The organism is Kosakonia radicincitans DSM 16656 (assembly GCF_000280495.2).
Taxonomy (GTDB): domain Bacteria; phylum Pseudomonadota; class Gammaproteobacteria; order Enterobacterales; family Enterobacteriaceae; genus Kosakonia; species Kosakonia radicincitans.
This window is the reverse complement of sequence record NZ_CP018016.1, coordinates 1,317,464-1,432,806: the sequence shown is the minus strand read 5'-3', so window position 1 is coordinate 1,432,806 and position 115,343 is coordinate 1,317,464. Positions and strand designations below refer to the sequence as shown.

General features: G+C 54.4%; 102 protein-coding genes, 1 tRNA gene, 3 rRNA genes and 1 other annotated feature (1 of these 107 cut by a window edge). Of the genes, 37 read left to right on the top strand and 69 right to left on the bottom strand.

What is annotated here, in order from left to right:
* The first annotated feature begins 241 nt into the window (after positions 1-241).
* Entirely contained in the window at positions 242-511 is a 270-nt protein-coding gene (locus Y71_RS29920; RefSeq protein WP_145954128.1) for a hypothetical protein, read from the top strand.
* 63 nt (positions 512-574) lie between these two features.
* On the opposite strand, the gene Y71_RS07135 is transcribed toward Y71_RS29920, so the two are convergent.
* Positions 575-850: a helix-turn-helix domain-containing protein gene (locus Y71_RS07135; RefSeq protein WP_007370843.1), complete on the bottom strand. Its 276-nt coding sequence runs from the start codon at positions 848-850 to the stop codon at positions 575-577.
* Between the two features lie 157 nt (positions 851-1,007).
* On the opposite strand from Y71_RS07135, the gene Y71_RS07130 reads away from it, so the two are divergent.
* Positions 1,008-2,155, top strand: a protein-coding gene (locus tag Y71_RS07130; protein WP_085949497.1) for an IS3 family transposase whose coding sequence is annotated in 2 segments (ribosomal slippage) — positions 1,008-1,245 and positions 1,245-2,155 — 1,149 coding nt in all. Because the reading frame shifts where the segments join, the coding sequence is not laid out codon by codon here.
* Between the two features lie 272 nt (positions 2,156-2,427).
* Here Y71_RS07130 and Y71_RS07125 read toward each other — a convergent pair.
* Positions 2,428-3,870 (bottom strand): IS1182 family transposase, encoded by a 1,443-nt coding sequence (locus Y71_RS07125; RefSeq protein WP_072439066.1) that lies wholly within the window; start codon positions 3,868-3,870, stop codon positions 2,428-2,430.
* A 383-nt stretch (positions 3,871-4,253) separates the two neighbouring features.
* Here Y71_RS07125 and Y71_RS07115 point away from each other — a divergent pair, with 383 nt between their 5' ends.
* Both Y71_RS07115 and Y71_RS07110 read left to right on the top strand, forming a co-directional pair.
* Entirely contained in the window at positions 4,254-4,691 is a 438-nt protein-coding gene (locus Y71_RS07115) for a VOC family protein (RefSeq protein ID WP_035942126.1), read from the top strand.
* A 120-nt stretch (positions 4,692-4,811) separates the two neighbouring features.
* The gene (locus Y71_RS07110; RefSeq protein ID WP_007370836.1) at positions 4,812-5,972 is read left to right on the top strand and encodes an IS30 family transposase; all 1,161 of its coding nucleotides are present in this window, start codon (positions 4,812-4,814) and stop codon (positions 5,970-5,972) included.
* 167 nt (positions 5,973-6,139) lie between these two features.
* Here the strand turns inward: Y71_RS07110 and Y71_RS07105 are convergent, their stop codons facing one another.
* Positions 6,140-7,006 (bottom strand): LysR family transcriptional regulator, encoded by an 867-nt coding sequence (locus tag Y71_RS07105; protein ID WP_007370835.1) that lies wholly within the window; start codon positions 7,004-7,006, stop codon positions 6,140-6,142.
* Positions 7,007-7,113: 107 nt separating this feature from the next.
* Here Y71_RS07105 and Y71_RS07100 point away from each other — a divergent pair, with 107 nt between their 5' ends.
* Both Y71_RS07100 and Y71_RS07090 read left to right on the top strand, forming a co-directional pair.
* Positions 7,114-8,094 (top strand): quinone oxidoreductase family protein, encoded by a 981-nt coding sequence (locus tag Y71_RS07100; RefSeq protein ID WP_007370834.1) that lies wholly within the window; start codon positions 7,114-7,116, stop codon positions 8,092-8,094.
* A gap of 515 nt (positions 8,095-8,609) precedes the next feature.
* A complete protein-coding gene (locus Y71_RS07090; RefSeq protein WP_007370833.1) occupies positions 8,610-9,143 on the top strand; it encodes a glyoxalase superfamily protein in 534 nt (177 codons plus the stop codon).
* Between the two features lie 250 nt (positions 9,144-9,393).
* Here Y71_RS07090 and guaA read toward each other — a convergent pair whose 3' ends face one another.
* Together guaA and guaB are read right to left on the bottom strand one after the other, a co-directional pair.
* Positions 9,394-10,971, bottom strand: coding sequence for a glutamine-hydrolyzing GMP synthase (gene guaA, locus Y71_RS07085; RefSeq protein WP_007370832.1), 1,578 nt, complete (start codon positions 10,969-10,971; stop codon positions 9,394-9,396).
* 112 nt (positions 10,972-11,083) lie between these two features.
* The gene (gene guaB, locus Y71_RS07080; protein WP_007370831.1) at positions 11,084-12,550 is read right to left on the bottom strand and encodes an IMP dehydrogenase; all 1,467 of its coding nucleotides are present in this window, start codon (positions 12,548-12,550) and stop codon (positions 11,084-11,086) included.
* Between the two features lie 158 nt (positions 12,551-12,708).
* Here guaB and xseA point away from each other — a divergent pair, with 158 nt between their 5' ends.
* From xseA to Y71_RS07065, 3 genes are all read left to right on the top strand, one after another.
* Complete coding sequence (xseA, locus tag Y71_RS07075) at positions 12,709-14,082, top strand: exodeoxyribonuclease VII large subunit (RefSeq protein WP_007370830.1); 1,374 nt, start codon at positions 12,709-12,711, stop codon at positions 14,080-14,082.
* 64 nt (positions 14,083-14,146) lie between these two features.
* Positions 14,147-15,172, top strand: a complete 1,026-nt coding sequence (locus Y71_RS07070) for a M4 family metallopeptidase (protein ID WP_007370829.1) — start codon at positions 14,147-14,149, stop codon at positions 15,170-15,172.
* Positions 15,172-15,513, top strand: a complete 342-nt coding sequence (locus Y71_RS07065) for a protealysin inhibitor emfourin (protein WP_007370828.1) — start codon at positions 15,172-15,174, stop codon at positions 15,511-15,513. Before Y71_RS07070 ends, Y71_RS07065 begins: the two co-directional genes overlap by 1 nt.
* On the opposite strand, the gene Y71_RS07060 is transcribed toward Y71_RS07065, so the two are convergent.
* The 12 genes from Y71_RS07060 to Y71_RS07005 form a co-directional block, all read right to left on the bottom strand.
* Positions 15,510-15,725 (bottom strand): zinc ribbon domain-containing protein, encoded by a 216-nt coding sequence (locus Y71_RS07060; RefSeq protein ID WP_007370827.1) that lies wholly within the window; start codon positions 15,723-15,725, stop codon positions 15,510-15,512. The genes Y71_RS07065 and Y71_RS07060 overlap by 4 nt on opposite strands.
* 287 nt (positions 15,726-16,012) lie before the next feature.
* Positions 16,013-17,152, bottom strand: coding sequence for a hypothetical protein (locus Y71_RS07055; protein ID WP_007370826.1), 1,140 nt, complete (start codon positions 17,150-17,152; stop codon positions 16,013-16,015).
* A 321-nt stretch (positions 17,153-17,473) separates the two neighbouring features.
* Positions 17,474-18,949 (bottom strand): ribosome biogenesis GTPase Der, encoded by a 1,476-nt coding sequence (gene der / locus Y71_RS07050; protein ID WP_007370824.1) that lies wholly within the window; start codon positions 18,947-18,949, stop codon positions 17,474-17,476.
* Between the two features lie 120 nt (positions 18,950-19,069).
* A complete protein-coding gene (gene bamB / locus Y71_RS07045) occupies positions 19,070-20,248 on the bottom strand; it encodes an outer membrane protein assembly factor BamB (protein ID WP_007370823.1) in 1,179 nt (392 codons plus the stop codon).
* 10 nt (positions 20,249-20,258) lie between these two features.
* Positions 20,259-20,879: a YfgM family protein gene (locus tag Y71_RS07040; RefSeq protein WP_007370822.1), complete on the bottom strand. Its 621-nt coding sequence runs from the start codon at positions 20,877-20,879 to the stop codon at positions 20,259-20,261.
* A 36-nt stretch (positions 20,880-20,915) separates the two neighbouring features.
* A complete protein-coding gene (gene hisS, locus Y71_RS07035; protein WP_007370821.1) occupies positions 20,916-22,190 on the bottom strand; it encodes a histidine--tRNA ligase in 1,275 nt (424 codons plus the stop codon).
* Positions 22,191-22,298: 108 nt separating this feature from the next.
* Positions 22,299-23,417 carry a flavodoxin-dependent (E)-4-hydroxy-3-methylbut-2-enyl-diphosphate synthase gene (ispG, locus tag Y71_RS07030; protein ID WP_035888176.1) on the bottom strand — a complete coding sequence of 373 codons (1,119 nt, stop codon included), beginning with the start codon at positions 23,415-23,417 and terminating at the stop codon, positions 22,299-22,301.
* 26 nt (positions 23,418-23,443) lie between these two features.
* The gene (rodZ, locus tag Y71_RS07025) at positions 23,444-24,454 is read right to left on the bottom strand and encodes a cytoskeleton protein RodZ (protein WP_007370819.1); all 1,011 of its coding nucleotides are present in this window, start codon (positions 24,452-24,454) and stop codon (positions 23,444-23,446) included.
* 292 nt (positions 24,455-24,746) lie between these two features.
* Entirely contained in the window at positions 24,747-25,913 is a 1,167-nt protein-coding gene (gene rlmN / locus Y71_RS07020; protein ID WP_007370818.1) for a dual-specificity RNA methyltransferase RlmN, read from the bottom strand.
* A 170-nt stretch (positions 25,914-26,083) separates the two neighbouring features.
* Complete coding sequence (gene ndk / locus Y71_RS07015) at positions 26,084-26,515, bottom strand: nucleoside-diphosphate kinase (protein WP_004144312.1); 432 nt, start codon at positions 26,513-26,515, stop codon at positions 26,084-26,086.
* Between the two features lie 150 nt (positions 26,516-26,665).
* Positions 26,666-28,987, bottom strand: coding sequence for a peptidoglycan glycosyltransferase PbpC (gene pbpC, locus Y71_RS07010; RefSeq protein WP_050998881.1), 2,322 nt, complete (start codon positions 28,985-28,987; stop codon positions 26,666-26,668).
* Position 28,988: 1 nt separating this feature from the next.
* The gene (locus tag Y71_RS07005; RefSeq protein ID WP_007370816.1) at positions 28,989-33,947 is read right to left on the bottom strand and encodes an alpha-2-macroglobulin family protein; all 4,959 of its coding nucleotides are present in this window, start codon (positions 33,945-33,947) and stop codon (positions 28,989-28,991) included.
* Positions 33,948-34,228: 281 nt separating this feature from the next.
* Here Y71_RS07005 and Y71_RS07000 point away from each other — a divergent pair, with 281 nt between their 5' ends.
* The 4 genes from Y71_RS07000 to Y71_RS06985 all read left to right on the top strand — a co-directional run bounded on the left by Y71_RS07000 (position 34,229) and on the right by Y71_RS06985 (position 38,862).
* Complete coding sequence (locus Y71_RS07000; protein ID WP_007370815.1) at positions 34,229-35,773, top strand: PTS transporter subunit EIIC; 1,545 nt, start codon at positions 34,229-34,231, stop codon at positions 35,771-35,773.
* Positions 35,774-35,785: 12 nt separating this feature from the next.
* On the top strand, positions 35,786-37,147 hold the full coding sequence (locus Y71_RS06995; RefSeq protein ID WP_007370814.1) for a 6-phospho-alpha-glucosidase: 1,362 nt from the start codon (positions 35,786-35,788) through the stop codon (positions 37,145-37,147).
* Between the two features lie 98 nt (positions 37,148-37,245).
* Positions 37,246-38,088 carry a 3-mercaptopyruvate sulfurtransferase gene (gene sseA / locus Y71_RS06990; RefSeq protein ID WP_007370813.1) on the top strand — a complete coding sequence of 281 codons (843 nt, stop codon included), beginning with the start codon at positions 37,246-37,248 and terminating at the stop codon, positions 38,086-38,088.
* A complete protein-coding gene (locus Y71_RS06985) occupies positions 38,089-38,862 on the top strand; it encodes a MurR/RpiR family transcriptional regulator (protein WP_007370812.1) in 774 nt (257 codons plus the stop codon).
* A 30-nt stretch (positions 38,863-38,892) separates the two neighbouring features.
* On the opposite strand, the gene sseB is transcribed toward Y71_RS06985, so the two are convergent.
* The 11 genes from sseB to trmJ form a co-directional block, all read right to left on the bottom strand.
* The gene (sseB, locus tag Y71_RS06980; RefSeq protein WP_007370811.1) at positions 38,893-39,669 is read right to left on the bottom strand and encodes an enhanced serine sensitivity protein SseB; all 777 of its coding nucleotides are present in this window, start codon (positions 39,667-39,669) and stop codon (positions 38,893-38,895) included.
* Between the two features lie 75 nt (positions 39,670-39,744).
* Positions 39,745-41,031, bottom strand: coding sequence for an aminopeptidase PepB (gene pepB, locus Y71_RS06975; RefSeq protein ID WP_007370810.1), 1,287 nt, complete (start codon positions 41,029-41,031; stop codon positions 39,745-39,747).
* Positions 41,032-41,129: 98 nt separating this feature from the next.
* The gene (iscX, locus tag Y71_RS06970; RefSeq protein ID WP_007370809.1) at positions 41,130-41,330 is read right to left on the bottom strand and encodes a Fe-S cluster assembly protein IscX; all 201 of its coding nucleotides are present in this window, start codon (positions 41,328-41,330) and stop codon (positions 41,130-41,132) included.
* 1 nt (position 41,331) lies between these two features.
* A complete protein-coding gene (fdx, locus tag Y71_RS06965; RefSeq protein ID WP_007370808.1) occupies positions 41,332-41,667 on the bottom strand; it encodes an ISC system 2Fe-2S type ferredoxin in 336 nt (111 codons plus the stop codon).
* Between the two features lies 1 nt (position 41,668).
* Positions 41,669-43,519, bottom strand: a complete 1,851-nt coding sequence (gene hscA / locus Y71_RS06960; protein ID WP_007370807.1) for a Fe-S protein assembly chaperone HscA — start codon at positions 43,517-43,519, stop codon at positions 41,669-41,671.
* Between the two features lie 19 nt (positions 43,520-43,538).
* Positions 43,539-44,054 (bottom strand): co-chaperone HscB, encoded by a 516-nt coding sequence (gene hscB / locus Y71_RS06955; RefSeq protein ID WP_007370806.1) that lies wholly within the window; start codon positions 44,052-44,054, stop codon positions 43,539-43,541.
* 71 nt (positions 44,055-44,125) lie between these two features.
* Positions 44,126-44,449, bottom strand: coding sequence for an iron-sulfur cluster assembly protein IscA (gene iscA, locus Y71_RS06950; protein WP_007370805.1), 324 nt, complete (start codon positions 44,447-44,449; stop codon positions 44,126-44,128).
* A gap of 17 nt (positions 44,450-44,466) precedes the next feature.
* The gene (gene iscU / locus Y71_RS06945; RefSeq protein WP_007370804.1) at positions 44,467-44,853 is read right to left on the bottom strand and encodes a Fe-S cluster assembly scaffold IscU; all 387 of its coding nucleotides are present in this window, start codon (positions 44,851-44,853) and stop codon (positions 44,467-44,469) included.
* A 30-nt stretch (positions 44,854-44,883) separates the two neighbouring features.
* Entirely contained in the window at positions 44,884-46,098 is a 1,215-nt protein-coding gene (gene iscS / locus Y71_RS06940) for a cysteine desulfurase (RefSeq protein ID WP_007370803.1), read from the bottom strand.
* A 118-nt stretch (positions 46,099-46,216) separates the two neighbouring features.
* Positions 46,217-46,708, bottom strand: a complete 492-nt coding sequence (gene iscR, locus Y71_RS06935; RefSeq protein ID WP_007370802.1) for a Fe-S cluster assembly transcriptional regulator IscR — start codon at positions 46,706-46,708, stop codon at positions 46,217-46,219.
* Between the two features lie 222 nt (positions 46,709-46,930).
* Positions 46,931-47,659 (bottom strand): tRNA (cytosine(32)/uridine(32)-2'-O)-methyltransferase TrmJ, encoded by a 729-nt coding sequence (gene trmJ / locus Y71_RS06930; protein WP_007370801.1) that lies wholly within the window; start codon positions 47,657-47,659, stop codon positions 46,931-46,933.
* Between the two features lie 117 nt (positions 47,660-47,776).
* Here trmJ and suhB point away from each other — a divergent pair, with 117 nt between their 5' ends.
* Positions 47,777-48,580, top strand: a complete 804-nt coding sequence (gene suhB, locus Y71_RS06925) for an inositol-1-monophosphatase (protein WP_007370800.1) — start codon at positions 47,777-47,779, stop codon at positions 48,578-48,580.
* 112 nt (positions 48,581-48,692) lie between these two features.
* Here the strand turns inward: suhB and Y71_RS06920 are convergent, their stop codons facing one another.
* Positions 48,693-49,673, bottom strand: coding sequence for a nickel/cobalt transporter (locus Y71_RS06920; RefSeq protein ID WP_007370799.1), 981 nt, complete (start codon positions 49,671-49,673; stop codon positions 48,693-48,695).
* Positions 49,664-50,302 (bottom strand): DUF1007 family protein, encoded by a 639-nt coding sequence (locus Y71_RS06915; protein ID WP_007370798.1) that lies wholly within the window; start codon positions 50,300-50,302, stop codon positions 49,664-49,666. Before Y71_RS06915 ends, Y71_RS06920 begins: the two co-directional genes overlap by 10 nt.
* Before the next feature lie 124 nt (positions 50,303-50,426).
* Between Y71_RS06915 and csiE the strand changes: the two genes are divergently transcribed.
* A complete protein-coding gene (gene csiE / locus Y71_RS06910; protein ID WP_007370797.1) occupies positions 50,427-51,704 on the top strand; it encodes a stationary phase inducible protein CsiE in 1,278 nt (425 codons plus the stop codon).
* Here the strand turns inward: csiE and Y71_RS06905 are convergent.
* Complete coding sequence (locus Y71_RS06905) at positions 51,701-52,852, bottom strand: 3-phenylpropionate MFS transporter (RefSeq protein WP_007370796.1); 1,152 nt, start codon at positions 52,850-52,852, stop codon at positions 51,701-51,703. The genes csiE and Y71_RS06905 overlap by 4 nt on opposite strands.
* A gap of 89 nt (positions 52,853-52,941) precedes the next feature.
* Positions 52,942-53,214, bottom strand: a complete 273-nt coding sequence (gene rcnR / locus Y71_RS06900) for a Ni(II)/Co(II)-binding transcriptional repressor RcnR (protein WP_007370795.1) — start codon at positions 53,212-53,214, stop codon at positions 52,942-52,944.
* A gap of 142 nt (positions 53,215-53,356) precedes the next feature.
* On the opposite strand from rcnR, the gene Y71_RS06895 reads away from it, so the two are divergent.
* On the top strand, positions 53,357-54,253 hold the full coding sequence (locus Y71_RS06895) for a nickel/cobalt efflux protein RcnA (RefSeq protein ID WP_007370794.1): 897 nt from the start codon (positions 53,357-53,359) through the stop codon (positions 54,251-54,253).
* A 70-nt stretch (positions 54,254-54,323) separates the two neighbouring features.
* Here the strand turns inward: Y71_RS06895 and glyA are convergent, their stop codons facing one another.
* The gene (gene glyA / locus Y71_RS06890; RefSeq protein ID WP_007370793.1) at positions 54,324-55,577 is read right to left on the bottom strand and encodes a serine hydroxymethyltransferase; all 1,254 of its coding nucleotides are present in this window, start codon (positions 55,575-55,577) and stop codon (positions 54,324-54,326) included.
* A 312-nt stretch (positions 55,578-55,889) separates the two neighbouring features.
* Here glyA and hmpA point away from each other — a divergent pair, with 312 nt between their 5' ends.
* The gene (gene hmpA / locus Y71_RS06885; protein WP_007370791.1) at positions 55,890-57,074 is read left to right on the top strand and encodes an NO-inducible flavohemoprotein; all 1,185 of its coding nucleotides are present in this window, start codon (positions 55,890-55,892) and stop codon (positions 57,072-57,074) included.
* Positions 57,075-57,111: 37 nt separating this feature from the next.
* On the opposite strand, the gene glnB is transcribed toward hmpA, so the two are convergent.
* The 5 genes from glnB to purL form a co-directional block, all read right to left on the bottom strand.
* A complete protein-coding gene (gene glnB / locus Y71_RS06880) occupies positions 57,112-57,450 on the bottom strand; it encodes a nitrogen regulatory protein P-II (RefSeq protein WP_002438074.1) in 339 nt (112 codons plus the stop codon).
* A 74-nt stretch (positions 57,451-57,524) separates the two neighbouring features.
* Complete coding sequence (gene glrR, locus Y71_RS06875) at positions 57,525-58,862, bottom strand: two-component system response regulator GlrR (RefSeq protein ID WP_007370790.1); 1,338 nt, start codon at positions 58,860-58,862, stop codon at positions 57,525-57,527.
* The gene (gene qseG / locus Y71_RS06870; RefSeq protein ID WP_007370789.1) at positions 58,859-59,596 is read right to left on the bottom strand and encodes a two-component system QseEF-associated lipoprotein QseG; all 738 of its coding nucleotides are present in this window, start codon (positions 59,594-59,596) and stop codon (positions 58,859-58,861) included. Before qseG ends, glrR begins: the two co-directional genes overlap by 4 nt.
* A complete protein-coding gene (gene qseE / locus Y71_RS06865) occupies positions 59,596-61,029 on the bottom strand; it encodes a two component system sensor histidine kinase QseE/GlrK (RefSeq protein WP_007370788.1) in 1,434 nt (477 codons plus the stop codon). The genes qseG and qseE overlap by 1 nt, the downstream gene beginning before the upstream one ends.
* Before the next feature lie 534 nt (positions 61,030-61,563).
* Complete coding sequence (gene purL / locus Y71_RS06860) at positions 61,564-65,451, bottom strand: phosphoribosylformylglycinamidine synthase (protein WP_035942120.1); 3,888 nt, start codon at positions 65,449-65,451, stop codon at positions 61,564-61,566.
* A 268-nt stretch (positions 65,452-65,719) separates the two neighbouring features.
* Between purL and mltF the strand changes: the two genes are divergently transcribed.
* Complete coding sequence (gene mltF, locus Y71_RS06850; protein ID WP_007370785.1) at positions 65,720-67,279, top strand: membrane-bound lytic murein transglycosylase MltF; 1,560 nt, start codon at positions 65,720-65,722, stop codon at positions 67,277-67,279.
* A 39-nt stretch (positions 67,280-67,318) separates the two neighbouring features.
* Here mltF and tadA read toward each other — a convergent pair whose 3' ends face one another.
* Positions 67,319-67,804 (bottom strand): tRNA adenosine(34) deaminase TadA, encoded by a 486-nt coding sequence (gene tadA, locus Y71_RS06845; protein ID WP_234427138.1) that lies wholly within the window; start codon positions 67,802-67,804, stop codon positions 67,319-67,321.
* Between the two features lie 91 nt (positions 67,805-67,895).
* Positions 67,896-68,531, bottom strand: a complete 636-nt coding sequence (gene yfhb, locus Y71_RS06840; protein WP_007370783.1) for a phosphatidylglycerophosphatase C — start codon at positions 68,529-68,531, stop codon at positions 67,896-67,898.
* 350 nt (positions 68,532-68,881) lie between these two features.
* On the opposite strand from yfhb, the gene Y71_RS06835 reads away from it, so the two are divergent.
* Together Y71_RS06835 and Y71_RS06830 are read left to right on the top strand one after the other, a co-directional pair.
* On the top strand, positions 68,882-69,730 hold the full coding sequence (locus Y71_RS06835) for a MurR/RpiR family transcriptional regulator (protein WP_007370782.1): 849 nt from the start codon (positions 68,882-68,884) through the stop codon (positions 69,728-69,730).
* 56 nt (positions 69,731-69,786) lie between these two features.
* The gene (locus Y71_RS06830; RefSeq protein WP_007370781.1) at positions 69,787-70,047 is read left to right on the top strand and encodes a YfhL family 4Fe-4S dicluster ferredoxin; all 261 of its coding nucleotides are present in this window, start codon (positions 69,787-69,789) and stop codon (positions 70,045-70,047) included.
* Here the strand turns inward: Y71_RS06830 and acpS are convergent.
* The 11 genes from acpS to rpoE form a co-directional block, all read right to left on the bottom strand.
* Entirely contained in the window at positions 70,044-70,424 is a 381-nt protein-coding gene (gene acpS, locus Y71_RS06825) for a holo-ACP synthase (protein ID WP_007370780.1), read from the bottom strand. The genes Y71_RS06830 and acpS overlap by 4 nt on opposite strands.
* Entirely contained in the window at positions 70,424-71,155 is a 732-nt protein-coding gene (gene pdxJ / locus Y71_RS06820) for a pyridoxine 5'-phosphate synthase (RefSeq protein ID WP_007370779.1), read from the bottom strand. Before pdxJ ends, acpS begins: the two co-directional genes overlap by 1 nt.
* Positions 71,156-71,220: 65 nt before the next feature.
* Positions 71,221-71,928: a DNA repair protein RecO gene (recO, locus tag Y71_RS06815; RefSeq protein ID WP_007370778.1), complete on the bottom strand. Its 708-nt coding sequence runs from the start codon at positions 71,926-71,928 to the stop codon at positions 71,221-71,223.
* Between the two features lie 107 nt (positions 71,929-72,035).
* The gene (era, locus tag Y71_RS06810) at positions 72,036-72,947 is read right to left on the bottom strand and encodes a GTPase Era (RefSeq protein ID WP_007370777.1); all 912 of its coding nucleotides are present in this window, start codon (positions 72,945-72,947) and stop codon (positions 72,036-72,038) included.
* Complete coding sequence (gene rnc / locus Y71_RS06805) at positions 72,944-73,624, bottom strand: ribonuclease III (RefSeq protein WP_007370776.1); 681 nt, start codon at positions 73,622-73,624, stop codon at positions 72,944-72,946. Before rnc ends, era begins: the two co-directional genes overlap by 4 nt.
* A 211-nt stretch (positions 73,625-73,835) precedes the next feature.
* Positions 73,836-74,810, bottom strand: a complete 975-nt coding sequence (lepB, locus tag Y71_RS06800) for a signal peptidase I (RefSeq protein WP_007370775.1) — start codon at positions 74,808-74,810, stop codon at positions 73,836-73,838.
* 15 nt (positions 74,811-74,825) lie between these two features.
* Entirely contained in the window at positions 74,826-76,625 is a 1,800-nt protein-coding gene (gene lepA, locus Y71_RS06795) for a translation elongation factor 4 (RefSeq protein ID WP_007370774.1), read from the bottom strand.
* Between the two features lie 145 nt (positions 76,626-76,770).
* Entirely contained in the window at positions 76,771-77,250 is a 480-nt protein-coding gene (gene rseC, locus Y71_RS06790; RefSeq protein WP_007370773.1) for a SoxR-reducing system protein RseC, read from the bottom strand.
* Positions 77,247-78,200: a sigma-E factor regulatory protein RseB gene (gene rseB, locus Y71_RS06785; protein ID WP_035942118.1), complete on the bottom strand. Its 954-nt coding sequence runs from the start codon at positions 78,198-78,200 to the stop codon at positions 77,247-77,249. The genes rseC and rseB overlap by 4 nt, the downstream gene beginning before the upstream one ends.
* The gene (gene rseA, locus Y71_RS06780; protein ID WP_007370771.1) at positions 78,200-78,853 is read right to left on the bottom strand and encodes an anti-sigma-E factor RseA; all 654 of its coding nucleotides are present in this window, start codon (positions 78,851-78,853) and stop codon (positions 78,200-78,202) included. Before rseA ends, rseB begins: the two co-directional genes overlap by 1 nt.
* A gap of 31 nt (positions 78,854-78,884) precedes the next feature.
* Entirely contained in the window at positions 78,885-79,460 is a 576-nt protein-coding gene (rpoE, locus tag Y71_RS06775; RefSeq protein ID WP_007370770.1) for an RNA polymerase sigma factor RpoE, read from the bottom strand.
* Between the two features lie 420 nt (positions 79,461-79,880).
* Between rpoE and nadB the strand changes: the two genes are divergently transcribed.
* Positions 79,881-81,503 carry an L-aspartate oxidase gene (gene nadB, locus Y71_RS06770; protein ID WP_007370769.1) on the top strand — a complete coding sequence of 541 codons (1,623 nt, stop codon included), beginning with the start codon at positions 79,881-79,883 and terminating at the stop codon, positions 81,501-81,503.
* Here nadB and trmN read toward each other — a convergent pair.
* Positions 81,488-82,225: a tRNA(1)(Val) (adenine(37)-N(6))-methyltransferase TrmN gene (gene trmN, locus Y71_RS06765; RefSeq protein WP_007370768.1), complete on the bottom strand. Its 738-nt coding sequence runs from the start codon at positions 82,223-82,225 to the stop codon at positions 81,488-81,490. The genes nadB and trmN overlap by 16 nt on opposite strands.
* Positions 82,226-82,354: 129 nt before the next feature.
* Between trmN and srmB the strand changes: the two genes are divergently transcribed.
* Positions 82,355-83,683: an ATP-dependent RNA helicase SrmB gene (gene srmB, locus Y71_RS06760; protein ID WP_007370767.1), complete on the top strand. Its 1,329-nt coding sequence runs from the start codon at positions 82,355-82,357 to the stop codon at positions 83,681-83,683.
* A gap of 43 nt (positions 83,684-83,726) precedes the next feature.
* On the opposite strand, the gene grcA is transcribed toward srmB, so the two are convergent.
* Positions 83,727-84,110, bottom strand: coding sequence for an autonomous glycyl radical cofactor GrcA (gene grcA, locus Y71_RS06755; protein WP_007370766.1), 384 nt, complete (start codon positions 84,108-84,110; stop codon positions 83,727-83,729).
* A gap of 312 nt (positions 84,111-84,422) precedes the next feature.
* On the opposite strand from grcA, the gene ung reads away from it, so the two are divergent.
* Positions 84,423-85,112 carry a uracil-DNA glycosylase gene (ung, locus tag Y71_RS06750; protein WP_007370765.1) on the top strand — a complete coding sequence of 230 codons (690 nt, stop codon included), beginning with the start codon at positions 84,423-84,425 and terminating at the stop codon, positions 85,110-85,112.
* Positions 85,113-85,157: 45 nt separating this feature from the next.
* On the opposite strand, the gene Y71_RS06745 is transcribed toward ung, so the two are convergent.
* On the bottom strand, positions 85,158-86,255 hold the full coding sequence (locus tag Y71_RS06745) for a tRNA/rRNA methyltransferase (RefSeq protein WP_007370764.1): 1,098 nt from the start codon (positions 86,253-86,255) through the stop codon (positions 85,158-85,160).
* A gap of 206 nt (positions 86,256-86,461) precedes the next feature.
* Between Y71_RS06745 and trxC the strand changes: the two genes are divergently transcribed.
* The 5 genes from trxC (at position 86,462) to Y71_RS06720 (ending at position 92,180) form a co-directional block, all read left to right on the top strand.
* Positions 86,462-86,881 carry a thioredoxin TrxC gene (gene trxC / locus Y71_RS06740; RefSeq protein WP_007370763.1) on the top strand — a complete coding sequence of 140 codons (420 nt, stop codon included), beginning with the start codon at positions 86,462-86,464 and terminating at the stop codon, positions 86,879-86,881.
* 69 nt (positions 86,882-86,950) lie between these two features.
* On the top strand, positions 86,951-87,649 hold the full coding sequence (locus Y71_RS06735; protein ID WP_007370762.1) for a tRNA-uridine aminocarboxypropyltransferase: 699 nt from the start codon (positions 86,951-86,953) through the stop codon (positions 87,647-87,649).
* 32 nt (positions 87,650-87,681) lie between these two features.
* Positions 87,682-90,342 (top strand): bifunctional acetate--CoA ligase family protein/GNAT family N-acetyltransferase, encoded by a 2,661-nt coding sequence (locus Y71_RS06730; RefSeq protein ID WP_007370761.1) that lies wholly within the window; start codon positions 87,682-87,684, stop codon positions 90,340-90,342.
* Between the two features lie 113 nt (positions 90,343-90,455).
* A complete protein-coding gene (pssA, locus tag Y71_RS06725; RefSeq protein ID WP_007370760.1) occupies positions 90,456-91,811 on the top strand; it encodes a CDP-diacylglycerol--serine O-phosphatidyltransferase in 1,356 nt (451 codons plus the stop codon).
* Between the two features lie 45 nt (positions 91,812-91,856).
* Complete coding sequence (locus tag Y71_RS06720) at positions 91,857-92,180, top strand: YfiM family lipoprotein (RefSeq protein WP_035888232.1); 324 nt, start codon at positions 91,857-91,859, stop codon at positions 92,178-92,180.
* Here Y71_RS06720 and Y71_RS06715 read toward each other — a convergent pair.
* From Y71_RS06715 to rluD, 8 genes are all read right to left on the bottom strand, one after another.
* Positions 92,177-93,475 carry an MFS transporter gene (locus tag Y71_RS06715; RefSeq protein WP_007370758.1) on the bottom strand — a complete coding sequence of 433 codons (1,299 nt, stop codon included), beginning with the start codon at positions 93,473-93,475 and terminating at the stop codon, positions 92,177-92,179. The genes Y71_RS06720 and Y71_RS06715 overlap by 4 nt on opposite strands.
* Before the next feature lie 272 nt (positions 93,476-93,747).
* Positions 93,748-93,863, bottom strand: a 5S ribosomal RNA gene (gene rrf / locus Y71_RS06710).
* Between the two features lie 95 nt (positions 93,864-93,958).
* Positions 93,959-96,864: ribosomal RNA gene (locus Y71_RS06705) — 23S ribosomal RNA — on the bottom strand.
* A gap of 193 nt (positions 96,865-97,057) precedes the next feature.
* Positions 97,058-97,133, bottom strand: a tRNA-Glu gene (locus Y71_RS06700).
* An 84-nt stretch (positions 97,134-97,217) separates the two neighbouring features.
* Positions 97,218-98,757: ribosomal RNA gene (locus Y71_RS06695) — 16S ribosomal RNA — on the bottom strand.
* Together the 16S, 23S and 5S rRNA genes with 1 tRNA gene alongside form the textbook arrangement of a ribosomal RNA operon.
* 429 nt (positions 98,758-99,186) lie before the next feature.
* A complete protein-coding gene (clpB, locus tag Y71_RS06690; protein ID WP_007370754.1) occupies positions 99,187-101,760 on the bottom strand; it encodes an ATP-dependent chaperone ClpB in 2,574 nt (857 codons plus the stop codon).
* A 129-nt stretch (positions 101,761-101,889) separates the two neighbouring features.
* Positions 101,890-102,621 carry a purine nucleoside phosphorylase YfiH gene (gene yfiH / locus Y71_RS06685; RefSeq protein ID WP_007370753.1) on the bottom strand — a complete coding sequence of 244 codons (732 nt, stop codon included), beginning with the start codon at positions 102,619-102,621 and terminating at the stop codon, positions 101,890-101,892.
* Positions 102,618-103,598: a 23S rRNA pseudouridine(1911/1915/1917) synthase RluD gene (gene rluD / locus Y71_RS06680; protein WP_007370752.1), complete on the bottom strand. Its 981-nt coding sequence runs from the start codon at positions 103,596-103,598 to the stop codon at positions 102,618-102,620. The genes yfiH and rluD overlap by 4 nt, the downstream gene beginning before the upstream one ends.
* 131 nt (positions 103,599-103,729) lie before the next feature.
* On the opposite strand from rluD, the gene bamD reads away from it, so the two are divergent.
* The 4 genes from bamD to pheA all read left to right on the top strand — a co-directional run bounded on the left by bamD (position 103,730) and on the right by pheA (position 106,479).
* Entirely contained in the window at positions 103,730-104,467 is a 738-nt protein-coding gene (gene bamD / locus Y71_RS06675; protein WP_007370751.1) for an outer membrane protein assembly factor BamD, read from the top strand.
* A gap of 265 nt (positions 104,468-104,732) precedes the next feature.
* Positions 104,733-105,071, top strand: a complete 339-nt coding sequence (gene raiA, locus Y71_RS06670) for a ribosome-associated translation inhibitor RaiA (RefSeq protein ID WP_007370750.1) — start codon at positions 104,733-104,735, stop codon at positions 105,069-105,071.
* Between the two features lie 102 nt (positions 105,072-105,173).
* Positions 105,174-105,299 (top strand) — a sequence feature (Phe leader region).
* The gene (pheL, locus tag Y71_RS30520; protein ID WP_194138581.1) at positions 105,175-105,225 is read left to right on the top strand and encodes a pheA operon leader peptide PheL; all 51 of its coding nucleotides are present in this window, start codon (positions 105,175-105,177) and stop codon (positions 105,223-105,225) included. It overlaps the preceding feature by 51 nt.
* 19 nt (positions 105,300-105,318) lie before the next feature.
* Positions 105,319-106,479: a bifunctional chorismate mutase/prephenate dehydratase gene (pheA, locus tag Y71_RS06665; RefSeq protein WP_007370749.1), complete on the top strand. Its 1,161-nt coding sequence runs from the start codon at positions 105,319-105,321 to the stop codon at positions 106,477-106,479.
* Here the strand turns inward: pheA and Y71_RS06660 are convergent.
* From Y71_RS06660 to Y71_RS06630, 7 genes are all read right to left on the bottom strand, one after another.
* A complete protein-coding gene (locus Y71_RS06660) occupies positions 106,476-107,348 on the bottom strand; it encodes an SMP-30/gluconolactonase/LRE family protein (protein ID WP_007370748.1) in 873 nt (290 codons plus the stop codon). The genes pheA and Y71_RS06660 overlap by 4 nt on opposite strands.
* Before the next feature lie 66 nt (positions 107,349-107,414).
* Positions 107,415-108,536: a bifunctional chorismate mutase/prephenate dehydrogenase gene (tyrA, locus tag Y71_RS06655; protein WP_007370747.1), complete on the bottom strand. Its 1,122-nt coding sequence runs from the start codon at positions 108,534-108,536 to the stop codon at positions 107,415-107,417.
* A 9-nt stretch (positions 108,537-108,545) separates the two neighbouring features.
* Entirely contained in the window at positions 108,546-109,616 is a 1,071-nt protein-coding gene (gene aroF, locus Y71_RS06650; protein WP_007370746.1) for a 3-deoxy-7-phosphoheptulonate synthase AroF, read from the bottom strand.
* Positions 109,617-109,796: 180 nt separating this feature from the next.
* The gene (locus tag Y71_RS06645; RefSeq protein ID WP_007370745.1) at positions 109,797-111,161 is read right to left on the bottom strand and encodes a PepSY-associated TM helix domain-containing protein; all 1,365 of its coding nucleotides are present in this window, start codon (positions 111,159-111,161) and stop codon (positions 109,797-109,799) included.
* A gap of 62 nt (positions 111,162-111,223) precedes the next feature.
* Entirely contained in the window at positions 111,224-111,634 is a 411-nt protein-coding gene (locus Y71_RS06640; RefSeq protein ID WP_007370744.1) for a DUF2946 domain-containing protein, read from the bottom strand.
* A gap of 188 nt (positions 111,635-111,822) precedes the next feature.
* Positions 111,823-112,872 (bottom strand): site-specific integrase, encoded by a 1,050-nt coding sequence (locus tag Y71_RS06635; RefSeq protein ID WP_007370743.1) that lies wholly within the window; start codon positions 112,870-112,872, stop codon positions 111,823-111,825.
* Positions 112,873-112,878: 6 nt separating this feature from the next.
* Positions 112,879-113,727 (bottom strand): phage repressor protein CI, encoded by an 849-nt coding sequence (locus Y71_RS06630; protein WP_007370742.1) that lies wholly within the window; start codon positions 113,725-113,727, stop codon positions 112,879-112,881.
* Between the two features lie 115 nt (positions 113,728-113,842).
* Here Y71_RS06630 and Y71_RS06625 point away from each other — a divergent pair, with 115 nt between their 5' ends.
* From Y71_RS06625 to Y71_RS06605, 5 genes are all read left to right on the top strand, one after another.
* The gene (locus tag Y71_RS06625; protein ID WP_007370740.1) at positions 113,843-114,220 is read left to right on the top strand and encodes a hypothetical protein; all 378 of its coding nucleotides are present in this window, start codon (positions 113,843-113,845) and stop codon (positions 114,218-114,220) included.
* A gap of 38 nt (positions 114,221-114,258) precedes the next feature.
* Complete coding sequence (locus Y71_RS06620) at positions 114,259-114,597, top strand: DUF5347 family protein (RefSeq protein WP_007370739.1); 339 nt, start codon at positions 114,259-114,261, stop codon at positions 114,595-114,597.
* A 67-nt stretch (positions 114,598-114,664) separates the two neighbouring features.
* On the top strand, positions 114,665-114,892 hold the full coding sequence (locus tag Y71_RS06615) for a DUF2732 family protein (RefSeq protein ID WP_007370738.1): 228 nt from the start codon (positions 114,665-114,667) through the stop codon (positions 114,890-114,892).
* Positions 114,892-115,113 carry a TraR/DksA family transcriptional regulator gene (locus Y71_RS06610; RefSeq protein WP_007370737.1) on the top strand — a complete coding sequence of 74 codons (222 nt, stop codon included), beginning with the start codon at positions 114,892-114,894 and terminating at the stop codon, positions 115,111-115,113. The genes Y71_RS06615 and Y71_RS06610 overlap by 1 nt, the downstream gene beginning before the upstream one ends.
* Positions 115,114-115,343: the beginning of a replication endonuclease gene (locus tag Y71_RS06605; RefSeq protein WP_007370736.1), read on the top strand. Its footprint extends 1,744 nt past the window's final position; only the first 230 of its 1,974 coding nucleotides appear in the window; it begins with the start codon at positions 115,114-115,116; its stop codon lies beyond the right edge, outside the window.

The following is a 115,343-nucleotide window of genomic DNA, read 5'->3' as shown; positions in this document are numbered from 1 at the left end:
CTGGAAATATAGGCATAGAAACCGCAAATGACGGCTTCATACAAGGCGGCAATAGAAAGGATTTAATCGTATGAGTATTGGGAAAAAAATTGGGCTAATTGCCATTATTGCTATCGCCATCATTGCGTTTTTGCTTGCCTGGAAATAGCCCGTAATAAAATTTGGCCTCGAAGATGGCGGTAAATACACTGAAAACGATCGCCAGGTATACGGATTCTTCACGCCTGACATTTTAAAGAAAATGCCACGTATAACAGCTAATTACGAGTTTGATTACCATACTGTATCCGGTCCTGGCTCGGTGGGAAACAGCCTGACATTCCACGGCACGACGGATACCAGCCAGATAGATACATATCTGAATTCGCTTGGCTACGTTAAGCAACAGAGTTGCATGGTGCAAGGCGTATGCTGGAAAGGTAAAGATCCAACTGAAGATATTGTCGTCAGCGCAGTTCCTGAAATAAACGTTGTTCTGGTACAGGTCGATTACACACCTGGATCGCGATAAATCCTCAGCCGCAAGGCGCAATGTCGTTCGCTTAAGTGAACGACATTGCGTACTTATACGAACTTAGTAATTTGTGGTGTCCCTACCACTCATGCGCCCTGCTGCTCTCCCGGACAAGTTCTCAATTTTATGGCCTTGATAACGCGAAGGCCAGATGACTTCTGGCTGGGTATTCAGAACCTTAGCAATTAACCGCTCCCCTTTCGGCCAGTGGCGGGTTAAGGCATTAGCGAGTGTGGATGAAGCCAGCCCCGACTCACGGGAAAGCGCCGCCAACGATGTTCCTTTCTTCTTTAAGCCCGCAATAATATCTGCTTTATGCCAGTCCGGATGTTTCATGGTTGTTCTCTTTTTCGATCAACTGTCATGACAAGAACTAAAACTAGCACTGATTAAAAGAGGCGCTCTTTAAAGATGCTAAAGAGCATCATGTTGAATCGCCACGGGTTTAACAGACACCTCAGAGTCATTTAAGATGGCTTAAAGAGAGGTGCCCATGAGCGGTAAGCGTTATCCCGAAGAGTTTAAAACTGAAGCAGTCAAACAGGTTGTTGATCGCGGTTATTCTGTTGCCAGCGTTGCAACACGTCTCGATATCACCACCCACAGCCTTTATGCCTGGATAAAGAAGTACGGTCCGGATTCTTCCACTAATAAAGAACAGTCAGATGCTCAGGCCGAGATCCGCCGTCTCCAGAAAGAGCTGAAACGGGTTACCGACGAACGGGACATATTAAAAAAAGCCGCGGCGTACTTCGCAAAGCTGTCCGACTGAGGTACGCCTTTATCCGTGACAACTCCTGTTGCTGGCCTGTTCGCCTGCTCTGTCGGGTGCTGGATGTTCATCCCAGTGGTTTTTACGCCTGGCTTCAGCAGCCGCATTCACAACGCCATCAGGCAGACCTGAGACTGACAGGACAGATTAAACAGTTCTGGCTGGAGTCGGGATGCGTCTATGGTTATCGCAAAATCCATCTGGATCTGCGTGACAGCGGGCAACAGTGCGGAGTAAACAGAGTCTGGAGACTGATGAAACGTGTCGGAATAAAGGCTCAGGTCGGATACCGAAGCCCGCGGGCACGTAAAGGCGAGGCCAGTATCGTGTCACCCAACAGGCTCCAGCGACAGTTCAATCCGGATGCTCCTGATGAGCGTTGGGTAACGGACATAACCTACATCAGGACCCACGAAGGCTGGCTGTATCTTGCCGTTGTTGTTGATCTGTTCTCACGCAAAATTATCGGCTGGTCCATGCAATCCCGGATGACAAAGGACATTGTCCTGAACGCACTGCTGATGGCTGTATGGCGGCGTAATCCCGAAAAACAGGTGCTGGTTCATTCGGATCAGGGCAGTCAGTACACAAGCCATGAGTGGCAGTCGTTCCTGAAATCACACGGCCTGGAGGGTAGCATGAGCCGTCGCGGTAACTGCCATGATAATGCGGTTGCAGAAAGTTTTTTCCAGTTGTTGAAACGTGAACGGATAAAGAAAAAGATCTACGGAACGCGGGAAGAAGCCCGCAGTGATATTTTTGATTACATCGAAATGTTTTATAACAGTAAGCGTCGGCATGGTTCTAGCGAACAGATGTCACCGACAGAATATGAAAACCAGTATTATCAACGGCTCGGAAGTGTCTAGATTATCCGTGGCGATTCATGTTTCTTTGAGTGAGAAAATGCAGAACAAAAGTGGCATCGGCAGCGCAAACATATCCTCAATGTCCGCAGTGAGCGCAGGCTGTGTGAAAACTCATAGCTTCAATTAGCCAAACAATATTTCTCATCTGTGTTTTAAGAATGTCGTTTAAGTTGACGAGGTAATCTGTGATTTTATTCGGATGACTCAGAAGTTTTTATTGCGGGGAAGAACCTGATATCTGTTGTTACTGGAGGATAAAACGGCTGGAACCGTTAGCCGTATTGTTCCTGCAGCTGAATTATCAATCCTGCAGTACCCCATATCGATAGCATCCTTTTCAGGTTATAAGCCAATATATGTAGACTGATTTCCGTACTGACGTTTTTAAATTTCCGCATCAGGAAGTGCGTTGCACCCATCCACATTTTAATTGTCCCAAACGGATGTTCTACCGTTTGCTTTCGCATGACCACCGCCTGAGGAAATGACTCAAGCCTCGCATGCATTTCTTCCATTTCAGCTTCATGAACCCAACGCCGTATACGCCTTGGATCGCGTTTTGATGTAGTGCATCTGGAGCGCTGGCTGCAATCGCGACAGGCAATATTGTTAAAGTACAACTGTTGCTCCAGTCCGTCCTCTGTTGAGGTAAATCGATTCTGAAGCTCATTGCCCATTGGGCATACATAAACATCTTTTTCCCTGTTATATCTGAACATTGAGCGGTTATAGAGCCCCTTACGTTCAGCACCAGAGGTATCTCCCTTTGGCACCAAAGCCACTGCTCCGCTATCCAGAACTGTTTTAATATCGCTGCGACTGTAATACCCTTTGTCGGCCAGTACTGTTATGTCTTTCCGGCCAACAGCTTTCTGAGCCAGTGTTGCCATTGAACCAAGTTGTCCATTATCTGTTGTGTTGGTGACTTCATGCGCAACAATCAAATGGTTTTTCGTATCCACAGCTGTCTGAACGTTGTAGCAAACTTGCCGGTTCATATTATTTGTTTTCATCAACCGGGAGTCAGGGTCGGTTAAAGAGAGTTGTTTATCTGGCTGTTGTGCGACTGCTTGTTGAATTTCCTGAAGCTCACGTAAGCGCTTTTTTAGCCAAGCCAGTTTAGTGGCTGTTAACTTTGTGTTTGCATCGGGCTCAGTATACTTGTCGGCTTCATCCAGCTTGTTTAAATAATAAGTAATACTTTGCTCAACGCGCTCAATATGGTCATTGGCTTTCTGGGATGTGAAGTTGTTGGGTTTGCTGTTTACTGCTTTGAATTTGCTGCCGTCAATGGCAACAACGACATCAGTGAACATTTGCATTTGCCGGCACAGGCCAATAAAGGCCCGACAGGCATTCCTGATACCTTCACCGTTATCTTTTCTGAAGTCTGCAATGGTTTTAAAGTCAGGCGTTAATCGTTCAAGTAACCACATCAGTTCAACGTTCCGATGGGCCTCTTTTTCCAGTCTACGGGAGGACTGAATTCGGTTGAGATATCCGTAAATGTACAACTTCAGTAGGGTGGCAGGGTGATATCCGGGCCGTCCAGTTCGCTTTGCATCAACTCTGCTGAAACCAAGAGAATCAAGCTTTAATCCATCTACAAATATATCAACCACTCTGACGGGGTTATCTTCAGTGACAAAATCATCCAGTGTATCAGGGAGCAATGTCACCTGATGCCTGTCTTGTCCTTGAATGTGATGGACCATGTCGGTATCCGCAGTATTCATTTGTATGCTTATAATTTTAATGAAAAAGTCATTCCGTCGCATGGGTTTATCAAGAATGGTTGATCATATGAAACCATCGCTTAGACCAAAAAGTGATCAGGAGTTTTCACACAGCCTGAGCGATGAGCAGACATTCGTACTTTTTCTATAATTGATATAGGCTTGCGACGCAGTAGCGTTTTTCTCAATAGGGAGCAGGTAACTTGCATAGCTGTCGCGGTGGATGAATCATTAATATATTATTCAGACTACACTTAACTGTGTTTTTTCCTGAATAAATTCCCTCGCACTTATCGTGAAGTGGTAAAACAGGGATTTCAGATAGTTGGATGCTCATTTTTCAAAACTCAGCAGGTAATCGCATGATCTTAAGTGCTAATCACGTTGGTTTTTCAGTTAAAAATATTGAAGACTCATTATTCTTCTGGACTCAGATCCTCGGAGGTGAGTTATTACGCGAAGGAAAAATGTCTGGCCCTATAATCGATGAAGTCACAGGTGCAAGGGGAGCCGATGTACGAATGGCTTTGCTTGAACTGGCTGATATTAAGATTGAATTACTACAATACAATAACATTGAGCAGCCAGAAGAACCTTCAGCACCCTATATCCCAGGCTACGCTCACCTTGCTTTTATAGTTGAGGATCTTGATACGCTATTGAGCAAAGTATCGGACTATGGCTGGAAGACGCCGGGTAAACCTCAGACAGTGTTGTCAGGCCCCATGCAGGGAACCAGAGTAATATATTTACAAAGCCCTGATGGTCAGACGCTTGAATTGATGGAACTCAGTCAATGAAGTCCACATCTTATGACCTGTTATCCTCTAATTAAAACAGTGATGTCTGCAAAGTCCGCTTTTGGCTGTGAGTTCAACGGGTCGATGCAACGCTATCCTTAATCGAAGGGGGACGTTGCCATGAAACGAAGAACGCGCATTTACTACACGCCAGAACAGAAAGCGATTATCCAGGACAGATATAAGCAAGGTGATTCCCTGCATGATATCGCCAGAATGTTCGACAGATATCATTCTTCTATCATGCCCACTATCCACCAGACTGGTGGATACCGTCCCCCTGTCCGAAAGCGGCACCCGTTAGCGCTTTCGCTTGATGAAAGAGAGGAGATATCCAGAGGGCTGGTAGCAAAACGCAGCATCAGGGACATCGCTGCCAAATTATCAAGAGCTCCCTCAACGATTAGTCGCGAGATCAATAGGCACGGAGGTGCAAAACAATATCGTGCAGCAAAAGCGGATGCCACTGCATGGGAAAGTGCCCTGAGACCAAAACCCTGCAAGCTAATCGAAAGCCCCACTTTGTGTAAAATCATCGCAGAGAAGATGCATCAGGACTGGTCGCCGGAACAAATCGCCGGTTGGCTGAAACGCTGTTATCCGGATAGTCAGGAAATGCATGTGTCACACGAAACGATATATAAAACGCTTTTTATACAAACCCGGGGGGCGTTAAAAAAAGAACTGCAGCAATGCCTCAGAAGCGGAAGAGTCGTGCGTAGATCCAGAACATCATCGCTTAAAGGGAAAGGATTAGGGTCAATCCCGGATACGATCTCTATAAGCGAAAGGCCACCTGAAGCAGCTGACAGAGCCATACCAGGTCACTGGGAAGGTGACCTGATCCAGGGCTCGAAAAACTCCTGTATCGTCACCCTTGTAGAACGTCATTCCCGTTTTGTTATGCTGGCCAAAGTCAGGGACAACAAGACCATAACGGTTATATCTGCACTCATCAGACAAGCCCGGGAATTACCTGCTGAGCTTTATAAAACATTAACATGGGACCGGGGTGCTGAAATGACCAGCCATACCCGGTTTACCGTAGCCACAGATATTCAGGTTTACTTCTGCGATCCTCAATCCCCCTGGCAACGCGGCTCAAATGAAAATACAAACAGATTACTCAGGCAGTATTTTCCAAAAGGAACTGACTTATCGGTTCACAGCCAGCAAAGACTAAACAGTGTTGCCAGGCAGCTCAACGAGAGGCCAAGAAAAACGCTAGACTATGAATCACCCGCAGAGCGTTTTAACCAATGTGTTGCATCCATCAGTTGAACTCACAGCTCTCTGCGGACGTTTGCATCAGATAGTGCCCGCTAAGGGTGAAAAGCGAACAGGTAAGTTTTAATCATGCCTGACGGAGATATAACTCAAATCGCACCGATATTAATTAACGGGAAACACTGTCAGTCATATGACATGAGAAATTAATAAGAAAAAACTCAGATATTCTTGCCAGGCGGGCAGGACCGGCCAATGATTTCAGCAAGGAAATCCATTACCACGACAGCAGAGTGATCACGCTTAAGTTCAGGGTAGGCAACCAGCCAGATGTTCCTCACGGGCGAAGGCAGATTTTCCTGCAGCCTTACCAGTTCGCTGTCATTATCACCCATAAAGCAGGGTAAAGTAACGATGCCCAATCCTTTCCGGGCAGCCTGTTGCTGCGCCATCAAATCGCTTGCCCGAAAGATAACACGCCGCCCGTTCAGCAGTGATTCCAGCCATTGCTGCTGCGTGACATGTGCAAGCGTGCTGTCATAAGCAATAAACACCCAGTCCTCCTGAGGAATTTCTTGCCAGAACTGAGAAGCATAAAGACCAAAGCGCATAGTACCTATACGCCTTGTCATCAGGTCTGGATCGTCAGGCCTTTCAAGGCGAACCGCAATGTCAGCCTCACTTTTATTCAGAAGAGCATGGTGCGAAACGCCGGATAATGACAACGTGATACCCGGATGTTTCCGGGTGAAGCCTGCTATAGCAGGCGCAATGAGGTGTGCTGCAACGGCAGGTGACGCGCTGATATTTATAGGCACGGCCGGTTCGGCACACAATGACCTCGCCTGGATTCGAATACGGTCTGCAATGCGGTACATTTCGTCAGCGCCGGAGGCGATAATCCGGCCGTGTCCAGTAAGCGTGGTACGGCGTGGCAAGCGCTCTGTGAGCCTGAGCCCAAGCGAACTTTCAAGGGCTGTAATCCGGCGGCTTACAGTGGCGTGATCCACGCCAAGCTCCCTGGCTGCGGCAGACAGGGAACCACACCGGGAAAGAGCGAAAAAAAAATGTAAATCCTGCCAGTCCATACCTCACCTCTTGTGCATTTTTACACATGTATGGTGCTTTTATACCTGTATTCTTCCTGTAATAAACTCATTTATAGTTTTCTCACTTCATGAGTGAGGAAAAAATAATGTCGTTAGCAATGATTATCAGCCAGCCGGGTGGCCCTGAGGTTCTTAAAGCGGTGGAAAGAGAGCCAGTCAGTCCAGGTCCCGATGAAGTCCGTATCAGACACGAAATAATCGGCGTGAATTTCGTTGACATCTATTTTCGCTCAGGACTCTACCCTCAGCCATATCCCCAGGCGGTGCCTGGTTTTGAAGGGGCCGGAGTAGTCACAGCAACGGGCAGTAACGTCAGCGCCTTTGCTGCTGGAGACCGCGTTGCCTATACGGGAAATCCGATGGGCGCTTATGCTGAATCCCGCAATATACATGCCAGCCGCCTCATCAGGATTCCGGATGGTGTGGACACCCGTACAGCCGGTAGTGCGATGCTTCGGGGCCTTACCGCACATATGTTGCTCAACAAAGTAAGGGAAGTCAGGGCTGGCGACTGGATACTGGTTCATTCTGCTGCCGGAGGGCTGGGGCAGATAGTGACCCGCTGGGCAACGATGAAGGGTGCCAGGGTTATCGGTACAACGGGCTCACCGGAAAAAGTGGCAACGGCCCGCCTTGCTGGCGCGAGTGAAGTTTTGCTCCATACAGAAGCTGCATGGCCGGAGAAAGTCCGCGACATCACGGAAGGATATGGCGTGCATCTGGCCATCGACGGTATCGGAGGAACAATGCTGTCCAGAACGCTCAGCGTGGTCCGCCCTTTTGGCACTGTTGCCAGTCTTGGACAGCCTGCCGGCCCCATACCTCCGGTGCGGGTGGAAGAACTGGGATTTGCCCGATCTATAGCACTGATGCGACCAAGTTCACTCGCCTATACAGATGATGCTGCGCTTTACAGGAAAGGGGCCTCCGACCTTATGTCAGCACTGTCGGCAGGACTTGAAAGTCATATTGGCGCTGAATTTACCCTTACCGACGCAGCAGAAGCACACCGGGTTCTGGAGGCGGGTCATACAACAGGAAGCGTCATTCTCACGGTTCAGGATTAAGACTCTGACGTGAATGAAACGAGCGACGCAGGCATCTTTAAGGTATGCCATATCAGTGACGTGACGGCCAGGCTGGATTTATGTCCCTTAAGGACAATCATTCCCCCCTTGTCGTCCCCTTCAGGTGCTGCTAAGGAGATATGCAAGAAATTAGATAAAGGGGATGAGTCTGCTAAATCACTAACGTTCATACAATATCCGCTCCTGGAACCGAGCGGACGGGCTAACGAAGATGAGGGACCGCAGTGATCGAAAAGCGGACGCGATACTTATTCCATCAGGCGTCCATTAATCGTAACCACTTGAATTGGTAGCCCCCCCCTTCATTCGAGCCTGAAAACTTGTGGCGTTTCACGAGCCTGTGTATTCTCATTCATGGCCCGTGCTGCCCGCCGCTCGCTTCCTGAAGGGAAAAGGTGAAAGCATGTTTATTCTCAACCTCATTAATTTTGAAACTCTTGACGGTCGGGATGTGGTAATGCGAGCCCCACCATTTCCTGACAACAGGAGAAAATATGTTTTCTATCGAGCAAGCCAAACAAATGGCTGCAAAGTTAAAAGCCTCTCTTGAATTACGTGAACATAAGATTTCTTATTCCATTGCGCTCGAAACGGTTGCACACCAGTTAGGCTTCAGAGACTGGAACACTGCGGCAGCAACGTTACTTCCGCAGATCCCCCAGTCTCAAATTCAATTCAGCAAACCCATACCCATCCTACGAATTTTTGATGTCCGAAAAGCACAGGAGTTCTATCTTGAATTTCTGTCATTCAGCGTCGAGTTTGAACACCGGTTCGAGCCCGGTTTACCGCTGTATATGGGCATTGCCAGAGAAGGGTTACAGTTACACCTTTCTGAGCATCACGGTGACGCCAGTCCGGGTGCAACGATATTTATTCCAGTAAAAAATATTGCGTTGTTGAGAAATGAACTCCACGGCAAACAATATGGATACGGTCGCCCGGAAATAGTTAAGCAAGACTGGGGAGACGTCATGGAAGTCCACGATCCGTTTGGCAACCGACTCCGCTTCTGTCAACAAAGCTAGTTTGTCTTTCTTAAATGGGGAATTGCCAATAGGGCTTTCCCCTTTTTAAGGTAAGCATGAATTTAGCAATGTCAGCCTTTGGCACATAACTACGCCCGTACGCTATCAGCGAGGATCGGAATTAACACTGTAAGCGTGTCAAACGATGGATAGCGGATTAAAGTAGCAATAAGCTCTCTAAAATTATTCTCTATAAAAAAACCCGCTTTCGCGGGCTTTGAAATATTCGATACATCCAGCAGGAACTAAATCATTCCCACTCAATAGTTGCTGGCGGTTTGCCGCTGATGTCATACACCACGCGGGAGATACCATTGACTTCATTGATGATGCGGTTGGAAACGCGACCGAGGAAATCGTACGGCAGGTGCGCCCAGTGTGCGGTCATAAAATCGATGGTTTCTACTGCACGCAGAGAGACAACCCAGTCGTATTTACGGCCGTCGCCCATCACGCCAACGGAGCGGACCGGCAGGAATACGGTGAAGGCCTGGCTCACTTTGTTGTAGAGGTCGGCTTTATGCAGCTCTTCGATAAAGATCGCATCGGCACGACGCAGCAGGTCGCAGTACTCTTTCTTCACTTCGCCCAGTACGCGAACGCCAAGGCCCGGCCCCGGGAACGGGTGACGGTACAGCATGTCGTACGGCAGGCCGAGTTCCAGGCCAATTTTACGCACTTCGTCTTTGAACAGCTCTTTCAGCGGCTCAACCAGGCCCATCTTCATCTCTTTCGGCAGACCGCCCACGTTGTGGTGAGATTTAATAACGTGCGCTTTACCGGTTGCGGATGCGGCAGATTCGATCACGTCCGGGTAGATAGTGCCCTGCGCCAGCCATTTCACGTCTTCCAGCTTCAGTGCCTCTTCGTCGAACACTTCCACGAACACGCGGCCGATGATTTTGCGTTTTGCTTCCGGATCGTTCTCGCCAGCCAGTGCTGAAAGGAAGCGATCTTCTGCAGGAACGTGAACAATGTTCAGACCGAAGTGGTCACCGAACATGTCCATCACCTGAGCGGCTTCGTTCAGGCGCAGCAGACCGTTATCAACGAATACGCAGGTCAGGTTTTTGCCGATGGCGCGGTGCAGCAGCATTGCGGTGACGGAGGAGTCCACGCCACCGGAAAGGCCGAGGATCACTTTATCGTCGCCAACCTGCTGACGAATGCGTTCAACCGCGTCGTCGATGATTTTTGCCGGGGTCCACAGCGCTTCGCACTGGCAGATATCGCGCACGAAGCGCTCCAGCATACGCAGGCCCTGGCGGGTGTGGGTCACTTCCGGGTGGAACTGCACGCCGTAAAAACGTTTTTCTTCATTCGCCATGATGGCGAACGGGCAGCTTTCGGTGCTGGCAACGGTTACGAAATCGGACGGAATGGCCGTCACTTTGTCGCCGTGGCTCATCCACACGTCAAGCAGCACTTTGCCTTCGGCGGTCAGGGAATCTTCAATGCCGCGAACCAGCGCGCTGTCGGTCTGCACTTCAACCTGTGCGTAACCGAATTCACGCTCGTTAGAACCTTCAACGTGGCCGCCAAGCTGCATCGCCATGGTCTGCATGCCGTAGCACACGCCGAGCACCGGAACACCGGCTTCGAACACATACTGCGGTGCGCGCGGGCTGTTCTCTTCGGTGGTGCTTTCCGGGCCGCCGGAAAGGATGATGCCGCTTGGGTTGAAGTCGCGGATCTGCGCTTCGGTGACATCCCACGCCCACAGTTCGCAGTAAACGCCCAGTTCACGCACGCGGCGCGCAACCAGCTGGGTGTACTGAGAACCGAAGTCGAGGATGAGAATACGATGTTTATGAATGTTGTCCGTCATTGACGTTACTTCCGAGGCAAGTGGCAATGAATATACTCGTCGTCTTGCAGGCTGAACCTGAACAGAGAGTATGAAAGTCAGCGCCCGGTGAAAGCACCGGGCGCGGAAATCATTAAGAACCCATGCGGTAGTTCGGGGATTCCTTGGTGATGGTCACGTCGTGAACGTGGCTTTCCTGGATACCGGCACCGCTGATGCGTACAAATTCCGCTTTAGTACGCAGGTCGTCGATAGTACCACAGCCGGTCAGACCCATACAGGAGCGCAGGCCGCCCATCTGCTGGTGAATGATCTCTTTCAGGCGGCCTTTATAGGCAACGCGACCTTCGATACCTTCCGGCACCAGTTTGTCGGCAGCGTTATCGCTCTGGAAGTAACGGTCGGAAGAGCCTTTGGACATCGCGCCCAGAGAACCCATACCGCGGTAAGATTTGTAAGAACGGCCCTGGTAAAGTTCGATTTCACCCGGGGATTCTTCAGTACCGGCCAGCATAGAGCCAACCATGACTGCGGCAGCGCCTGCGGCGATGGCTTTGGCGATGTCGCCGGAGAAACGGATACCGCCGTCGGCGATAACCGGAATGCCGGTGCCTTCCAGCGCTTCAACCGCGTCGGAAACCGCAGTGATCTGCGGAACGCCTACGCCGGTTACGATGCGGGTAGTACAGATGGAGCCTGGGCCGATACCGACTTTCACCGCGCTCACGCCAGCTTCAGCCAGGGCACGAGCACCTGCGCCAGTTGCGACGTTACCGCCGATGATTTGCAGATCCGGGTATTTAGCACGGGTTTCGCGAATGCGCTGCAACACGCCTTCGGAGTGGCCGTGAGAGGAGTCGATCAGCAGTACGTCAACGCCTGCAGCAACCAGCGCGTCAACACGCTCTTCGTTACCGGCGCCAGCGCCGACTGCCGCGCCAACGCGCAGTTGGCCTTGCTCATCTTTACAGGCGTTCGGTTTACGTTCTGCTTTCTGGAAGTCTTTCACGGTGATCATGCCGCGCAGGTGGAAGCTTTCGTCAACGACCAGCGCTTTTTCAACGCGTTTTTCGTGCATTTTGGCGAATACGACTTCGCGGGATTCCCCTTCGCGAACGGTCACCAGACGCTCTTTCGGCGTCATATACACGCTGACCGGCTGGCTCAGATCGGTGACGAAACGCACGTCACGACCGGTGATGATGCCGACCAGTTCGTTGTCGCCGTTGACAACCGGGTAACCGGCAAAGCCGTTACGTTCGGTCAGTTCTTTTACTTCGCGCAGGGTGGTGGTCGGCAGAACGGTTTGTGGATCTTTAACCACACCGGATTCATGTTTCTTCACGCGGCGAACTTCTTCCGCCTGGCGCTCGATAGACATGTTTTTGTGAATAAAGCCAATGCCGCCTTCCTGTGCCAGCGCAATCGCCAGACGCGCTTCAGTCACGGTATCCATCGCCGCAGAGAGCATAGGAATGTTCAGGCGAATGGTTTTGGTGAGCTGCGTGCTCAAGTCGGCAGTATTCGGCAGAACGGTGGAGTGAGCGGGAACGAGGAGGACGTCGTCAAACGTCAGTGCTTCTTTAGCAATACGTAGCATGGGCAATATCTCTGACCTGGGGGGTTAAATATTGCCGTGGCATTATACAGAGCGTAACCGATTGCATCCACACTTTTTTGAGAAAAAACTTGCCATCCCCTCGTATCGGGTTACTATCGACTGAATAACCTGCTGATTTAGAATTTGATCTGGCTCACATGTCGTCGTTCCAATCCCCCTCAATTTATACCGTCAGCCGCCTGAACCAGTCGGTGCGTTTACTGCTGGAACGCGAACTCGGTCAGGTGTGGATCAGCGGGGAAATCTCCAATTTTACCCAGCCCGCTTCCGGCCACTGGTACTTCACCTTAAAAGACGATACCGCTCAGGTGCGCTGCGCGATGTTCCGCAACAGCAACCGCCGCGTTACATTCCGCCCGCAACACGGCCAGCAGGTGCTGGTTCGCGCCAACATCACACTGTATGAACCGCGCGGGGAATACCAGATTATCGTCGAAAGCATGCAACCGGCCGGCGAAGGCTTGTTGCAGCAGAAGTATGAGCAGCTAAAAGCCAAACTCGCTGCTGAAGGGTTGTTTGATCAGCAGCTTAAGCAGCCTCTCCCCTCGCCTGCGCACTGCGTGGGTGTGATCACGTCGAAAACCGGCGCGGCGCTGCACGATATTCTGCACGTGTTGAAACGCCGCGATCCGTCGCTGCCGGTAGTCATCTACCCAACGGCGGTGCAGGGCGAAGACGCGCCGGAGCAAATCGTACGTGCCATTGCGCTGGCAAACGCACGTCAGGAGTGCGACGTGCTGATTGTTGGTCGCGGCGGCGGCTCGCTGGAAGATCTCTGGAGCTTTAACGACGAACGCGTCGCACGTGCGATTTTCGCAAGTCGCATTCCGGTGGTCAGCGCCGTCGGTCATGAAACCGATGTCACGATTGCCGATTTTGTTGCCGATCTGCGCGCGCCAACGCCTTCGGCCGCAGCGGAAATTGTCAGCCGCAACCAGCTTGAATTGCTGCGCCAGGTACAGGCGATGCAGCAGCGCTTAGAGATGTCGATGGATTATTACCTGGCTGGCCGCAACCGCCGCTTTGCCCTGCTGAACCATCGCCTGCAACAGCAGCACCCACAGTTACGGCTGGCACGCCAGCAAACGGTGCTGGAGCGCCTGCAGCAGCGCATGCAAAACGCGCTGGATACACAGTTAAAACGCGCTTCTGCCCGTCAGCAGCGCGTGATGCAACGTCTGAATCAGCAAAACCCGCAGCCGCGGATTCATCGCGCGCAAAGCCGCGTGCAGCAACTGGAATATCGCCTTAGCCAGAACATTCGCGACCGTGTAAGCACCACGCGCGAACGTTTTGGTTCTGCTATTACGCATCTGGAAGCCGTCAGCCCGCTGGCGACGCTGGCGCGCGGTTACAGCGTGACCACCTCTCCGGCTGGCGAAGTTCTGAAAAAAACCCGCCAGGTGAAAGTCGGCGATAAGCTTACCACCCGCCTGAATGACGGCTGGGTGGAGAGTGAAGTCAGCAACGTGACGCCCGTAAAGAAACCGCGCCAGCGTAAATCATCTTAATTTGTACGATTAATCTATAAGCTGCCCCTATACTTTTGTTGTTCTTTTCATCAAGGAGAGCGACATGAAAACACGCCCGTTTAGCAGCGTTATCCCACCCTATATTCTTCGCCGCATTATCGACCACGGATCAGAAATGCAGCAGCGTTGCGCACAACAAACATTAACCCATGTGCAGACGCTGATGGCGCACAGCCACGGCAAACCCAGCGCGCCGCTGGTCACCTCACCCGGCGAGCTGGTACGCGATATTTATGATGCGCAGCAAAAAGAGAGCCTGCCCGGTAAGCAGGTACGCTACGAAGGCCAGCCATCGAATGGTGATGTTGCCGTGGATGAAGCTTACGACTATCTCGGTGTTACCCACGACTTTTTCTGGCAGGTTTTACAGCGTAACTCCCTAGATAATAAGGGAATGGTGCTGAGCGGTACCGTGCATTATGGTCAGCAATATCAGAACGCTTTCTGGAATGGTCAGCAGATGGTGTTTGGCGACGGCGACGGTGAAATCTTCAATCGCTTTACCATCGCGATTGATGTAGTAGCGCATGAACTCAGCCACGGCGTCACAGAAACGGAAGCCGCGCTGATCTATTTTGAACAATCTGGTGCGCTTAATGAGTCGTTATCGGATGTTTTTGGATCGCTGGTGAAGCAGTACCACAAGCAGCAAACGGCGGATCAGGCCGATTGGATCATCGGCGAAGGGTTGCTGGCAAAAGGAATTAATGGCAAAGGCCTGCGTTCAATGTCTCATCCCGGCACCGCCTATGATGACCCGCTGCTGGGTAAAGATCCGCAGCCTGCGCACATGAAAGATTTTGTGAAAACCCGTGAAGATAACGGCGGCGTGCATCTGAATTCCGGTATTCCCAACCGCGCGTTTTACCTTGCGGCGACGGCGATTGGCGGCTATGCCTGGGAAAAAGCCGGTTACGCCTGGTACGATACCGTCTGCGATAAGGCGCTGGCGCAAAATGCCGATTTCGCTGCCTTTGCGAAACTGACCATTCAGCACGGCGAAAAACGCTCGGGCCAGCAGGTTGCGGACGCTATCGAGAAGGCCTGGAAAGAGGTTGGAGTGTTGTAATGAACGAACCCGAATTGACCGATGATGCTGTGGTCGAAGTCGCCCGCGAAGGCGGGCTGGCTTATATCCCGAAGCTGAGCGGCACGCGAAAAATCGTGATTGCTCAGCTTAACGCGGAACAGCGCCAGCGCCTGGTCAGTATCCTGCATCAGACCCTGCCGCTCGGGCAACCGCCCGGGCAGCCGGATTCACCGGGGCGCGGCGATCAGCGTTTTTACCGTTTGCAGATAACCTGGACCACGCAGCAGACCGATGTGCTGTTGCTGATCCCGGAAAGTAAAGCGCCACCGTCGCTGGTGGAACTGTGGCGCGATGGCGAAGCCTGCATCTGCAAGCCTTAAAGCGGGGTAAATTCGACGCGTTTTTTAGAGATCAACCCGTGGCCGTGCTGGCAAAAAAAGTCCACCGCGCCGCAGGCTTTTAACACTTCCAGAGGCTGATGGCACTCCGGGCAGTTTGCCTGTACTTCAATATCATTGTCGCAACTGTCGCAATGCGCATGCGTTCCCACCAGTTCCAGCGGGTTGTGGCAGATTGGGCATTTGAGATCCATAACGCTCTCCTCGTTTATTTTTTCACTGCCCTTATCATACACCTTAAGTGACAAAACCTGCCGGATTCAGTTCATCAGCCAATTCGTAACACTTCCGCGAATTAAACCTAAAGAATCTGATTTGGAATTGTGAAAGTTATTTTTGGCAATGAAAGCTAAAGAGCTTCGCAATAACCCATGCTAAAAAATATACTCAATTAAACTTCACTCACTATTATATTTGTTTTTAGACGTTATTTTTCATACAAGAATAGCCCCTTATGCAGGGGCAGGATTTGAAGCGGAATTTAAAGCGAACTTTTCTTCGCTCCCTCAACCTCTTCTTTACAAGTGCTATCATTAGTAAAATTATATTGCAGATATAAATACCCGGTATCTGTACCTGTCGCCCGTACGTCGAGAGATACCATACTGAGATTGTTTTTTAATGGAGACCCTTTTTCTCCTTTCCACTCCGCAGATAAAAAGCGTTCTTTTTTATTTAATGCCATCACCCAATCTTGTGGTTCTTTCCAGAGAGAACCAGACAGAAGATAATCGCTTTTGTCGGCTTTACCATAGATAGAGGTTAAGGCGTTACTTAACTCCTCAAACTTCGATTTCAAAGCAATTCCATAACTGTCCGTATTAATGCTTTTACCTACTGCGCGTATTTGACAGAGTCCAGCTTTGGGGGAGATCTGAAGCCCGAACACCTCGAAATCAGCATTTTGTTTAGGCAATTTCGACGTAGTGTAAAGGTTAACGCTATTTTCTAAAGGCTTAAGTTCAACGCCAGTCATATCTTCAATATTTTGTTTTGACAATCCAGCTTCTAACCCAAATGGTCCTTCTGCCGGAGGCATTTTAGGTGATTGTTGAACCGGACTGTTTTGCTGTGCGGGTTCCTTGTCGACTTTTGTGTTACTTATTGATTGTGAATCAACTTTGATCTCAGCCAGGCCATATTTAGCGATTAAATATTTCTGCTGTAGCATCGCCATACTTTGTTCTTGCGTCGCAACAGTCGACAATTTCAAAGCCTGGATTAATCCGCCAGTGTACTGGTTAGCATCGGCCTTCGCTTCATCGATTCTGGTATTAAGAGTGTCCATTTCGGCTTTAATCGAACTGGCAAGTTCCGGATCAGGTTTTACGCTACTGACGGCTATTTCAATCTTCGCCCCTGCTTCAATCGCATTAATACGCTGTTCCAAAAGAGCCTTATTGGTTCCTAAAACTTCCAGCCTTGCCGTAACCAGATTCTTAATTAGCCCGCCCGCAAACTGCTTACCTGTCTCATTCGCAGCAGAGATTTCAGTTTCCGTGCGTGATAATTCATTTTTTAGATTTGTGACTTCCTGTTTCTGCTCAGGGGTCAATTCTTTAGGGCCACACCCCGTCAACAGAGTTAATGCCACCAATGTTGCTACAACCGTTTTTTTCATATCCCTATCTCATCTGTAAATGATGAGATTAATCCTAACAGGAAGTTTTTTTCTTTTAAACGATTGCAGACATATCCTCCTCGTTTCGGAAGACCTTGTTATATAAATTGAAAAATGTGACGGGTTACGATCTGGAAGTAATTTCATCTGAGGCGCCATGCGCCCAACCGGTGAAGGGAAAAATAGCCGGTGCCGCCGTGAAGCATCACTACCGCTTCAAATACACTTTATAATTTGCCTGGGCTTAAAACGTAAAACCCCTACTCGTTGGCTATCCAACTTTCGGGGTTCGCTTCAGATTTGCGGGTTTAAAGCGAGTAATTACTTACTCTTCTTAATGTGTTTAATCAGGCGCTTACGCTTACGCAGCTGGTTCGGCGTCAGGGTGTTGCGCTTATCCGCAAACGGGTTTTCCCCTTCCTTGAACTGAATACGGATTGGCGTACCCATTACGTCCAGCGATTTGCGGAAGTAGTTCATCAGATAGCGTTTATAGGAATCCGGCAGGTCTTTTACCTGGTTGCCGTGGATCACCACAATCGGCGGGTTATAACCACCGGCGTGGGCATATTTCAGCTTCACGCGGCGACCGCGCACCAGCGGCGGCTGATGATCTTCCGCAGCCATATTCATAATACGGGTCAACAGCGCGGTACTGACGCGACGTGTGGAGCTGTCATAAGCTTCGCGTACGGATTCGAACAGGTTGCCAACACCGCTGCCGTGCAGCGCAGAGATAAAATGCACTCGGGCAAAGTCGATAAAGCCGAGACGGTAATCCAGCGTCTCTTTAACCTGCTCTTTCACTTCCTGGCTCAGGCCGTCCCACTTGTTGACGACAATCACCAGCGAGCGGCCGCTGTTAAGGATAAAGCCCAGCAGCGACAAATCCTGGTCAGAGATGCCTTCGCGGGCATCAATCACCAGTAATACCACGTTGGCGTCTTCAATCGCTTGTAGGGTTTTGATAACGGAGAATTTTTCCACCACGTCGGTGATCTTACCGCGCTTACGCACACCGGCGGTGTCGATAAGTACGTACTCACGTTCATCGCGCTGCATCGGAATGTAAATACTGTCGCGCGTGGTGCCCGGCATGTCGTACACCACCACGCGATCTTCGCCGAGAATGCGGTTAGTGAGTGTAGACTTACCGACGTTCGGACGACCGACAATCGCCAGCTTGATCGGCAGATCCTGCGGGTTGAACTCCTCTTCCGGCTCTTCTTCTTCGCCATTTTCACGGGCTTCGAACTGCGCCCAGTACTCGGCGTCTTCATCCACCTCTTCCGGCGGATTCAGTTCGTCCATCCACGGCATCAGCACGTGCTCCAGCAGGCTGGTGACACCGCGACCGTGAGAAGCGGCGATGGCATAAATTTCACCGAGGCCCAGCGCGTAGAAATCCGCGGTTGCCTGATCCGGGTCCAGACCGTCGGTTTTATTAGCGACGAGGAAAGTCGGTTTTTCGCGTGAACGCAGATGCTTAGCAATAGCCGTATCTGCTGGCATCAGACCCGCGCGGGCATCCACCATAAACAGCACAACATCGGCTTCTTCAATCGCCAGCAGCGACTGTTCCGCCATGCGCGTTTCCACACCGTCTTCAGTGCCATCAATACCGCCGGTATCGATACAGATAAATTCGCGGCCTTCTACTTCAGCACGACCGTACTTACGGTCACGAGTCAGACCCGGGAAATCGGCCACCAGCGCATCACGGGTGCGTGTTAAGCGGTTAAATAGCGTGGATTTTCCAACGTTAGGGCGCCCGACAAGCGCGACCACAGGTACCATGTTTAAAGCCTCATTACAGGAAATTCATTAGCAAAACGTCGCAATTTGCGCGGCGTTTTAAAAACAGGAAAACGGCTCCTGCAACAGGAGCCGTCTTCGGAAACGACAAACTCAGCGCAGTTAGCGCGAGAGTGCGTACAGCGTACCGTCTTTCGCCTGGATCAGCAGCTTGCCACCAGCTACGACTGGCTCGGTCAGGAAACCGGAACTGTCGACTTTCTGCTGCGCGACGAAGCGCCCGTCTTCAACGTTGATCCAGTGAACATAACCTTCACTATCGCCTGTCACGATGTAACCATTATACAACGCCGGAGCGGTAAGGTTACGGTGCAGCAGATCGCTTTGCGTCCACAGGGTCACGCCACCGTCGGTGGTCAGTGCCAGAACGCGGTCATTCTGATCGATAATGTAGATACGATTACCATCAACAACGAAGTCGCTCACCGAGCCCAGCTCACGTTTCCACATGATCTGGCCGCTGCGCAGATCAAGCGCCGTCAGGTTGCCGTTATAAGCCAGTGCATAAACGACGTTGTCAACCACAACCGGCGTGGTATCCACATCGCTCAGGCGATCGATTTCGGTCGGGCCATTCGCCTGGGAGATGCGCTGCTGCCAAATCATCTGGCCCTGCTGCATCAGTACCGCGCTCACACGGCCATTATCGCCACCAACAATCGCTGCGCCAAAGGCGGTAGTCGGCGCAGATTCGCCGCGCAGGGAGAGCGCAGGCATATCCAGGTTGACCGTCCATTTCACCGCGCCATCGCTTTCATTCAGCGCCTGCAACTGGCCGTTACTGGTATGAATCAGCACCAGACCGTCGCTCACTACTGGGCGGGAAAGTGCTTCACCAGCAACTTTTGCCTGCCAGGCCTTCGAACCATCGCTGGTATTGAGGGCATAAACCTGCGCTTTCTCAGTACCGACGTACACATGACCGCCAGAAACGGTTACACCGCCGGAAAGCAACGCAGCGCGCGTGGAGAACCAGCCGTCTTTCTCTGCCAGATTGACCGACCAGATTTCATGGCCATCTTCAATGCTGACCGCTTTCACCACGCCGTGACGATCGGCAGCATACACTACGCCGTCAGCAAATGCCGGGTGCAGGTTAGAATAGAAATCGCCGATACCGTTGCCGACAGAAGTGCTCCACGCGGTTGTCGGGGTGAACTGATTTTCAACCACCGGCAGCGGGGACATTTTGACAACATCTTCTTCGCTATTGAACAGGGAACAGCCGCTCAATAACGTCACGGAAAGCAGCCCTGGCAGAAGTAATTTACGCAATTGCATCGGGTCCCTCTTAGATGGACAAATTATTAATTTTCATCTGCATCATTTCGCTGAGCGCAGGAGAAGCATTGTTTTTAATGCCGTTTTCCCATGCGGTGCGCGCACCTTGTTTGTCGCCTTTGCTCAACAGCGCTTCACCGCGCAGATCGGCAACAATTGCCGACCAGCTTTCGCCTTTAACGGCATCCAGCGTTTTGAGCGCAGCGTCTTGCTGCTTCTGCTGCACCTGAACACGGGCCAGACGAACGTTGATCATCGACTGCAGATTTTCATCACTGGTCGCAGCAAGCCCCTGTTGCAATTGCGCGGCTGCTTTATCCAGTTCATTTTTTTCTACGTATTGCTGTGCCAGTTCCAGTGAAGCCAGCGCGCCATAAGTGTTTTTGTTGTCAGCGGCAAATTTCTCCGCAGCTGTGAACGACTCTGGCTTATCAGCCTGAAGCGCGGAAATCGCGTTTTCATAGGCCTGCGATGAAGCTCTCGCCGTATCTGCCTGATGGCCGTTCCAGTAACGCCAGCCCATCAGCGCACCAATACCCAAAACAACCCCAACAGCCAGCGCTTTGCCATTTTCGGCAAAGAAGCGCTTGATAGCGTCAACCTGGTCGTTTTCGTTCTCGTAAATTTCCACGCAATCCTTCTCCTTAACGATAATTCACCGGCGAGATTAGCCCAGTAGTGTGCGCAAATGCGCTGCAACGCTATCCTGCGTTACCGTACTCTGTTCACCAGAGCGTAAATCCTTCACCACAACATTACCGTCGGCGATTTCAGACTCGCCGAGCACCAGTGCGACGCGAGCGCCCCACTTATCTGCACGAGCGAATTGCTTTTTGAAATTGCCGCCGCCGTGGTTCATCATCAGCCTCACGCCAGGCAACGCATCGCGTACCTGTTCGCCCAACTGCATTGCAGCGGACTGCGTATTGGCGCCTGACGCCACCAGGTATATATCGACAACGGATTCTGCTTTAAATTCCGGATTAACTGCCTGAACCAACAAAACAAGTCGTTCAAGGCCCATCGCAAAGCCAACCGCCGGGGTCGCGCGACCGCCAAGTTGCTCAACCAGACCGTCATAACGACCGCCTGCGCAGACGGTTCCCTGCGCACCAAGGCTGGTTGTCACCCATTCGAAAACAGTGCGGTTGTAGTAGTCAAGACCGCGCACCAGACGCTGGTTAACGGTATACGCGATACCGGCGTCATCAAGGAAAGCGCACAGCCCGGCGAAATGTTCGCGGGATTCGTCGTCGAGGTAATCACCCAGTTTCGGCGCGTCGTTCAGCAGAGTCTGGATGTCCTGATTTTTAGTATCCAGCACGCGCAACGGGTTGGTATACATGCGGCGCAGGCAATCTTCGTCCAGCTTATCTTTATGCTGTTCAAGGAATGCGACCAGCGCATCGCGGTAAGTTGCGCGTGCTTCCAGCGAACCAATAGAGTTGAGTTCAAGGGCAACGTGAGACGCAATGCCCAGCTCACGCCACCAGCGGGCGGTAAGCATAATCAGCTCAGCATCGATATCCGGCCCTTGCAGACCAAACACTTCGACACCCAGTTGATGGAACTGGCGATAGCGCCCTTTCTGCGGACGCTCGTAGCGGAACATCGGCCCGACATACCACAAGCGCTGTTCCTGATTGTACAGAAGACCATGCTCGATGCCGGCGCGTACACAGCCCGCCGTACCTTCAGGACGCAGCGTCAGGCTATCGCCGTTGCGATCGTCAAAGGTATACATCTCTTTTTCAACCACGTCGGTTACTTCGCCGATCGCGCGTTTGAATAACGGGGTCTGCTCTACAATCGGCAAACGGATTTCACTGTAACCGTAGCTGCCGAGCACGTTTTTCAGGGTGCTTTCAATGCGCTGCCAGATGGCGGTTTCGCCAGGCAGATAATCGTTCATGCCGCGAATGGCTTGAATATTCTTTGCCACGTTTATTCTCTTTATGAATACAAAAAATGAACCCTCAGGGCCGCGACGAGTCAGGGTCGCGCCGGGCGGGTTCATCATACACGGGAAGCCAGTCGCTTCCCAGCTACGTTATTTTTCTACCTGTTGCACGTCGATGCGGCGCGCTTCATCCAGAATTGACGCTTTTGCGCGAATACGGGCCTCAAGCTGAGCGATCATATCTGCGTTATCAAGGCGATCTTTGCGCACGCCGTCTTCATACAGGCCGCTTTTCTTATTACCGCCCGTCACGCCGAGCGTGGAGACCAGCGCTTCACCAGGGCCGTTCACCACGCAGCCGATAATGGAGACATCCATCGGCGTAATGATATCTTCCAGCCGCTGTTCCAGCGCGTTAACCGTACCGATCACGTCGAACTCCTGGCGGGAGCAGGTCGGGCAGGCGATAAAGTTGATCCCGCGGGAACGAATACGCAGTGATTTCAGAATATCAAAACCGACTTTGATCTCTTCTACCGGATCGGCGGCCAGCGAAATGCGCAGAGTATCGCCGATGCCTTCAGAGAGCAGTAAGCCAAGCCCGATAGCGGATTTCACTGCACCTGCACGGGCACCGCCCGCTTCGGTGATCCCGAGATGCAACGGCTGATCGATCTGCTTCGCCAGCAGACGATAGGATTCAACGGCGAGGAATACGTCAGAGGCTTTCACGCTGACTTTGAATTGATCGAAGTTAAGACGATCGAGGTGATCGACATGACGCATTGCCGATTCGAGCAGCGCCTGCGGTGTCGGTTCACCGTACTTTTCCTGCAGATCTTTTTCCAGCGAACCGGCGTTAACGCCGATGCGGATTGGGATATTTTTATCGCGGGCGCAGTCAACTACCGTGCGGATACGTTCTTCGTTACCGATATTGCCGGGGTTGATGCGCAGACAGTCAACGCCATATTCGGCCACTTTCAGCGCAATGCGGTAGTCAAAATGGATGTCCGCCACCAGCGGAACACTCACCTGCTGTTTGATAAGTTTAAAGGCTTCTGCCGCATCCATCGTAGGGACAGAGACACGGACAATATCCGCGCCGACGCGCTCCAGCGCCTTGATTTGATTGACCGTCGCTTCCACATCCGTGGTGCGCGTGTTGGTCATTGATTGCACAGCGATGGGAGCCCCATCGCCGATCGGCACGTTCCCCACGTAAATCCGTTTCGATTTCCGACGTTGAATCGGGGCCTGGTTATGCATGAAAAATCTCCCGCGTTGCCCGTCTGTTACTGTGTTGCTGATTGTTCGGCATTGAGGGTCAGACGCGCAACCTGGTTAGTTCTGATAAAACGACTCAGATCGACAGGTTTTCCCTGATACTGGATCTGTACTGCTGCCGGAGCGCCAATTTTCAATTTATACGGCGCCTGACCGGTCAGATTCAGCGTGGCATCTTTACGTTGCAGGCCGCTAAACAGTTTTTTACCGGTCGCATCGCTCACTTCGAGCCAGCAGTCGGCATTGAAACTCATCACCAGCGCATTGGTATCGGCGACAGCGCCAGCAACACCAGCCTGATCGGTAGGCAGTTGCCCATTGTTCGCGGTTGCAGCAGGCTGCTGAGTTGATTCAACATTCGCCTGAGACGGAGAAACCACCTGGTTCTGGTTGGCGGTATTCACCGGCGCTTGCTGCGCAGTAGCCGGCGCCTGTGCAGTGGTTGCCGGAGCCGGGGCTTCAATCGGCGTAGAGGAGTTATCGTCCGTCGCGGCAGCAGTGGCAGGATCGTTGTTCAACGGTACACTTTGCGCGTTATTGCTGCTGTTGCTGGCATTAAGTTCCGCAGAGGATTGATCGGCCATCGTGCTGATCTCTTCCTGCTGCGCTTTATGATTCTGCCACCACCAGGCACCCGTCAACCCCACCACCACAAACAGCACCAGCCAGGTAAAACTCATCAACCAGCCATCGCGTTTTTTGCGCGGTTTGCCTAAAGCAAAGGTCTGCATCGGAGCAACTTTCGCCGCTCTGACCGGCGCTTGCTTCTCGATCATCGGCAGTAATTCTTCTTCGGGGATGTGCACCAGGCGGGCATATGAGCGGATATAACCACGCACAAACGTCGATGCCAGATCGGCAGGCGATCGATCCTCTTCGATATCGCGTACCGTGGAGACCTTCAGACACAAGCGTTCTGCAACCGCCTGTTGGCTGAGTCCAAGTTGTTCACGGGCGCTGCGCAGACGAACGCCAGTGGTTTGTACTTCGTTTTGGTCTTGAGTGGCTTCAGTATTCATTCGCTACAACTACTGGTACGTGAAAAGTAAACATTCAGGCGCGTGTGGCCACAATGCCCACACGCGCCGCGAAATAACCGGGTCAGTTAAACGTAGACCCACAGTATAAGACTGTCAGGCTCGTCATAACAGAACAGCTTTAGGCACTTTTTGCTAAGCCGTTGTTCCATCACTACATACTGCCTTAAAGTCAGGAGAAACGCACCGTAATTATTATTAGCCTGCATACGTACAGGCCAAATATTCGACATTTGTATAAAATGCAGCACATTCTTCGCGCTGCATAGCAGCCTTACAGCGCCTTCACCGCAATCGTTTCACCCTGCATACGCTTACGCATTGTACGCTTGGTGCGGTCGATCACATCGCCGGCCAACTGACCACAAGCGGCGTCGATATCATCACCGCGCGTTTTACGCACGATGGTGGTAAAGCCATAGCTCATCAGCACTTTGCAGAAACGATCGATACGGCTGTTGGAGCTACGACCATACGGCGCGCCCGGGAACGGGTTCCACGGAATCAGGTTGATTTTGCACGGCGTATCTTTCAGCAGTTCGGCCAGTTCATGTGCATGCTCCGTTCCATCGTTTACATGGTCCAGCATCACATACTCAATGGTCACACGGCCCTGGTTGGCGTTGGATTTTCCAATGTAACGACGAACAGCGCCGAGGAAGGTTTCGATATTGTACTTTTTGTTGATCGGTACAATTTCATCACGAATTTCATCGTTTGGCGCATGCAGGGAGATGGCCAGCGCAACGTCAATCATATCGCCCAGCTTATCCAGCGCCGGAACCACGCCTGAAGTCGAGAGCGTGACGCGACGTTTAGAAAGACCAAAACCGAAATCATCCAGCATGATCTCCATTGCTGGCACCACGTTCGTCAGGTTGAGCAGCGGCTCGCCCATGCCCATCATCACCACGTTGGTGATCGGGCGAGTGCCGGTGACTTTCGCTGCGCCGATAATTTTCGCCGCACGCCACACCTGGCCAATGATTTCGGAAACGCGCAGGTTGCGGTTAAAACCCTGTTGCGCGGTAGAGCAGAATTTACACTCCAGCGCACATCCCACCTGTGAAGAGACGCAGAGCGTTGCACGGTCTTCTTCCGGGATATAAACGGTTTCAACGCGCTGATCGCCAACGGCAATCGCCCATTTGATGGTGCCATCGGAAGAACGTTGTTCTTCCACAACTTCCGGGGCGCGAATTTCAGCCACTTCTTTTAATTTGTTGCGCAGAACTTTGTTGATGTCGGTCATCTCATCAAAGTCGTCGCTGCAATAGTGATACATCCACTTCATCACCTGGTCGGCGCGGAAGGGTTTTTCACCTAAGTTTTTGAAAAATTCACGCATCTGCTGACGATTTAAATCCAGCAGGTTAATTTTTGCGTCTTTGTTTGGAACCGTGAGAGCGTTGTTCTCAGGCATGGCAATTTGTTCAGACATATTTTATTCCGGCCTCGTTATTACACGTTATGGCCCGTGGAGGGTTGAAAAGAAGCGCCCCAGGCAAGCATCTGCTCATCCTGGGGCGCAGTATTGTACAAATTCTGACGCACAGATACCACGTTTGCACGCGGCATTTGCCAAAGAAAAGTGTAAAACTCGTTACACGATTAGCGCGTGCGCGGGCAAACTTCGCCTTCAGCAAAGAAGAAAGCGATTTCGCGGGCCGCAGATTCTACGGAATCGGAACCATGCGTACCGTTTTCAGTGAAGCTGTCTGCGTAGTCAGCGCGCAGAGTACCAGCCAGCGCATTCGCCGGGTTGGTTGCGCCCAGCAGATCGCGGTGACGCTGCACAGCGTTTTCACCTTCCAGTACAGAAACCACGATCGGGCCAGACGTCATGAACTCAACCAGACCGTCAAAGAACGGGCGACCTTCATGCTCGGCGTAGAAACCGCGCGCCTGCTCAACGGTCAGGTGCAGCATTTTGGTGCCAACGATTTTGAAACCAGCCGCTTCGAAGCGAGAGAAGATGCTGCCAATAACGTTTTTTGCCACCGCGTTCGGTTTAATGATGGAAAAAGTACGTTCAATAGCCATGTTTACCTCTGTAAGTTGTTCTGTTGCCCTGAATAGGTGTGGCGCGGATTATAAAGAGCAACGCGGGCGTTGCCTATGGATGAAGGTAACATTTTTTTAAAATGAGACGAGTTTTAGCAACACCGTTCACCAAACTCGCCATTTGCGCGGTTATTGCACAGTAAACTGCACTGTCGCAACCTGTCCCGCATCATCCATAACCAATAACTGATATTCACCGGCTTTATCAAGCCGCAGATTCAATAAACTCGTATGCATCGTTAACGGTTCGCCATTTAAAAACCACCAGCGCTCCCCTTCTCCACCACTGCTTTGCAACGGCAGCAGCGCAAATGCCTGTCCCGGAACGCGTTTGATCACTGCGCCTTCCCGCACGCCGCTTAGTAACAGCGGTGGCGGTGCGTTATCATCGCGCGGAGGACAACGGGGATCGGCGGCAGGCAAGCGCGCAGCGCGACGTTCACTGACAGGCAACCAGGGTTCCAGCGGTCGCGGCCAGACAATCCAGGTTTTCTGCTGCGCATCCGGGCAATCCGCCGCCACTCTGCGCCCTGCGCTGTTTAACCACAGCGGAAAGCGAATGCCGTGCAACCCTTCCTGCTCCGGCATCAGCAGCGTTGGCGGCTGGCTACCGTCCAGTAACCACGTTGCCAGGCGGCGGCGACAATTGCTGTCTCCCTCTGGCAGACTCTGCCCTCCCGGCCAGCAAATGGTGCCGCTACTTACGGAAGCTGGACGCGGATCGCGCGGCAGGCGGGATTGTTCGATTGCCGAGCGCGGTTGCAGCAGGTTGTTAACCTGATTCAACAGCGGCACTGCACTGGCGAAACCAAACTGACCGGCAACGGGTGTACCGTCCGGCCGCCCCGTCCAGATGCCGATCACATAGCGAGCATTAATACCTATCGCCCACGCATCGCGGTAGCCATAGCTGGTACCGGTTTTCCATGCCAGCGGCACCACCTGCGGCAACATGTCATCCGGTACCGGCTGTGCTTCGCCAGCCAGAATACGGCGGATGATCCACGCTGCGCCCGGCGACATCAACCGGCGTTCTTCCAGCGGAGCATTCGGCGTCATGCGTAATCTTCCCGCATTGCCGTGACGGGCAAAGGCACTGTAGGCCGCTGCGATATCCTCCAGCCGCGCTCCTGCGCCACCGAGGATCATCGCCAGATTGGGTTCTGCACCGGCAGGCAGAATCAACGGCAGACCGGCATTGCGCAGGTTAGCGGCGAAGGTTTTCGGGCCATAGGCTTCCAGCACCTGTACCGCAGGCAGGTTCAGCGATCTTACCAGCGCTTCGCTCATACTCACCGGGCCATGAAAACCGCTGTCGAAATTACCGGGGCGATAATCTCCCACCCGGCGCGGAACGTCCTGCAATAGCGAGGCCGGATGAATCAGACCGTCATCAAGTGCCAGACCATAAATAAAGGGTTTTAATACCGACCCCGGCGAACGGACCGCGCTGACCATATCAACATGACTAAAGCGGCTGTCATCATTAATATCCACCGATCCGACCCAGCCACGCACCTTCATGTTGGTGTGATCGACAACGATTATCGCCAGCGAACTGCGCGGCGGTAAACGCGACTTTACACCCAGCGCCATCTCTTCCAGTTGCCGTTGCAGGCTGGCATCAAGCGTGGTCGTTATCTTCAACGCCTTACTGGATGCCAGCATGCGCCGGGCAAATAATGGGGCCAGTTGCGGCATCTGTCGCGGAGCCAGCCACACCGGCTCTTCGCGCGACTCTTGCACCTGCGAGGCAGGCCACACTTTTTGCGCCACCATGCGATCCAGCACTTTGTCGCGCGCCGCCTGCGCGCGTTGCGGCCAGCGATCCGGCCGCAATCGGCTGGGTGCCTGCGGCAAAACGGCCAACAGTGCCGCTTCGGAATAGCTGAGTTTCGCCGGTGATTTACCCAGGTAAGCCCAGCTCGCCGCGCCAACTCCCTGCAACGTGCCGCCAAACGGCGCGCGATTAAGGTACAGGGTGAGGATCTCGCGTTTGGAAAGGTGCCACTCCAGTTGCATCGCGCGCCATAGCTGGCAGATTTTGCCGCCAAAAGTGCGCGGGTGCGGATCCAGCAACCTGGCGACCTGCATGGTCAGCGTGCTGCCGCCAGATACCACCCGTCCGGCGCGCAAATCCTGCCAGGCGGCCCGCAAAACGGAAAACGGATTAACGCCGGGGTGCGCCCAGAACCAGCGATCTTCATACTGAATGAGCGCCTGTAAATAGTGCGGCGAAACCTCTTCGATGGTCACCGGATAGCGCCAGATGCCCTCCGCGTCGGCAAAACGCCATAACGGCGTTCCCTCTTCCGCTACCACCACCCGTGCGGGAGCGACTTCATTCAGCGGTAACGGCCAGATTCTGTCCGCAGCAATAACGCCGAGAATCAGCAACAACAGCCCTCCCGCCAGCCAGCGCCAGCGGGTATGTAACAGAAGCTTTTTCACGTTACGGGACAATAATCATCGGGCTACGGGTCGCGCCGGTTGCCCGCCACTGCGGAACGTACATCGATTCCACTTGCGGCGCTGGCACCTGATACGTCCCCGGCGTTACCGCGCGCGCCAGATAAACCAGCGTCACCGGCTGGCCTTCGCTCACTGGCACGGCAGCCACAAAGCGATCGTCACGGAACTCCATATGCTGAATGTCAGCCTGCTGCATCCGGTTAAGCAGTTCCTGTACTTCGCTACCACTCTCCTGGAGGCTGGCGCTGCTGCTCGCGAGATTCTGGTTTTCCAGCTCCAGACCGGCAGGCAGTAAATCCACCACCAGCGCATCCGGGACATTCTGGCTGGCGCTCACCTCCAGCCAGACCAGCACCAGCTCGCCACTTTTCAGCGATGAGAGCGATTTGCTCCGTCCGTCAGTGCCCAGCACCGTGCGTTCAATGTGCAGCACGTTGTCAAAAGGCGCAGGTGCCTGCATTGGGTACCCGCTACTGTCCAGGCGCAGCCATAACGGTGAGCTACCGCTGTTGGTCACCTGCAATGCCGCCAGTTGATCGGCATCGAGGTTACGGGTTTGCGTTTTATCGCCACTGAGCGCCGCCGTCTCCAGCGAAGTTTGCGCCTGCCACGCCCCGGAGGCATTTTGCAGATTACGTCCGGCCATAAATAAGGCATTGCTTTCCTGCGTCGATAACCAGCGCTGCCCGTAAGCCTGTTCCGAGAGCGTCGTCAGCAGGCGCGTCTGCTCCTGTTCCAGCAACGTATTCTCTTCCAGCAGCGCCAGCATCAGCGCGTTGTCACGCAAATCGCTGCCATAATCCGCCAGCCAGCGATTATCCTTCGCTCGCAGCGTTTTCAATGCCAGAGCCAGCGCCTGTTCGCTGCGTTGCGCGTCGCCCATCAGTTTTAACGCCACGCCCAACTGCATCAGTGGTAACCCGGCTTTGGCCTGGTCGTGGCGCTGCCAGATTTCACGCAGCGCACCCAGTGGCGCTTTTTGCTGACGCGCCAGCACCAGCCCGGCATAGCTTTGTACTGCAAATTTCGTTGCCGGGAGATCGTCGCTATAACGCACCGCCATCGTTGCAGGGTCCTGCAGGTAACGCAGCAAGCGGTTATTCGCGTTGTTCAGCGCTTCCGTCGGAACGCTGTATCCTTGCGCCGAGGCGCTGACCAGAAAATCGGTAACATACGCCGTCAGCCAGTACTCTTCCGGCCCGCTCTTATCCCACAGCGAGAATCCACCGTCGTCGCGCTGCATTTGCAGCAGTCTGGAGATACCAATATCCACCGCTGCGCGCCGCTGTTCGTCGCTGTCGCCCTTAATACCGAGCGCTTTAAGCTGCGCGGCATTGGTATAAAGCGACGGGAATAGCCCGCTGGCGGTTTGTTCAAGACAGCCATACGGATAGGCTTTTAGCTCCTGAATGTAGCGCGCGATATTGAGCGGCGGCTTGCCGCTCAACAGCAGGCGCCCCTGAAGTGTGGCCGATGAAATGCCCGCCAGATGTTGTTCCGGCGCGTGCCAGCTCTCGCCAGGTTTAAGCATTGCGCTGCTGTTGACCGTTTGTGCAGCAAATGGCGGGCGCACACCGATTTTCCACTGCTTCTGTAACGGCGCGAAGGTTTCGCCTGGCAGCGTCAATCCGCTGATTTGCGCGTTAATTTCGCCGTCGCCAAACCCATCCAGCGCCCGTACCGGAATAAACACGGTGGCGCGTTCACCCGCTGACAAAGTGAGCGGCTCCGGCGATTGACTTTCCAGCGCCAGTAATCCCCCGGCCCTGAGGGCAACATTGAGCGTTTGCGGCCGATCGGTCAGGTTGGTGAGATCCAGGGTCAGGCGCGACGTGTCGCCGCTGCCGAGGAAACGCGGCGTGTTCAGTTCGGCTATCACCGGTGCGGCCACCACCACTTTGCTTTCACTGCTACCAAAATTCTCTGCCGTCCATGCCTGTGCCATTACCCGCAATTCACCGTTGAAATCGCCAATCGGTAATGTCACCAAGCCTTCGCCGTTTTCATCCAGCTGTACCGGCTGCGCCTGCTGGGCAATGATAGTGACGTGATTGACCGGCGGTTTTCCGCCGCGATTCATTTCATCGCCATCGCCACCGAAGCGCAGCGCGGCAAGCCGCCCTTGCCCTTCAATCACCTGGCCGTAAATATCATAGATATCCGCGCCGTAGCGTTTCTGCCCGAAAAAGGCCTGCCACGGATCCGGCGTCACGTAGTCGGTAATATTCAGCACGCCGCTATCTACGGCGGAGAGCAGTACATTCACCTGTTTCGGAGTTTCGCCGTTTTTCACCGTCGCCTTCACTTTGACGGTCAGCGGCTGGTTGGGACGCATTTTTGGTGGCGCATCCAGCGCAATGTTGAGTCGGCGGTTTTCATCGCCCATCGGTAAGTGCAGCAAACCGACCGCGCGTTTTGGCGTGGCGGATTTCGATTTATCGCCCGGGCGGATCACCAGCGTGCTGAGGTAGAGATCGTGACGCTGCCATTTTTGATCGAGCGGAATACTCAGATCGAGGCCGTCGGCTGGCACATCAATCTCTTTCCACCACAGTGGTCCCTCGCTGGATTCGATCATCGCGTAACCTTTACCTGCGGCTGGCGCGGTGATGTGCAATTTCACGGTGTCGCCCGGTTTATAACCCGGTTTGTCCAGCTTCATGGTGACGCGGTCAGGCCGCGCAGCGCCCGCACCGTCGCTGTTGTCCTGCCAGCTATAACCGGCCCAGAAACGCAAGCTGCTGACGGTGTCATCTGGCCCTTTCACTTCCAGGCGGTAAGAACCCCAGTCCACCGGGAAACTCACCTTGCCGGTTTCATCCGCCGCAAGGCTGAGGCTCTGCTCACCTTCCACCAGATCTTTCTGGTTGAACTGCGACTGCCAGCCTTCGCTTTCCGACCAGTTCCAGAAATAGTCGCGCCGTTCGCGGATCAGGCGCACCTGCAAATCATTAACCGCCTTTTTCGTCCCGGCGGCATCGGCATAGACAATATCGAACGCCGCGTTGCTGCCTTCATCAACAATCGGCCGATTGACGGTGGTGTCGGTGCGGTAGTCGTAAACGGCTTTAGCGGCAAATTGCGGACGGATCCCCGGCAGCGACTGCGCAGGCCAGATAGCCTGTTCCGCACGGCGCGTAACCGGACGCCCGCCCGATTCCAGCAGGCTGGCCTGCAAAATCACCTGTAACGGCGAGTGCGTCTCCTGCCACTGACTCGGCGTACTGACCGCGCCCTGACCTTCGTTATCCAGCGTCAGATGCACTTCATCCAGGCTGCGGCTCAGGTTCTCTTCAGCAATATCGCCAAACTGGAAGCCAGACAGCGCGGCTACCGCGTCGCGCAGAGGGCGAAGGAACAGTTGCCCCTGCAACGTATTGCCGCTGGCGGGGGCGCCATAGAGATAGTGACCATTCACGTTGAACACCACATCTGCGGCCGGATCCACCGGCGTTGGCTGCGGCGTAATGTTCAGCGCCATGCGCTCCGGCATAAAGTCTTCAACGTGGAAACCCCACTCGCGCGGCAGGTTATCGCCAGTATTGGCGCGGAAATGCCATATTCCCGTTTGCGCGCTGGCATCCAGCGAGTAAGTAAAGTGATACAGGCCATTCTGCGGCTGGCTGACCACTGTGCGTACCACCCGGCCATCCGGTTTGACCACTTCGAGTTTGACCGGCTGCTCCGCCAGCGGTTTACCGTCGCTGTCACGTAGCAGGCCATTAAGGATTACCGTTTCACCAGGACGATACAGATCGCGCGGGCCAAACATAAAGAACTGTTTGCTGTAGCCCGGCTCGCCGGCAATAGCGAATTCGGCCAGATCCAGCGCCGGTAATTTTAGATCCAGCAGCGTGGTTTCACCGTCTTTGCGCGCCAGCACCAGCGCTACTTCTTTATCGGTGTTCAGGGTAGCGTGCCCATCAGCATCGCTGGTCGCCTGCGCCAGGGTTTGCCCCTTCTCATTCAGTAACGACACCTCAATGCCAGAGAGTGCTGCACCGTTTTCCAGCCCCTGGGTGAAAATATCCAGCCGGTTATGGTAACGGTGCGCCGAGAGGCCGATATTGCTGAGGGTGAACAGCGTGGCGGCATTGCTGTAGTTGTAGTGCCCGGCCTGATTCATCACCGCGATATAGACGCCAGTCTGCTGCAACGGCTGGATACCGCTTAACGGCAACAGCAGTTTTTCCCGGGTATTGCGCGCCGGATTGAGATCAAAGCGGCCGGTATAGACCAAATCGGCCATTTTTAATAGCGTGTCCGACTCCCAGTTCGAAAGCGAGTTGCGATACTCCCACTGGCTGATAAATGCCGCCAGCGACTCCGGCTTCACGCGATAAAAGTTAACATCAACATTATTGACGTTCAGCGCCATGACGGGCAGCCCCTCCACGACTTTACCCGGCAGCAGTGAACCCCGGCTGGCAAAACCGACGCTTGGCTGAACGTCGCGCGTGGCGATGGTTTTCTCATAATCGATGCCGAAGGTGGCTTTATTCAGCGCCACCAGCCCACGATCGACCGATACCAGCAGTTCGCGATTCGGCTCCAGATGCCGCAGACGCAGCTCTTTCAGATTGGGTGCCAGCTCCCATGCGCCATCCACCTTGCCGCTCTTTTTATCCACCAGATGCACGGTAGAGGCAAAATTCTGCGCAGGATCGAGCGGGACCGAGAAAGTCAGCACCAGCGTGGCGGAGCCATCCAGTTGCACTTCAGAAGCATCCAGCAGCGTCAGCGGCTTGCCTTCACTACGGGCGGCAAGCTGAGCCAGTTTCTCTTTGTCCGGCGCGGCAGGAAGCGTTTTTTGCTCAGCGCTAGTGGAAGACGCAGCAGGCGCGCTGGCGGCTTTCGGTTTATCGTTGTTATCGCAGCCAGCAAGCGTAAGGGTGGTCAGCAGCGCAGCAGTCAGCGCCGCAATACGTAGCGGTTTCATTCGTTATCCCTGGTTCATTAACCTGTTGAAAGAGGCCCACCTAGTATTATGCGCAGCCGCATGAATTACAAAATGTCTGATGAATTCTGGAAAGCGCCTCGCAAAGGCGGCGTTCTCATCATGCTGGCATTGTTACGGGGATCACAGGTCGTAACGTAACATGTAACGTTGCGAGTCATTTGTTTTTAAAACAATAAGATAGCTGGATAAATATTACTTCAGACTGCTAACGTTACGCTGTCTGTGCACCTTTGTGCGCGGTTCTAATAAGAGAGATCATTATGTCCAGAGCCGTGAATGCCCTACAAAATTTTGGTAAGTCCCTCTTTGGTCCGGTACTCATTTTGCCCATCGTCGGCCTGTTTATTGCCGTCGGGAATATTTTTGGCAATGGCAATCTGGCCGAATATTTGCCATTCCTCGGTCACCCACTTATTCAGAACATCGGCCAGTTAATCGCTAAATCCGCTGTCTCCGTGCTCGCCAACCTGGCGCTGGTATTTGCCGTTGGTATCCCGGTCGGGCTGGCTTCGCGGGATAAAGGCTACGCCGCGCTGATTGGTCTGGTGACGTTTATTGTGTTCATCAATGCCATGAACGTGACGTTGCAAATGCAGGGCGCGCTGGCTCCAGCCGCTCAGATGAAAGCGGCTGGTCAGAGCATGGTGCTTGGGGTACAGGTGCTGGAAATGGGCGTATTTGCCGGTATCCTGACCGGCGCGCTTAGCGGTTATCTGTACAACAAACATTCCGGCGTGCAGTTTTCCGGCGCGATGGCGATTTACTCCGGCCACTGCTTTGTAGCGATGATTATGCTGCCGGTGTCGATGGTGCTTGGCGTGGTAATGAGTGAGCTGTGGCCCTTCGCCCAGCACGGTATCAGCACGCTGGCGCTGGCAATTAAAGGCGCCGGGCCATTTGGCGTGGCGGTGTACGGTTTTCTTGAGCGCATTCTGGTGCCGACCGGGCTGCATCATCTGGTCTATACGCCGTTTCTCTATACCGAACTGGGCGGTACAGCGGATGTTTGCGGCAGCACCTATCAGGGTGCGCGAAACATTTACTTCGCGGAAATCGCCTGTCCTGACGTGAAGCAACTCAGCAGCACGGTAGTCTGGGATGCGCGCGGGATCAGTAAAATGTTCGGCCTGCCTGCCGCCGCGCTGGCGATGTACGTTACGGCAAAACCGGAACGCAAAGCGGCCGCAAAAGCAATTTTGATCCCCGCCGCGCTCACCTCGCTGCTGGTCGGCGTGACGGAACCGATTGAATTCTCTTTCCTCTTTGTTGCGCCGCTGCTGTTTGTGGTGCATGCAGTGCTGACCGGGATCGGCATGATGCTGTTCTCGTTGTTCGGCGTTCATGCCATCGGCGCGAACGGCATCATCGATTTTATTCTCTACAACCTGCCGCTCGGTATCCAGAAGTCTAACTGGCCGATGTATATCCTTGTCGGCGTCATTATGTTCGCCCTCTACTTTGTGATCTTCCGCTTTTTGATTCTGCACTTCGATATGAAAACGCCAGGCCGCGAGGAAGAGAACGAAGAGACACGCCTTTACAGCAAGCAGGATTACCAGGCGAAAGGCAATAACGACGCGATGGGCGAAGCGATTATCGCCGGGCTGGGCGGACGCGCCAACATTGAGGTGGTGGACAACTGTTACACCCGCCTGCGCGTCACGGTGAAAGACGCGGCGGTGATTAACGAACCGCAACTGAAAGCGACCGGTGCAAAGGGCGTGATCAGACAAGGTAATAACGTTCAGGTGGTCTACGGGCTGCATGTCAAAAAAATGCGAGAAGCCGTTGAGATGTTTCTCTGAAGGAGTCCAGAAATGGTTAAACCCCCGTTTATTTTATCTATCGCCGGTGGCGGCAGTACGTATACACCGGGCATCGTGAAAAGCCTGATGGTTCAGCTGGAAGCATTCCCGCTGGCGGAAATTCGTCTCTACGACATCGATGCAGCGCGGCAAAACACCATTGCGCCGGTGGTGGAAAAAGTGATCCGCGACCACAGCCAGCGCATCAAATTTACCGTAACGAATGATGCGGAAACGGCATTCAGCGGTGCGCATTTCGTCTTTGCCCAGATGCGCGTTGGTCAGTACAAGATGCGCGAACAGGATGAGAAGATTCCGCTGCGTCATGGTGTCGTAGGCCAGGAGACCTGCGGCCCCGGCGGGCTGGCCTATGGCCTGCGCACCATTCTGCCGATGGTCGAGCTTATCGATCAGGTTACGCGCTACGCAGATGAGAAAGCGTGGATCGTCAATTACTCTAACCCCGCGGCGATCGTCGCTGAAGGGGTGCGTCGGCTGCGTCCGCAGGCGCGGGTGCTGAATATTTGCGATATGCCGGTCGCCGCGATGCGCAATATGGGGGCGATCCTCGGCGTCGACCGCCACAAGCTGGAAGTCGATTATTTTGGCCTGAATCACTTCGGCTGGTTTACGCAGGTGCGCGTGGATGGCGAAGATCGCCTGCCGGAATTGCGCGAACACGTTGCCCGCTTTGGCCTGCTGACCGAAGACGCCGCGCAAACGGATCCGCAGCACGCCGATCCGTCATGGGTGAAAACCTGGCGCAATATCAAGCCGATTATGGATCACTTCCCCGAGTATCTGCCGAACCCGTATTTGCAGTATTACCTGATGCCAAACGAGATCGTCGCGCACCAGGATCCTGACTACACGCGCGCCAATGAAGTGATGAACGGGCGCGAAAAGAAACTGTTTGCCGCCGCACAGGAGTATCAACGCAGCGGAGTCCTGCCCGATGCGTTTCATGTTGGCGTCCATGGCGCGTTTATCGTTGATGTGGCCTGCTCGCTGGCATTTGATCTTCGCCAGCGCCACCTGGTGATTGTGGAAAATAAAGGTGCGATCGCCAATCTGCCGTATGACGCAATGGTGGAAGTTCCGGCTTACATCACTTCCTCCGGCCCGGAACCGGTACGCATGGGTGCAGTGCCGCTCTTCCACCAGACGCTGTTAATGCAGCAACTGGCCTCGGAGCAACTGCTGGTTGAAGCCACCATTGAAGGCAGCTACGAAAAAGCGCTCCAGGCGTTTACCCTGAACCGCACAGTGCCGACCATGCAGCATGCCAAAGCGATTCTCGATGAGATGATTGAGGCTAACCGCGACTACTGGCCTGCGCTGCAAAAAGCGTGGGAAAACGGCAAAGCGGTATAAAAATACCGAGTTGGCTCGCGGGTTTAGCGAAGGTGGCTTGTAGGGTGATGAAAAAACGTTAACAATTCAGAGTAATTATTGATGACACGGAGAACCCCATGTCCACCTCATTTTTTGTCGCGGCCGACTGGCTGATAGAGCATAGCGATGATCCTGAAATCCAGTTGATTGACGCCCGCATGGCGCCAGTGGGTCAGGAGCATCGCGATATGCGTGCGGAGTACCGTGACGGGCATCTTCCCGGCGCGGTGTTTTTTGATATTGAAGCCCTTTCCGACCACAGCACATCCTTACCGCACATGCTGACGCGCCCGGAAGCGTTCGCCGTGGCGATGCGCGAGCTGGGCATCAGCCAGGATAAACACCTGGTAGTGTATGACGAAGGCACGCTGTTCTCCGCGCCGCGCGCATGGTGGATGCTGCGCAATTACGGCGTGGAGAATGTCTCGATTCTCGAGGGTGGTCTGGCTGGCTGGCAGCGCGACGCCCTGCCGTTGCAGAAAGGCGAGGTGCCGCTGCCGGAATCCGACTTTAACGCCAACTTCGATCCATCCGTGGTGAAAAAGCTGACCGATGTACTGCTGGCAAGCCACGAAGGCACCGCGCAGATTGTCGATGCGCGCCCAGCCCCGCGTTTTTCCGGCGAAGTCGATGAACCACGTCCGGGCCTGAAGCGCGGGCATATTCCCGGCGCACTGAACGTGCCGTGGGTTGATCTGGTGGTCGATGGTGAACTGAGAACCACCGATGAACTGGCCGCCATTTTCCGCCGCCAGGGCGTTGACCTGAACCAGCCGATCATTGCCAGCTGCGGCTCCGGCGTCACGGCGTCCGTGGTGATCCTTGCGCTTACGACGCTGGGCGCAAATAACGTGACACTGTATGACGGCTCCTGGAGTGAATGGGGCGCGCGCGACGATTTGCCTGTCGAACCGGCCTGAATGGACAACCGGCTTGCGCCCTTGCTGACGCGCGGGGCGTCACTGACCCGCGCGGAATATCGTGTGCTTGCACATCTGACGGAACATCCGTTGCTGGTGGGTAATATCACCGTGCGTCAGCTGGCGCAGGCGACTTACGTTTCCACCGCCACCATTATCCGGCTCTGTCAGAAACTTGGCTTCAGCGGCTACAGCGAATTTATCTGGCACTGCAAACAGCTTTTGTCCGACACACCGCATATTGCTCAGCAACATCATGAAGGGCATGACCAGCTACCGGCGCTGTTCCCGCAGTTTATGGCCAATTACCAGCGCACCTTCCAGTGGGTGACGGAAGAGAAGCGTCACCGCTTCGCCGCGCTGCTGCGCGATCGGGAGAGTTTTTTTCTCTATGGCGCGGGGTTCTCTTATCTCTTCGCCGAGTATTTAACCAAGAGGTTGCAGGTGCTGGGCAAGACGGCGTTTATCTCCGGGCCTGGCGACAGCCGCAATATCTTCCTCAGCAATGCCGCGCGTTATCAGGTCTTTATTGCCGTGTCGCGCAGCGGTGAAACCGAGCAGGTGCTGGATAAAGCGCGGATTGCGCGCACGGTTGGCATGACGGTCGTCGCCTTTACCCGCGCATCAGCAAACACGCTGGCGGAACTGGCGGATGTGCATTTTGCGCTGTATGACGAAGCGGTGCACTTTGCTGCCGAAGCGGCGGGCATTACGTCGTTTGAGTCGAATCTGGTGCTGTTAATGGATCTGTTGCTGCTGGAAGCGACGCAATAAACGGGCGGTACATTTCGCACCGCCTGTTCATCAGATAATGCGGTTGTTTTTGAAATCGCGCAGGAAACTGCCCCAGCGGCGTTCATAGAACGGCGTGATATGCGCCAGCATAAAGTGGCTGATACCTTTCTCGCCTTCCACCACCTGGCAAATATCGATCGGTTCATCCCCAGGCAGCGTATCTGTCGCGACGCTGCCCGCTGCATGGATGATCTCTTCGATGTCCCCTTCCGCTTCAATGCCAATCAGCAGGTTGGGTTGCTCGTCGGCCTTCTCTTTAATTGAGCAGAGAAACGCGCGTTTAACGGTTTTGATGCTTTTAAACAGCGTGGTCAGTGAATCGACCATTTGCGCAGGCGGTTCAGCTACTTCGGAAAGCAGCAGCGCCGTACCGCCTTCCAGCACTTCCTGCTGGCTGAGCGGACTGCTTTCTGCGCCCACTAAATGGCTTAACTCGCGCGGCGTGAACTCTTTGCCGGTGGGTAATTTAGCGTTGAGGAATAGCGTCTCTCCCAGCGTCATTTCAAACAGCGTACGCGCAGGCATGACCACAAATGCCTGTTCTTCGCTAACGGCCTGCTGTAAGGCTTGCAGCGAGGTAAAGAACGGAATGACCGAGTTACCGTCATCTTTTTCCCAGTGCTGCAAATCCAGCGCGCTGTCTTCGACAATCGCTTCACCTTCCGCCGCCGTACCCGGCACCCAGACGGTTGATTCCAGCAGCGTACGGAAAAAAGCCGGGCGATAAGCGGGCTCGGTCGCCGCCTGCTCCAGCAGGGTTTCTAATTCGTTTTTGCTTTCGGACATAGGTTCTCTGATTCGTTGTAGTCCATGCCTTTTGTAGGCTGGATGAGCATAATGCCATCCGGCCTACAATGACGCTTACCCGGCAGTCAATAAATTCGCGATGGTGCGTACGCCAAGCCCGGTCGCACCGGCCGCCCACTGTTCCACTGCCGCTTTGCGGTAGGTGGCGGAGCAGTCGATATGCAGCCAGCCCTGCTGGTAGTTTTCAACAAAGTGCGACAGGAACCCGGCAGCCGTGCTTGCCCCGGCCGGGAAAGAACCGCTGGCGGTGTTGTTCAATTCTGCAAAGCTGGACGGCAGCTGATTGCGGTGGAACTCCGCCAGAGGCAGACGCCAGAACGGTTCATTTTCTGCCGTCGCACTGTTGAGCAGACGGCCAGCCAGCGCATCGTCAAAGCTGAACAGCGCGTGGTAATCGTTACCCAGCGCGGTTTTCGCCGCGCCAGTCAGCGTTGCGGCATCAATGATAAACTGCGGTTTTTGCGCAGACGCATCAATCAAGCCATCCGCCAGCACCAGACGCCCTTCAGCATCGGTGTTCATGATCTCTACGGTTTTGCCGTTGCGATAATGAATAATATCGCCCAGTTTAAAGGCGTTACCGCTGATCAGGTTGTCGGCACAGCAGAGGTACAGTTTGACGCGTTTATCCAGCCCGCGGGTGATGGCGAACGCCAGCGCGCCGGTCACCAGCGCCGCGCCCCCCATATCGGATTTCATTGAATCCATTGATGAGGTTGGTTTGATGCTGTAACCGCCGGAGTCAAAGGTGATGCCTTTGCCCACCAGCGCGGCATATACCGGCGCATCCGGGTTGCCGGTCGGGTTATAGTCCAGCGCCAGCAATACCGGCGGGCGCTCAGAACCGCGACCAACGGTGTGCAGGCCAAGGTAATTCTGCTCGCGCAGATCTTCGCCTTTGGTGATGCGGTAAGAGACGTTTTCACCGCCCGCGCTGTGCAGCAGATCGACCGCGCGCTGCGCCAGTTGCTCCGGCCCTAACTCTTCTGCCGGCGCGTTGATGATGTCGCGTACCCAGTCGATGGTTTTCAGGCGGCTATCCAGCTCTTTTTGCCCGGCTTCGTCCAGCGGCGCCCACTCCACTTTGCGTGTGCCTTTCGGCCCTTTGTAACCGGCCCAGAACGCCCAGCTACGATCCGCGTCCCAGCCTTCGCCGCTCAGTGCAACGTGTTTAATGCCCAGGCCGTCGATTTTGCGCGCGGCGCGCTGAATCAGACCTAAATCGTCTTTTCCATTCAGATGCAGGGCGATGCCGTCGTTATTGATGCTCCATGAGGCTTTTTCACCCCAACGCGCATCCGCGCTTTGCGTGGTGAGTGTCACTTTCATAGCTTCTGTCATTATATTTATCCTTATCGGCAGGCGCCGGATGGCAACGTTGCCTTTTCCGGCCTACGTATGCATGAAAACGGGCCGCCCGAAGGCAGCCCGTGAGATGATTATGATGCTTCGTCTAACCAGACTAGCAGAATCGCTTCGAGAATTTTTTCATTCGATGCGTTCGGATCGTCGTCGAACTCTTCCAGCTCGCAGATCCACTGATGCATATCGGTGAAACGTACGGTTTTCGGGTCCACATCCGGGCGGCTGTCATACAGCGCCTCGCCGATTTCGCGGCTGTCGGTCCATTTCAATCCCATATCAGTGCTCCCGCGCGTGGTTAATGGTGTAACGCGGGATCTCTACCACCAGATCTTCATCGGTGACGCGCGCCTGGCAGCTTAAACGGCTGTCCGGCTCCAGACCCCAGGCTTTATCCAGCATGTCGTCTTCGTCTTCGCTGCTTTCCGGCAAAGAGTCAAACCCTTCACGCACGAGGCAGTGGCAGGTGGTGCAGGCACATGATTTTTCGCAGGCGTGCTCAATCTCGATACCGCCGCGCAGGGCAACATCAAGAATGGTTTCACCGCTCTTCGCTTCCAGAACTGCGCCATCCGGACAGAGATCCTGATGAGGCAGAAAAACAATTTTAGGCATATTAAACCTCGTCGACGGAATGGCCTTTCAGCGCGGTACGCACGGACTGATCCATACGGCGCGCGGCGAATTCCTGGGTTTGTTTATCTACATTTTTAATGGCTTGTTCTATCGCGTCGGTATCATCGCCGTCGGCCACGCTGCGCAACTGTGCAACTGCCTCGTCGATAACCTCGCGCTCTGCGGCGCTTAACAGCGCGGCATCAGCGGCGAGCGCGCCGGTTAAACTTTCCAGCACGCGCGCGGCTTCCACTTTCTGCTCCGCCAGCATGCGCGCTTTCACGTCCTGCTCGGCGAAACTCATGGAGTCTTTAATCATATTGGCGATTTCGCCGTCGGTCAGACCGTAAGAGGGTTTCACCTGGATGGAGGCTTCCACGCCGGTGGATTTCTCCATCGCAGTGACGCTCAACAGACCGTCAGCATCTACCTGGAAGGTGACACGAATATGCGCCCCACCCGCCGGCAGCGCCGGAATGCCACGCAGAGCAAAACGCGCCAGCGAACGGCAATCCGCCACCAGCTCCCGCTCACCCTGCATTACATGGATAGACATTGCGGTCTGGCCATCTTTAAAGGTCGTGAACTCCTGGGCGCGGGCCACCGGAATCGTGGTGTTGCGCGGAATAACTTTTTCCACCAGTCCGCCCATGGTTTCCAGCCCCAGCGACAGCGGAATAACATCCAGCAGCAGCATTTCGCTGTCCGGCTTGTTGCCGACCAGAATGTCTGCCTGAATCGCCGCGCCAATTGCCACTACTTTATCCGGGTCGATGGAGGTTAACGGCGTGCGGCCGAAAAATTCACCCACGCGTTCACGCACCAGCGGTACGCGAGTGGAACCGCCCACCATTACCACTTCCAGCACATCCTGCGCTTCCACGTCCGCATCTTTCAGCGCACGACGGCAGGAGAGCAGAGTGCGTTTGACAAGCGTTGAGATCATCTCTTCAAACTGCGCGCGAGTTACCACGCCCTGCCAGCCAGCCACATCAACAGTTGTGCTGTCGGCATCGCTCAGCGCAATCTTGGCGGCAATCGCCGCATCCAGAAGTTCACGTTGCTGACGCGCATCGCTGCGATCGGTAATGCCTGCCTGCTCGCTGATATAATCTGCCAGCAAGTGGTCGAAATCGTCGCCGCCGAGCGCGGAATCACCACCGGTCGCCAGCACTTCGAACACGCCGCGGCTCAGACGCAGAATGGAGATATCAAAAGTGCCGCCGCCAAGATCATAAACGGCGATAACGCCTTCTTTGCCGGAATCCAGGCCGTAGGCAATCGCCGCCGCGGTCGGCTCATTGAGCAGACGCAGCACATGCAACCCGGCTAAACGCGCAGCATCTTTCGTGCCCTGACGCTGCGCATCGTCGAAATAGGCAGGAACAGTGATCACCACGCCATCCAGTTCGCCGGAGAGCGTCTCCTGCGCGCGGGCAGCCAGCGCTTTCAGTATATCGGCAGAAACGCGGATCGGGTTGACCACGCCGCCGCGCGTCACAATCATCGGCAGGCCGTTTTCACTGGCCTGGAATTGCCACGGCAGATGCGGGTAACGCGCCTGAATATCCGCCAGACTGCGGCCCATCAGGCGTTTTACGGAGCTGATGGTATTGACCGAATCCAGCGCTGCATTGGCGCGCGCATCGTAGCCGACAACGTGGCTGTCAGCCTGGTAGTTAACCACTGAAGGGAGTAAATGGCGCCCGGCGCTGTCGGCCAGCGTTTCCGCCTGACCGCTACGCACGGTGGCAACCAGCGAATTGGTGGTGCCGAGATCGATGCCCGCCGCCAGACGACGCTGATGCGGCGCGGCGCTCAGACCCGGCTCACTGATTTGTAATAAGGCCATTATGTGCTTCCAAAAAAAATTAAAAACCGAGCAGTTTTTCTTCGAGTTGTTCTGTTGAGCTGCGCAGTTTATCGAGAAAACGCAGTTTACGCACGGTATCCGCCGCGACGTCCCACGTCTGATTGTCGAGTTGTTCCACCATCTGCTGGTGGCGGGCGTCGTACATCCCTTTTACCCGCTTCTGGAACGCTTCCAGACGGCCGCTGTCTTCCGCACGCTCGATCTCATCCAGCTCTTCGCGCAGCTCAAGCTGCTCCATCAAAAAGGCCGTGTCGCGAACGGTGTGCTGTTCAGAAGCTAAATCGAAGCCGTGCAGCGACAGCAAATATTCCGCGCGGGAGAGCGGATTGCGCAGGGTTTGCCACGCCTGATTAATGGTAGCGGATTGTTGGACCGCAGCCAGTTGTTCCGCCTGCGGGCGGCTGGCAAAGCGATCGGGGTGGAACTGCCGTTGCAGATCCTGGAAACGTGTCGCCAGCGCCTGAACGTCAAGCAGGTATTGGGCCGGCAACCCAAAGAGGGTGAAGTAATCCATAACAATTCCGGGTGTGCAATCGAAGCAAACCCCACGCGCAGCATGCTGCGGTGGGGTCAATGGGTAGGCGATCAGACGTTGAAGCTTTCGCCGCAACCGCACTCGTCTTTGACGTTAGGGTTGGTGAATTTAAACCCTTCGTTCAGGCCTTCTTTGACAAAGTCCAGTTGAGTGCCGTCGAGGAATTGCAGGCTTTTGCCGTCAACCACTACCTTCACGCCTTTGTCTTCGAACACCGTATCTTCTTCAGTCGGCGCGTCAACAAACTCCAGCACGTAGGCCATACCAGAACAACCGGAGGTTCTGACCCCCAGACGCAGACCAAACCCTTTGCCACGGTTGGCCAGGAAGGTATTTACTCGCGCGGCAGCACTGTCGCTCAGGCTAATGGACATGACAACAACCTCCTGCCTTATTTCGCTTCTTGTTTGCTTTTGTAGTCCGCAATCGCGGCTTTGATCGCATCTTCCGCCAGGATAGAGCAGTGGATTTTCACCGGCGGCAACTCCAGCTCTTCAGCGATATCGGTGTTTTTGATCGCCTGCGCTTCGTCCAGTGACTTGCCTTTCACCCACTCAGTTACCAGCGAGCTGGAAGCGATCGCCGAGCCACAACCGTAGGTTTTGAAACGCGCGTCTTCGATGATGCCTTTATCGTTAACTTTGATTTGCAGCTTCATGACGTCGCCACACGCTGGCGCGCCAACCATGCCGCTACCGACGCTGTCGTCGCCGTTGTCGAACGAGCCAACGTTGCGCGGATTTTCGTAGTGATCGATTACTTTTTCGCTATAAGCCATGATTAAATTCTCCTGTTTCCGCAACCGTTATTAGTGATGAGCCCATTCGATGGAGTTGATATCCACGCCCTGTTTGAACATTTCCCACAGCGGAGAGAGTTCGCGCAGACGGCCGATGGATTTACGCACCAGTTCGATGGTGTAGTCGATCTCTTCAACGGTGGTAAAACGACCTAAAGAGAAACGGATGGAGCTGTGCGCCAGCTCATCGCTCATACCCAGTGCGCGCAGCACGTAGGACGGTTCCAGGCTTGCGGAAGTACAGGCAGAACCGGAAGAAACAGCCAGATCTTTCAGCGCCATGATCAGCGACTCGCCTTCAACGTAGTTAAAGCTGACGTTGAGGATGTTCGGTGCGCCGTGCTCAAGATCGCCGTTCAGGTAAACTTCTTCGATATCGTTGATGCCGTTCCACAGACGGCTACGCAGACCGCGCAGACGCTCCATTTCGCTCGCCATCTCTTCTTTGGCAATACGGTAAGCTTCGCCCATGCCAACGATCTGGTGAACAGGCAACGTACCGGAACGCATACCGCGCTCGTGACCGCCGCCGTGCATCTGCGCTTCAATACGGATACGCGGTTTACGGCGTACGTACAGAGCGCCAATACCTTTCGGCCCATAGATTTTATGGCCGGAGAAGGACATCAGATCCACTTTCAGCTGGCTTAAGTCGATCGGCAGTTTGCCGACGCTCTGAGTAGCATCAACGTGATAAATAATGCCGCGAGCACGGCACATTTCGCCGATGGTTGCGATGTCCTGCACCACGCCGATTTCGTTGTTCACATGCATGATGGAGACGAGGATGGTGTCGTCACGCATCGCCGCTTCCAGCTCTTTCAGATCGATAATGCCGTTGCGCTGCGGGGCGAGGTAAGTCACTTCAAACCCTTCGCGCTCAAGCTGGCGACAGGTGTCCAGCACGGCTTTGTGTTCGGTTTTGCTGGTGATGATGTGCTTGCCTTTTTTCTGATAAAAGTTGGCAGCACCTTTGATCGCCAGGTTGTCGGATTCGGTCGCGCCGGAGGTGAAGACGATTTCGCGCGGGTCGGCACCCACCAGTTCAGCGATCTGGTTACGGGCGATATCTACCGCTTCTTCAGCTTGCCAGCCAAAACGGTGTGAACGGGAGGCTGGGTTACCAAAGGTCCCGTCCAGAGTGAGAAACTGCATCATTTTCTCGGCAACACGCGGATCCACCGGCGTAGTTGCGGAGTAATCGAGATAGATCGGTAATTTCATTGCTCTTTAAACTCCGTACATCGCTCTAATGCAAGGAATCAGGCAACCGGCTGGATGTACGACCGTGTTAACGGGGCACATCGATGTGCCCCGGCCCAATTCTGAATACTGTTTTTTATTATGCGCGCAGTTTAACGTCGATAGCGTCTTGTGCGCGGGTGGTGCGATGGGATTCAGTGCTGTGCTGACGATCGGACACATCGAGAATTTCCTGGTTATTGACCAGTTCACCCAGTGTGATGTTGTTGAGGAAACCGGTCAGACGGTCGCTCAGATCGCGCCACAGCGCATGGGTCAAACACTTATCGCCACCCTGGCAGCCGCTTTTACCCTGGCAACGGGTTGCGTCTACCGATTCGTCAACAGCGCTGATCACTTCGCCCACGGCGATGCTGCTCGCATCTTTGCCCAGCAGATAACCACCGCCAGGACCACGCACGCTGGCCACCAGGCCATTTTTACGCAGACGGGAGAACAGCTGCTCCAGATAGGACAGGGAAATTCCCTGACGCTCAGAAATATCAGCTAACGGAACCGGGCCCGCTTCGGAGTTGAGTGCAACGTCCAGCATTGCGGTCACGGCATAACGCCCTTTCGATGTCAGTCTCATGTCTTACAAGCCTCAAACTCGCCCCTGCCCGGGCTATATTATTTAATATGTTAATGTTGCATAGCGGTTGCAAGTCTGACATTCCCGACTAAATTGGTCAACTATTTAGTTGACTAAATTAGTCAGGTATTTGACTTTTCGTGCTTAACATAAATACCGGGTGGCACGTTGCCCTTTCCGGCCTACTGGCGCGGGGCTTGTAGACTGATGAGCGCCAGCAAATCACGCTTTATGCTGCTGCTCAATAGAGGCCAGAATACCGCGCAGGATATTCAGTTCCTGGCTTTCCGGGCGCGCACGCGTGAACAGACGGCGCAGCTTGTTCATCACCTGGCCGGGATGGTTTTCGCGGATAAAACCGGTCGCCAGCAGCGTCTTTTCCAGATGCTCGTAAAAGCGCTCAAGATCGTCGACCAGCGGATACGGCGTCTCTTCATGTTCTGCAGAAGATTCACTCTCCTGCGTCGCCAGCCAGGCCATACGCACTTCATAAGCGATAACCTGCACCGCCATCGCCAGGTTCAGCGAGCTGTACTCCGGGTTAGCGGCAATCGCCACGTGATAATGGCACTTTTGCAGTTCTTCATTCGTCAGGCCGACACGCTCGCGGCCGAACACCAGCGCCACCGGCGCGTGTTCTGCTTCCGCGACGCTTTTTAATCCGCATTCGCGCGGATCGAGCATCGGCCATGGGAGCGTACGTGAGCGGGCGCTGGTGCCAACCACCAGGCTACAGCCAGCTAATGCTTCATCCAGCGTATCGACAATGTGCGCACTGCCGATGACATCGCTGGCACCTGCCGCCAGAGCGATGGCCTGTGAATCCGGTTTAACCAGCGGGTTAACCAGCCACAGATTCGTCAACCCCATTGTTTTCATTGCACGGGCAACAGAGCCCATGTTGCCGGTGTGGGAGGTTTCCACCAGTACGATTCGAATATTTTGCAGCATAGATTTTCAACGGCTAAAGAATATTCGTGCATATTATCATAAACCGAAGACATATTCCGAATTGGCTGCTATTATGTGCGCCGTTTTCCGTTCTTTAACATCCAGTGAGAGAGACCGATGCATCCGATGCTGAACATCGCCGTGCGTGCTGCGCGCAAGGCGGGTAATTTAATTGCCAAAAACTACGAAACTCCCGATGCCGTAGAAACCAGCCAGAAAGGCAGCAATGATTTCGTGACCAACGTTGATAAAGCTGCTGAAGCAGTGATTATTGACACCATCCGCAAATCTTACCCGCAACACACCATCATCACCGAAGAGAGTGGCGAGCACGAAGGCACTGACCAGGATGTGCAATGGGTTATCGATCCACTGGATGGCACCACCAACTTCATCAAACGTTTGCCGCATTTCGCGGTATCTATCGCCGTTCGTATTAAAGGCCGCACTGAAGTTGCGGTGGTTTACGATCCGATGCGTAACGAACTTTTCACTGCAACCCGTGGCCAGGGCGCACAGCTTAACGGCTACCGTCTGCGCGGCAGCAATGCCCGCGATCTGGATGGTACCATTCTGGCGACCGGTTTCCCGTTCAAAGCAAAACAGCACGCGACGACCTACATTAACGTTGTCGGCAAACTGTTTACCGAATGCGCGGACTTCCGCCGCACCGGTTCCGCCGCGCTGGATCTGGCCTATGTTGCCGCAGGCCGCGTTGATGGTTTCTTTGAAATCGGGCTGAAACCGTGGGATTTCGCCGCAGGCGAGCTGCTGGTGCGTGAAGCGGGTGGTCTGGTGTGTGATTTCACCGGCGGCCACAACTACATGATGACTGGCAACATCGTTGCAGGTAACCCGCGTGTCGTAAAAGCCATGCTGGCAAACATGCGCGAAGAACTGAGCGACGCGCTGAAACGCTGAGATGTTTATTGCCCGATGGCGCTTTGCTTATCGGGCCTACAGCTTACGTATTCCATCATGGTTCGTGTATGTCGCCCAGGCCGGATAAGGCGTAAGCCGCCATCCGGCACTATCAAAACGGCCGCAAACCGCCGCCCGGCGGTAACGCGCTGACCCACATCACCACCGCCGCACTTATCAACAACACCCCTCCCGCCAGAGCCAGCGTTGTCCAGCCTACCTGTCGCCATAATACCGGCGTCTGCTGGCCGCTGAGTTTTACCGCTAACTGACGAAAACCATGTACCAGTAGCGCCAGCGCACTGATGGTCAGTGACGTGCCCGCCGCCATCACCAACGCTGACGCCACGCCCCAGGCAAAAACGCCAATCACTTTGCTGAACAGCAACACCATGATCGCACCAGAGCACGGGCGCATCCCCATGGATAACACAATCATCAACCTGGCTCGCCAGTCTTCACCGCTTTGCAGTTGCGAAGAAGTCGGCAGATGCTGATGCCCACAGCCGCAGCCTTCGTGGTGTACATGATGTGGCGTAAACGTGCGAAATACTGGTTTTTGCCGCAGAGCAAACAACTTTTTCAGCGCCCGCCAGCACAGCATCAGCCCCAGCACGCCGACCAGCAGGTAGCTGCCCTTCTCCAGCCAGTAACCGCTTAAATGCAGTTGCCGTGCAGGTAACGTCAGAATGTTCAGCACTACCACCACTAACGTAACCGCCACCAGCCCCTGCAACAGCGAGGAAGCCAGTGTCAGCATAATACCGGAACGCAATTTAGAGGGATGCGTGGCAAGCCAGGTGGCGATCACCACTTTGCCGTGTCCTGGCCCCAGCGCATGCAACACGCCATAGACAAAGCTGAACAACAGCAGCGAACCGCCCGCTTTGGTTGGGTTTTCCGCCACCGCTTTCAGCAATGCGCTCATTTGTATATTCACATTGCGCTGCCAGATCGCGCTTTTGATCATCACCTGCGGCCACACCTGCCACAACCAAAAACCGGCAATAAGCGCACAGAGCATAAACAGCAGCAGCGGCCACCATGCCAGCAGGCGGCGGGAACGGGGACGAACACCGGATATCACTGACATGAGAGGGTTACCGTTTGTGCAAATTGTTTGCCTAATTCCATGTCTTCCTCCGGCGCATCGGCTTTGTCCAGCGACTGCGCATAATTCAGCACCTCTTCGCCGGGTTTAGGGGTATGAACGGCCAGCTTACAGGATTTCTGCAACTCTGCAGGCAGAGACGCATCGCTCGCTTTGTCGTAACTCATATCGACAAAATAGGTGGGATCAAAGGTAGAAAAAGTATATTGCTGGCCGCTAAGCGGCTGCGGCTCGGCGAGCGGCAGGATAAACGTCAACACCGCCTGATGCCCTTCCCGCTCCATACCATATTCCGTCGGTCGGTTGAGGAATTTTACTTTCTGCCCGTTGTGCCAGACCTCAGTAAAATAGTGCTGACCAAGTACATTCGCCATCACTTCCGCCGCCAGTTTTTTCCACACCTCATCGCCTGGCTGCGCATTGCCCGCATCATAAAGCAGATCCGCTGAAGTGATCTCATCCATTGTCCAGCGCATTTTCAGGCCGGAGAAGTGACCATTCTCTGCTAATACTTGTGTTTTCAGCTGGATAAAACTGTGCGGGTGCGCGCTTACCGTAAACGATAAAAGCGCGAGAAACACGCCCGTGACGCATTGTTTAACTGCTTGCATCTGTTCCTCACGTGAAAAATTCTGTGATGCTCTCCGGCAATCCTGAATGAAAGCACCGCGGCTTCGCTATCGCTGAGCATACCTTTAACTACGCTTATCAAACACCCTAACTGGAATCTGACAGATGACTATTGTAATGACACCGCCATCTGCGCTCTCCAGTCCGCAGCGCCGCTGCCAGGTGCTGTTGATGCTTGCCCTGCCGGGGCAAAGCGTCAGCCTGGAACATATCAGCGCCGTGAATGGCGTTGATGATGCCGCAGCCCGGCAGGATATTGACGAGACCAACAGTGAAATCCAGCGTTACCACCGGATTTCCATCGTGCGCCAGCACAACGGCAGCTATCGGATTGAAGGCGCTCCCCTCGACCAGCGCTTATGCCTGCTGCACTGGTTGCGTCGCGCGCTGCGGCTGTGCCCGCAATTTATCACGCAACAGTTTACCCCGTTGTTAAAAACAGCGCTTAAACAACAAGGCATTGCCCGAACCCTGTATGACGACACCAATCTGCGCGCCTTAATTAACCTCTGCGCCCGTCGTTTACAACGCTCGATTGAGTGCCGGGATATGCAGTTTCTCTGCCTCTACTTGCAGTATTGTCTGTTACAAAACCATCACGGGCAGACGCCGGAATTTACCCCAGTGCAACAAACCTGGGCGCAAATGCGCGCCGAATACCTGGTCGCGCACGATATTGTGCGCCACTGGCAGCGCCGGGTAGCGGCAGTGCCGCAGGAAAATGAGCATCTGTTTCTGTCGCTGCTCTTTATGCTGGTGCGCACGCCCGATCCGCTTCGCGACCAGCATCAGCAGGATCGCCGTCTGCAACAGGCGATTGCCCGAATGATTGCCCGCTTTCACCAGCTTGCCGGGTTACGTTTTAGTGATGAGCAAGGTTTAACCGCGCAGCTTTATATTCATCTGGCGCAGGCGCTGGATCGCTGTCTGTTTGGCATCGGCATTGATAACAGCCTGCCGGAAGAGATCCATCGCCTCTACCCACGTCTAATGCGCACCACGCGTGAGGCATTACAGGAGCTGGAAGATGAATACGCACTGCGCTTTAGCGATGAAGAAGCGGGGCTGGTCGCGGTGATTTTCGGCGCCTGGCTGATGCAGGCGACCGACTTGCATGAGAAACAGGTGGTGTTGCTTACCGGCGATGACACGGCGCGCGAGCAGCAGATTGAGCAGCAACTACGCGAGTTAACGCTGCTGCCGCTGACCATCAACTACCTGCCGCTGGCGGAGTTTCGCAATGTGGGCGCACCAAAGGATGTGTCGTTAGTCATCACCCCTTACACCACACCGCTGCCGCTCTTTTCCCCGCCGCTCATCCATGCCGTCGAGTCGCTGAGTTCACAGCAACAACAGCATATTCGCACCATGCTGGAAGGTTAGCTGGCAACCGGCTGCTGGGCGGCCACTTTCGGTCGCAGGAACAGTGCCGGGATTGCCAGCAGCGCCATTACGAAAAACAACCCCTGATGCAGATATTCGAACAGGAATCCTGCAAACATGGTCATCACGGCAATACTGCCGCCCATCGCCACGGCGGAATAAATCGCCTGTAAACGGATCACTTCGCTGCCCTTACGGGCGGAGATATAACGCATACCCGCAAGATGGCAAACGGTAAAGGTTCCGCAGTGCAGGATTTGTGTGGCAATCAGCCACGGTAACTCTGTGGTCCAGCCCATCAAGCTCCAGCGCACCAGCCCGCAGACGGCGGAAAGCAGCAGTAGATCGCGGGCGCTGAAGCGGCGGAAAAGCCGGTTACTGAGGGCGAAGATCACCACTTCAGCCACCACGCCTAACGACCAAAGGTAGCCCACCGTCGAGGCGGAATAACCGGCCGATTGCCAGTAAATCGCACTGAAACCGTAGTAGGCAGCATGCGCGCCCTGCAGTAACGACACGCACGCCAGAAAACGCCAGTTTTGCACAAACAGCGCGCGCCAGGCTGACCAGCCAGCACCTTCCTGATGGCGGCTTTCACCCTGCGGCAGAATGGACGGGCGCAGCAGCATCCCCAGCAGCATTGAGGCGGCGCCCAGCGTCAGCATCGCCAGAATCGCCCGATAATCATAGAGGCTCACCAACTTACCGGTCAGCGCCGAGCCAATCACAAAGGCGATCGATCCCCATAACCGGACCCGGCCATAATCCATCGGGAACTGTTTTTGCCAGGTGCCCGCCAGCGCATCGGTGAGCGGCACTAACGGTGAGAAAAAGAGGTTGAAACCGACAATGATCACCGCCAACCACGCAACATGGCTGCCAGCATAAAACGCCAGCGCAAACAGTAATGTCGCCAGCGCGAGCACACGTAGTGCGGTGATTAAACGAGAAGGATCGCTCACGCGCGGAGCAATCAGCAGGCTCCCCAGGAAACGAGCCACCAGCCCTGCGCCAAGCAGCATGCCAATGATTTCCGGCGTCAGGCCAACGCCTTTGAGCCAGACGCTCCAGAAGGGTAAGAAAATACCGTAGCTAAAAAAGTAGGTGAAGTAAGCGAGCGCCAGCCAGCGCGTGGACTGCAAGACCATGATTTCCTCCTGAATGGTGGCGATAGTCTGGAGGCAAATGGCAAGGCTTGCAAGTAACAATCAGATAACACGCGCGCTCGCGCAACTTATTAACGGATATAGGAATCGAGTACGCTGAGCACGACATCGAGATCGGCCTCGCGCTTGATTTCATCGTTTTCATGGACAATGTGATCCGTCAAATGCCCCTTGATCACTTCGCGCATCAAGCCGTTTACTGCGCCACGAATGGCGGCGATTTGCTGCAAGACTTGCGAGCATTCATGGGGCTCGTCGAGCATTTTTTTCAGCGCCGCTACCTGCCCTTCAATTTTGCTGGCCCGCGCTTTCAGCTTTCGTTTATCCCTGATGGTATGCGACATACAGCCCTCTACTCATTCATGCGTAACGGATATCAGCATACCATGCATTAACTGGGGGGGAGTTTATTTCTACTGGGGGATAGTATTTTTTACTGGGGGGGAGTAGATTAAAGCGCACAAAATGTTATCGAGAATTATTCTCATGAACGACTTCACCACTCTTTTTCAGCAAGGGAATGCCTGGTTTTTTATCCCCAGCGCGATACTGCTTGGTGCGTTGCACGGCCTGGAACCGGGCCACTCAAAGACGATGATGGCAGCCTTTATCATCGCTATCAAAGGCACCGTCAAACAGGCGGTGATGCTGGGGCTGGCAGCCACGCTGTCGCATACGGTTGTCGTCTGGCTGATTGCGCTGGGCGGCATGTATCTCAGCGGCAAGTTCACGGCGCAATCTGTGGAGCCCTGGCTGCAAATGGTTTCTGCGGTCATCATCATCGGTACCGCAGCATGGATGTTTTTACGCACCTGGCAGGGTGAGCACGCCTGGAAAAATGATCATCACAACGACCACGATCATCACCACCATCATTCTCACGATCACCACCATGATCATGAGCATTCGCATCACAGCCGCGGGCTGATCTTCCAGCCTGTTCAGGCCGTCAGTCTGGCGCAGCCGGCCATTCTGTCGGTGCGTAAGGTGGTGAAAGAAGAGGAGTATCAGGATGCGCACGAACGGGCGCATGCCAGGGATATTGAGCGTCGCTTTAACGGGACGGAAGTGACCAATGGGCAGATCCTGCTGTTTGGTCTGACCGGCGGGCTGATCCCCTGCCCGGCGGCGATCACCATTCTGCTGATCTGTATTCAGCTCAAAGCGCTGACGCTGGGCGCCACGCTGGTAATCTGTTTCAGTATCGGCCTTGCGCTGACGCTGGTCGCAGTCGGCGTCGGTGCAGCTTTTAGCGTACAGCAGGCGGCAAAACGCTGGTCCGGCTTCAATACGATCGCCCGTAAAGCCCCTTACTTCTCCAGCGCGCTGATCGCGCTGGTCGGAATGTATATGGGCATTCACGGTTACGCCAGCTTACAGTAATGCGCATTTGCCAGGCGACAGGCGTAAAAAAGGCCGCTCAATGCGGCCTTTTTGCTTTCAGATCTAATGCTTACGCGTAAACCGGGAAGCGTGCGCAGATATCCAGCACTTTCTGTTTGGTGCGCTCAATAACCGCTTCGTCATTGATGCTGTCCAGCACGTCACACATCCAGCCAGCCAGCTCTTTCACTTCCGCTTCTTTGAAGCCGCGACGAGTGACTGCCGGGCTGCCGATACGGATACCGGAAGTAACGAACGGGCTCTTCGGATCGTTCGGCACGCTGTTTTTGTTAACGGTGATGTTCGCACGACCCAGTGCAGCGTCTGCTTCTTTACCGGTCAGATTTTTGTCTACCAGATCCAGCAGGAACAGGTGGTTGTCCGTACCGCCGGAAACCACTTTGTAACCGCGGCTCAGGAACACTTCAACCATCGCTTTGGCGTTTTTCGCGACCTGCTGCTGGTAGGCTTTGAACTCTGGCTCCATCGCTTCTTTCAGCGCCACCGCTTTACCGGCGATCACGTGCATCAGCGGGCCGCCCTGGCCGCCAGGGAAGACGGCGGAGTTCAGTTTTTTGTACAGCTCTTCGCTACCGCCTTTCGCCAGGATCAGGCCGCCGCGCGGACCCGCCAGGGTTTTGTGCGTGGTGGTAGTCACAACGTGTGCATGAGGAACCGGGTTCGGATAAACGCCTGCGGCGACCAGGCCAGCAACGTGCGCCATATCGACGAACAGGTAAGCGCCGATGCTGTCGGCAATTTCACGCATTTTCGCCCAGTCAACCACGCCGGAGTAAGCAGAGAAGCCGCCGATGATCATTTTCGGTTTGTGCTTCTGCGCTTGTTCATTCAGATCGTTGTAATCGATATGGCCAGTTTCATCGATGCCGTAAGGTACGATGTTGTACAGCTTGCCGGAGAAGTTCACCGGAGAGCCGTGAGTCAGGTGGCCGCCGTGCGCCAGGTTCATACCCAGCACGGTGTCGCCCGGCTCCAGCAGAGAGGTGTAAACCGCGAAGTTCGCCTGCGAACCGGAGTGCGGCTGCACGTTAGCGTAATCGGCGCCAAACAGCTCTTTTGCACGATCGATAGCCAGTTGCTCAACGATATCCACATATTCGCAACCGCCGTAGTAGCGCTTGCCTGGATAGCCTTCAGCATATTTGTTCGTCAGCTGAGAACCCTGAGCCTGCATCACACGCGGGCTGGTGTAGTTTTCGGAGGCGATTAGTTCAATGTGCTCTTCCTGACGTACTTTTTCTTGCTCCATAGCCTGCCACAATTCGGCATCATAATCGGCAATGTTCATTTCACGCTTTAACATCCGCATCTCCTGACTCAGCTAACAAAACAACTCTTTTCGAAGGCCCAATTTGGGGAACGGCTCACAGTATAACTGATTAATAACCCGATAACAGGTCTTGACAAAGGTTTTTACGCAAACGTTTGGCTCCGCACCAGACAAGGGTTTGAGCGATAACGCCATCCGGCGAGAAAACGGATTTCTTTTCAGGTTTGTGATGCAAGTTATTCACGTTCAAATCCCTTTACATTGTCGGCTCTTTACAAGCCAGTGCGCCGCGCTATAAGATGCATTTAAAATACAACTTTAAAGATTAACCAAAAGGAAGTCCCCATGCTCGACGCCCAAACCATCGCAACGGTAAAAGCCACCCTTCCCCTGCTGGCCGCGACCGGCCCGAAACTGACCGCCCATTTTTATGACCGTATGTTTACACATAATCCGGAGCTGAAAGAGATCTTCAATATGAGCAACCAGCGCAACGGCGATCAGCGTGAAGCGCTGTTTAATGCCATTGCCGCATATGCCAGCAATATTGATAATCTCGCCGCCCTGCTGCCTGCGGTGGAAAAAATCGCCCAGAAACACACCAGCTTCCAGATCCAGCCAGAGCAGTACAACATCGTTGGCGCGCATCTGCTGGCAACGCTGGATGAGATGTTCAGCCCGGGCCAGGAAGTACTGGATGCCTGGGGAAAAGCCTACGGCGTGCTGGCGGGCGTCTTTATCAATCGCGAAGCGCAAATCTACAGCGAGCACGCCGAAAAAACCGGCGGCTGGCAAGGCACTCGCGCTTTCCGTCTGCGTGAGAAAATTTCGCAGAGCGCATTGATCACCAGTTTTGAATTTGAACCTGTCGATGGTCTGCCGGTTGCGGATTATCAGCCGGGGCAATATCTCGGCATCTGGCTGAAGCCGGAAGGTTTTGCCCACCAGGAGATTCGTCAGTATTCGCTGACCCGCCAGCCGAATGGCAAAACGTACCGCATCGCCGTGAAACGCGAAGCAGGCGGTCAGGTTTCCGAATGGCTGCACGACGAAGCCAAACCGGGCGATATCGTTCATCTGGCCGCGCCTGCCGGGGATTTCTTTATGGCTATTCCGGCCACTACGCCAGTAACGCTGATTTCTGCCGGTGTCGGCCAGACACCGATGCTGGCAATGCTGGATCACCTGGCCAAAACGCAGCATCGTGCGCAGGTTAACTGGTTCCACGCCGCGCTTGATGGTCAGGTTCATGCTTTTGCTGATGAAGTCAGCCAGCTTGGCGCTTCACTCAACGGTTTCTACCAGCATGTCTGGTATCAGCAGCCGCAGGCGGCCGATTGCGGTCGTTTTCACAGTGAAGGATTAATGGATTTAAGCGCGCTGGAAGGGAAATTTAGCGATCCGGAGATGCAATTTTATCTGTGCGGCCCGGTCGGGTTTATGCAGTTTGCCGCCCAACAGCTTGTGGCGCTCGGCATTGCCAAAGAGAAGATTCACTACGAATGCTTTGGCCCGCATAAGGTGTTGTAAGTAAGTTTCCCTCACCCCATGGGGTGAGGGAGAAACATCAAATCGCGGCGTCGTCTTCTTCGCCAGTACGGATGCGCACCACGCGCGCCACGTCAAAGACAAAGATTTTACCGTCACCGATTTTGCCAGTTTGCGCCGTGCGGATAATGGTATCCACACAGGTATCAACGATATCGTCAGTCACCACGATTTCAATTTTCACTTTTGGCAGAAAGTCCACCATATACTCGGCGCCGCGATAAAGTTCGGTGTGCCCTTTCTGACGACCAAAACCTTTCACTTCGGTCACTGTCATCCCGGTGATGCCGACTTCCGCCAGCGCTTCGCGCACATCATCCAGTTTGAAAGGTTTAATAATCGCATCAATTTTTTTCATGGTCTTTCCTTACACGCTCTTACCAGTCTGCTGCATCGTAATCGGTTGCTCACAGTAGCATAATCATTTCGCCATTACTCTTTAAAGTCATTGGCGTCCAGCTCATGCCGGGAGAGCAATTTGTAGAATTCGGTGCGGTTGCGCCCCGCCATACGGGCAGCATGTGTCACATTACCTTTGGTGATTTGCAGCAGCTTGCGCAGGTAGTTGAGTTCAAACTGGTTGCGCGCTTCAACAAAGGTCGGCAGCGCGGTGTTTTCACCTTCCAGCGCCTGCTCGACTAGCGCGTCGCTGATCACCGGCGATGAGGTCAGCGCCACGCATTGCTCAATCACGTTCACCAACTGGCGCACGTTACCAGGCCAGGAGGCGGTCATTAAGCGCTTCATCGCATCGGTAGAAAAGGCGCGCACAAAGGGTTTATGCCGATCCGCTGCCTGGCGCAGCAGGTGATTAGCCAGTAGAGGAATATCTTCCGCACGCTCGGCCAGCGCTGGCAGCTTGAGGCTTACCACATTCAGGCGATAGTAGAGATCTTCGCGGAATTCACCGCGCGCCATCGCTTTCGGCAAATCACGGTGCGTCGCCGAAATAATGCGTACATTAATATCAATATCGCGGTTGCTGCCGAGCGGACGCACTTTGCGCTCCTGCAACACACGTAACAGCTTGACCTGTAACGGGATCGGCATATCGCCAATCTCATCAAGAAACAGCGTACCGCCCTCTGCGGCCTGGAACAGACCTTCACGGCTGCTGACCGCGCCAGTGAACGCGCCGCGCGCGTGACCAAACAGCTCTGACTCCAGCAACTGCTCCGGCAGCGCGCCACAGTTAATGGCGATAAACGCGCTTTTGCTACGCGGGCTGGCATTGTGGATCGCCTGCGCCAGCACCTCTTTGCCGGTTCCGCTCTGGCCGTTAATCAGCACGCTCACATCCGATTGCGCCACCATACGCGCCTGCTCAAGCAGACGCAACATTAGCGGGCTGCGGGTGACAATGGTTTCGTGCCACCGATCGTCGCTGGCGGAACCGCTATGTTCCAGCGCATCATCGATGGCTTTATACAGCGCATCTTTATCCACCGGCTTGGTCAGGAAACTGAAAACGCCCTGCTGGGTGGCGGCCACGGCATCAGGGATCGAACCGTGCGCCGTCAGGATAATCACCGGCATTCCCGGCTGCACACGCTGGATTTCAGCAAAAAGCTGCATGCCATCCATCTCATCCATGCGCAAATCGCTGATCACCAGATCGACCTTTTCCCTCGCGAGAATGCGCAACCCTTCCTGTCCGCTTTCTGCGGTGACAACGCTGTAGCCTTCGCTGGTGAGGCGCAACCCCAGCAGTTTCAGCAATCCAGGATCGTCATCCACTAACAACAAGTGGGCAGGTTTACGGCTGGTCATGGTTTCACATCCTCCTGAGTCGCATCCGTTTTCGGCGTGTGAACATTATCGGGCAGATCGGTAGCAGCAGGTTTGCTACGCGTGGAAAGGCGGCGCTCAATATCAGTGAGAGTTTCCAGTTTGCGCGTGGTCGTTTCCAGTTGCTCGCGCAGGAACTGTTGTTGCTGTCGCAGGCTGTCCAGCTCGCTGTCGGTGGATTGCTGAAGTTTACCGTAGCGGCTGCTCTCATCGGCGAGCTGCAATTTCGAGGCTTCGCCGTCGCGCCAGAGCTGGAAGATCGGACGAACCTGCGCCGGGATAACCGGGCTTAAGGCATCCAGCTTGTCGTTATACTCCCGACGTTCCAGCGGCGAAATCTTCGCGCTGGAGAGCAAAATACCGCGCCGGAAAGTGGCCTGCCAGCTTTCATCAGACCATGAACGCGCTTCTGCACGCGCTGCCGCTGGCGCTAAACGCTGGGCGCAATCCATACTGCGCAGCCAGTAGAGTGGGTTATTGTCAACGTCCGGTCCCGATAACGACCAGATATCCTCACAGTCCGTTGCCAGAAAATCCGCCAGTTGATGATCGGGGAGTCTCACTTCCTGGTCGTCATGAATAGCGCTTTGCGGCTTCTGCGCCACGCAGCCCGCCAGTAACAGACAGGGAAGCGCACGAAGCCAGACGTTTTGCTGTGTAACCGCGTTAACCACGCGGGAAAAGAGATGCGACATACTCACCAGATATAGATTCATTAAATGGATTTTTCCGGCGTATTAAGCGGTAACTCAATACGGAAACAGACATCGGCTTTGCCGTCCGCCACCAGCTGCAGTTCACCCTGCATACGGCGGAGGCAATCTCTGGCGATACTTAACCCTAACCCGCTTCCTTTCACCGCCCCTTTCCTTTGGTGGCTTCCCTGGAAGAAAGGTTCAAAAATCATCTCTCGTTCGCTTTCAGGGATCGGCGTACCGGTATTTGCCACCTCAATACAAAGCCGGTTACCGGCTGTAAAACTGCGCAGATAAATGGTACCGGATTCAGCACCATAGTGCACCGCGTTGGAGTAAAGATTATCCAGCACGCTCATCAACAGCATCGGTTCGGCCAGGCAGCTTGCCGCATCCAGCGCGATCTCGGTATGCATCATTTTAGCTCGCGCTGGCAAACTGTGAGCGGAGATCACCATATCAATCAACGGTTCCAGCTCCACCTGTTCCAGTTCGACCGCGCCATCCGCCAGTTTGCGGTTGTAATCGAGCAGTTGTTCAATCAGCTTTTGCAGATTGCGACTGCTGGCATCGAGGATCTCCACCACCTCTTTCTGCTCTGCCGTCAGCGGCCCAACCACTTCATCAGCAAGCAGTTCCGTCCCTTCGCGCATGCTGGCGAGCGGCGTTTTAAGTTCATGGGAGAGATGGCGTAAAAATTGATGACGCTGGGATTCCAGCCAGGCCAGCCTTTCGCTGAGCCAGATAATGCGTTCGCCCACATAACGCAGTTCACGCGGCCCTTTAAACACCACGGAATGGCCCAGAGATCGCCCTTCTCCCAGCCGGTTGATCATGCGTTCGATTCCCTTCACCGGGCCGATGATCATGCGGGTAAACAGCAGCACCAGGCCAAGGCTTACCAGGAACAGCACCAGCGCCTGCCAGCCGAAAAATTGCCCTCGTTCAGCGATCTCCAGTTGCAGTTGCTGCCCGCGCGAGAACACCACTGCGCGGGTGGATTGCACCATATCCGTATTGGCGGCGGCAAAGGCTTCAAGCTGCGCGGAAGCCGCTGCCGACGGGCCGCTGTTTTTACACTGCAACTGGGCAAGATCGCTGAGATCCTGACGTAACGCCTGGTAGAGTTTGTCATCCGGCAGCACGCCAGCATGCGCATCAAGCATTTCGCTGTAGCGTTTACGCTGATTCTGGTAAACCCGCGCCAGCGTTGCATCATCCAGCACGCAATACTGGCGATAGCTGCGCTCCATTTCGAGCGCCGCATTGGTCATCGCTTCGCTACGACGTGCATCAATCAGCGTGGTGCGGTTGGTTTGCAGCGCCTGCGCGCTAAGCGCGTTCAGGCTTTGCCACGCCTGCCAGGCCAGAACCAGCAGCGGTAATAAAATCAGCAGGAACGCCATCATGACCAGTTGGCGCAGCGAGCGGGGAAAAACAGGCCAGCGTTTCAATGCAGTACTCTCACAGAAAAAGATACCGGAATGCTAACTGATTTAGTAAATGCCAGAAACAACAAAGCCGGGCTTTAACCCGGCTCTGTTTAAAAATTAGGCGGTGCCTAACTCGACGTTTCGCCCGATATCTGATAAAGCTACGCAATGATCAGCAGTTGGACGGCAGGCACCTTTAAGTGCGTCATTCTGAGTTTATGTAGCGCGTCCCGAAGGGGCTGACATAAGAAGGTGAATGAGCCACTGCCTGTTATTATGCATGTATTATGCCAATGTATAAATCATTATTTTAATATATTGATTATTAATGAATTTTTATCACCTGCCGGTAAAACAAAAATGTTTATCATTTCACCAACCTGTCGCTAATTAGCAACACCCATTCATCACCAAAAATAACTTATTAATAATCAATAGATTAAATGTCTCCTTTTAGAGACAGTAAGGAATATCTGTTGTCGGGAAATACCGACAGTTGAGCGGGCAAAAAAAAGCCCCCTTCCCGAAGGAAGAGGGCTTGTCTGCAACAGCCGATTAACCCAGTTGTTTACGGGCGTTGCGGAAGATGCGCATCCACGGGCTGTCCTCGCCCCAGTTTTCCGGGTGCCAGGAGTTGGAGACTGTACGGAACACGCGCTCCGGGTGCGGCATCATGATGGTTACGCGACCACTTTCGCTGGTTACCGCCGTAATACCGTTCGGCGAACCGTTCGGGTTAGCCGGGTAGGTTTCCGTCACTTTGCCGAAGTTATCGACATAACGCAGCGCCACCAGCCCTTTGCTCTCAAGCTGAGCCAGATGCGCCGCGTCACGCACTTCGACACGACCTTCACCGTGAGAAACCGCGATCGGCATTTGTGAACCAACCATGCCAGCCAGCAGCAGCGACGGGCTTTGCGTCACTTCAACCAGGCTGAAGCGCGCTTCAAAGCGATCGGAGTGGTTACGCACAAAGCGCGGCCACAGTTCGCTACCCGGGATCAGCTCACGCAGGTTAGACATCATCTGGCATCCGTTACATACGCCCAGCGCCAGCGTCTGTGGACGATGGAAGAAGGTTTCAAACTCATCGCGTACGCGGTCGTTGAACAGAATCGACTTCGCCCAGCCTTCGCCCGCGCCCAATACGTCACCGTAAGAGAAGCCACCGCACGCTACCAGCGCGTGGAAGTTTTCCAGTCCACTGCGCCCGGCCAGCAGATCGCTCATATGCACGTCGATAGCATCAAACCCGGCACGGTGGAAAGCGGCCGCCATCTCCACATGGGAGTTAACGCCCTGCTCACGCAGCACCGCCACTTTCGGACGCGCGCCGGTGGCAATAAACGGCGCAGCGATATCGGCATTGATATCGAACGACAGTTTTACGTTCAGGCCCGGATCGGCGTCATTCGCTTTCGCGTCATGCTCCTGATCCGCACATTCCGGGTTGTCGCGCAGGCGCTGCATCTGCCAGGTGGTTTCTGCCCACCACATACGCAGCGTGGTTCGGCTTTCGCTGAACACCGGCTGGCCGTTCGCCTCGATAACAAAGCGGTCACCGGAAACGGCGCGGCCGAGATAATGAACATTGTCACCCAGACCGTAGGCCGACAGTACGCTTTCCACCGCCTCACGATCGGCGGCACGTACCTGAATCACCGCGCCCAGCTCTTCGTTAAACAGCGCCGCCAGACGATCGCTGCCCAGCGCCGCAATGTCAGCATTCACGCCGCAGTGGCCGGTAAAGGCCATTTCAGCCAGCGTGACCAGCAAACCGCCATCGGAACGGTCGTGATAAGCCAGCAGTTTCCGATCGGCCACCAGCGCCTGAATCGCATCATAGAAGCCTTTTAATTGCTCAACGTTACGCACATCCGCAGGTTTGTCGCCCAGTTGACGGTAAACCTGCGCCAGCGCCGTCGCGCCCAGCGCGTTGTTGCCGTTGCCGAGATCGATCAGCAGCAAGGCGTTATCTTCCGTTGAAAGCTGCGGCGTCACCGTGTGGCGCACGTCTTCCACGCGGGCAAAGGCAGTGATCACCAGCGACAACGGCGAGGTCATCTCGCGCTGCTCGCTGCCTTCCTGCCAGCGGGTTTTCATCGACATGGAGTCTTTACCCACCGGAATGGTCAGCCCCAGCGCCGGGCAAAGCTCTTCACCAACGGCTTTTACCGCCGCATACAGGCCCGCGTCTTCACCCGGGTGACCGGCTGCCGCCATCCAGTTGGCGGAGAGTTTGATACGTTTAATATCGCCAATCTGCGTCGCCGCAATATTGGTTAATGCTTCACCCACCGCCAGGCGAGCGGAAGCAGCAAAGTCGAGTAGCGCAACCGGCGCACGTTCGCCCAGCGCCATCGCTTCGCCGTAGTAGCTGTCAAGACTGGCGGTGGTGACCGCGCAGTTAGCGACCGGCACCTGCCACGGGCCAACCATCTGATCGCGGGAAACCATACCGGTCACCGTACGGTCGCCAATGGTGACGAGGAAGGTTTTTTCCGCCACGGTCGGCAGATGCAGCACGCGGTTTACCGCATCAGCCACAGAGATGCTTTGCGTATTGAAGGCATCGCCGGTCGCCTGACGGGTTTCTACGTCACGCGTCATTTTCGGCGTTTTACCCAGCAGCACATCCAGCGGCATGTCGATCGGCTGGTTGTTAAAGTGCTTGTCATTCAGCGTCAGGTGCTGCGCTTCGGTGGCTTCACCGATTACCGCGTACGGCGCGCGTTCGCGGCGGCAAAGCTCGTCAAACAGCGCCAGTTGATCGGCGGCAACTGCCAGCACATAGCGCTCCTGCGATTCGTTACACCAGATTTCCAGCGGGCTCATGCCCGGCTCATCACTGAGGATATCACGCAGCTCGAAACGACCGCCGCGTCCGCCATCGCTCACCAGCTCCGGCATGGCGTTCGACAGACCGCCCGCGCCCACGTCGTGAATAAAGAGGATCGGGTTGGCATCGCCCAGCTGCCAGCAGCGGTCGATCACTTCCTGGCAACGACGCTCCATCTCCGGGTTGTCACGCTGTACGGAAGCAAAATCGAGATCCGCATCAGACTGGCCGGAGGCCATAGAAGACGCCGCGCCGCCGCCGAGACCGATGTTCATCGCCGGGCCACCCAGCACGATCAGTTTCGCGCCAACGGTGATCTCGCCTTTCTGTACGTGATCCGCGCGGATGTTACCGATCCCGCCCGCCAGCATGATCGGTTTGTGGTAGCCGCGCAGCTCTTCGCCGTTGTGGCTGTTTACTTTCTCTTCATAGGTACGGAAGTAACCATTCAGCGCCGGACGACCAAATTCGTTATTGAACGCTGCGCCGCCCAGCGGGCCGTCGGTCATAATATCCAGCGCAGTAACGATACGCTCTGGCTTACCAAAATCCTCTTCCCACGGCTGTTCAAAGCCCGGGATGCGCAGATTGGAAACGGAGAAGCCCACCAGCCCGGCTTTCGGTTTCGCGCCGCGACCGGTCGCACCTTCATCGCGGATTTCGCCGCCGGAACCGGTCGCCGCCCCTGGCCACGGTGAAATCGCCGTCGGGTGGTTATGGGTTTCCACTTTCATCAGGATATGTGCCGGTTCCTGATGGAAATCGTAACGGCCTTCCCCGCGATCGGCGAAGAAGCGCCCCACTTCCGAACCTTCCATGACCGCCGCGTTGTCTTTGTAGGCTGACAGCACGAAGTCCGGCGTTTGCTCGAAGGTGTTTTTAATCATTTTGAACAGCGACTTCGGCTGCTGCTTGCCATCAATCACCCAGTCGGCGTTGAAAATTTTGTGGCGGCAGTGCTCGGAGTTCGCCTGGGCAAACATATAGAGCTCGATGTCGTTCGGGTTACGCCCCAGACGGGTGAACGCATCCTGCAGATAATCGATTTCGTCTTCCGCCAGCGCCAGGCCAAGACGCAGGTTCGCGTCGATCAGCGCCTGGCGGCCTTCGCCAAGCAGATCAACGCTCTGCACCGGTGCCGGTTGATGGTGCTCAAACAGACGCGCAGCGTCCGCCTGCGAGGTGAACACACTCTCCATCATGCGGTCATGCAGTTCGGCGGCGACCTCATTCCACTGGGCATCGCTCAGACCCGCCGCGTCAACGTAATACGCCACGCCGCGCTCAAGGCGATTGATTTTATTCAGTCCGCAGTTGTGGGCGATATCGGTCGCTTTGGAAGACCAGGGAGAGATGGTGCCAGGACGAGGCGTGACGAGCAGTAATTTTCCGGTCGGCGTATGGCTGCCAAGGCTCGGGCCGTATTTCAGCAGGCGCTGGAGCCGTGCGTACTCTTCGTCAGTAAGGCTCTCATTCAGATCGGCAAAGTGGGCATACTCGGCATAAATATTACTGACCGGGAGGTTGGCCGCCTGAAAACGCGCCAGCAGTTTGTTGATACGGAAAGCGGACAATGCAGGCGAACCACGCAGAATTTCCATCATAAGTCTCTCGTCTTCGAAGCGTCAGGGACGCTTTAAGTGTGCACCAGGGGGAAAACGGGCGTCATTATAGAGAATAGTGCGCGGCGACGAAACCGTTTGCGTCGAAATAAACCACGTCTGATTTTTTAACAATAGCTGTCGCCGACTGCTCTAATTAGTTGCCAACTGGCGTTTTGTTGCGCAAAATGCCGCTCAATCACCGACAAACCCTGTTGTTACCACGGTAAAAAATATTCTGAAGCAAAGCACTGCGCAGAGAATTAACTAATTGAAAAAATTTAAGATTAATTATCTGCTCATCGGCATTGTCACCCTGCTGCTGGCAGCGGCCCTGTGGCCTTCCATTCCCTGGTTCGGTAAAGCCGACAATCGCATCGCGGCGATCAAAGCACGCGGGGAATTGCGCATCAGTACGCTTTCCAGTCCGCTGAGCTATGCCGTCATTGACGGGAAAACCTCCGGGCTGGATTACGATCTGGCACAGCATTTTGCCGATTACCTCGGCGTCAAACTGAAAGTGACCGTACGGCAGAACATCAGCCAGCTTTTCGACGATCTCGATAATGATGACGCCGATATGCTTGCTGCTGGCCTTGTCTATAACAGCGAACGAATCAAGAACTACCAGACCGGTCCGGTCTACTACTCGGTTTCGCAGCAACTGGTTTATCGGGTAGGCAGCTATCGTCCGCGCTCTCTGCAATCGATCACCGCCGATCAATTAACCATCGCCCCCGGCCACGTTGCGCTGGATGATCTGCGCGAACTTAAAGAGAAAAAGTACCCGGATTTAAGCTGGAAAGTGGACGAAAAACTGGGCACGACAGCGCTGTTAGAACAGGTTGTCGAGGGCAAACTGAGTTATACCGTGGCCGATTCAGTGGCAATCAGCCTGTTCCAGCGCGTTCATCCGGAACTGGCCGTCGCGCTGGATATCACCGATGAACAGCCGGTGACCTGGTTCAGCAAGCGTGACGACGATAATACGCTGTCAGCGGCGATGCTCGACTTCTTCAACAATATGAATGAAGACGGCACGCTCGCCCGGCTGGAAGAGAAATACCTCGGCCACGGCGACGATTTTGACTATGTGGATACGCGCACTTTCCTGCGCGCAGTGGACAGCGTATTGCCCGATCTTCAGCCGATCTTTGAAAAATACGCGCAGGAGATCGACTGGCGGTTGCTGGCGGCCATTTCTTACCAGGAGTCGCACTGGGATTCGCAGGCCACCTCGCCCACCGGCGTGCGCGGCCTGATGATGCTGACCAAAAACACGGCGCAGAGCCTTGGCTTAAGCGATCGTACCGATGCTGAACAAAGCATCAGCGGCGGCGCCCGTTATCTGCTGGATATGATGAGCAAAGTGCCGGATAGCGTGCCGCAGGATGAGAAAATCTGGTTTGCGCTGGCGGCCTACAATATGGGTTACGCGCATATGCTTGATGCCCGCGCGCTGACGGCGAAAACCAAAGGCAATCCCGATAGCTGGGCCGACGTCAAACAGCGGCTGCCGCTGCTGAGCCAGAAACCTTATTACAGTAAGCTGACTTACGGTTACGCCCGTGGTCATGAAGCTTATGCTTATGTGGAAAATATTCGTAAGTACGAAATTAGCCTGGTGGGTTATCTGCTGGAAAAAGAGAAAGTAGCCGCCAAAGCCCTGCAACTGGCGCAGAGTTATCCGGCAGTTTCGACAGATGAACTTAATCGCCCGGATTACGGCGTGATGCCCTTCAGCGCGCTGACGGCCAACGATGCCTTCCCGCGTAACCCGTTACTGGTGCCCGAAGCGCTGGTAAAAAATCCGCTTAAAGTCAATCGCTAGTTTTTCGGTCGGCGTGAATTGCCGGACGGCAGCTTCGCCTTATCCGGCCTGGAGATTTGGCGAGTCCGGCGGCGATTTCTTCAGCGCTTTTTTCTCTATCCGGCGCTGGCGGAAAAAGTCGCTCAGCATAGCCGCACACTCGTCGCGCAACACACCCTCTTCCATTTCAATCCGGTGATTCATACCCGGATGATGCAGCACATCCAACAGCGATCCCGCTGCGCCCGTTTTGGCATCGCGCGCGCCAAACACCAGCCGCCCGATGCGGCTATGCACCATGGCACCGGCGCACATCACGCACGGCTCCAGCGTGACATATAACGTAGTATCGATCAGACGATAATTTTGCAGCACCAGCCCGCCCTGGCGTAGCGCCATGATTTCAGCATGGGCGGTCGGATCGTGGCGGCCAATCGGCCGGTTCCAGCCTTCGCCGATCACCTGGTCGTTATAAACCAGTACCGCGCCAACGGGGACTTCGCCCTCATCCCAGGCTCGCTTTGCCAGCGTCAGCGCATAGCGCATCCAGTACTCGTGATTCAGTTCAGGGTTGGACAAAGGGAAGTACTCCAGTGATTCAGGCGGGGCGCATTATACACAGCGCCCCGGTCAGGCACTACTCCAGTTGTTGCAGCTCACCGCGCGGCGTAACGCGCCAGCGGTGCTGGCAGAAATAGAGTAGCGGGTTATCCTGCTTGCTATCGCTGTAGCCGCTGTACAGGCGCAGCGGCGTGCCGATTTTACGCTCTAACTGCGCAACCTTTTCATGGCCAAGGCAGCGCATTGTTAACACCCAGCCGCCGTTACGCCGTTTGATTTGGCTGGCAATCAGATTCACGCGCGGCAGCCAGGGGGTATCAAAATAGACCTGCTCCACCAGCGGCTGCGGCGAACCGGTAATCAGCCAGATATCCGCATCGGCTGCCGCAAGGTAGTTGGTCAGCCTTGCCTGGACAACCGGAAATGCCGTTACGTGCCCGCGAAACCAGGTGACAAATTTCTGCTGGAGCGCCAGCAAATGGCGCTCGCTGTGACCAAACGTGCATCCCCACAGCAGCAAGCTCATCGGCCAGCGCGCGGCACGCCCTCTGATCAATAATCCGCCGATAATCACCGGCAACAGCGGCAATACCAGTAAGGCATTAAGCGGGTGATGGCGCAGTAAATAGCGCAGAAATGTCCCGAACATATCCTGCTGATGCAGTGTGCCATCAAGGTCAAAAAAAACGACGCGGCGCTCAGTGGTAGCCAAATGTTATCCCTCTGCCTGGTTTATCCCTGACCGCCAGCCTCCGGTTATGGCGATCACTCTTTCATAGCCTAACAGATAGAACCTCACATTTCCGGTAACGGCCGCCTCTGATAATAAGCAGATGCTGTTGTGCTCCGCACTGCCAGCACACAACCATAACCCACAGCCACAATGACGATATCTCATCCACGCGCTGTGATCGGCCTGATCCTGGTCAAAAGCTGGTCATTGATATTTTGTATCAATAGAATTTTTAATTCATAATTATATGCTATTAATGGAATATTAAATTCTTTCGCCCGCTTAGCCTGGTGCGGCCACAGCGGCTGATGATACCTCCCGGAGACGTTATGAACTGTTTGATCCGCATTCGCCAGCGTTACCCTGGCCTGGCGCAGAGCGATAAAAAACTGGCGGAATTTCTGCTGGAAAACCCTGATCGCGCACGCCATTTAAGCTCACAACAACTGGCCGCTGAAGCGGGCGTCAGCCAGTCGAGCGTGGTGAAATTCGCGCAGAAGATGGATTTTAAAGGTTTCCCGGCGATGAAGCTGGCGATCAGCGAAGCGCTGGCCAGCAATCCGAACCCCTACTCGATTCCGGTACATAACAAAATTCGCGGCGACGATCCGCTGCGGGTCGTTGGGGAAAAGCTGATCAATGAGTATCAAAGCGCCATGCATGCCTCGCTGGATGTCAACAGCGAAGAGAAGCTGCTGGAAAGTGTACGCCTGCTGCGCGACGCGCGGCGCATTATCCTGACGGGGATTGGCGCATCCGGGCTGGTTGCACGCAACTTCGGCTGGAAGCTGATGAAAATCGGCATTAACGCCGTCGTCGAGCAGGATATGCACGCCCTGCTGGCGACCGTACAGGCCATGGAGCCAGGCGATCTACTGCTGCCAGTTTCCTATACCGGTGAACGGCGGGAGATCAATATGGCCGTAGATGAGACGCTGCGCGTGGGCGGTAAAGTTCTGGCGATTACCGGTTTTACGCCTAACGCGCTGCAACAACGCGCGACGCATTGCCTCTATACCATTGCCGAAGAGCAGGCGACGCGCAGCGCGGCGATCTCCTCCACCAGCGCGCAAATGATGCTGACGGATTTACTGTTTATGGCGCTGGTGCAGCAGGATCTGGAGCATGCGCCGGAGCGTATTCGCCACAGCGAGGAGCTGGTAAAAAAACTGGTTTGAACAGGGAATGATCGTATAATGCCCGCCCTGTTCGTGATGTTTCTGAGATTTTCCTGATGGCGCTGTTAATTACCAAAAAATGCATCAATTGCGATATGTGCGAACCGGAATGCCCGAACGAGGCGATTTCGATGGGCGACAGCATTTATGAAATTAACAGCGACCGTTGTACTGAGTGTGTCGGACACTATGAAACCCCGACCTGCCAGAAAGTGTGCCCGATCCCCAATACGATCCTCAAAGATCCCGCGCATGTGGAAAGCGAAGAACAACTGTGGGACAAGTTTGTCCTGATGCACCACGCCGATAAAATCTAGTTCTCGATAATCACCGTCGCGCAAGCGTAGTGGCGCTCATCCGCCAGCGTCACGTGCATACTGCGTACACCCATTCTTTCCGCCATACGCTGCGCCTCTTCCCATAAACGCAGGCTCGGTTTGCCCAGTTCGTCATTAAAGACTTCGAACTGATTAAATGCCAGCCCGTTGCGGATCCCCGTGCCCAATGCTTTCGCTGCTGCTTCTTTCACAGCAAAGCGTTTTGCCAGGAAGCGAACCGGCTGCTGATGCGCCTGATAGATTTCCCACTCATTCGCGCTCAGCACCCGTCTGGCAAGGCGATCGCCGCTACGGGCGATCACCGCTTCGATGCGGGCTATCTCAACGATATCCGTACCAATTCCCAGAATCGCCATTAGCCGCGCGCTTCCAGCATCAGGCGTTTCATTTCGGCCACCGCCTCTTTCAGACCGCTCATTACCGCGCGGCCGATAATCGCATGGCCGATATTCAGCTCGTGCATCTCCGGCAGTGCAGCAATCGCTTTCACATTGTGGTACGTCAAACCGTGACCAGCATTCACTTTCAGCCCCAGGCTCGCAGCATAGGTTGCCGCTTTGGCAATGCGTTCAAGTTCTTTTGCCTGTTCCGCATCGGTTTTGGCATCGGCATAGCAGCCGGTGTGGATCTCAATATAGGGCGCGCCAACCTCAGCGGCGGCTTTGATCTGTTCATCATCAGCATCGATAAACAGCGAAACAAGGATACCCGCAGCCGCCAGGCGCTGGCAGGCATCACGCATTTTCTCGCTCTGACCGGCAACGTCCAGCCCGCCTTCAGTGGTGACTTCCTGGCGTTTTTCCGGCACCAGGCAGCAGAAGTGCGGTTTAGTTTCACAGGCGATCGCCAGCATCTCTTCGGTGACCGCCATTTCCAGATTCATACGCGTGTGCAGGGTCTGGCGCAAAATGCGCACGTCGCGGTCGGTAATGTGACGGCGATCCTCACGCAGATGCACGGTGATGCCATCAGCACCCGCCTGCTCGGCAATAAACGCCGCCTGTACCGGATCCGGGTATGCGGTCCCGCGCGCATTACGCAGTGTGGCAATGTGATCAATATTGACGCCTAACAGTAATTCAGCCATGACAATCCTCGTATTTTTATGGGTTCCGGCGCGGTCTTCGCCCCGCCTGGCCTGTAATTTTTCCGCTATTGTTTGGGAACAAACTGCCGGAATAGCTCGCGGCTTTTCAGCGGTTTGCCACCAAGATACGGCTTTAACGCAATGCGGGTAAAGCGCTTTGCCGCGCGCAGGGTGTCAGCATCCGGAAACTCCCGCTCCGCCAGCGCGCGCAGATGTCGCCCGGTAAAAGTGCTGTTATCGATCACCACGCTGGCGATAAAGCCCTTCTCTTCACGGTAGCGGTAGGTCATTGCATCTTCCACCGGCTCGCCGCTGCCCGCGCAGTGGAGAAAATCCACGCCATAACCGAGATGGCCGAGCAGCGCCAGCTCAAAGCGGCGCAGGACAGGTTCCGGCGTGCCGGTTGCGCCAGCAAGCGCCTGGATACAGTGCAGATAATCAAAAAAGAGTTCTGAGAAGCGCGTCTCGTGCTCCAGCACTCTGGAGATGAGTTCGTTGACGTAGAGACCGCTGTAGAGCGTGATACCGCTCAGCGGCAGCGCCAGTGATACCGCTTCTGCGCTGCGCAGGGTTTTAACTTCACCGCGCCCGCTAAAGCGAACCAGCAGAGGGGTAAAAGGCTGCAAAGCGCCTTTCAGACTGGAGCGTTTCGAACGTGCACCTTTGGCGACAAGGCGCACACGGCCTGACTCTTCCGTGAAGACGTCCAGCATCAGGCTGGTTTCGCTCCAGGGGCGACTATGCAGAACAAATGCGCGCTGCCAGCCTTCCATGATGTTATGTCCGGCGTTCAGGTTGCAGATGCGCAAGCCAGCCGCTGACTTCAAGACTTACGGCCTGGCCGCCTGCCTGCAACCCGAAATTCATCGAGATGGCACGCTTAGAGATCGTCTACATAACCGAGACTGCGCAGGGCGCGCTCGTCATCGGCCCAGCCGGATTTCACTTTCACCCACAGTTCGAGGTGAACTTTGGCTTCGAACATCTCTTCCATATCTTTACGGGCTTCGATACCGATGGTCTTAATTTTGGAACCTTTGTTACCAATCACCATCTTCTTCTGCCCTTCGCGCTCAACCAGGATCAACCCGTTGATGTCGTAACCGCCGCGTTCATTGGTGACGAACTGTTCGATCTCCACGGTTACCGAGTAAGGTAACTCGGCGCCGAGGAAACGCATCAGTTTTTCACGGATGATCTCAGAAGCCATAAAGCGCTGGGAACGATCGGTCACGTAATCTTCCGGGAAGTGATGAATCGCTTCCGGCAGATGCTTACGCACGATGCTGGCGATGGTATCGACGTTGGTGCCGGTTTCCGCAGAGAGCGGCACGATATCGAGGAAATTCATCTGGCTTGCCAGGAATTGCAGGTGCGGCAGCAGATCCGCTTTTTCCTGCACGTTGTCAACTTTGTTGACCGCGAGGATCACCGGCACTTTACTGTCACGCAGTTTGTTGAGCACCATTTCGTCGTCCGGCGTCCATTTGGTGCCTTCGACAACAAAAATCACCAGCTCAACATCACCGATAGAACTGCTGGCCGCTTTGTTCATCAGGCGGTTAATGGCGCGTTTCTCTTCCATATGCAGCCCGGGGGTATCGACGTAGATCGCCTGATATTCCCCTTCGGTATGGATGCCGACGATACGGTGACGCGTGGTCTGCGCTTTGCGGGAAGTGATCGAAATCTTCTGCCCAAGCAGCTTGTTCAGAAGAGTGGATTTGCCGACGTTAGGACGCCCAACGATAGCGATAAACCCGCAGTAGCTTTTTTCAGTTTCAGTGCTCATTCCAACTCCAGTTTTTTCAGCGCCTGTTCGGCGGCAGCTTGTTCCGCCTTGCGACGGCTGGAACCCGTGCCAACCACCGGTTCACTCAGGCCGCTGACCTGGCAGTGGATAGTAAATTCCTGATCGTGCGCTTCGCCACGCACCTGCACTACCAGATAGGAAGGCAGCGGCAGATGGCGACCCTGCAAAAACTCCTGCAGGCGCGTTTTCGGATCTTTTTGTTTATCGCCAGGACTGATTTCGTCCAGACGCGTCTGATACCAGCTCAGGATTAATTGTTCGACGGTCTGGATATTGCTATCGAGAAATACTCCGCCAATTAATGCCTCAACGGTGTCCGCCAGAATAGATTCACGGCGAAAACCGCCGCTTTTCAATTCACCCGGCCCTAAACGCAGACATTCACCCAGTTCAAATTCGCGGGCGATTTCCGCCAGCGTATTTCCGCGCACCAGCGTCGCACGCATACGGCTCATATCACCTTCATCCACGCGCGGGAAACGATGATAAAGCGCATTTGCAATCACAAAACTTAAAATAGAGTCGCCGAGAAATTCGAGACGCTCATTATGTTTGCTACTGGCGCTGCGGTGGGTTAATGCCTGCTGCAACAGATCCTGATGTTGAAAAGTGTAGCCCAGCTTCCGCTGAAGCCGATTAATTACGATGGGATTCATGCGATACCAATAAATAAATGCGTCAACAATGCAGCACACGAAACCGACCTGAAAACAAACCAACGCGGTTTCGTGTGCCGTGGCTCTTGTGGGAACCAGTCCTAACTTCGGGGGAATATTCTATACGCAACGACCGGGGTTGTCGTTAGTCAGATGGGAATAATCTTGGAAATAATTCGGGGCGCAAGCGTAATGATTGCGCCCCGGCTAATTAATGAATTCCGCCGATACGATTCAGGCGTATGCCTGTCGGCCATTCACCTTCTTGTTTCTCGAAGCTCATCCAGATTGCCGTGGCCCGGCCCACCAGATTTTGCTCCGGTACAAAGCCCCAGTAACGGCTGTCCGCGCTGTTGTCACGGTTGTCGCCCATCATGAAGTAGTGACCCGGCGGCACAACCCACGTAGCCAGCGGCTGGTTCGACTGGCGATAGTAGATCCCCAGTTGATCCTGCGCAATAGGCACGGTCAGAATGCGGTGCGTCACATCACCCAGCGTCTCTTTACGTTCGGCCAGACGCACGCCGTCGTCCATACTCTGCCCTTTCGGCATCTGGTAGAAACCGCTGCTCGCTTCACCGCCGGTACGACGGCCGAAAGTCTGCACAAAATCGCTCTCTTCCACATTGCTGTAAGTGATCGGCAGCGCGCTGCCGCATGCCTGGCCAGAGCTACAATTCGGCTGCACGGTAACCTGTTTGCTCACCGGATCGTACGTGACTTTATCGCCCGGAAGGCCAACTACACGCTTGATGTAGTCAAGACGCGGATCGTCCGGGTATTTAAATACAGCAATATCGCCGCGTTTCGGATGACCGGTTTCGATCAGCGTTTTCTGGTAGATCGGATCTTTAATGCCATAGGCAAATTTCTCCACCAGAATAAAATCGCCAATCAGCAACGTCGGCATCATCGAACCTGACGGGATCTGGAACGGTTCGTAAATAAACGAACGCACGACCAGAACAATCGCCAGCACCGGGAATACAGAAGCGCCCGTTTCCAGCCAGCCCGGTTTCGGGCCGATTTTCTTCAGCGTTTTCGCATCCAGCGCATCACCTGTCGCAGCCTGCGCGGCGGCCTGACGTTCCCGGCGTTTCGGTGCAAAAATAAACTTATCAAGGCACCATAAAATTCCCGTCACCAGCGTCGCGATCACCAGTATCAGGGCAAACATGTTCGCCATGCCAACTCCTTTAGGTTATTTGCTCTCTTTGCCTACGTGCAGAATGGCAAGGAACGCTTCCTGCGGCAGTTCGACGTTACCGACCTGCTTCATACGTTTCTTACCTTCTTTCTGTTTCTGCAGCAGCTTTTTCTTACGGCTGACGTCACCGCCATAGCATTTTGCCAGTACGTTTTTACGCAGCTGTTTCACGGTTGAGCGGGCAATAATGTGGTTGCCAATCGCCGCCTGAATCGCGATATCAAACTGCTGGCGCGGGATCAGCTCTTTCATCTTCTCCACCAGCTCGCGGCCACGGTACGGCGCGTTATCGTTGTGGGTGATCAGCGCCAGCGCATCAACACGCTCGCCGTTAATCAGCACGTCCACACGTACCATGTTTGAAGCCTGGAAACGTTTGAAGTTGTAGTCCAGCGACGCATAACCGCGTGAGGTCGACTTCAGACGATCGAAGAAGTCCAGCACGACTTCCGCCATCGGAATTTCATAGGTCAGCGCCACCTGGTTACCGTGGTAAACCATGTTGGTCTGTACGCCGCGTTTTTCGACGCACAGGGTAATGACGTTGCCCAGGTATTCCTGCGGTAGCAGCATATGACATTCGGCGATCGGCTCGCGCAGTTCGTCGATATTGTTCAGCGGCGGCAGCTTGGAAGGGCTGTCGACGTAAACCACTTCTTTGTTGGTGGTCAGCACTTCGTAGACTACGGTCGGCGCCGTGGTGATCAGATCCAGATCGTATTCACGCTCCAGACGTTCCTGAATGATCTCCATGTGCAGCAGACCGAGGAAGCCGCAGCGGAAGCCAAAGCCCAGCGCAGTGGAACTTTCCGGCTCATAGAACAGCGAAGCATCGTTCAGGCTCAGCTTACCGAGCGCGTCACGGAAGTTTTCATAATCGTCGGAACTGACCGGGAACAGACCCGCATAAACCTGCGGTTTCACCTTTTTAAAGCCTGGTAGCGCTTTGTCTGCCGGGTTACGGGCTGTGGTCAGGGTATCGCCGACCGGCGCGCCGAGAATGTCTTTAATTGCGCAGACCAGCCAGCCTACTTCGCCGCATTTCAGTCCGTTACGGTCAATTTGTTTCGGCGTGAAAATACCGAGGCGGTCAGCGTTGTAGACCTGCCCGGTGCTCATCACCTTAATTTTGTCGCCTTTGCGCATGGTGCCGTTTTTGATACGCACCAGGGAAACCACGCCGAGGTAGTTATCGAACCAGGAGTCGATGATCAGCGCCTGCAATGGCGCATCCGGATCGCCTTCCGGCGGCGGAATGTCGCGTACCAGGCGTTCCAGAACGTCCGGTACACCGACGCCAGTTTTCGCCGAGCAGCGCACCGCATCGGTAGCGTCGATGCCGACGATGTCTTCAATCTCTTCCGCAACACGTTCAGGATCGGCAGCCGGCAGGTCGATCTTGTTCAGTACCGGCACCACTTCGAGATCCATTTCAATGGCGGTATAGCAGTTCGCCAGCGTCTGCGCTTCCACGCCCTGCCCGGCATCCACTACCAGCAGTGCCCCTTCACAGGCAGCCAGCGAGCGGGAAACCTCATAGGAGAAGTCAACGTGACCCGGGGTATCGATAAAGTTGAGCTGGTAGATTTCGCCATTGTTAGCTTTGTAATCCAGCGTCACGCTTTGCGCTTTGATAGTAATGCCGCGCTCGCGCTCAAGATCCATCGAATCAAGAACCTGGGCTTCCATTTCGCGATCGGAAAGACCACCGCAAATCTGGATGATACGGTCAGACAGCGTCGACTTACCGTGGTCGATGTGAGCGATGATCGAAAAGTTACGAATATTCTTCATAGAGTGAGATTTTATGCCTTACGAGTAGCTAAGAGGCCTGTTCGCGCCTGACGTCAAATGTACTGAAACGCCGCATTCTACACTACAACCACAATGCGGGGAAATGCCAGAAAGTGACGCCATTACCGCAAGGCGAAAAGGGAAATTACGGACGATTTTCAGCAGTTGTGCTATCGACGCGAATCATCTCTGGCGGCAAGCCAACGCTCAGGATCACTGGCTGCCATTCACTGCGGGTAGCCAGCTTTGGCGACAGCCCGCGCGCGAGTAAAAAGCCGCCAACCCCACCCAGCACCGCGCCGCACAACGCCGCGATATCGGCGGCAAACAGCGACTGGAAAATGGCGCCCATAGCAAACAACCCCACCAGCGGCGACATATAGACCAGCATTGCGGAGCTCAGCAGACTGGCTTCAGCAATTCCCAGTTCCACTTTTTGCCCCGCCACCAGAGGTTGTTCGCAAGGAACAGCAATGGTGTGCGTTGTTTGCGGCCCCAGTTTATTCAGCACACGGCTACCGCAACCTGCACGGGAAGCGCAGCTGCTACAGGATGCTTTGACATCACATTCGACCAGCGCGTTACCATTTTGCCAGGAAACGACGGTCGCCCACTCTTTAATCATTGTGCGGCCTTGAATTTGAGGCTGTCCGCAATACGTTTTGCGGTTTGCGGTGGCAGTTCGCCGACAACGGTGATTTCCGCGTTATCGCGAACCGTGGTCATCACGGTGCGTCGACCGGTGCGCAGTAACTGCTCGGCGCTGTTCTGATTAGCCGGGCTAATGTTAACCGAGAAGCTGAATAACCCATCAGAATAGAGACGCGATTCAACCGGCATCTCAAGCGTTGGCAATTTACGGCGGCTGCTGGCGACTTGCTCAAAGCCCTGCGGCACCCAGGATGGCATCCAGTTGAAATCCACATTATCGCCAGCCGGTAATGACAGCAGCGGCGGCAGACTGGCTTTTGCCAGCGTCTGCATATTACTGGCAACCTGACCATTGACCGAGAAGGCGATGACGCGGAACTGCTCAAGGGTTTCGCCATCGCGATCGAGCAGATCGACGCGCATTGGCAGATGCGTCTCTTCATCCATCCAGACGATATAGCTGTACCGGGTACCATCGCGCGCCACAACGCGGATCACTTCGCATAGCCTGTCAGCAATGCGCGTACGGCCTACGGAGATGAAGTCATAATAAGGGGAAAGACGTTTGAAATCGGTATAAACCAGTGACGGCAACGAATCGACAATATAGTTGCCGTTGAGCGTAAAGGGCTCAAGACCAGGCTCAAAGTAGCTGATCTCACTGCCCCGCTGCACCACTTCCCGACGCGGACCGTCCATCTGCAATAACTGTGCAAGCGGTTGGTCATTCAAACGCACATGACGGTAGCGTAAAGACTCTACTCCCTGCTTATTAATGCTGATAAAAGACAGTTCGTAGTTGAGTGACTGACTCGCCACATTCATTTGCTGTAACAACGCCCCGGATGAAACATCAGCCGAGGCGTTGACAGAGAAGAACAGGCCAGTAGCCACAAAAGACATGGCACACCAAAGTTGCTTCATTACTGCGATTGCGTTCCTAAAGTTTGATTTCCCGGCACCTGTACAGCGGCCTGCTGCGTTTGCGCCTGCTCAAACTGAAGCTGTTCGGAGTGCAGACGGCGTTGCAGTTCGTAATCCTGCAACATCGCATTAATGCGACGACGCTGTTCCTGCACCTGCTGTTGCTGACCGGCGCTTGCCGATGATGCATCAGAAGGAACACCCAAACTTACCGGACTGGCTTTACCCATCATCGGCAGCGTATTAAACACTGGCGCTTCGGGCTGTTGGGTTGATTCAGTTGAGCCATTATAGTGCTGGACACCAACAATAACAGCAAGTGATACGCATACCGCTACACCCATTTGGGTAAGCTGACTTGCCCACGGGCGAACCTTGTGCCAGAACGGCATCTTCTGCCATTGGTGCGGCGCAGGCTGCGCTTCGGGAATCAACGGCGTCGCAGTTTCAACGGCGTCGTTCTCAATCGCGGCCATCACGCGGGCGGAGATATCGAAATGGAGGAGATCGGCCGTATCACCGCGCATAGAGTCGCGAATCAGGTGATAGTTCTCCCAGGTTCTCTGCATTTCAGGATCGCGGGCCAGCTCTGCGAGCAGCTCGCTATCCAGCGTTTCACCATCCATTAAAGCGGAAAGTTGTTCTTTCTGCATGCCTAATACCTTTTTCAGTATCCCGCTATCGTCAACGCCTGATAAGCGGTTGAACTTTATTATCAATAGCTTCACGCGCACGGAAGATACGTGAACGCACTGTACCAACCGGGCAATCCATGATGACCGCAATCTCTTCGTAACTCAGGCCATCCAGCTCCCGCAACGTAATTGCCATGCGTAAATCTTCCGGGAGCGACTCAATGGTACGGAAAACTATTTGTCTCAGTTCTTCTGACAACATTAAGTTCTCAGGGTTCGAAATTTCTTTCAGTGCACCGCCACTTTCGAAGTTTTCTGCTTCAATAGCGTCCACATCACTGGATGGCGGCCTGCGCCCCTGGGCGACCAGATAATTTTTCGCTGTGTTAACAGCAATTCGGTATAGCCATGTATAAAAAGCACTATCTCCCCTGAACGAATCAAGCGCGCGATAGGCCTTTATAAATGATTCTTGTACGACATCAGGTACATCGCCCGAAGGGACATACCGGGAAACCAGACTCGCCACTTTATGCTGGTAGCGCACCACCAGTAAGTTAAACGCTTTCTGATCTCCTTTCTGGACCCTTTCGACAAGAACCTGATCCGTTAACTGCTCGCTCATCCGAGGTAAAATCTCCCCAAAACCAATTTCCACGCGTATCCAGAACGCCACTCCAATACTGCAATATGAGCAAGCAGCCAATTAGAGCCCAGGTTTACAGTAAAGTTCCGTTACGCCATTGTTTTTGTGTATCGTTCGCAAAAAATCATTATCACTCATTATAAGTCTGCAAACGCTGAACACTGTGTTTTCTCAAAGAAAAGACCTTAAGATCGCCAGAGAGTAACGCAATAGCGGTTTTTTTTCATCTCTAATACACCTTCACTAACAATCTGCTTCTTAATATTTTTTCCGTTGATGGCACCTGCATGCGCAAAGTTTCTGTTTAGCCATTAATACAACCCTTGCAAAAAATAGTGATCTTTCGCCAGATGCGGTGCTATGCTCAGCGAACCTTGTTTAGTAAATTAAACACAGATCATGAAAACAACGCCTGAACTCTCCTGTGATGTATTGGTGGTCGGTAGCGGCGCCGCTGGCCTTTCCGTGGCATTACGTCTGGCAGCACAACAGCACAACGTTATTGTCTTAAGTAAGGGGCCAATCAGTGAAGGCTCAACATTTTATGCTCAGGGCGGCATTGCAGCCGTATTTGACGAAACAGACAGCGTTGAATCCCATGTGGAAGATACGCTGATTGCTGGCGCAGGAATTGTTGAACGTCACGCGGCAGAATTTGTCGCCAGCAATGCGCGCTCCTGCGTACAGTGGCTTATCGATCAAGGAGTGTTATTTGACACCGAGGTCGCCGCAAATGGCGAGTCCAGCTACCATCTGACGCGCGAAGGCGGGCACAGCCATCGCCGCATTCTTCATGCCGCCGATGCCACTGGTAAAGCGGTGGAAAATACTCTGGTCAGCAAGGCCATCAACCACCCGAATATTCGCGTACTCGAACGCTGCAATGCGGTGGATTTGATTATTTCGGACAAAATCGGCCTGCCGGGTACGCGTCGCGTTGTAGGCGCATGGGTGTGGAACCGAAATAAAGAACAGGTTGAAACCTGCCAGGCAAAGGCAGTGGTGCTGGCGACCGGCGGTGCATCGAAAGTCTATCAATACACCACCAACCCGGATATCTCCTCCGGTGACGGCATCGCCATGGCATGGCGTGCCGGTTGCCGGGTGGCGAACCTGGAGTTTAACCAGTTCCATCCCACCGCGCTGTTTCATCCGCAGGCGCGCAGCTTCCTGCTCAGCGAAGCGCTGCGCGGTGAAGGAGCCTGGTTGAAACGTCCGGACGGTACGCGTTTTATGCCGGACTTTGATCCGCGTGGCGAACTGGCACCGCGTGATGTCGTCGCCCGCGCTATCGATCATGAAATGAAGCGCCTCGGCGTGGACTGCATGTATCTCGATATCAGCCATAAACCTGCCGAATTTATTCGTCATCATTTCCCGATGATTTATGAAAAATTGCTGGGTCTGGGAATCGATTTGACCAAAGAGCCTGTGCCGATTGTGCCTGCTGCGCACTACACCTGCGGCGGCGTGATGGTTGACGATCGCGGACGTAGCGATGTCGACGGTCTCTATGCCATTGGCGAAGTGAGCTACACCGGCCTGCACGGCGCAAACCGCATGGCATCAAATTCACTGCTTGAATGTCTGGTGTACGGTTGGTCGGCGGCGGAAGACATTGCTCGCCGCATGCCACATGCACATGCCATTCCGGCGCTGCCCGCCTGGGATGAAAGCCGCGTCGACGACGCCGATGAGCGGGTTATCCTGCAACATAACTGGCACGAACTGCGGCTGTTTATGTGGGACTACGTGGGTATCGTACGCACCACAAAACGACTCGAACGCGCAATGCGCCGCATTACCTTGTTGCAGCAGGAAATTGACGAGTACTACGCCAATTTCCGCGTCTCCAATAATCTGCTGGAATTGCGTAACCTGGTACAGGTAGCCGAGCTGATTGTACGCTGCGCGATGCAGCGCAAAGAGAGCCGCGGGTTGCATTACACGCTGGACTACCCCGATCAGCTTGCGGAATCCGGCCCGACGGTACTCTCGCCGCGCAGTTACATAAACAAGTAGAAGCTCTGGGTCAGCGCGGTGTAGCTGTCAGAATAGCGCTGATCCGGCCCACGAATCGCCAGCCGGTCGGCAAACACGTCGCCGGCGCGCGGCGAGAAGGCCAGCAGGACACGATGCGGCAAACGGCTTTCCGTTTCTGACACATCGGTTCGCAAACGCAAATGCCAGCCTATACCCAGCGCTTTCTGCGTGAAAAGCTCGCTGGCTTCAATCGGCAGCACAACGCAGAAAAAACCCTCTTCCGTCACCAGTGTAGCGGCAATTTCCAGCAATGCCTGATGATCCAGAGTGGTGGTATAACGCGCGCGATCGCGTTCTGGCGTCGCACATTTTACCCCTTCGTCAAAATAAGGAGGATTGCTGACAATCAGATCGTAACGCGCAGTATTCTCACTGCTCCACTGGCGAATATCAGCCTCGTGAACGGTGATACGATCTGCCCACGGCGATGCCTGCACATTTTCCTGCGCCTGAGAAGCAGCCTGCTCATCAAGCTCGACGGCATCAATGGTCACCGTCGGCCCGGTCCGCTGCGCCAGCATCAGCGCCAACAGACCGCTGCCCGTGCCGATATCCAGCACATGCCGAGCTTTCGATACTGGCGACCAGGCACCCAACATCAAACCATCAGTGCCCACTTTCATGGCGCAACGATCGTGTGCAACAAAGAATTCTTTAAACGTGAAGCCGTCACGGCGCAACTGAGCCTTTGGCTGGGACATCTTTACAACCTCAATACGGAAACAGGCGTAGCATAGGTGAAAGCAAAGCGCCGGAAAAGCGATAAGCAGACAACAGATGAAGATTCCAGCCGTAACGTCTATAATCAGCGCCCCACACAGAGGTAGATCATGACTGTAACGACTTTTTCCGAACTCGAACTTGACGACAGCCTGCTGGACGCGCTCCAGGATAAAGGCTTTACGCGCCCAACCGCTATCCAGGCAGCTGCCATTCCGCCTGCGCTTGAGGGGCGTGACGTCCTTGGTTCTGCGCCTACTGGTACCGGTAAAACGGCGGCCTATCTGCTGCCAGCGTTGCAACACCTTCTGGACTTTCCACGTAAGAAATCCGGCCCACCGCGTATTCTGATCCTGACGCCAACCCGCGAGCTGGCAATGCAGGTTGCCGATCATGCCCGTGAACTGGCGGCGAATACCCATCTGGATATCGCTACCATTACTGGCGGCGTCGCCTATATGAACCACGCTGAAGTGTTCAGCGAAAATCAGGATATTGTGGTTGCCACCACCGGTCGCCTGCTGCAATACATTAAAGAAGAGAACTTCGACTGTCGTGCGGTAGAAACGCTGATCCTCGATGAAGCCGATCGCATGCTGGATATGGGCTTCGCGCAGGATATCGAGCACATCGCGGGTGAAACTCGCTGGCGCAAACAGACGATGCTGTTTTCCGCAACGCTTGAAGGCGACGCGATCAAAAATTTCGCCGAACGTCTGCTGGAAGATCCCGTCGAAGTCTCCGCCACACCGTCAACGCGCGAACGTAAGAAAATTCACCAGTGGTACTACCGCGCCGACAACCTTGAACACAAAACTGCACTGCTGATACACCTGCTAAAACAGCCGGAAGTCAGCCGTTCTATCGTCTTCGTGCGTAAACGTGAACGCGTGCATGAGCTGGCAGGCTGGCTGCGCGAAGCGGGCATCAATAACTGCTATCTCGAAGGCGAGATGGTACAGGTGAAGCGCAACGAAGCGATCAAACGTCTGACCGACGGTCGCGTCAATGTGCTGATCGCCACCGATGTCGCTGCGCGTGGTATCGACATTCCGGATGTCAGCCACGTCATTAACTTCGATATGCCGCGCAGTGGCGACACCTACCTGCACCGTATTGGCCGTACCGGCCGCGCCGGTCGCAAAGGCGCAGCTATCTCCCTGGTTGAAGCGCACGATCATCTGTTGCTGGGCAAAGTAGGCCGTTACGTTGAAGAGCCGCTGAAAGCCCGCGTCGTGGACGAACTGCGCCCGACAACACGAGTGCCAAGCGAGAAGCTGAAAGGCAAGCCGTCGAAAAAAGTGCTGGCCAAACGCGAAGAGAAGAAAAAAGAGAAAGAGAAGCCGCGCGTGAAGCAACGCCATCGCGATACCAAAAACATCGGTAAGCGACGCAAACCCAGTGCTGCAAACAGCGAGCAGCAAAAAACAGAAGAATAAAAAAACGCCGGGATATCCCGGCGTTTTTTATATCAGCCTGAAATTACAGGCTTTCAGTAAAGGTACGAGCAATAACATCGCGCTGCTGTTCCGGCGTCAGCGAGTTAAAACGTACTGCATAACCGGATACACGAATGGTCAGCTGCGGGTATTTTTCCGGATGCTCAACGGCATCAAGCAGCGTTTCACGACGCAGAACGTTCACGTTCAGGTGCTGACCGCCTTCCACACGCACTTCCGGTTTTACTTCCATCGGAATTTCACGATATTCGATAGCGCCCAGTTTGTTGACCGCAACCACTTCATCTTCCGCGAAACCACCTTTTGCACAGACGCAACGTGCTTCGCCTTTTTCGCTATCAAGCAGCCAGAACGAGTTCAACAGGTTGTCGTTTGCAGCTTTAGTAATCTGGATACCAGTAATCATGATTTGCCTCCCTTCGGCACATTATTCGATCAGCCGGTTTTCCCGGCCAATTGGTAAAACCATTGTTGTCTGATTGTTTATATACCAGTCTGACACCCCGCATTCTTTGATTTAAATCAATAAAAACCACACACTAAAAATGGTGATTAGGGAATATACTTGTTTTATATCAAGTTACGCGTTTCGGACCATCTTAAAACATTTGTAAATTTTCAAATTTTTTTGAGTAAATTCTGCAAAAGCCGACGGTGAATTTTGTTCTGCCGAAAGAAGCAGTTAAGCTACGGGGAACCAACTTCGCAGGAGAGCGGGATGACCACCTCATTAACATGGCATGATGTGCTGGCAGAAGAAAAACAGCAGCCCTACTTTATTAACACTCTCAGTACGGTTGCGGCTGAGCGGCAGTCCGGAATGACCATCTACCCACCGCAGAAAGATGTGTTTAACGCTTTCCGTTTTACCGAACTGGGCAACGTTAAAGTGGTGATTCTGGGGCAGGATCCCTATCACGGTCCTGGTCAGGCACACGGCCTGGCATTTTCTGTGCGCCCCGGTATCGCCATCCCACCTTCCCTGCTGAATATGTATAAAGAGCTGGAAAACACCATACCGGGCTTCGTGCGGCCGCAGCATGGTTATCTGGAGAGCTGGGCGCGCCAGGGCGTATTGCTGCTCAACACCGTGCTGACGGTACGCGCCGGCCAGGCGCATTCGCATGCCAGTCTCGGCTGGGAAACCTTTACCGACAAAGTGATCGCACTGATTAATGAACATCGGGAAGGCGTCGTGTTTTTACTCTGGGGTTCGCATGCGCAGAAGAAAGGGGCGATTATCGACAAATCCCGCCACCATGTTTTGCGCGCACCGCACCCATCGCCGCTCTCTGCGCATCGCGGTTTCTTTGGCTGCAATCACTTTGCGCTGGCAAATCAGTGGCTGGAGCGGCATGGAGAGCAGCCGATCGACTGGATGCCGACTCTGCCCGCGGAAACCGAATAAAAAAAAGCCAGCATTGCGCTGGCTTTTTTACTCTGCTGGCTAACGTCAGGCTTTGTTCTGCCGCCACCATTCTGCCAGCAACACGCCGGTTGCCACAGAAACATTGAGGCTTTCAACGTTGCCGGTACCCTCAATCGAGACGCTCAGATCCGCGCGGGAAAGCGTCGCATCAGATAACCCATCGCGCTCCTGGCCCAGTACCAGTACCATTTTTTTCGGTAACGTCGCTTTGAACAGCGGCGTGCCGTTGTGGCTGGAAGTCGTTACCAGCGCATAACCGGCCTGACGGAAATCTTCCAGCGCATCAGCAAAGCTGTCGCCAGTAATTGCCTGAACGTGTTCGGCTCCGCCTTCTGCGGTACGCACTGCAGCGCCAGATTCAATCACCCCAGCATCCTGCAACACTACGCCTTTGACGCCAAAGTGCGCGCAGCTACGCATAATCGCGCCGAGGTTATGCGGGTTGCCGACATCTTCGAGCGCCAGCACGCAATCCTCTTCACCGGCGTTCGCCACCCATTTCTGCACGCTCAGACCATTGCGTTTTTTAATCAGGAAGCAGACACCGCCGTGATGTTCCGTCCCGGACGCTTTCTCCAGTTCTTCGTCATCCACCACATGGTAGGCTTTGCGGTTTGCCGCCATCCAGCGCAGGGCTTCTTTAAAACGCGGTGTTACGCTCTGCACAAACCAGGCGCGAACAATGGATTCAGGACGGCTGCTGAACAGCGCCTGGCAGGCGTTTTCGCCGTATACGCGCGTCTCTTCCGCGCGCTGACGACGCAGCACTTCGGGATCGATAAAGCTTTTACCGCTGATACCGCCGTGATCCGGTTTCTCCGGCGTGTCGTCGCCCGGTGCGCGGGAAACGGTACGCCACGGTGAATCACCACGTTCACTGTAATTGTCTCGCTGCGGGCGGCGACTATTGTTGTCGCGAGCAGAACGGCCCCTGTCATCACGGCCAGGGCGGCCACGATCATCGCGGGCAGTACGACGGTCATCTCCGGCACGAGACGACGATCCTGCACGTGCTGGCCCTTTCCCGGTGCGCGGGTTTTGGCCACGTTTATCGGAATCATCATCACTGCGGACATACATCACTTTGACCTTGCCGCTTTTGTTCTTTAATTCATCGTTCATGCTTTTCTCCACCAGCGCTGCGCGAAGCGCGCAGATTACCTGATGTCCTTGCGCTTCGCCATTAATTCGTTCAAAAGCTATCGACTATTGTATTCATTGAACAAAACGCATTGTCGTTTAAAACCTTCTTATTAATAATATGTAACATAGTAGAAACATACCGGCAGTCATGCCGCTCTGTACCATCGCTTTTCCTGAGGTTAGTTATGAATACCGTATGTGCAAGCTGTCAGGCGCTGAACCGCATTCCCGAAGAGAGAATGAACGACGGCGCAAAATGTGGACGCTGTGGACACGAGCTGTTCGATGGAGATGTGATCAACGCTACCGGTGAAACGCTGGATAAATTACTGAAAGACGATCTGCCCGTGGTCGTTGATTTTTGGGCGCCATGGTGCGGCCCGTGCCGCAGTTTTGCGCCGATTTTTGAAGATGTGGCGGAAGAACGCAGCGGCAAAGTGCGATTTGTCAAAGTGAACACCGAAGCTGAACGTGAACTGAGCGCGCGCTTCCGCATTCGCAGTATTCCAACCATTATGCTGTTCAAAAATGGTGAAGTTGTCGACATGCTCAGCGGTGCCGTGCCAAAAGCACCGTTCGACAGTTGGCTCAACGAATCACTGTGATCCCGTCGGGGCGCATCTTGTGCCCCGTTTTCAGCTCTGCGACAATGGCGTTTTTATTGCGCAATCCCCATGACCGAAAACGCTGTTCTTCGACTCCGTGCCGAACGCCTTGCCCGTTCGACGCGTCCGTTTCTTGCCCGTGGTAACCGTATCCGTCGCTGCCAGCGTTGCCTGCTGCCGCTGCGCCAGTGCCTGTGCGAGACGTTAAAACCCGCAACCGCCAACAGCCGTTTCTGCCTGGTGATGTTCGATACCGAACCGATGAAACCGAGCAATACCGGAAGGCTGATCGCCGACGTGTTACCCGATACGCTGGCTTTTCAGTGGTCGCGCACCGAACCGCCGCAGGCACTTATCGATCTCTGCCGCAGTGAGACGCATCAGCCAATGGTGGTATTTCCCGCCTCTTATGCGGGCAGCGAACGCCAGGTGCTGAGCGCGCCGCCGTCAGGCAAACCACCGCTGTTTATTATGCTGGACGGTACCTGGACCGAAGCGCGTAAAATGTTCCGCAAAAGCCCTTATCTGGATGCGCTGCCGGTTATCTCTGTGGATCTCTCGCGAGTTTCCGCTTACCACCTGCGGGAAGCGCATGCCGACGACCAATATTGCACTGCGGAAGTGGCGATTGCGCTGCTGGATATCGCGCGCGACAACGCAGCCGCACAGGCACTCGGCGAACATTTCGCGCTCTTTCGCGAACGTTATCTGGCAGGTAAAACACGCCATCCATCCGCTATCACAGCAAACGCAACTGAAAACGTTTAGAATCATCGGATCTCTCTTAAGCGGAGGCCGGTATGAGCCAACGAGGGCTGGAAGCGTTATTACGTCCCCGATCGATTGCGGTGGTGGGCGCGTCAATGAAGCCGGATCGCGCAGGTTTTCTGATGATGCGCAATTTACTGGCGGGAGGATTTGCCGGGCCGGTATTGCCGGTCACGCCCGCTTATAAAGCGGTTCAGGGCGTGCTGGCCTGGCCGGATGTCGCCAGCCTGCCGTTTACGCCCGATCTGGCGGTGCTATGCACGCACGCCAAACGCAACCTTGAACTGCTTGATGCTCTGGGGCAAAAAGGCTGCAAAACCTGCATTATTCTCTCGGCGCCTCCCGAACAGCATTCGCTTCTTCTGGCCTGCGCGGCACGCTATCAGATGCGCCTGCTCGGCCCGAACAGCCTCGGTTTACTGGCTCCGTGGCAGGGGCTGAACGCCAGTTTTTCGCCGGTGCCGATTACGCGCGGCAAACTGGCGTTTATCTCCCAGTCAGCGGCAGTGTCGAATACAATCCTCGACTGGGCGCAACAGCGCGAGATGGGATTTTCTTACTTCATCGCGCTGGGTGATAGCCTGGATATCGATGTTGACGAATTGCTGGATTTTCTCGCGCGGGACAGTAAAACCAGCGCCATTCTGCTCTATCTGGAACATTTAAGCGACGCGCGTCGCTTTGTCTCCGCCGCCCGCAGCGCATCACGAAATAAACCTATTCTGGTTATCAAAAGCGGCCGCAGCCCGGAAGCGCAGCGATTATTGCAGGTGCATTCTGGTCTTGATCCCGCCTGGGATGCTGCGATTCAGCGAGCTGGCTTGCTGCGTGTCCAGGATACACATGAACTGTTTTCCGCGGTAGAAACGCTCAGCCATATGCGTCCGCTGCGTGGTGAGCGCCTGATGATCGTCAGTAATGGCGCCGCGCCGGCAGCGCTGGCGCTGGATGAACTTTGGCTGCGTAATGGCAAACTGGCGGCGCTCAGCGCAGAGACGCTGGCCCGTTTGCACACAGCATTACCGGATTACGTCGTCCCCGGTAACCCGCTTGATTTACGCGATGATGCCGGTAATGAGCGTTATGTCGCAGCGCTTAATATTTTGCTCGACAGCCAGGATTACGACGCGTTGATGGTGATCCATGCGCCCAGCGCCGCCGCGCCGGGCAGTGAAAGCGCAGTAACATTGATCGACGCACTGAACAAACATCCGCGCGGGAAATATGTGACGGTGCTGACCAACTGGTGCGGCGAATTTTCTTCGCAGGAAGCGCGACGCCTGTTTAGCGAAGCGGGTTTACCCACTTACCGCACGCCTGAAGGCACCATTACGGCGTTCATGCACATGGTGGAGTATCGACGCAACCAGAAACAACTCCGCGAAACACCCGCGATATCCCTCAGCATGACGGCGAATACCGCCGAAGCGCATCATCTGTTGCAGCAAGCGTTGATGGAGGGCGCAACGACGCTGGATACTCATGAAGTCCAGCCGATTTTAGGTGCCTGGGGGCTACAAACTCTGCCGACATGGATTGCCAGTGACAGCGCTGAAGCCGTGCACATTGCCGAACAGATCGGTTACCCGGTCGCCTTAAAATTGCGTTCGCCGGATATTCCTCATAAATCCGAAGTTCAGGGGGTGATGCTTTATCTGCGCACAGCGAACGAGGTGCAGCAGGCAGCGGATGCAATTATCGATCGTGTGAAAATGAATTGGCCGCAGGCGCGTATTCACGGTTTGCAGGTGCAAAGCATGGCAAACCGCGCGGGGGCGCAGGAACTGCGAGTGGTTGTCGAACATGATCCTGTGTTCGGCCCGTTGATTATGTTAGGCGAAGGCGGCGTTGAGTGGCGGGCAGAAGATCAGGCCGCCGTTGCGCTACCGCCGCTGAATATGAATCTCGCCCGTTATCTGGTGATCCAGGCGATTAAAAGTAAAAAGATCCGCGGGCGCAGCGCGTTACGCTCGCTGGATATTGCCGGCTTAAGCCAGTTTCTGGTGCAGGTTTCGAATCTGATTGTTGATTGCCCGGAAATTGAGCGGCTGGATATTCATCCTTTACTTGCCTCCGGTAGCGAATTTACCGCGCTGGATGTAACCATGGCCATTTCCTCCGCCGCCGGAAACGGTGAAACGCGTCTCGCTATACGTCCCTATCCTCAGCATCTGGAAGAAGAGGTGGAGATGAAAAATGGCGAGCGGTGCCTGTTCCGCCCGATTCTTCCGGAAGATGAGCCTCAGCTACAGCGCTTTATCGCCCAGGTGACAAAAGAGGATCTTTACTACCGTTACTTTAGCGAGATCAACGAATTTACCCATGATGATTTAGCGAATATGACGCAGATCGACTACGATCGGGAAATGGCATTTGTTGCAGTACGCCGCACAGATCAAGGTGAAGAAATTCTGGGCGTTACGCGTGCGATTTCCGACCCGGATAATATCGACGCTGAATTTGCTGTGCTGGTTCGTTCCGATTTGAAAGGGCTCGGGCTTGGTCGACGTTTACTTGAGAAGCTTATCAGTTATACCCGGGATCACGGACTTAAGCGCTTGAATGGTATTACTATGCCCAACAATCGCGGCATGGTGACGCTGGCGCGTAAACTGGGATTTGACGTTGATATTCAGCTGGAAGATGGCATTGTGGGATTGTCTCTCCAACTCATGAAGACGGATGAATCCTGAGTAAGGTACTGGAAATGTTGACTACTTTAGCAGGCACGGTGTTATTATTGCCCGCTTATGTCGTCTGCATGGTACAGAAGACCCTTCAATAAACAGAGAAGAAACGCACTGTGATGTTGTCAAAATTTAAGCGTAATAAACATCAACAACACCTTGCCCAACTCCCCAAGATTGCTCAGTCAGTTGATGACATAGAGTTTTTCTACTCACCCGCTGATTTCAGGGAGACGCTGCTGGCGAAAATCGCCAGTGCTACGCGCCGGATCTATATCATCGCCCTGTACCTGGAACAGGACGATGGCGGGAAAGGAATTCTGCATGCGCTGTATGAAGCCAAGCGCCAACGCCCGGAACTGGATGTCTGTGTGCTTGTCGACTGGCACCGCGCCCAGCGTGGCCGCATTGGCGCAGCAGCATCCAATACCAACGCCGACTGGTACTGCCGCCTTGCTCAGGAAAATCCGGACGTTGTGGTCCCGGTTTATGGCGTTCCTGTGAATACGCGTGAAGCGCTCGGCGTGCTGCATTTCAAAGGATTTATCATTGATGACAGCGTGCTTTACAGCGGCGCAAGCCTCAATGATGTCTATTTGCATCAGCACGATAAATATCGCTATGACCGCTATCAGTTGATCCGCAACCCGCAAATGGCGGATATCATTCGTAACTGGGTCGATCAGAATCTGATTCAGGGGCGCGGCGTAAATCGTCTTGATAATGCTCAGCGTCCGAAAAGCCCGGAAATCAAAAACGATATTCGTCTGTTCCGTCAGGAGCTACGCGATGCCACATACCATTTCCAGGGCAATGCGGATAACGATCAGCTGGCGGTCACGCCGCTGGTCGGTCTGGGTAAATCCAGCCTGCTGAACAAAACTATTTTCCATCTGATGCCGTGTGCAGAGCACAAGCTGACGATCTGTACCCCCTACTTCAACCTGCCTGCGGTGCTGGTGCGTAACATTATCCAGCTACTGCGCGATGGTAAAAAAGTGGAAATTATCGTTGGCGACAAAACGGCGAATGACTTTTTCATTCCGGAAGATCAACCGTTCAAAATCATCGGCGCGCTGCCTTATCTGTATGAAATCAATCTGCGTCGTTTCCTGAGCCGGCTACAGTATTACGTTAACACCGATCAGCTAGTTGTGCGTTTATGGAAAGATGATGATAACAGCTATCACCTGAAAGGAATGTGGGTGGATGACGAATGGATCCTGCTGACAGGTAACAACCTGAACCCCCGCGCTTGGCGGCTGGATCTGGAAAACGCCATCCTGATCCACGATCCGAAACATGAACTGGCGGCCCAGCGCGACAAAGAGCTGGAGCTTATCCGCACGCATACGACCGTGGTGAATCATTATCGTGATTTGCAAAGCATTGCGGATTATCCGGTAAAGGTACGCAAACTTATTCGCCGATTGCGCCGTATCCGCATCGATAAGCTGATAAGCCGTATTCTTTAAAACTAAGCCCCGTCTCTGCGATGGGGCTTTTTTTCGGGTCTGCTGATGAAATACATGATGATAGCAAGTGTGGTGCTACTGACAGGCTGTAGCCATATGGCGAATGATAGCTGGAGTGGGCAGGATAAGGCGCAGCATTTTCTGGGCTCCGCCATGCTTTCTGCCGCCGGTAACGAAGTAGCGCAACATCAGGGATATAGCCGCGATCGTAGCGCAATGGTAGGGCTGATGTTTTCAATTAGCCTTGGCGCATCGAAGGAGCTTTGGGACAGCCGTCCGGCGGGGAGTGGCTGGAGCTGGAAAGATTTCGCATGGGATGTTGCCGGTGCCACAACGGGTTATACCGTGTGGCAACTGGCAAATCACTAAAGACGGATGCCTTTCCCTTTACGATGAAGCATAAGCGAAACCAGAAATGCTAACGCTCCCAGCACAGTGACGTACCAGAAAAAAGCGGTTTCTACACCGAATGACTTCAATGACAGCGCCACATATTCCGCCGAACCGCCAAATAACGCATTTGCCACGGCATAAGAAAGACCGACACCCAGAGCGCGTACCTGTGCGGGAAACATTTCTGCTTTCAGGATCCCGCTGATTGAGGTGTAAAAGCTGACGATCACCAGCGCCAGCATCACCAGAGCAAATGCCGCGTATGGCGACGTGACGCTGTGCAATGCACTGAGAATCGGTACTGTGCACACCGTTGAAAGACCGCCGAAGAGCAGCATTGATGTGCGGCGCCCAATCTTATCAGATAAAGCACCAATAATCGGTTGGATCAGCATGAAGACAAACAGAGCTACAGTCATGATGATGCTGGCAACATTCGCGTGCATACCCGCCGTATTAACCAGGTATTTCTGCATATAAGTGGTGAAGGTGTAAAATGCCAGCGATCCTCCCGCCGTGAACCCAAGCACCATCAGAAAAGCTTTACGGTTGCGCCATAATCCTTTCATTGAACCAGCTTCTTTTAAATCCCGAACTTCTTGCTGCGATGTTTCATCCAGTTGGCGGCGTAGCCAGAGAGCGACAATAGCCAGCACTGCTCCAATAGCAAAGGGAATACGCCAGCCCCATGCGCGTAATTCAGCATCATCAAGGATCTGTTGCAGGATCACGACAACCAGTAGCGCCAGCAGTTGCCCACCGATCAGCGTAACGTACTGGAATGACGCGTAAAAACCTTTACGCCCTTCCACGGCGACTTCGCTCATATAGGTCGCACTGGTGCCGTACTCGCCGCCGACAGAAAGCCCCTGGAACAAACGGGCAATCAATAATAGTGCCGGAGCCCAGGTGCCGATTGCGTCATAACCTGGTAAACAGGCAATGACCAGCGATCCAAAGCACATCATGCAGACGGAGATCAGCATTGAGGTTTTACGCCCGCGGCGATCGGCGATTCGACCGAATAACCATCCGCCAATAGGACGCATCAGAAAACCGGCGGCAAATACGCCTGCGGTTTGTAATAGCTGGGTTGTCGTGTTGCCTGCCGGGAAAAAAATATGAGCAAAATAGAGAGAGCAAAAGGAGTAGACATAGAAATCAAACCACTCCACCAGGTTGCCCGATGAAGCACCAATAATCGCCCACACCCTTCTACGAGTATCGCTGCTGGTGAGCGATTCACGCGTTGTTATGCTGCTTTCAGCCATTCGAATGATACTCCTGCCAGAGCCAGAGGTTACTTGCCCATGGTGAGTATCCTTGTCCACCACTGCGCAAAGATAGAAATGTTACATATTTGTTATAATCAAATCGTGATTACAATCACGTTTTAGCTTAGCAGGATAAGCAATTAAGAATATGACCTGACCAGGAAAATAAATAAAGCAAAAAAGCCCCGTGCCGGGGCACGGGGCTTCCTGTCTCTTCCGCCCGGACGCAAAAAGGCCATCCTTCCGGATGGCCTCTTCACTGGTTTGATGCCTGGCAGTTCCCTACTCTCGCATGGGGAGACCCCACACTACCATCGGCGCTACGGCGTTTCACTTCTGAGTTCGGCATGGGGTCAGGTGGGACCACCGCGCTAGTGCCGCCAGGCAAATTCTGTTCACCGCCATGCCTCAGCGGCACACCGGTTTAATCTGTATCACGCTGAAAAATTCTCTCTCACGCCAAAACATCTTCGGCGTTGTAAGGTTAAGCCTCACGGTTCATTAGTACCGGTTAGCTCAACGCATCGCTGCGCTTACACACCCGGCCTATCAACGTCGTCGTCTTCAACGTTCCTTCAGGACCCTTTAAGGGTCAGGGAGAACTCATCTCGGGGCAAGTTTCGTGCTTAGATGCTTTCAGCACTTATCTCTTCCGCATTTAGCTACCGGGCAGTGCCATTGGCATGACAACCCGAACACCAGTGATGCGTCCACTCCGGTCCTCTCGTACTAGGAGCAGCCCCCCTCAGTTCTCCAGCGCCCACGGCAGATAGGGACCGAACTGTCTCACGACGTTCTAAACCCAGCTCGCGTACCACTTTAAATGGCGAACAGCCATACCCTTGGGACCTACTTCAGCCCCAGGATGTGATGAGCCGACATCGAGGTGCCAAACACCGCCGTCGATATGAACTCTTGGGCGGTATCAGCCTGTTATCCCCGGAGTACCTTTTATCCGTTGAGCGATGGCCCTTCCATTCAGAACCACCGGATCACTATGACCTGCTTTCGCACCTGCTCGCGCCGTCACGCTCGCAGTCAAGCCAGCTTATGCCATTGCACTAACCTCCTGATGTCCGACCAGGATTAGCTGACCTTCGTGCTCCTCCGTTACGCTTTAGGAGGAGACCGCCCCAGTCAAACTACCCACCAGACACTGTCCGCAACCCGGTTTACGGGTCCACGTTAGAACATCAAACATTAAAGGGTGGTATTTCAAGGTTGGCTCCACGCAGACTGGCGTCCACGCTTCAAAGCCTCCCACCTATCCTACACATCAAGGCTCAATGTTCAGTGTCAAGCTATAGTAAAGGTTCACGGGGTCTTTCCGTCTTGCCGCGGGTACACTGCATCTTCACAGCGAGTTCAATTTCACTGAGTCTCGGGTGGAGACAGCCTGGCCATCATTACGCCATTCGTGCAGGTCGGAACTTACCCGACAAGGAATTTCGCTACCTTAGGACCGTTATAGTTACGGCCGCCGTTTACCGGGGCTTCGATCAAGAGCTTCTCCTTACGGATAACCCCATCAATTAACCTTCCGGCACCGGGCAGGCGTCACACCGTATACGTCCACTTTCGTGTTTGCACAGTGCTGTGTTTTTAATAAACAGTTGCAGCCAGCTGGTATCTTCGACTGATTTCAGCTCCACGAGCAGGTCGCTTCACCTACCATCAGCGTGCCTTCTCCCGAAGTTACGGCACCATTTTGCCTAGTTCCTTCACCCGAGTTCTCTCAAGCGCCTTGGTATTCTCTACCTGACCACCTGTGTCGGTTTGGGGTACGATTTCGTGTTACCTGGAGCTTAGAGGCTTTTCCTGGAAGCAGGGCATTTGTTGCTTCAGCACCGTGGTGCCTCGTCATCACGCCTCAGTGTTAAAGCACTCCGGATTTGCCTGGAGCACACACCTTCACGCTTAAACCGGGACAACCGTCGCCCGGCCAACATAGCCTTCTCCGTCCCCCCTTCGCAGTAACACCAAGTACAGGAATATTAACCTGTTTCCCATCGACTACGCCTTTCGGCCTCGCCTTAGGGGTCGACTCACCCTGCCCCGATTAACGTTGGACAGGAACCCTTGGTCTTCCGGCGAGCGGGCTTTTCACCCGCTTTATCGTTACTTATGTCAGCATTCGCACTTCTGATACCTCCAGCAACCCTCACAGGCCACCTTCAACGGCTTACAGAACGCTCCCCTACCCAACAACGCATAAGCGTCGCTGCCGCAGCTTCGGTGCATGGTTTAGCCCCGTTACATCTTCCGCGCAGGCCGACTCGACCAGTGAGCTATTACGCTTTCTTTAAATGATGGCTGCTTCTAAGCCAACATCCTGGCTGTCTGGGCCTTCCCACATCGTTTCCCACTTAACCATGACTTTGGGACCTTAGCTGGCGGTCTGGGTTGTTTCCCTCTTCACGACGGACGTTAGCACCCGCCGTGTGTCTCCCGTGATAACATTCTCCGGTATTCGTAGTTTGCATCGGGTTGGTAAGCCGGGATGGCCCCCTAGCCGAAACAGTGCTCTACCCCCGGAGATGAATTCACGAGGCGCTACCTAAATAGCTTTCGGGGAGAACCAGCTATCTCCCGGTTTGATTGGCCTTTCACCCCCAGCCACAGGTCATCCGCTAATTTTTCAACATTAGTCGGTTCGGTCCTCCAGTTAGTGTTACCCAACCTTCAACCTGCCCATGGCTAGATCACCGGGTTTCGGGTCTATACCCTGCAACTTAACGCCCAGTTAAGACTCGGTTTCCCTTCGGCTCCCCTATACGGTTAACCTTGCTACAGAATATAAGTCGCTGACCCATTATACAAAAGGTACGCAGTCACACCCCGAAGGATGCTCCCACTGCTTGTACGTACACGGTTTCAGGTTCTTTTTCACTCCCCTCGCCGGGGTTCTTTTCGCCTTTCCCTCACGGTACTGGTTCACTATCGGTCAGTCAGGAGTATTTAGCCTTGGAGGATGGTCCCCCCATATTCAGACAGGATACCACGTGTCCCGCCCTACTCATCGAGCTCACAGCCTGTGCGTTTTCGTGTACGGGGCTGTCACCCTGTATCGCGCGACTTTCCAGACGCTTCCACTAACACACAAGCTGATTCAGGCTCTGGGCTCCTCCCCGTTCGCTCGCCGCTACTGGGGGAATCTCGGTTGATTTCTTTTCCTCGGGGTACTTAGATGTTTCAGTTCCCCCGGTTCGCTTCACAGCACTATGGATTCATGCTGTGATGATGCACCGTAGTGCACCGGGTTTCCCCATTCGGACATCGCCGGGTCAAGGGTTCATATCACCTCGCCGGCGCTTTTCGCAGATTAGCACGTCCTTCATCGCCTCTGACTGCCAGGGCATCCACCGTGTACGCTTAGTCGCTTAACCTCACAACCCGAAGATGTTTCTTCCGATTCATCATCGCATTGCAAAAATTTGAGAGACTCACGAACAATTCGCATTGTTCAGTGTTTCAATTTTCAGCTTGATCCAGATTTTTAAAGAGCATATATCTCAAACATGACTCGTGAGTCAGTTTTGAGATACATCGGCAGGTGACTTTCACTCACAAACCAGCAAGTGGCGTCCCCTAGGGGATTCGAACCCCTGTTACCGCCGTGAAAGGGCGGTGTCCTGGGCCTCTAGACGAAGGGGACACATAGTCTGCTTCGCAAGACGCCTTGCTTTTTACTTTTCATCAGACAATCTGTGTGAGCACTTCAGGAGATGGTTCTTTAAGGTAAGGAGGTGATCCAACCGCAGGTTCCCCTACGGTTACCTTGTTACGACTTCACCCCAGTCATGAATCACAAAGTGGTAAGCGCCCTCCCGGAGGTTAAGCTACCTACTTCTTTTGCAACCCACTCCCATGGTGTGACGGGCGGTGTGTACAAGGCCCGGGAACGTATTCACCGTGACATTCTGATTCACGATTACTAGCGATTCCGACTTCATGGAGTCGAGTTGCAGACTCCAATCCGGACTACGACGCACTTTATGAGGTCCGCTTGCTCTCGCGAGGTCGCTTCTCTTTGTATGCGCCATTGTAGCACGTGTGTAGCCCTGGTCGTAAGGGCCATGATGACTTGACGTCATCCCCACCTTCCTCCAGTTTATCACTGGCAGTCTCCTTTGAGTTCCCGGCCTAACCGCTGGCAACAAAGGATAAGGGTTGCGCTCGTTGCGGGACTTAACCCAACATTTCACAACACGAGCTGACGACAGCCATGCAGCACCTGTCTCACAGTTCCCGAAGGCACCCCGGCATCTCTGCCAGGTTCTGTGGATGTCAAGACCAGGTAAGGTTCTTCGCGTTGCATCGAATTAAACCACATGCTCCACCGCTTGTGCGGGCCCCCGTCAATTCATTTGAGTTTTAACCTTGCGGCCGTACTCCCCAGGCGGTCGATTTAACGCGTTAGCTCCGGAAGCCACGCCTCAAGGGCACAACCTCCAAATCGACATCGTTTACGGCGTGGACTACCAGGGTATCTAATCCTGTTTGCTCCCCACGCTTTCGCACCTGAGCGTCAGTCTTCGTCCAGGAGGCCGCCTTCGCCACCGGTATTCCTCCAGATCTCTACGCATTTCACCGCTACACCTGGAATTCTACCTCCCTCTACGAGACTCCAGCCTGCCAGTTTCGAATGCAGTTCCCAGGTTGAGCCCGGGGATTTCACATCCGACTTGACAGACCGCCTGCGTGCGCTTTACGCCCAGTAATTCCGATTAACGCTTGCACCCTCCGTATTACCGCGGCTGCTGGCACGGAGTTAGCCGGTGCTTCTTCTGCGGGTAACGTCAATCAGCACGGTTATTAACCGGACTGCCTTCCTCCCCGCTGAAAGTGCTTTACAACCCGAAGGCCTTCTTCACACACGCGGCATGGCTGCATCAGGCTTGCGCCCATTGTGCAATATTCCCCACTGCTGCCTCCCGTAGGAGTCTGGACCGTGTCTCAGTTCCAGTGTGGCTGGTCATCCTCTCAGACCAGCTAGGGATCGTCGCCTAGGTGGGCCATTACCCCGCCTACTAGCTAATCCCATCTGGGCACATCTGATGGCAAGAGGCCCGAAGGTCCCCCTCTTTGGTCTTGCGACGTTATGCGGTATTAGCTACCGTTTCCAGTAGTTATCCCCCTCCATCAGGCAGTTTCCCAGACATTACTCACCCGTCCGCCACTCGTCACCCGAGAGCAAGCTCTCTGTGCTACCGTTCGACTTGCATGTGTTAGGCCTGCCGCCAGCGTTCAATCTGAGCCATGATCAAACTCTTCAATTTAAAGTTTGATGCTCATCGAATTAAACTTCGTAATGAATTACGTGTTCACCCGTGAGACTTGGTATTCATTTTTTTGTCCGAAGACATCAAGAATCCAGTCACCTGAGTGCCCACACAGATTGTCTGATAAATTGTTAAAGAGCAGTGCCGCTGTGTTTTCGCTGCGGCGCGGGGTGTGCATATTACGCTTTCCCGCTGTGAAGTCAACTGATTATTTTCAGATTTCTTTACCTGACAGGCCGGTGTGTATGCCGTTGTGCCGTGTCAGTGGAGGCGCATTATAGGGAGATAATTCTGGCTGACAAGTATAAAATTCAAAAAAGTTATCGTTTGATTACTTTCCAGGCAAACCGACCTCTGAAAGGTAATTTTTGCCTGGTTTTTATACAAAAACGAGCCCCTGAGGGCCCGTTTTCTTTATTTTGTGACTTACTGCACTGCCACAATACGATCGTCTTTTACGACAAGCTGCACCGTTTTGCCTGGAATAAGCTCACCAGACAATATCTGCTGCGCCAGCGGGTTTTCGATCTGTTGTTGGATAGCACGTTTCAACGGACGCGCACCATACACCGGATCGTAACCATTCGCGCTCAATAGCTTCAGGGCTTCGTCAGAGATAGTCACCGCATAGCCACGCTCTTCCAGACGTTTGTACAAACGCTGCAACTGGATCTGCGCAATAGCAGCAATATGTTTCTCACCCAGCGGATGGAAGACAACCACTTCATCAATACGGTTGATAAACTCCGGACGGAAGCTTTGACTTACCACTCCCATAACCAGTTCCTTCATATGACCATAATCCAGATCGCCGAAACGTTCCTGAATCAGATCGGAACCGAGGTTCGAAGTCATGATCACGACAGTATTACGGAAATCCACCGTCCTGCCCTGTCCATCCGTCAGACGACCATCGTCAAGCACCTGCAACAAGATGTTGAATACATCCGGATGCGCTTTTTCCACTTCATCCAGCAGGATGACGGAATAGGGGCGACGACGAACCGCTTCTGTCAGATAGCCACCTTCTTCATAACCGACATATCCCGGAGGTGCACCCACCAGCCGAGAAACGGAGTGTTTTTCCATAAACTCAGACATGTCGATACGCACCATTGCATCGTCGCTATCGAACATAAAGTTCGCCAGCGATTTACACAGCTCGGTTTTCCCTACCCCGGTTGGCCCAAGGAACAGGAACGAACCGATCGGGCGATTCGGATCTGACAGACCCGCACGGCTACGGCGAATGGCGTTCGATACCGCTTCTACCGCTTCGTCCTGACCAATCACGCGATGATGCAGGTCATGCTCCATGCGCAACAGTTTTTCACGTTCGCCTTCCATCATCCGCGACACCGGAATACCGGTCCAGCGCGCCAGCACTTCGGCGATCTCAATATCCGTCACGCGATTACGCAACAGACGCATCGTTTTGCCTTCAGCCTGGGTTGCCGCTTCCAGCTGTTTTTCCAGTTCGGGTATTTTCCCGTACTGCAACTCCGACATCCGTCCAAGATCGCCATTACGCCGCGCCTGTTCCATCGCGATTTTCGCCTGTTCCAGTTCAGCCTTAATGGTCTGGGTGCCGGAGAGAGAAGCTTTCTCAGCTTTCCACTCTTCTTCTAATGCCGAATACTGACGCTCTTTATCTTCCAGCTCTTCGTTAAGCATTTCGAGGCGTTTTTTACTCGCTTCGTCAGACTCTTTCATCAGCGCGCGCTGTTCCAGCTTGAGCTGGATAATACGGCGATCAAGACGGTCAAGCTCTTCCGGTTTAGAGTCAATCTGCATACGAATGCTGGATGCAGCTTCATCGATCAGGTCGATAGCCTTATCCGGCAACTGGCGATCGGCAATATAGCGATGCGACAACGTTGCCGCCGCGACGATCGCCGGGTCGGTAATCTGCACATGGTGGTGCAGCTCATAACGCTCTTTCAGGCCACGCAGAATCGCAATGGTATCTTCCACTGTCGGCTCAGCAACAAACACTTTCTGGAAACGACGCTCCAGCGCAGCATCTTTCTCTATATACTGACGATACTCATCCAGCGTGGTGGCACCAACGCAATGCAGTTCGCCACGCGCCAGTGCTGGCTTCAGCATATTACCCGCATCCATCGCACCATCGGCTTTCCCGGCGCCAACCATGGTATGCAGTTCGTCGATAAACAGAATGACATTGCCTTCCTGTTTAGAGAGATCGTTCAGCACTCCTTTCAGGCGCTCTTCAAACTCACCACGGTATTTCGCCCCGGCCACCAGCGCGCCCATGTCCAGCGCCAGAACGCGCCGACCTTTCAGCCCTTCCGGCACTTCACCATTAACAATGCGCTGCGCCAGTCCTTCAACGATAGCGGTTTTACCCACCCCCGGCTCACCAATCAGCACCGGGTTGTTTTTAGTCCGGCGTTGCAGTACCTGAATGGTACGGCGGATCTCTTCGTCACGGCCGATAACCGGATCGAGCTTGCCTTGTTCGGCACGCTCGGTCAGATCGACGGTGAATTTCTTCAAGGCCTGACGTTGGTCTTCAGCCCCTTGATCGTTCACGTTTTCACCCCCACGCATTTGTTCAATGGCCTGAGTCACATTCGCCGTAGTTGCGCCCGCCGATTTCAGTAAATCGGTCAGCGTACCGCGAGACTCCAGCGCCGCCAGAACAAAAAGTTCTGACGAAATAAAGTTGTCACCCCGTTTTTGCGCCAGCTTGTCGCAAAGATTGAGCACACGTACTAAATCCTGAGAAGGCTGCACATCGCCGCCGGTGCCTTCCACCTGCGGTAAACGGCTCAATGCCTCTTCAACGGCTGTACGTAGCGAGCCAGCATTAACGCCAGCAGAGGTTAATAAAGGAAAAACCGAACCGCCTTCCTGCTTCAGCAGGGCGCTCATTAAATGAAGGGGTTCGATAAATTGGTTGTCGTGCCCCAGCGCGAGAGACTGGGCATCGGCAAGAGCAAGCTGGAATTTATTGGTAAGACGATCCAGACGCATAACTCCTCCCATAACAGGTCAAAATTGCTACTGGAGATTAAATGAGGTCATCCCTCAATTATTCAAGGTGAGTGACCTGAATTATGCAAAAGAAAGCATATGCGAACTGGATCGTCTTGATTCTTTAGGTTATATCAGCCAAATAAAACTTGCCATACGGCCGGTTATCTTGTCCCGGCGGTATGAGAAAAAATTATCCTTTTGACTGAAGGTGCAGTGCTCACCACCGAATACTTGCTGGACGCCCACCGACGCCAGACGCTGGCGCGCGAGCTGGTAGATATCAGCAAAATATTTCTCACCGTGCGGACGAAAAGCCCGATCGGCCTCGACATCATGCGCCATAAATGCCTCACGCACTTCTGCGCCGACTTCAAACGCCTGCGGCCCAATCGCTGGGCCTAACCAGGCGAGCAGGTTTTCCGGCTGGTCGGTAAAACAGGCAACCGTCTTTTCCAGCACGCCCGCACACAACCCGCGCCAACCGGCATGAGCAGCAGCGACTTCGGTTCCATCACGATTGCAAAACAGCACCGGCAGGCAGTCGGCGGTCATCACCGCGCAAACCGCACCGGGCGTGTTGCTGTATGACGCATCCGCCCGTTTAGAGGTATAAGGCCCACCATCGAGCAGCAGTACGTCGGTACCGTGTACCTGCTCAAGCCATACCGGTTTTGAAGGCAGCCCTCCCCCGGCAAACATTCGTTTGCGATTCTCTTCCACATGCTCCGCATCGTCGCCACAGTGGGCGCCGAGGTTTAGCGAGTGATAAGGTGACAAGCTCACACCACCGATACGGGTTGAACTGCATGACGCCACGCCTTTCGGCTGCGGCCACTCAGGGAGGATCAGTTTGGTCATAACCAGGCGACATCGTCCTTATGGGTTTCAAAATCCGCGCGCATGGCAGCAATCAAATCCACCATGTCCTGCGGAATAGGCGCGTGCCACTCCATCTCAATGCCGCTGATGGGGTGGTAAAGACGCAGCATCGTAGCGTGCAGAGCCTGACGATCAAACTTGCGCAGCACATCGATAAATTCGTCGGAAGCGCCTTTCGGCGGACGCGGACGGCCACCATAAAGCTGATCGCCAACCAGCGGATGAGTGATATGCGCCATATGCACGCGGATCTGGTGGGTGCGGCCGGTTTCCAGACGCAGGCGCAGACGCGTGTGCACACGGAAGTGCTCCATAATGCGGTAGTGCGTTACCGCCGGTTTACCCATCGGGTGCACCGACATATGAGTACGCTTGGTCGGGTGGCGACTGATGGGTTCTTCAACCGTACCACCTGACGTCATATGCCCAATCGCTACCGCTTCATATTCACGCGTGATTTCGCGCAGTTGCAGCGACTCGACCAGCCGTGTTTGCGCCGGGATCGTTTTCGCTACCACCATCAAGCCGGTGGTATCTTTGTCCAGACGGTGCACGATCCCCGCGCGCGGAACATCGGCAATCGGCGGATAATAGTGCAGCAATGCATTCAGCACCGTACCGTCCGGGTTACCTGCACCCGGGTGAACGACGAGGTCGCGCGGTTTATTGATCACGATAATGTCATCATCTTCATAGACGATGTTCAGTGGGATATCCTGCGGTTCGAAGCGCGCTTCTTCTTCAATTTCCACATCAATAGTGATGCGTTCTCCACCCAACACTTTCTCTTTCGGTTTGTCGCAAATACTGCCGTTGACCTGCACGTGCTGGTCGAGGATCCATTCTTTTATTCGCGAACGTGAATAATCCGGGAACAATTCGGCCAAAGCCTGATCTAAGCGTTGACCGAGTTGGTTTTCGGACACCGTTGCGGTGAGTTGTACTCGTTGTGCCATATACAGCTTCTTCGTTAACGTTGGGTTTTACGGCTTCGCCGTTTAATATAGTGTGCTATTGTAGCTGGTCTTAGTCGGGAGCAGGAATAAAGAATCTCCCGCATAAACATTCTGAGGAAAGTCTAAACGTCATGACGCGCTTGAAATATCTGGTGGCAGCCGCCACGTTGAGTCTGGCTTTGGCGGGTTGCTCCGGTTCAAAGGAAGAGGTGCCTGATAATCCACCAAATGAAATCTACGCGACTGCCCAGCAAAAACTGCAAGACGGTAACTGGAAGGCGGCAATAACGCAACTGGAAGCACTGGATAATCGTTATCCGTTTGGTCCGTACTCACAGCAAGTGCAGTTGGATCTGATCTACGCCTACTACAAAAACGCCGATTTACCGCTGGCGCAAGCCGCGATTGACCGTTTTATTCGTCTGAACCCAACCCATCCGAACATCGATTATGTGATGTATATGCGTGGGCTGACCAACATGGCGCTGGACGACAGTGCTCTGCAAGGGTTCTTCGGCGTGGATCGCAGCGATCGTGACCCGGCTCATGCGCGTGAGGCGTTCAATGACTTCAGCAAACTGGTACGCGGCTATCCGCAGAGCCAGTACGTTACCGATGCCACCAAGCGTCTGGTGTTCCTGAAAGATCGTCTGTCGAAATATGAGCTGTCGGTGGTGAACTACTACACCGATCGCGGTGCCTGGGTTGCGGTTGTCAACCGCGTAGAAGGCATGCTGCGTGATTATCCGGATACGCAGGCGACACGTGATGCGCTGCCGAAAATGGAAAAAGCCTACCGCGAGATGCAAATGAACGCGCAGGCAGACAAGGTTGCGAAAATTATCGCGGCCAACAGCAGCAATACATAAGTCTCTGAAACACAAAACGGCAGCCAGTGGCTGCCGTTTTTTTATTCATTTCACCAATAGCTGAAGCGGTTTAGCCGCAATTCATCCAATCAACTATGACCGCTAATGGAGAGTTCCACAAGGTAATTTTCCCCTCTTCCTGTTCTGCCTCACAAAACCTTTCCTTTGACAAAAACCGACAAAATAATGTGATTTAAATCACGCTTTTTGACATTAAGCACGGTATGCTGAAATCACCAAGACGGAAAGACAAGAGGTAAAATTTATGACAATGAACATTACCAGTAAACAAATGGAAATTACTCCGGCAATCCGCCAGCATGTCGCAGACCGTCTCGCCAAACTGGATAAATGGCAAACACATCTGATTAATCCACATATCATTCTCTCCAAAGAGCCGCAGGGCTTTATCGCTGATGCCACGATCAACACACCGAATGGACATCTGGTGGCCAGCGCGCGGCATGAAGATATGTACACCGCTATCAACGAATTGATTAACAAGCTGGAACGGCAGCTCAATAAAGTGCAACACAAAGGTGAAGCACGTCGCGCCGCAACATCGGTGAAAGACACAAGCTTCGTTGAGGAAGAAGAAGAGTAGTCTCTACATTGAGTCCATATCCAACGCGCCTGCGGGCGCGTTTTTTATTGACAGAGCGAAAACAGTGCGGGTACTGTACTTCGGTCGCTCAAAGGAAATTTACATGAAACTTGTACCGTTCTTCTTCGCATTCTTTTTTACCTTCCCCAAATAGGGAGGCGATTCGTTTTGTGATAAAGAATGCGAAGACGAACAATAAGGCCTCCCACTCCGGGAGGCTTTTTTTTTAATAATAAAAGGCAACAACATGACGGCTGAAAACCCCTTACTGGATTTACGCGTAAAGATCAGTGCACTGGATGAGCAGTTGCTGACCCTGCTAGCCGAGCGCCGCCAGCTCTCCGTTGAAGTCGGCAAAGCCAAGCTCGACTCACACCGCCCGGTGCGCGATATCGACCGCGAGCGGGATTTACTGGAGCGCCTGATCCAACTGGGCAAAGCGCATCACCTCGATGCACATTACATCACCCGCCTGTTCCAGCTGATCATTGAAGATTCCGTCCTGACTCAGCAAGCTCTGCTCCAGCAGCACCTCAACAAGATCAATCCGCACTCAGCGCGCATCGCTTTTCTGGGGCCGAAAGGCTCTTATTCGCACCTCGCGGCGCGTCAGTACGCCGCCCGCCATTTTGAGCAATTTATCGAGAGCGGTTGCCTGAAGTTTCACGATATTTTTAACCAGGTCGAAACCGGCCAGGCGGATTACGCCGTGGTGCCGCTGGAAAATACCAGCTCTGGTGCTATCAACGACGTGTACGATTTACTTCAGCACACCAGCTTGTCGATTGTTGGTGAACTGACTGTGCCTATCGATCACTGTGTGTTGGTTTCCGGCTCGACAGATCTTGAGCAGATCCAGACGGTTTACAGCCACCCGCAACCTTTCCAGCAGTGCAGCCAGTTCCTGAACCGCTACCCGCAGTGGAAAATCGAATATTGCGAAAGCACCTCGGCTGCGATGGAGAAAGTGGCGCAGGCGAGCTCACCGCACGTTGCTGCGCTGGGCAGCGAAGCGGGCGGCGCACTGTACGGTTTACAGGTGCTGGAGCGGAATCTGGCGAACCAGACACAGAACATCACCCGCTTTATCGTGCTGGCGCGTAAAGCCATTGATGTATCAGAGCAGGTTCCGGCGAAAACCACGCTACTGATGGCGACAGGCCAACAGGCTGGTGCGCTGGTTGAAGCGCTGCTGGTGCTGCGCAATCACAACCTGATCATGACCAAACTGGAGTCGCGTCCGATTCATGGCAATCCGTGGGAAGAGATGTTCTACCTTGATGTGCAGGCCAATCTCCACTCAGCAGAAATGCAAAAAGCGCTGCGCGAACTGGGCGATATCACCCGTTCGCTGAAAGTGCTTGGCTGCTATCCCAGCGAAAACGTTGTGCCGGTCGATCCGGTTTAACACTCTCTGAACAGCGGTTTCTTCATCCCTGCCACATTCACCGGCAGGGTGAAGATAGCGCCAGAAAGCGGATAACGCGCCAGCTCTTCTTCCTCCATATTTTCCCGCGTGGTAGTAATAAACAGCGTTTTCATGTCATCACCGCCAAAGCAGACCATTGTCGGGCAACGTACCGGTAAACGGTACTCCGCAAGCTGTTCGCCCTGCGGTGAGAAGCGTGCCACGCGCCAGCCGTCGAACATCGCGCTCCAGTAGCAGCCTTCCACATCCACCGCTGCGCCATCCGGGATACCTTCCCCGGCAGTAAACCGGCGGAACACTTCCCGACGCCCCGGTTCGCCCTGCGCATCCAGCGGCGTACGATAAATCACACCGTTGGGCGTGTCGGAGGTAAACATCCATTGCTGATCCTGGCTGAACGCCAGACCATTCGCACCGTGAATATCGCACTGCACCACTTTCGGCGTCAGATCGTTATCCACACGCAGCAACAAAGCACCGTTGTAATCGCCCGGCCCCCAGAACGTCCCGGCGTAAAAGCGCCCCCGCTGATCGGTGCCGCCATCGTTAAAGCGCGCCAGTTGCGGGTTCGATGGGTTGTCGCACACTTTCTGTCGCAGCAGGCCGTGCGCATCCGTCAGCCAGATGGCGTTACGCATTGCCACGATAAATCCGCCCTTCTCGCGCAACGCAAAACAGCCGACCTCTTCCGGGAAGGAGAGCACCCGATGTTCGCCAGATGCCAGATGGTAACGATGAATTTCACCTTCCAGAATATCCGCCCAGTAAAGCGCCTGTTCAGCTTCGCTCCAGGTCGGGCACTCCGGCAGATGGCCGGTGTAATCAAACAGCTTCTGTAACTCCGCCATTGCGCATCCCTTAAATGAAAAAAGCCAGCGGTAACCACTGGCTTTTCAGTATAAACGGCTTTTCTTTTACTGGCGGCTGTCGTTCGCCTGGCGCAGCAATACGCGGCTTTCGTTCTGAAAACGCTGAGCGTAATCGCCAAACCAGTGCTCCACTTTGCGGAAGCTGTCGATAAAGGCCTGTTTGTCGCCCTGCTCCAGCAACCCGATGGCTTCGCCGAAGCGCTGGTAGTAACGCTTGATCAGCGCCAGATTGTTCGACGACGACATAATAATGTCTGCGTAAAGCTGCGGATCCTGGGCGAACAGGCGCCCAACCATTGCCAGCTCCAGACGATAAATCGGCGATGAGAGTGCCAGCAACTGCTCAAGCTGCACATTCTCTTCGGCCAGATGCAACCCGTAAGCGAACGTCGCGAAGTGGCGCAGCGCCTGAATAAACGCCATATTCTGGTCGTGTTCGACAGCGCTGATGCGATGCAGACGCGCGCCCCAGACCTGAATCTGTTCGAGGAACCATTGGTACGCCTCAGGCTGACGTCCGTCGCACCAGACCACCACCTGCTTGGCAAGGCTGCCGCTGTCCGGGCCAAACATAGGGTGCAGACCCAGCACCGGGCCTTTATGCGCCGACAACATCGCCTGCAACGGACCACTTTTCACCGACGCCAGATCGACCAGAATACAGTCATCCGGCAGCGGCGGCAGTTGGCCTATCACCTGTTCGGTCACGTGGATCGGCACACTGACAATCACCATACCGGCATCGGCCAGCAGCTCACCCGCCTGTGCCCAGTCCTCTTTCTCCAGAATGCGCACCTGATAACCCGACAGCGTCAACATTTTGGCAAACAGTTGCCCCATCTGACCCGCGCCGCCAACAATCACCACCGGCCGCATTTCAGGACACAGGGTTTTAAAACCTTTGTCATTTTCGCTGGAGTAGGATTCGCGCATCACGCGGCGCAGCACATCTTCAATCAGATCCGGCGGAACGCCGAGCAATTCGGCCTCTTTGCGGCGAGAAGCCAGCATTGAGGCTTCACGTTCCGGCACGTAGATCGGCAAACCATATTTGCTTTTTACTTCACCAACTTCGGCCACCAGCTCCAGACGGCGCGCCAGCAGCCCCAGCAGCGCCTTATCCACTTCATCAATTTGATCGCGCAGCGCGGTCAATTCAGCAACCATAACAACCTCTTAAGCGAAACGCGCCGCCAGACTATTGCGCAGATCTTTATCGATCTCACGCAGCAGCGCTTCGGTCGATTCCCAGCTAATGCAGGCATCCGTCACGGAAACGCCATACTTCATGGCGCTGCGCGGCTGCTCAGAAGATTGATTGCCTTCATGAATATTGCTTTCAATCATCAGACCGGTAATCGAACGGTTGCCATCTTTGATCTGTGCCACCACAGATTCGGCAACGGCAGGCTGGCGGCGGTAATCTTTGTTGGAATTACCATGGCTGCAATCTACCATCAGCGACGGTTTCAGTCCCGCCTGTTCCATCTCTTTTTCACACTGCGCAACATCCGCCGGGCTGTAATTTGGCGCTTTGCCGCCGCGCAGGATCACATGCCCATCCGGATTACCCTGGGTTTGCAGCAGGCAAACCTGACCGGCCTGGTTGATGCCGACAAAGCGGTGCGGCATTGCCGCCGCGCGCATGGCATTGATTGCCGTAGCCAGGCTACCGTCGGTGCCGTTTTTGAAACCGACCGGCATCGACAGGCCGGACGCCATTTCGCGGTGCGTCTGGGATTCGGTGGTGCGCGCACCAATTGCCGACCAGCTAAACAAGTCGCCGAGGAACTGCGGGCTGTTCGGATCCAGCGCTTCGGTCGCCAGCGGCAGGCCCATACTCACCAGTTCCACCAGCAGACGACGCGCAATCTTCAGGCCAGCTTCCACATCAAACGAGCCATCCATGTGCGGATCGTTAATCAGCCCCTTCCAGCCAACGGTGGTACGGGGTTTTTCAAAATAGACGCGCATCACCAGATAGAGGCTATCGCTGACCTCTGCGGCAAGGGCTTTAAATCGACGAGCATATTCAATCGCGGCTTCAGGATCATGAATCGAGCAAGGACCACACACCACCAGCAGACGCGGATCTTTTCCGGCAATTATGTTGGAGATGGTCTGGCGGGACTGCGCGATTTGCGCTTCCTGCTCAATGGTCAGCGGGAAAGCCGCTTTCAATTGTTCCGGGGTGATTAAAACCTGTTCGTCGGTGATATGTACGTTGTTCAGCGCGTCTTTTTGCATGATGGCGATCCTGTATGACTCGTTTTGCGATAAGGGTTCCTCCGCAGAGGATGGCGTAACCATACCACATACGGTAAAGATTTCAATCCACAAAACGTACCGATTTCTTTACATTGGCAATTTATTCCGCCTGATTACGGCGCCGAGTGTAATTATATATTTACATTCAGCGCCTTTTGCTTATGCCTGCGCGCTGGCTGAACGCTGCACGGCACGTTTCCAGCGCAGTGCATCAATCAGTATAAACAGCAGCAGACTGCCGCCCATCACCGGCAACATGAGCCCCAGCAGCAGCGCAATAACCAGCGTGCTAACGCGACCTGCCCGGCTTAAACTCAGCCAGCAAGAAAGCAAGGTTGCAGCCGGATTAACCGCAGCGCCTGCCGGTCGGCGAATCCACCACAAGCGATAGCCAACCACGATCATCACGCACAGTGCTGCGCCAAAGAGGATCAGTAATAACTGGTTCGCAAGACCGAACAACACACCCATATGAAAATCGACGCCCCAGCGCGTCAGTTTCGCCATCAGCGGGAAGTCGGCAAACCGCGTGCGATCAACCACCGCCAGTGTGCTGCCATTAATCGCTACCGCATCAACCTGCGTTGGCCAGCCGCGATCGATTTCTGTCACCGTCCACGCTTTATCCATGCTGCGCGGCGGACGGATTTCCAGCTTGCTGGCAGCAATTCCGGCCCGCCGGGCAACCTGCAACACATCATCGAATTGCACCAAATCCAGCGCCATTTCTGGCATGTTCATACCCGCATGATGCAGATGATGTTCCGCATGGGGATCGGTCGCCATCGCTGCGCCATCAAGCTGCGTGTTGACCTGCGGCGTCATCCAGCCAAAAGCCGCCCTCAGGCTATCGACATTGCCGCCCGCCCACTGCGACCACGTCAGGCCGGTGGCGGAAAACAGCAGCATACCGGCCAGCAGGCTCCAGCCGAGCACCACATGCAGGCGGCGATGGTTTTGCACCGCGTTATTTATCCGCCGTTTCGGACGCGTGAAAAACCACAGCGCAATACCGCCCAGCGCCGCCACCCACATCCATGAAGCGGCAAGCTCACTGTAGAGACGGCCTGCATCGCCCAGCAGCAGCGAGCGGTGAAAATAGTCGATCCACTGGCGCAGCGGCAAAATACCGCTGGTACCGTACACCGTCATATCGCCCTTCACCTGTAACGTTATGGGATCGATAAAGATGGCGCGGTTTTCCGACACGCCAAGTTGCGAATCGGCAAACATCACGCGCGTCGTGGCGTTGTCGGCAAGGCCTGGCCGCACAGCATGCAGGCGCAGATGGCCGCCGGTCACCTGCTCAGCAACAGCAATCTGCTCAGCAAGCGGCTGGCGAGTACCGGAGGACACACCATACAGCGCATCGCTGTAGAGGAGATTTTCCAGTTGTGGCGTCGCCACATACAGCGTGCCGCTCAGGGCCGCAATGAAGATAAAAGGCCCGACAAACAGGCCAATATAAAAGTGCAGGCGCCGCAGCAAATTCAGCCACGCCGCACGCGGGGTGCAGGAAGTCATACTTTTCCTCAGGAATAGTCAAAGCATGCCGTTACGCAGGGGCGAACGGCCTTTTATAAATGTCAGGAAAAGCAGAAAAGCGGCGGCGCGCGAGTATCAGGGTACAGCCAGGGGAAGAAGTGCCACTGTCTGACCAGCGGACGAGCAGGCTTCAGGCGAATGCGCAATGCACGCCCCATCAGCAGCAGCGCAACCAGCAGGATCAGGCCAGGCACATGCGCCAGCAAGACGCAGTAACCGCAGGCTTCAGCGTGATCCACAGGCAGGGAAGTTTGTGGGGGCATTTCCGGCTGAGATGACACCTCATGATGCATCGGCATGCTCATCTCGTGATGCATACCCGGCATGGCACTCATTGGATCTTGTTGCAGGGAGACGGAAATCAGCGGGGCGACGACGATCAGCAGGATCGCAAACAGCGCCAGCCATGTGGCTGAGCGTTTTGCTGCCCATTGATGAAAAACGTTCTTCACCGCATCTCCTCCCGATCGAGGCGGCATTGTAAATTAATCATCACCGGCAGGTTAAATTATTTCGAAAAAGAAAAGGTAAACGCAGCAAAAAAGTTAGTTAAGACGCTTTTTCTTCCACTCACAGCATTCAACGATTCATCCTTGCTTATCAGCGCATAAAACCTTTTTTCATGCAGCGAATTGCAGCGTTATGCAACCTCCGCCGCCATTTTGCCGCCATTAAGTTGCGACAGCGGGTTGAGCATCACCGCCTCTTCAAGATGATCGGGCGCAAAGTGGGCGTAACGCATGGTTTCACGGATATTGGCATGACCAAGAATGCGTTGCAGCACAAGGATATTGCCGCCATTGGTCATGAAATGCGCAGCGAAAGTGTGGCGCAGAACGTGGGTTTTCTGCCCTTCGGCCAGCGCGATATCGGTGGTGGCCAGCATTTTGCTGAATTCCCCATAGCACGGCTGAAACATCTGCCCTTGCAGCGGCGACAGCTCGTCAAAAAGCCACGGCGGAATAGGCACCGTCCGGTTGCGCCCGCCTTTGGTTTTGATAAAGGTGATTTTATTCGCCACAAGCTGCGCGCGATTGAGGTTTTCCGCCTCGCGCCAGCGCGCGCCGGTGGCGAGGCAAATTTTCACCACTCGCGTTAAATCGGCATGCCCGTAGCGTTCGCAGGCCGCCAGCAGGGTGATGATTTGCGGCTGCGTCAGCCAGGTCATTTCCCGCTCTTTTTCGCGAAAAATGCGCACGTTTTCAATCGGGTTCGGCAGCGACCATTCCCCCAGCCGCCGCAGTTCGTTAAACACCGCGCTCAGATATTGCTGCTCGCGGTTGACCGTGACTGGCTTCACCTTCCACTTTGCTTTGTCCGGCGTGTAACCGTTATCGATTTCTCCGCTCAGACGCTGGTCGCGATAGTGCGCCCAGGCTTTGGCGGTCAGACGCGAGGCGACCGGATCGCCCAGCCCGCGACAGACAATCTCCAGCTTCGCCATCCGCGACTTGCCCGCCGCCAGCGACTGGCCATGCAGCTTGAACCACAGCGCAATCAGCTCGCTTAAACGTCGGCGATCCTCTTTTTCGCCCAGCCACGGCTTCTCCTGCGCCTCCTGTTTCGTCCAGGATTCAAACGCTTCGGCCTCGCCTTTGGTATTAAACTGCCGACGAATACGCCGCCCTTCCCGCCCTTGCGGGTACAATTCGCACAGCCACTTGCCGTTTTTCTGTTTGCTGACCGTCATTGCCGCTTACACATGTTTTTCCAGCGTAAAAATCACCACGCCGAACGGCGCAATCTCTGTCACGCCGCATTCGAAATCGACCGCATTATTCGTCAGACGTACTTTGCCGCCCGGCAGCCGCACCACATCAAACACATCCAGCGCATCGTCGATACTGATAAACCAGCGCCCGTTACCAATTTTCTGCGCCGAGGTATCCACCAGCCAGGCCGCATTCAGCCCCTCGATAAAATTCAGCCCTTCCGTCGATGACGGCGCAAGGCTGCGATCCAGCGCCCAGACGCCCACTTCTTTCAGCTCGCCGGATTCCAGACGGAATTTCGGAATGCTCAGCACAGCATCATTTGACGCCGCAGGAGCCGGAGCCGGGTACATTTCACCTTTCCCGGTCGCCAGCCAGTTCAGCGAGACGCCGGTATCCAGCGCGCAGGTCACCACCACATCGCCGGGAAAAAACTCACGCCGCACCCAGGTGCTGATAGTTCCGGAGGAGATATCAAGCAGGTCGCCGAGATCTTTTTGCATCTGGAAACCATACGCATCGAGGATGCGGCGCAGCACCGGCCGCCCGCCGGTCGATAAAATCTCATCGTACAGTGCCTTGCCTTTCGGCAGCGGCTTATCCGCTGATTTTGCATTTGCAAATTCACCGTTTACCAGCCAGTGCAAATCTGCGCCGGTATCCAGCGCGCATTTGACCACTGCCTTATAGGGCACGCTGTCGCGCTGGATCCAGCTACTGATATTGTTCGCCGGGACATCCAGTGCTTCGGCAAGCGCTTTCTGGCTGGAGACAGAATAGGACGCAGCAATACGCTCGATCACATCCTGAACACTCATTTTGTTATCACTCATGTTCACCAACATCAAAAAAGCGATTTACACAATCGCATTTGCGATTTATATTGCTGTGCATCGACCAAAATGCACAGCAGTGCAGTACATTTCAAACAACAGGAGATAATGCGATATGTCAGATGCAAAATCAACGCCGTCGCATCCGTTATCTGGCTCTCAAATGCAATCCAGGAATTTCACCCATGGGCAGATGGATGAGCTGGTCTCCGCCCTGCTCCCGACATTACAAACCCTGATCCGCTCGGCGATGTCCGATGCCATGACGGTGCGGGATTTCGCTGCCATGCGCGGTATTAGCGAGCGTCTGGTCTGGCAATGGCTCGACGAAGGCATTCTGCTGAAAGCACCAACCCGCGACTATTCGAGCGCGGAAAACGCCGGTAAACGCAGCCGCACGCTGATCAACGTGCAGGCCTGGCGCGACAAATTAACCCAGCAGGCGATCGACTGTCGTTATCTCGACCGTCGTTCCGGCACCTCGTTTAGCTGAATTTGCTTTTGCAAACTCAGAATCAAACAGGAGGCAATATGGCGATCACTTCACCCACCGCAACGCTTCCGCTCAACGCCGGAGAACGCCTGAGCGGGCTGAACCATATCGCGGAAATCCGCGGCCGCTTCTGGGGCGATAGCTGGCGCGAGGTGGCGCGCTTTATCGACGAGCTGTGTGACAAGCGGGATGAACACTTTGAAGAGAACAGCCGGGCGCTGGCGGCGATCTTCTTTCTCGCCAGAGTACCCACGGCGCGTCAGGCGCTTCATCCGGATGCGCTGACGCTTGAGGAGAAGCGGGCGCTGATTGCCGCGATGAACCATTTCCGCGTGGTAGTAAGCCTGTTTCCGAAACGGCTCACCATGCCGCTGTAACCCCTTTTTCATACCTATGACGTCAACCCGTCGGGCCTCCCTTTGCCCGAATTTCAGGAGAAATACCATGCGTAAAAATGTTACCCCCCATCCAGTACGCAGCCATGAAGAGATCGCGCTGCTGCTGGCAGAAGCCCGCAACAACGAACGCCTGCGCTGTGCCGGCATTATTTCCGGGCGGCTGGAGGCGCTGGCCGCGTTTATCGCCACCCGGCGTCTTGAGTGGTGCGACGTCGCCGAACTGCTGCGCCAGGAAGCCAGCCATATCGATACCCAGGCACAGGAGCTGCACTGATGGCCGATGAAATGGATCTCGTTCAGCAGCGTGAGCTGGACGATCGCGAGCGCTATATCCGCCAGGCGCGTAACCGCCTGCTGTTGCCCTCACGCCTTACCTGCGAATGCTGCGATGCGCCGATTCCCCAGGCCCGGCGGATGGCGTTGCCCGGCGTGACCTGCTGTGTCAGTTGCCAGCAGCTCGCCGAACTGAAAGATAAACATTACCGGAGGCGCTAATTGGCGGTCTCGTGGGCTTATCCGTGGAACGCGCCGCGTTCAGCGATCGCCAGCCCGTATCTCACCCACGCGGAACTGCACCGTCGCAACCAGCATTTTGCGGCGGTGCAGCAGGCGCGCCACGCGCTGGCGCTGCAACCGGAGTGCATCCGCTTTCCGATCACCCGCCGTATCGATGTGCTGGAACAGGCGCACGGTACGGCGCGGGCCAACGCCTTTCTCTGCCACTT

Coding starts and splice junctions, on each gene's coding strand:
- xseA (WP_007370830.1), top strand. CDS start 12,709: ATGTCGTCGTTCCAATCCCCCTCAATTTATACCGTCAGCCGCCTGAAC.
- hscB (WP_007370806.1), bottom strand. CDS start 44,054: ATGGATTACTTCACCCTCTTTGGGTTGCCGGCCCAATACCTGCTTGAC.
- clpB (WP_007370754.1), bottom strand. CDS start 101,760: ATGCGTCTGGATCGTCTTACCAATAAATTCCAGCTTGCTCTTGCCGAT.
- bamB (WP_007370823.1), bottom strand. CDS start 20,248: ATGCAATTGCGTAAATTACTTCTGCCAGGGCTGCTTTCCGTGACGTTA.
- sseA (WP_007370813.1), top strand. CDS start 37,246: ATGTCCACCTCATTTTTTGTCGCGGCCGACTGGCTGATAGAGCATAGC.
- trxC (WP_007370763.1), top strand. CDS start 86,462: ATGAATACCGTATGTGCAAGCTGTCAGGCGCTGAACCGCATTCCCGAA.
- ndk (WP_004144312.1), bottom strand. CDS start 26,515: ATGGCTATTGAACGTACTTTTTCCATCATTAAACCGAACGCGGTGGCA.
- Y71_RS06835 (WP_007370782.1), top strand. CDS start 68,882: ATGAACTGTTTGATCCGCATTCGCCAGCGTTACCCTGGCCTGGCGCAG.
- hmpA (WP_007370791.1), top strand. CDS start 55,890: ATGCTCGACGCCCAAACCATCGCAACGGTAAAAGCCACCCTTCCCCTG.
- srmB (WP_007370767.1), top strand. CDS start 82,355: ATGACTGTAACGACTTTTTCCGAACTCGAACTTGACGACAGCCTGCTG.
- Y71_RS06920 (WP_007370799.1), bottom strand. CDS start 49,673: ATGTCAGTGATATCCGGTGTTCGTCCCCGTTCCCGCCGCCTGCTGGCA.
- rnc (WP_007370776.1), bottom strand. CDS start 73,624: ATGAATCCCATCGTAATTAATCGGCTTCAGCGGAAGCTGGGCTACACT.
- Y71_RS06720 (WP_035888232.1), top strand. CDS start 91,857: ATGAAATACATGATGATAGCAAGTGTGGTGCTACTGACAGGCTGTAGC.
- Y71_RS07110 (WP_007370836.1), top strand. CDS start 4,812: ATGAAACGAAGAACGCGCATTTACTACACGCCAGAACAGAAAGCGATT.
- rseB (WP_035942118.1), bottom strand. CDS start 78,200: ATGAAGCAACTTTGGTGTGCCATGTCTTTTGTGGCTACTGGCCTGTTC.
- Y71_RS06610 (WP_007370737.1), top strand. CDS start 114,892: ATGGCCGATGAAATGGATCTCGTTCAGCAGCGTGAGCTGGACGATCGC.
- Y71_RS07005 (WP_007370816.1), bottom strand. CDS start 33,947: ATGAAACCGCTACGTATTGCGGCGCTGACTGCTGCGCTGCTGACCACC.
- Y71_RS06645 (WP_007370745.1), bottom strand. CDS start 111,161: ATGACTTCCTGCACCCCGCGTGCGGCGTGGCTGAATTTGCTGCGGCGC.
- iscX (WP_007370809.1), bottom strand. CDS start 41,330: ATGGGATTGAAATGGACCGACAGCCGCGAAATCGGCGAGGCGCTGTAT.
- acpS (WP_007370780.1), bottom strand. CDS start 70,424: ATGGCGATTCTGGGAATTGGTACGGATATCGTTGAGATAGCCCGCATC.
- tadA (WP_234427138.1), bottom strand. CDS start 67,804: ATGCGCTATGCGCTGACGCTGGCAAAGCGAGCCTGGGATGAGGGCGAA.
- rpoE (WP_007370770.1), bottom strand. CDS start 79,460: ATGAGCGAGCAGTTAACGGATCAGGTTCTTGTCGAAAGGGTCCAGAAA.
- Y71_RS07100 (WP_007370834.1), top strand. CDS start 7,114: ATGTCGTTAGCAATGATTATCAGCCAGCCGGGTGGCCCTGAGGTTCTT.
- trmJ (WP_007370801.1), bottom strand. CDS start 47,659: ATGCTGCAAAATATTCGAATCGTACTGGTGGAAACCTCCCACACCGGC.
- Y71_RS06660 (WP_007370748.1), bottom strand. CDS start 107,348: ATGGCGGAGTTACAGAAGCTGTTTGATTACACCGGCCATCTGCCGGAG.
- rluD (WP_007370752.1), bottom strand. CDS start 103,598: ATGGCACAACGAGTACAACTCACCGCAACGGTGTCCGAAAACCAACTC.
- Y71_RS06615 (WP_007370738.1), top strand. CDS start 114,665: ATGCGTAAAAATGTTACCCCCCATCCAGTACGCAGCCATGAAGAGATC.
- aroF (WP_007370746.1), bottom strand. CDS start 109,616: ATGCAAAAAGACGCGCTGAACAACGTACATATCACCGACGAACAGGTT.
- raiA (WP_007370750.1), top strand. CDS start 104,733: ATGACAATGAACATTACCAGTAAACAAATGGAAATTACTCCGGCAATC.
- Y71_RS07070 (WP_007370829.1), top strand. CDS start 14,147: ATGAAAACACGCCCGTTTAGCAGCGTTATCCCACCCTATATTCTTCGC.
- Y71_RS06905 (WP_007370796.1), bottom strand. CDS start 52,852: ATGGTCTTGCAGTCCACGCGCTGGCTGGCGCTCGCTTACTTCACCTAC.
- Y71_RS06630 (WP_007370742.1), bottom strand. CDS start 113,727: ATGAGTGATAACAAAATGAGTGTTCAGGATGTGATCGAGCGTATTGCT.
- rlmN (WP_007370818.1), bottom strand. CDS start 25,913: ATGTCTGAACAAATTGCCATGCCTGAGAACAACGCTCTCACGGTTCCA.
- rseC (WP_007370773.1), bottom strand. CDS start 77,250: ATGATTAAAGAGTGGGCGACCGTCGTTTCCTGGCAAAATGGTAACGCG.
- sseB (WP_007370811.1), bottom strand. CDS start 39,669: ATGTCCGAAAGCAAAAACGAATTAGAAACCCTGCTGGAGCAGGCGGCG.
- Y71_RS29920 (WP_145954128.1), top strand. CDS start 242: ATGCCACGTATAACAGCTAATTACGAGTTTGATTACCATACTGTATCC.
- tyrA (WP_007370747.1), bottom strand. CDS start 108,536: ATGGTTGCTGAATTGACCGCGCTGCGCGATCAAATTGATGAAGTGGAT.
- qseG (WP_007370789.1), bottom strand. CDS start 59,596: ATGAATCTATATCTGGTGAGTATGTCGCATCTCTTTTCCCGCGTGGTT.
- trmN (WP_007370768.1), bottom strand. CDS start 82,225: ATGTCCCAGCCAAAGGCTCAGTTGCGCCGTGACGGCTTCACGTTTAAA.
- lepA (WP_007370774.1), bottom strand. CDS start 76,625: ATGAAGAATATTCGTAACTTTTCGATCATCGCTCACATCGACCACGGT.
- Y71_RS07065 (WP_007370828.1), top strand. CDS start 15,172: ATGAACGAACCCGAATTGACCGATGATGCTGTGGTCGAAGTCGCCCGC.
- pssA (WP_007370760.1), top strand. CDS start 90,456: ATGTTGTCAAAATTTAAGCGTAATAAACATCAACAACACCTTGCCCAA.
- Y71_RS07135 (WP_007370843.1), bottom strand. CDS start 850: ATGAAACATCCGGACTGGCATAAAGCAGATATTATTGCGGGCTTAAAG.
- Y71_RS07115 (WP_035942126.1), top strand. CDS start 4,254: ATGATCTTAAGTGCTAATCACGTTGGTTTTTCAGTTAAAAATATTGAA.
- Y71_RS06895 (WP_007370794.1), top strand. CDS start 53,357: ATGAACGACTTCACCACTCTTTTTCAGCAAGGGAATGCCTGGTTTTTT.
- Y71_RS06635 (WP_007370743.1), bottom strand. CDS start 112,872: ATGACGGTCAGCAAACAGAAAAACGGCAAGTGGCTGTGCGAATTGTAC.
- Y71_RS06620 (WP_007370739.1), top strand. CDS start 114,259: ATGGCGATCACTTCACCCACCGCAACGCTTCCGCTCAACGCCGGAGAA.
- Y71_RS06625 (WP_007370740.1), top strand. CDS start 113,843: ATGTCAGATGCAAAATCAACGCCGTCGCATCCGTTATCTGGCTCTCAA.
- fdx (WP_007370808.1), bottom strand. CDS start 41,667: ATGCCTAAAATTGTTTTTCTGCCTCATCAGGATCTCTGTCCGGATGGC.
- iscS (WP_007370803.1), bottom strand. CDS start 46,098: ATGAAATTACCGATCTATCTCGATTACTCCGCAACTACGCCGGTGGAT.
- pheA (WP_007370749.1), top strand. CDS start 105,319: ATGACGGCTGAAAACCCCTTACTGGATTTACGCGTAAAGATCAGTGCA.
- lepB (WP_007370775.1), bottom strand. CDS start 74,810: ATGGCGAACATGTTTGCCCTGATACTGGTGATCGCGACGCTGGTGACG.
- iscA (WP_007370805.1), bottom strand. CDS start 44,449: ATGTCCATTAGCCTGAGCGACAGTGCTGCCGCGCGAGTAAATACCTTC.
- pepB (WP_007370810.1), bottom strand. CDS start 41,031: ATGACAGAAGCTATGAAAGTGACACTCACCACGCAAAGCGCGGATGCG.
- Y71_RS07055 (WP_007370826.1), bottom strand. CDS start 17,152: ATGAAAAAAACGGTTGTAGCAACATTGGTGGCATTAACTCTGTTGACG.
- Y71_RS07090 (WP_007370833.1), top strand. CDS start 8,610: ATGTTTTCTATCGAGCAAGCCAAACAAATGGCTGCAAAGTTAAAAGCC.
- Y71_RS07125 (WP_072439066.1), bottom strand. CDS start 3,870: ATGGTCCATCACATTCAAGGACAAGACAGGCATCAGGTGACATTGCTC.
- Y71_RS07105 (WP_007370835.1), bottom strand. CDS start 7,006: ATGGACTGGCAGGATTTACATTTTTTTTTCGCTCTTTCCCGGTGTGGT.
- csiE (WP_007370797.1), top strand. CDS start 50,427: ATGACTATTGTAATGACACCGCCATCTGCGCTCTCCAGTCCGCAGCGC.
- grcA (WP_007370766.1), bottom strand. CDS start 84,110: ATGATTACTGGTATCCAGATTACTAAAGCTGCAAACGACAACCTGTTG.
- iscU (WP_007370804.1), bottom strand. CDS start 44,853: ATGGCTTATAGCGAAAAAGTAATCGATCACTACGAAAATCCGCGCAAC.
- Y71_RS07060 (WP_007370827.1), bottom strand. CDS start 15,725: ATGGATCTCAAATGCCCAATCTGCCACAACCCGCTGGAACTGGTGGGA.
- hscA (WP_007370807.1), bottom strand. CDS start 43,519: ATGGCCTTATTACAAATCAGTGAGCCGGGTCTGAGCGCCGCGCCGCAT.
- Y71_RS06730 (WP_007370761.1), top strand. CDS start 87,682: ATGAGCCAACGAGGGCTGGAAGCGTTATTACGTCCCCGATCGATTGCG.
- glnB (WP_002438074.1), bottom strand. CDS start 57,450: ATGAAAAAAATTGATGCGATTATTAAACCTTTCAAACTGGATGATGTG.
- Y71_RS06915 (WP_007370798.1), bottom strand. CDS start 50,302: ATGCAAGCAGTTAAACAATGCGTCACGGGCGTGTTTCTCGCGCTTTTA.
- rseA (WP_007370771.1), bottom strand. CDS start 78,853: ATGCAGAAAGAACAACTTTCCGCTTTAATGGATGGTGAAACGCTGGAT.
- glrR (WP_007370790.1), bottom strand. CDS start 58,862: ATGACCAGCCGTAAACCTGCCCACTTGTTGTTAGTGGATGACGATCCT.
- era (WP_007370777.1), bottom strand. CDS start 72,947: ATGAGCACTGAAACTGAAAAAAGCTACTGCGGGTTTATCGCTATCGTT.
- guaA (WP_007370832.1), bottom strand. CDS start 10,971: ATGACGGACAACATTCATAAACATCGTATTCTCATCCTCGACTTCGGT.
- Y71_RS06995 (WP_007370814.1), top strand. CDS start 35,786: ATGGTTAAACCCCCGTTTATTTTATCTATCGCCGGTGGCGGCAGTACG.
- nadB (WP_007370769.1), top strand. CDS start 79,881: ATGAAAACAACGCCTGAACTCTCCTGTGATGTATTGGTGGTCGGTAGC.
- Y71_RS06985 (WP_007370812.1), top strand. CDS start 38,089: ATGGACAACCGGCTTGCGCCCTTGCTGACGCGCGGGGCGTCACTGACC.
- recO (WP_007370778.1), bottom strand. CDS start 71,928: ATGGAAGGCTGGCAGCGCGCATTTGTTCTGCATAGTCGCCCCTGGAGC.
- Y71_RS06735 (WP_007370762.1), top strand. CDS start 86,951: ATGACCGAAAACGCTGTTCTTCGACTCCGTGCCGAACGCCTTGCCCGT.
- iscR (WP_007370802.1), bottom strand. CDS start 46,708: ATGAGACTGACATCGAAAGGGCGTTATGCCGTGACCGCAATGCTGGAC.
- der (WP_007370824.1), bottom strand. CDS start 18,949: ATGGTACCTGTGGTCGCGCTTGTCGGGCGCCCTAACGTTGGAAAATCC.
- ung (WP_007370765.1), top strand. CDS start 84,423: ATGACCACCTCATTAACATGGCATGATGTGCTGGCAGAAGAAAAACAG.
- rodZ (WP_007370819.1), bottom strand. CDS start 24,454: ATGAATACTGAAGCCACTCAAGACCAAAACGAAGTACAAACCACTGGC.
- bamD (WP_007370751.1), top strand. CDS start 103,730: ATGACGCGCTTGAAATATCTGGTGGCAGCCGCCACGTTGAGTCTGGCT.
- Y71_RS06715 (WP_007370758.1), bottom strand. CDS start 93,475: ATGGCTGAAAGCAGCATAACAACGCGTGAATCGCTCACCAGCAGCGAT.
- rcnR (WP_007370795.1), bottom strand. CDS start 53,214: ATGTCGCATACCATCAGGGATAAACGAAAGCTGAAAGCGCGGGCCAGC.
- Y71_RS06745 (WP_007370764.1), bottom strand. CDS start 86,255: ATGAACGATGAATTAAAGAACAAAAGCGGCAAGGTCAAAGTGATGTAT.
- guaB (WP_007370831.1), bottom strand. CDS start 12,550: ATGCTACGTATTGCTAAAGAAGCACTGACGTTTGACGACGTCCTCCTC.
- pdxJ (WP_007370779.1), bottom strand. CDS start 71,155: ATGGCTGAATTACTGTTAGGCGTCAATATTGATCACATTGCCACACTG.
- suhB (WP_007370800.1), top strand. CDS start 47,777: ATGCATCCGATGCTGAACATCGCCGTGCGTGCTGCGCGCAAGGCGGGT.
- Y71_RS06830 (WP_007370781.1), top strand. CDS start 69,787: ATGGCGCTGTTAATTACCAAAAAATGCATCAATTGCGATATGTGCGAA.
- yfiH (WP_007370753.1), bottom strand. CDS start 102,621: ATGACCAAACTGATCCTCCCTGAGTGGCCGCAGCCGAAAGGCGTGGCG.
- purL (WP_035942120.1), bottom strand. CDS start 65,451: ATGATGGAAATTCTGCGTGGTTCGCCTGCATTGTCCGCTTTCCGTATC.
- Y71_RS07000 (WP_007370815.1), top strand. CDS start 34,229: ATGTCCAGAGCCGTGAATGCCCTACAAAATTTTGGTAAGTCCCTCTTT.
- ispG (WP_035888176.1), bottom strand. CDS start 23,417: ATGCATAACCAGGCCCCGATTCAACGTCGGAAATCGAAACGGATTTAC.
- glyA (WP_007370793.1), bottom strand. CDS start 55,577: ATGTTAAAGCGTGAAATGAACATTGCCGATTATGATGCCGAATTGTGG.